At 43.6% G+C, this 105118-nt stretch carries 102 protein-coding genes (1 of these 102 running past the window's edge); 53 read left to right on the top strand and 49 right to left on the bottom strand.

Features of this window, described 5'->3' with window-relative positions; all coding sequences use genetic code 11:
- Positions 1 to 748: 748 nt before the first annotated feature.
- From OQJ86_RS07155 to OQJ86_RS07085, 15 genes are all read left to right on the top strand, one after another.
- On the top strand, positions 749 to 1537 hold the full coding sequence (locus OQJ86_RS07155) for a 3-hydroxybutyrate dehydrogenase (RefSeq protein ID WP_265987330.1): 789 nt from the start codon (positions 749 to 751) through the stop codon (positions 1535 to 1537).
- Between the two features lie 15 nt (positions 1538 to 1552).
- Positions 1553 to 2572: a patatin-like phospholipase family protein gene (locus OQJ86_RS07150; RefSeq protein ID WP_265987329.1), complete on the top strand. Its 1020-nt coding sequence runs from the start codon at positions 1553 to 1555 to the stop codon at positions 2570 to 2572.
- Positions 2569 to 2907, top strand: coding sequence for a carboxymuconolactone decarboxylase family protein (locus OQJ86_RS07145; protein ID WP_265987328.1), 339 nt, complete (start codon positions 2569 to 2571; stop codon positions 2905 to 2907). The genes OQJ86_RS07150 and OQJ86_RS07145 overlap by 4 nt, the downstream gene beginning before the upstream one ends.
- A 10-nt stretch (positions 2908 to 2917) precedes the next feature.
- Positions 2918 to 3280 carry a cupin domain-containing protein gene (locus OQJ86_RS07140; RefSeq protein WP_265987327.1) on the top strand — a complete coding sequence of 121 codons (363 nt, stop codon included), beginning with the start codon at positions 2918 to 2920 and terminating at the stop codon, positions 3278 to 3280.
- 56 nt (positions 3281 to 3336) lie between these two features.
- Entirely contained in the window at positions 3337 to 4617 is a 1281-nt protein-coding gene (locus tag OQJ86_RS07135) for an NAD(P)/FAD-dependent oxidoreductase (protein WP_265987326.1), read from the top strand.
- Between the two features lie 14 nt (positions 4618 to 4631).
- Positions 4632 to 5063: a DUF417 family protein gene (locus OQJ86_RS26635; RefSeq protein WP_416236445.1), complete on the top strand. Its 432-nt coding sequence runs from the start codon at positions 4632 to 4634 to the stop codon at positions 5061 to 5063.
- 15 nt (positions 5064 to 5078) lie between these two features.
- On the top strand, positions 5079 to 5825 hold the full coding sequence (locus OQJ86_RS07125; protein WP_265987325.1) for an SDR family oxidoreductase: 747 nt from the start codon (positions 5079 to 5081) through the stop codon (positions 5823 to 5825).
- Positions 5826 to 5836: 11 nt separating this feature from the next.
- Positions 5837 to 7045 (top strand): acetyl-CoA C-acetyltransferase, encoded by a 1209-nt coding sequence (locus OQJ86_RS07120; RefSeq protein ID WP_265987324.1) that lies wholly within the window; start codon positions 5837 to 5839, stop codon positions 7043 to 7045.
- Between the two features lie 24 nt (positions 7046 to 7069).
- Positions 7070 to 7417, top strand: coding sequence for a phasin family protein (locus tag OQJ86_RS07115; protein ID WP_265987323.1), 348 nt, complete (start codon positions 7070 to 7072; stop codon positions 7415 to 7417).
- A gap of 67 nt (positions 7418 to 7484) precedes the next feature.
- On the top strand, positions 7485 to 9254 hold the full coding sequence (gene phaC, locus OQJ86_RS07110) for a class I poly(R)-hydroxyalkanoic acid synthase (RefSeq protein WP_265987322.1): 1770 nt from the start codon (positions 7485 to 7487) through the stop codon (positions 9252 to 9254).
- A gap of 9 nt (positions 9255 to 9263) precedes the next feature.
- The gene (locus tag OQJ86_RS07105) at positions 9264 to 9770 is read left to right on the top strand and encodes a sigma-70 family RNA polymerase sigma factor (protein ID WP_265987321.1); all 507 of its coding nucleotides are present in this window, start codon (positions 9264 to 9266) and stop codon (positions 9768 to 9770) included.
- Positions 9771 to 10223 (top strand): cupin domain-containing protein, encoded by a 453-nt coding sequence (locus OQJ86_RS07100; RefSeq protein WP_265987320.1) that lies wholly within the window; start codon positions 9771 to 9773, stop codon positions 10221 to 10223.
- Positions 10224 to 10255: 32 nt separating this feature from the next.
- Positions 10256 to 10993: a cysteine hydrolase family protein gene (locus OQJ86_RS07095; RefSeq protein WP_265987319.1), complete on the top strand. Its 738-nt coding sequence runs from the start codon at positions 10256 to 10258 to the stop codon at positions 10991 to 10993.
- A 65-nt stretch (positions 10994 to 11058) separates the two neighbouring features.
- Positions 11059 to 12078 carry a DUF4331 family protein gene (locus tag OQJ86_RS07090; RefSeq protein ID WP_265987318.1) on the top strand — a complete coding sequence of 340 codons (1020 nt, stop codon included), beginning with the start codon at positions 11059 to 11061 and terminating at the stop codon, positions 12076 to 12078.
- A gap of 71 nt (positions 12079 to 12149) precedes the next feature.
- Entirely contained in the window at positions 12150 to 12728 is a 579-nt protein-coding gene (locus OQJ86_RS07085; RefSeq protein WP_265987317.1) for a cytochrome P460 family protein, read from the top strand.
- 56 nt (positions 12729 to 12784) lie between these two features.
- On the opposite strand, the gene OQJ86_RS07080 is transcribed toward OQJ86_RS07085, so the two are convergent.
- The 9 genes from OQJ86_RS07080 to OQJ86_RS07040 are packed head-to-tail and all read right to left on the bottom strand — an operon-like array spanning position 12785 to position 20507.
- Positions 12785 to 13285: a hypothetical protein gene (locus OQJ86_RS07080; RefSeq protein WP_265987316.1), complete on the bottom strand. Its 501-nt coding sequence runs from the start codon at positions 13283 to 13285 to the stop codon at positions 12785 to 12787.
- Positions 13236 to 13661: a hypothetical protein gene (locus tag OQJ86_RS07075; protein WP_265987315.1), complete on the bottom strand. Its 426-nt coding sequence runs from the start codon at positions 13659 to 13661 to the stop codon at positions 13236 to 13238. The genes OQJ86_RS07080 and OQJ86_RS07075 overlap by 50 nt, the downstream gene beginning before the upstream one ends.
- A gap of 2 nt (positions 13662 to 13663) precedes the next feature.
- Positions 13664 to 14158 (bottom strand): winged helix-turn-helix domain-containing protein, encoded by a 495-nt coding sequence (locus OQJ86_RS07070; protein ID WP_265987314.1) that lies wholly within the window; start codon positions 14156 to 14158, stop codon positions 13664 to 13666.
- 4 nt (positions 14159 to 14162) lie between these two features.
- A complete protein-coding gene (locus OQJ86_RS07065; RefSeq protein WP_265987313.1) occupies positions 14163 to 14945 on the bottom strand; it encodes a LysM peptidoglycan-binding domain-containing protein in 783 nt (260 codons plus the stop codon).
- Positions 14945 to 15985, bottom strand: coding sequence for a hypothetical protein (locus tag OQJ86_RS07060; protein WP_265987312.1), 1041 nt, complete (start codon positions 15983 to 15985; stop codon positions 14945 to 14947). Before OQJ86_RS07060 ends, OQJ86_RS07065 begins: the two co-directional genes overlap by 1 nt.
- Positions 15985 to 16683, bottom strand: coding sequence for a hypothetical protein (locus OQJ86_RS07055; RefSeq protein ID WP_265987311.1), 699 nt, complete (start codon positions 16681 to 16683; stop codon positions 15985 to 15987). The genes OQJ86_RS07060 and OQJ86_RS07055 overlap by 1 nt, the downstream gene beginning before the upstream one ends.
- Positions 16684 to 16685: 2 nt before the next feature.
- Positions 16686 to 19454 (bottom strand): TcfC E-set like domain-containing protein, encoded by a 2769-nt coding sequence (locus OQJ86_RS07050; protein ID WP_265987310.1) that lies wholly within the window; start codon positions 19452 to 19454, stop codon positions 16686 to 16688.
- Positions 19451 to 19969: a hypothetical protein gene (locus OQJ86_RS07045; protein ID WP_265987309.1), complete on the bottom strand. Its 519-nt coding sequence runs from the start codon at positions 19967 to 19969 to the stop codon at positions 19451 to 19453. The genes OQJ86_RS07050 and OQJ86_RS07045 overlap by 4 nt, the downstream gene beginning before the upstream one ends.
- Before the next feature lie 16 nt (positions 19970 to 19985).
- The gene (locus OQJ86_RS07040; RefSeq protein WP_265987308.1) at positions 19986 to 20507 is read right to left on the bottom strand and encodes a hypothetical protein; all 522 of its coding nucleotides are present in this window, start codon (positions 20505 to 20507) and stop codon (positions 19986 to 19988) included.
- A 240-nt stretch (positions 20508 to 20747) separates the two neighbouring features.
- On the opposite strand from OQJ86_RS07040, the gene OQJ86_RS07035 reads away from it, so the two are divergent.
- From OQJ86_RS07035 to OQJ86_RS06985, 9 genes are all read left to right on the top strand, one after another.
- Positions 20748 to 21356, top strand: a complete 609-nt coding sequence (locus OQJ86_RS07035; RefSeq protein ID WP_265987307.1) for a winged helix-turn-helix domain-containing protein — start codon at positions 20748 to 20750, stop codon at positions 21354 to 21356.
- Positions 21349 to 21798, top strand: coding sequence for a hypothetical protein (locus tag OQJ86_RS07030; protein ID WP_265987306.1), 450 nt, complete (start codon positions 21349 to 21351; stop codon positions 21796 to 21798). Before OQJ86_RS07035 ends, OQJ86_RS07030 begins: the two co-directional genes overlap by 8 nt.
- Before the next feature lie 2 nt (positions 21799 to 21800).
- Entirely contained in the window at positions 21801 to 22232 is a 432-nt protein-coding gene (locus tag OQJ86_RS07025; RefSeq protein ID WP_265987305.1) for a hypothetical protein, read from the top strand.
- Between the two features lie 640 nt (positions 22233 to 22872).
- Positions 22873 to 23964 carry a choloylglycine hydrolase family protein gene (locus OQJ86_RS07020; RefSeq protein ID WP_265987304.1) on the top strand — a complete coding sequence of 364 codons (1092 nt, stop codon included), beginning with the start codon at positions 22873 to 22875 and terminating at the stop codon, positions 23962 to 23964.
- A gap of 665 nt (positions 23965 to 24629) precedes the next feature.
- The gene (locus OQJ86_RS07015; protein WP_323054505.1) at positions 24630 to 27596 is read left to right on the top strand and encodes a M66 family metalloprotease; all 2967 of its coding nucleotides are present in this window, start codon (positions 24630 to 24632) and stop codon (positions 27594 to 27596) included.
- A gap of 155 nt (positions 27597 to 27751) precedes the next feature.
- Positions 27752 to 30181 carry a M64 family metallopeptidase gene (locus tag OQJ86_RS07005; protein ID WP_265987303.1) on the top strand — a complete coding sequence of 810 codons (2430 nt, stop codon included), beginning with the start codon at positions 27752 to 27754 and terminating at the stop codon, positions 30179 to 30181.
- 79 nt (positions 30182 to 30260) lie between these two features.
- Positions 30261 to 31973 carry a S8 family serine peptidase gene (locus tag OQJ86_RS07000; RefSeq protein ID WP_265987302.1) on the top strand — a complete coding sequence of 571 codons (1713 nt, stop codon included), beginning with the start codon at positions 30261 to 30263 and terminating at the stop codon, positions 31971 to 31973.
- Positions 31974 to 32417: 444 nt separating this feature from the next.
- A complete protein-coding gene (locus OQJ86_RS26590) occupies positions 32418 to 33695 on the top strand; it encodes a PAS domain-containing methyl-accepting chemotaxis protein (RefSeq protein ID WP_323054504.1) in 1278 nt (425 codons plus the stop codon).
- 506 nt (positions 33696 to 34201) lie between these two features.
- Positions 34202 to 34417, top strand: a complete 216-nt coding sequence (locus OQJ86_RS06985) for a hypothetical protein (RefSeq protein WP_227740561.1) — start codon at positions 34202 to 34204, stop codon at positions 34415 to 34417.
- Positions 34418 to 34423: 6 nt separating this feature from the next.
- Here the strand turns inward: OQJ86_RS06985 and OQJ86_RS06980 are convergent, their stop codons facing one another.
- Positions 34424 to 35704 (bottom strand): mechanosensitive ion channel family protein, encoded by a 1281-nt coding sequence (locus OQJ86_RS06980; protein WP_265987301.1) that lies wholly within the window; start codon positions 35702 to 35704, stop codon positions 34424 to 34426.
- A 294-nt stretch (positions 35705 to 35998) separates the two neighbouring features.
- Between OQJ86_RS06980 and OQJ86_RS06975 the strand changes: the two genes are divergently transcribed.
- Positions 35999 to 36562 (top strand): HdeD family acid-resistance protein, encoded by a 564-nt coding sequence (locus OQJ86_RS06975; RefSeq protein ID WP_265987300.1) that lies wholly within the window; start codon positions 35999 to 36001, stop codon positions 36560 to 36562.
- A gap of 177 nt (positions 36563 to 36739) precedes the next feature.
- Entirely contained in the window at positions 36740 to 37141 is a 402-nt protein-coding gene (locus tag OQJ86_RS06970) for a cupin domain-containing protein (protein WP_265987299.1), read from the top strand.
- An 80-nt stretch (positions 37142 to 37221) separates the two neighbouring features.
- Here OQJ86_RS06970 and OQJ86_RS06965 read toward each other — a convergent pair whose 3' ends face one another.
- Positions 37222 to 38124, bottom strand: a complete 903-nt coding sequence (locus OQJ86_RS06965) for a DMT family transporter (RefSeq protein WP_102389800.1) — start codon at positions 38122 to 38124, stop codon at positions 37222 to 37224.
- A 120-nt stretch (positions 38125 to 38244) separates the two neighbouring features.
- Here OQJ86_RS06965 and OQJ86_RS06960 point away from each other — a divergent pair, with 120 nt between their 5' ends.
- Positions 38245 to 38727, top strand: a complete 483-nt coding sequence (locus OQJ86_RS06960; protein ID WP_045404339.1) for a MarR family winged helix-turn-helix transcriptional regulator — start codon at positions 38245 to 38247, stop codon at positions 38725 to 38727.
- Positions 38728 to 38912: 185 nt separating this feature from the next.
- Positions 38913 to 39347: a DUF962 domain-containing protein gene (locus OQJ86_RS06955; RefSeq protein ID WP_009706035.1), complete on the top strand. Its 435-nt coding sequence runs from the start codon at positions 38913 to 38915 to the stop codon at positions 39345 to 39347.
- Positions 39348 to 39393: 46 nt separating this feature from the next.
- Here the strand turns inward: OQJ86_RS06955 and OQJ86_RS06950 are convergent, their stop codons facing one another.
- Both OQJ86_RS06950 and OQJ86_RS06945 read right to left on the bottom strand, forming a co-directional pair.
- Positions 39394 to 39834, bottom strand: a complete 441-nt coding sequence (locus OQJ86_RS06950) for a MarR family winged helix-turn-helix transcriptional regulator (RefSeq protein ID WP_265987298.1) — start codon at positions 39832 to 39834, stop codon at positions 39394 to 39396.
- On the bottom strand, positions 39827 to 40453 hold the full coding sequence (locus OQJ86_RS06945; protein WP_265987297.1) for a DJ-1/PfpI family protein: 627 nt from the start codon (positions 40451 to 40453) through the stop codon (positions 39827 to 39829). Before OQJ86_RS06945 ends, OQJ86_RS06950 begins: the two co-directional genes overlap by 8 nt.
- 107 nt (positions 40454 to 40560) lie before the next feature.
- On the opposite strand from OQJ86_RS06945, the gene cyaB reads away from it, so the two are divergent.
- The 4 genes from cyaB (at position 40561) to OQJ86_RS06925 (ending at position 43541) form a co-directional block, all read left to right on the top strand.
- Positions 40561 to 41109, top strand: coding sequence for a class IV adenylate cyclase (cyaB, locus tag OQJ86_RS06940; protein ID WP_265987296.1), 549 nt, complete (start codon positions 40561 to 40563; stop codon positions 41107 to 41109).
- A gap of 139 nt (positions 41110 to 41248) precedes the next feature.
- Entirely contained in the window at positions 41249 to 41578 is a 330-nt protein-coding gene (locus tag OQJ86_RS06935; RefSeq protein ID WP_265987295.1) for a hypothetical protein, read from the top strand.
- A gap of 215 nt (positions 41579 to 41793) precedes the next feature.
- Entirely contained in the window at positions 41794 to 42408 is a 615-nt protein-coding gene (locus OQJ86_RS06930; RefSeq protein ID WP_265987294.1) for a sugar O-acetyltransferase, read from the top strand.
- A gap of 185 nt (positions 42409 to 42593) precedes the next feature.
- Positions 42594 to 43541 carry a DMT family transporter gene (locus OQJ86_RS06925; protein ID WP_265987293.1) on the top strand — a complete coding sequence of 316 codons (948 nt, stop codon included), beginning with the start codon at positions 42594 to 42596 and terminating at the stop codon, positions 43539 to 43541.
- 82 nt (positions 43542 to 43623) lie between these two features.
- Here the strand turns inward: OQJ86_RS06925 and OQJ86_RS06920 are convergent, their stop codons facing one another.
- The 3 genes from OQJ86_RS06920 to OQJ86_RS06910 are packed head-to-tail and all read right to left on the bottom strand — an operon-like array spanning position 43624 to position 48375.
- Entirely contained in the window at positions 43624 to 44715 is a 1092-nt protein-coding gene (locus OQJ86_RS06920) for a porin (RefSeq protein ID WP_265987292.1), read from the bottom strand.
- Position 44716: 1 nt separating this feature from the next.
- Entirely contained in the window at positions 44717 to 45196 is a 480-nt protein-coding gene (locus OQJ86_RS06915) for a hypothetical protein (RefSeq protein WP_038872766.1), read from the bottom strand.
- A 17-nt stretch (positions 45197 to 45213) separates the two neighbouring features.
- Complete coding sequence (locus tag OQJ86_RS06910; RefSeq protein ID WP_265987291.1) at positions 45214 to 48375, bottom strand: response regulator; 3162 nt, start codon at positions 48373 to 48375, stop codon at positions 45214 to 45216.
- 456 nt (positions 48376 to 48831) lie between these two features.
- Here OQJ86_RS06910 and OQJ86_RS06905 point away from each other — a divergent pair, with 456 nt between their 5' ends.
- Positions 48832 to 50367 (top strand): diguanylate cyclase domain-containing protein, encoded by a 1536-nt coding sequence (locus OQJ86_RS06905; protein ID WP_265987290.1) that lies wholly within the window; start codon positions 48832 to 48834, stop codon positions 50365 to 50367.
- A 63-nt stretch (positions 50368 to 50430) separates the two neighbouring features.
- Here OQJ86_RS06905 and OQJ86_RS06900 read toward each other — a convergent pair whose 3' ends face one another.
- Positions 50431 to 50856 carry a hypothetical protein gene (locus tag OQJ86_RS06900; protein WP_265987289.1) on the bottom strand — a complete coding sequence of 142 codons (426 nt, stop codon included), beginning with the start codon at positions 50854 to 50856 and terminating at the stop codon, positions 50431 to 50433.
- Between the two features lie 256 nt (positions 50857 to 51112).
- Between OQJ86_RS06900 and OQJ86_RS06895 the strand changes: the two genes are divergently transcribed.
- The 3 genes from OQJ86_RS06895 to OQJ86_RS06885 are packed head-to-tail and all read left to right on the top strand — an operon-like array spanning position 51113 to position 52738.
- Positions 51113 to 51334 carry a DUF6434 domain-containing protein gene (locus OQJ86_RS06895; protein WP_265987288.1) on the top strand — a complete coding sequence of 74 codons (222 nt, stop codon included), beginning with the start codon at positions 51113 to 51115 and terminating at the stop codon, positions 51332 to 51334.
- A 1-nt stretch (position 51335) separates the two neighbouring features.
- Complete coding sequence (locus OQJ86_RS06890) at positions 51336 to 52088, top strand: class I SAM-dependent methyltransferase (protein WP_265987287.1); 753 nt, start codon at positions 51336 to 51338, stop codon at positions 52086 to 52088.
- On the top strand, positions 52076 to 52738 hold the full coding sequence (locus OQJ86_RS06885; protein ID WP_265987286.1) for a DNA alkylation repair protein: 663 nt from the start codon (positions 52076 to 52078) through the stop codon (positions 52736 to 52738). Before OQJ86_RS06890 ends, OQJ86_RS06885 begins: the two co-directional genes overlap by 13 nt.
- Before the next feature lie 89 nt (positions 52739 to 52827).
- Here OQJ86_RS06885 and OQJ86_RS06880 read toward each other — a convergent pair whose 3' ends face one another.
- Positions 52828 to 57228 carry an SslE/AcfD family lipoprotein zinc metalloprotease gene (locus OQJ86_RS06880; protein WP_265987285.1) on the bottom strand — a complete coding sequence of 1467 codons (4401 nt, stop codon included), beginning with the start codon at positions 57226 to 57228 and terminating at the stop codon, positions 52828 to 52830.
- 312 nt (positions 57229 to 57540) lie between these two features.
- Between OQJ86_RS06880 and OQJ86_RS06875 the strand changes: the two genes are divergently transcribed.
- On the top strand, positions 57541 to 57930 hold the full coding sequence (locus OQJ86_RS06875; RefSeq protein WP_038872641.1) for an ATP-binding protein: 390 nt from the start codon (positions 57541 to 57543) through the stop codon (positions 57928 to 57930).
- 19 nt (positions 57931 to 57949) lie between these two features.
- Here the strand turns inward: OQJ86_RS06875 and OQJ86_RS06870 are convergent, their stop codons facing one another.
- From OQJ86_RS06870 to OQJ86_RS06795, 16 genes are all read right to left on the bottom strand, one after another.
- Positions 57950 to 58588, bottom strand: a complete 639-nt coding sequence (locus tag OQJ86_RS06870) for a sugar transferase (RefSeq protein ID WP_038872769.1) — start codon at positions 58586 to 58588, stop codon at positions 57950 to 57952.
- 10 nt (positions 58589 to 58598) lie between these two features.
- A complete protein-coding gene (locus OQJ86_RS06865; protein WP_265987284.1) occupies positions 58599 to 59792 on the bottom strand; it encodes a glycosyltransferase family 2 protein in 1194 nt (397 codons plus the stop codon).
- On the bottom strand, positions 59785 to 60906 hold the full coding sequence (locus OQJ86_RS06860) for a glycosyltransferase (protein ID WP_265987283.1): 1122 nt from the start codon (positions 60904 to 60906) through the stop codon (positions 59785 to 59787). The genes OQJ86_RS06865 and OQJ86_RS06860 overlap by 8 nt, the downstream gene beginning before the upstream one ends.
- Positions 60907 to 61146: 240 nt before the next feature.
- The gene (locus OQJ86_RS06855; RefSeq protein WP_265987282.1) at positions 61147 to 62574 is read right to left on the bottom strand and encodes a GumC family protein; all 1428 of its coding nucleotides are present in this window, start codon (positions 62572 to 62574) and stop codon (positions 61147 to 61149) included.
- Positions 62571 to 63701 carry a glycosyltransferase gene (locus tag OQJ86_RS06850; protein WP_265987281.1) on the bottom strand — a complete coding sequence of 377 codons (1131 nt, stop codon included), beginning with the start codon at positions 63699 to 63701 and terminating at the stop codon, positions 62571 to 62573. Before OQJ86_RS06850 ends, OQJ86_RS06855 begins: the two co-directional genes overlap by 4 nt.
- Before the next feature lie 113 nt (positions 63702 to 63814).
- A complete protein-coding gene (locus OQJ86_RS06845; protein ID WP_265987280.1) occupies positions 63815 to 65182 on the bottom strand; it encodes an O-antigen ligase family protein in 1368 nt (455 codons plus the stop codon).
- Positions 65179 to 66609: a lipopolysaccharide biosynthesis protein gene (locus OQJ86_RS06840; protein ID WP_265987279.1), complete on the bottom strand. Its 1431-nt coding sequence runs from the start codon at positions 66607 to 66609 to the stop codon at positions 65179 to 65181. Before OQJ86_RS06840 ends, OQJ86_RS06845 begins: the two co-directional genes overlap by 4 nt.
- Positions 66602 to 67774 carry a glycosyltransferase family 4 protein gene (locus tag OQJ86_RS06835; RefSeq protein WP_265987278.1) on the bottom strand — a complete coding sequence of 391 codons (1173 nt, stop codon included), beginning with the start codon at positions 67772 to 67774 and terminating at the stop codon, positions 66602 to 66604. The genes OQJ86_RS06840 and OQJ86_RS06835 overlap by 8 nt, the downstream gene beginning before the upstream one ends.
- Before the next feature lie 10 nt (positions 67775 to 67784).
- Positions 67785 to 68969: a glycosyltransferase gene (locus OQJ86_RS06830; RefSeq protein WP_265987277.1), complete on the bottom strand. Its 1185-nt coding sequence runs from the start codon at positions 68967 to 68969 to the stop codon at positions 67785 to 67787.
- A 152-nt stretch (positions 68970 to 69121) separates the two neighbouring features.
- A complete protein-coding gene (locus OQJ86_RS06825) occupies positions 69122 to 70201 on the bottom strand; it encodes a glycosyltransferase family 4 protein (protein ID WP_265987276.1) in 1080 nt (359 codons plus the stop codon).
- On the bottom strand, positions 70176 to 71702 hold the full coding sequence (locus OQJ86_RS06820; protein ID WP_038872671.1) for a sigma-54-dependent transcriptional regulator: 1527 nt from the start codon (positions 71700 to 71702) through the stop codon (positions 70176 to 70178). Before OQJ86_RS06820 ends, OQJ86_RS06825 begins: the two co-directional genes overlap by 26 nt.
- 278 nt (positions 71703 to 71980) lie before the next feature.
- Positions 71981 to 72364, bottom strand: coding sequence for an Hpt domain-containing protein (locus tag OQJ86_RS06815; RefSeq protein ID WP_265987275.1), 384 nt, complete (start codon positions 72362 to 72364; stop codon positions 71981 to 71983).
- Between the two features lie 12 nt (positions 72365 to 72376).
- On the bottom strand, positions 72377 to 73063 hold the full coding sequence (locus OQJ86_RS06810; RefSeq protein ID WP_265987274.1) for a CpsD/CapB family tyrosine-protein kinase: 687 nt from the start codon (positions 73061 to 73063) through the stop codon (positions 72377 to 72379).
- The gene (locus OQJ86_RS06805; RefSeq protein ID WP_265987273.1) at positions 73063 to 75162 is read right to left on the bottom strand and encodes an SLBB domain-containing protein; all 2100 of its coding nucleotides are present in this window, start codon (positions 75160 to 75162) and stop codon (positions 73063 to 73065) included. The genes OQJ86_RS06810 and OQJ86_RS06805 overlap by 1 nt, the downstream gene beginning before the upstream one ends.
- Positions 75159 to 76007: an OmpA family protein gene (locus OQJ86_RS06800; RefSeq protein WP_265987272.1), complete on the bottom strand. Its 849-nt coding sequence runs from the start codon at positions 76005 to 76007 to the stop codon at positions 75159 to 75161. The genes OQJ86_RS06805 and OQJ86_RS06800 overlap by 4 nt, the downstream gene beginning before the upstream one ends.
- A 26-nt stretch (positions 76008 to 76033) precedes the next feature.
- On the bottom strand, positions 76034 to 76354 hold the full coding sequence (locus OQJ86_RS06795; protein WP_038872685.1) for an STAS domain-containing protein: 321 nt from the start codon (positions 76352 to 76354) through the stop codon (positions 76034 to 76036).
- Positions 76355 to 76670: 316 nt separating this feature from the next.
- On the opposite strand from OQJ86_RS06795, the gene OQJ86_RS06790 reads away from it, so the two are divergent.
- Positions 76671 to 77513: a DNA ligase gene (locus OQJ86_RS06790; RefSeq protein ID WP_038872688.1), complete on the top strand. Its 843-nt coding sequence runs from the start codon at positions 76671 to 76673 to the stop codon at positions 77511 to 77513.
- Between the two features lie 30 nt (positions 77514 to 77543).
- Here the strand turns inward: OQJ86_RS06790 and OQJ86_RS06785 are convergent, their stop codons facing one another.
- Together OQJ86_RS06785 and OQJ86_RS06780 are read right to left on the bottom strand one after the other, a co-directional pair.
- Positions 77544 to 78575, bottom strand: a complete 1032-nt coding sequence (locus OQJ86_RS06785) for a DUF3080 domain-containing protein (RefSeq protein ID WP_265987271.1) — start codon at positions 78573 to 78575, stop codon at positions 77544 to 77546.
- A gap of 106 nt (positions 78576 to 78681) precedes the next feature.
- Positions 78682 to 80052 (bottom strand): MATE family efflux transporter, encoded by a 1371-nt coding sequence (locus OQJ86_RS06780; RefSeq protein WP_038872695.1) that lies wholly within the window; start codon positions 80050 to 80052, stop codon positions 78682 to 78684.
- A 281-nt stretch (positions 80053 to 80333) separates the two neighbouring features.
- Between OQJ86_RS06780 and OQJ86_RS06775 the strand changes: the two genes are divergently transcribed.
- Entirely contained in the window at positions 80334 to 80945 is a 612-nt protein-coding gene (locus OQJ86_RS06775; RefSeq protein WP_265987270.1) for a riboflavin synthase subunit alpha, read from the top strand.
- A 107-nt stretch (positions 80946 to 81052) separates the two neighbouring features.
- Here OQJ86_RS06775 and OQJ86_RS06770 read toward each other — a convergent pair whose 3' ends face one another.
- Positions 81053 to 81247, bottom strand: a complete 195-nt coding sequence (locus OQJ86_RS06770) for a CPXCG motif-containing cysteine-rich protein (protein ID WP_038872701.1) — start codon at positions 81245 to 81247, stop codon at positions 81053 to 81055.
- Between the two features lie 251 nt (positions 81248 to 81498).
- The gene (locus tag OQJ86_RS06765) at positions 81499 to 82365 is read right to left on the bottom strand and encodes a fructosamine kinase family protein (RefSeq protein WP_265987269.1); all 867 of its coding nucleotides are present in this window, start codon (positions 82363 to 82365) and stop codon (positions 81499 to 81501) included.
- 224 nt (positions 82366 to 82589) lie between these two features.
- On the opposite strand from OQJ86_RS06765, the gene OQJ86_RS06760 reads away from it, so the two are divergent.
- The 3 genes from OQJ86_RS06760 (at position 82590) to OQJ86_RS06750 (ending at position 85005) form a co-directional block, all read left to right on the top strand.
- Positions 82590 to 83558: a response regulator gene (locus OQJ86_RS06760; protein ID WP_038872772.1), complete on the top strand. Its 969-nt coding sequence runs from the start codon at positions 82590 to 82592 to the stop codon at positions 83556 to 83558.
- Entirely contained in the window at positions 83558 to 84520 is a 963-nt protein-coding gene (locus tag OQJ86_RS06755; protein ID WP_038872706.1) for a GGDEF domain-containing protein, read from the top strand. The genes OQJ86_RS06760 and OQJ86_RS06755 overlap by 1 nt, the downstream gene beginning before the upstream one ends.
- A 140-nt stretch (positions 84521 to 84660) precedes the next feature.
- A complete protein-coding gene (locus OQJ86_RS06750; RefSeq protein ID WP_038875014.1) occupies positions 84661 to 85005 on the top strand; it encodes a DUF3802 family protein in 345 nt (114 codons plus the stop codon).
- Positions 85006 to 85039: 34 nt separating this feature from the next.
- Here OQJ86_RS06750 and OQJ86_RS06745 read toward each other — a convergent pair whose 3' ends face one another.
- A complete protein-coding gene (locus tag OQJ86_RS06745; protein ID WP_039977304.1) occupies positions 85040 to 85528 on the bottom strand; it encodes an NlpC/P60 family protein in 489 nt (162 codons plus the stop codon).
- 139 nt (positions 85529 to 85667) lie between these two features.
- Here OQJ86_RS06745 and OQJ86_RS06740 point away from each other — a divergent pair, with 139 nt between their 5' ends.
- From OQJ86_RS06740 to OQJ86_RS06715, 6 genes are all read left to right on the top strand, one after another.
- Complete coding sequence (locus OQJ86_RS06740) at positions 85668 to 87686, top strand: methyl-accepting chemotaxis protein (protein ID WP_265987268.1); 2019 nt, start codon at positions 85668 to 85670, stop codon at positions 87684 to 87686.
- A 221-nt stretch (positions 87687 to 87907) separates the two neighbouring features.
- Positions 87908 to 88324, top strand: coding sequence for an NUDIX hydrolase (locus tag OQJ86_RS06735; protein WP_038872715.1), 417 nt, complete (start codon positions 87908 to 87910; stop codon positions 88322 to 88324).
- Positions 88321 to 88797: a hypothetical protein gene (locus OQJ86_RS06730; RefSeq protein WP_265987267.1), complete on the top strand. Its 477-nt coding sequence runs from the start codon at positions 88321 to 88323 to the stop codon at positions 88795 to 88797. Before OQJ86_RS06735 ends, OQJ86_RS06730 begins: the two co-directional genes overlap by 4 nt.
- Positions 88798 to 88947: 150 nt before the next feature.
- Positions 88948 to 89274, top strand: coding sequence for a YceK/YidQ family lipoprotein (locus OQJ86_RS06725; RefSeq protein WP_061034772.1), 327 nt, complete (start codon positions 88948 to 88950; stop codon positions 89272 to 89274).
- A 201-nt stretch (positions 89275 to 89475) separates the two neighbouring features.
- Positions 89476 to 89856, top strand: a complete 381-nt coding sequence (locus OQJ86_RS06720) for a hypothetical protein (RefSeq protein WP_020197396.1) — start codon at positions 89476 to 89478, stop codon at positions 89854 to 89856.
- 42 nt (positions 89857 to 89898) lie between these two features.
- A complete protein-coding gene (locus OQJ86_RS06715; RefSeq protein ID WP_005441533.1) occupies positions 89899 to 90117 on the top strand; it encodes a hypothetical protein in 219 nt (72 codons plus the stop codon).
- A 6-nt stretch (positions 90118 to 90123) separates the two neighbouring features.
- Here OQJ86_RS06715 and OQJ86_RS06710 read toward each other — a convergent pair whose 3' ends face one another.
- Both OQJ86_RS06710 and OQJ86_RS06705 read right to left on the bottom strand, forming a co-directional pair.
- Positions 90124 to 90348, bottom strand: a complete 225-nt coding sequence (locus tag OQJ86_RS06710) for a hypothetical protein (protein ID WP_265987266.1) — start codon at positions 90346 to 90348, stop codon at positions 90124 to 90126.
- Positions 90345 to 91163 (bottom strand): sterol desaturase family protein, encoded by an 819-nt coding sequence (locus tag OQJ86_RS06705; protein ID WP_265987265.1) that lies wholly within the window; start codon positions 91161 to 91163, stop codon positions 90345 to 90347. Before OQJ86_RS06705 ends, OQJ86_RS06710 begins: the two co-directional genes overlap by 4 nt.
- 183 nt (positions 91164 to 91346) lie before the next feature.
- Between OQJ86_RS06705 and OQJ86_RS06700 the strand changes: the two genes are divergently transcribed.
- The 3 genes from OQJ86_RS06700 (at position 91347) to OQJ86_RS06690 (ending at position 93890) form a co-directional block, all read left to right on the top strand.
- A complete protein-coding gene (locus OQJ86_RS06700) occupies positions 91347 to 92096 on the top strand; it encodes a tRNA-uridine aminocarboxypropyltransferase (protein WP_061034771.1) in 750 nt (249 codons plus the stop codon).
- Between the two features lie 173 nt (positions 92097 to 92269).
- Positions 92270 to 93178: an N-acetylglucosamine kinase gene (gene nagK, locus OQJ86_RS06695; protein WP_054756124.1), complete on the top strand. Its 909-nt coding sequence runs from the start codon at positions 92270 to 92272 to the stop codon at positions 93176 to 93178.
- A gap of 214 nt (positions 93179 to 93392) precedes the next feature.
- Entirely contained in the window at positions 93393 to 93890 is a 498-nt protein-coding gene (locus OQJ86_RS06690; RefSeq protein WP_265987264.1) for a hypothetical protein, read from the top strand.
- Between the two features lie 79 nt (positions 93891 to 93969).
- Here OQJ86_RS06690 and OQJ86_RS06685 read toward each other — a convergent pair whose 3' ends face one another.
- From OQJ86_RS06685 to OQJ86_RS06660, 6 genes are all read right to left on the bottom strand, one after another.
- Entirely contained in the window at positions 93970 to 94236 is a 267-nt protein-coding gene (locus tag OQJ86_RS06685) for a DUF2960 domain-containing protein (RefSeq protein WP_038872732.1), read from the bottom strand.
- Positions 94237 to 94310: 74 nt separating this feature from the next.
- Positions 94311 to 96089 (bottom strand): bifunctional molybdopterin-guanine dinucleotide biosynthesis adaptor protein MobB/molybdopterin molybdotransferase MoeA, encoded by a 1779-nt coding sequence (locus OQJ86_RS06680; RefSeq protein WP_265987263.1) that lies wholly within the window; start codon positions 96087 to 96089, stop codon positions 94311 to 94313.
- The gene (gene mobA / locus OQJ86_RS06675; RefSeq protein WP_265987262.1) at positions 96086 to 96673 is read right to left on the bottom strand and encodes a molybdenum cofactor guanylyltransferase MobA; all 588 of its coding nucleotides are present in this window, start codon (positions 96671 to 96673) and stop codon (positions 96086 to 96088) included. Before mobA ends, OQJ86_RS06680 begins: the two co-directional genes overlap by 4 nt.
- Complete coding sequence (locus tag OQJ86_RS06670; protein ID WP_005441550.1) at positions 96651 to 97370, bottom strand: energy-coupling factor ABC transporter ATP-binding protein; 720 nt, start codon at positions 97368 to 97370, stop codon at positions 96651 to 96653. Before OQJ86_RS06670 ends, mobA begins: the two co-directional genes overlap by 23 nt.
- Positions 97371 to 97413: 43 nt before the next feature.
- Positions 97414 to 98112, bottom strand: a complete 699-nt coding sequence (locus OQJ86_RS06665) for an ABC transporter permease (protein WP_005427748.1) — start codon at positions 98110 to 98112, stop codon at positions 97414 to 97416.
- 6 nt (positions 98113 to 98118) lie between these two features.
- The gene (locus OQJ86_RS06660) at positions 98119 to 98937 is read right to left on the bottom strand and encodes a substrate-binding domain-containing protein (RefSeq protein ID WP_005441551.1); all 819 of its coding nucleotides are present in this window, start codon (positions 98935 to 98937) and stop codon (positions 98119 to 98121) included.
- A 343-nt stretch (positions 98938 to 99280) separates the two neighbouring features.
- Between OQJ86_RS06660 and OQJ86_RS06655 the strand changes: the two genes are divergently transcribed.
- Together OQJ86_RS06655 and OQJ86_RS06650 are read left to right on the top strand one after the other, a co-directional pair.
- Entirely contained in the window at positions 99281 to 100732 is a 1452-nt protein-coding gene (locus OQJ86_RS06655; RefSeq protein ID WP_038872736.1) for a sigma-54-dependent transcriptional regulator, read from the top strand.
- Positions 100722 to 102764 carry a cache domain-containing protein gene (locus OQJ86_RS06650; RefSeq protein WP_039977293.1) on the top strand — a complete coding sequence of 681 codons (2043 nt, stop codon included), beginning with the start codon at positions 100722 to 100724 and terminating at the stop codon, positions 102762 to 102764. The genes OQJ86_RS06655 and OQJ86_RS06650 overlap by 11 nt, the downstream gene beginning before the upstream one ends.
- A gap of 107 nt (positions 102765 to 102871) precedes the next feature.
- On the opposite strand, the gene OQJ86_RS06645 is transcribed toward OQJ86_RS06650, so the two are convergent.
- Together OQJ86_RS06645 and OQJ86_RS06640 are read right to left on the bottom strand one after the other, a co-directional pair.
- A complete protein-coding gene (locus OQJ86_RS06645) occupies positions 102872 to 103750 on the bottom strand; it encodes a mechanosensitive ion channel family protein (RefSeq protein WP_038872738.1) in 879 nt (292 codons plus the stop codon).
- Between the two features lie 2 nt (positions 103751 to 103752).
- Positions 103753 to 105118, bottom strand: the 3' portion of a protein-coding gene (locus OQJ86_RS06640) for an ATP-binding protein (RefSeq protein WP_265987261.1). It continues 980 nt past the right edge of the window; 1366 of the gene's 2346 nt are visible here — the last part of the coding sequence; the start codon falls outside the window, past its right edge — the gene reads right to left on this strand; its stop codon occupies positions 103753 to 103755.

The raw sequence follows: 105118 nt of genomic DNA, 5'->3' as shown, positions 1-105118 counted from the left end.
TTCTCTCTTGGTTGAAAGATCTGATCGCAGAACCAGCTTTTAGTTCACTTCTATTTTTTTATCCCGAGTTCAGGTTAATTATGAAAGTAATTATCTTGGAAGCGCTAATATTAATCAAATTTTCTTTGGTATTGTCTATTGGATCTGATTGATTTAGTTTAGTTAAAGAGCTGGCTTTTTTTATAATCTATTTTTTGCTTGCTACTCAATAACTTCTTTAACTAAAGACGTAAGACATGTTCTTTTTCATACGATTTCTTTCCGCATGTAATCATCTTCTCGATATGGATTTACTAAATTCTTTCCTTTAATCCTTTCCTTTAATAATTTCCGCTCACAATAAATACAACCATACCAGTAAGTGAAAAGAAGAAAGATAGTGCCTGGGTCTTATTTGGAATTGTCAGTAAGAGAAGAGAAAAGACGTGTAGGGAACCTATGCTACCTAATAACGTTGAGAAAAGTTGAAGTCAAAAGTCTTTACTCATATGGGAGAAACTTTTCGATTGAGCTTAATTATTAGCTTGCATGCATATTGTGTAGTGACGACTTACATTAATAATTCAGATTAAGCCATGAACTTACCTAGTTTATTACGATATTAATATAGATTTATCTTTTATCACATTGAGTTTAATGGCGTTTAATTGTTTTTAATTGTACTCATTAGTTCTGTTTGCTTAGTTTAAACCTGTTGCACAGTGTTTTGTGTGATTTAAACATGTATCAAAGCAATCAAAGGATGTACATGATGTTTTCTATGGAAAAAAATGCAATCGTGACAGGTTCTTCTTCTGGAATTGGCAAGACTATCGCTGAAAAGTTAATGGCAGAAGGCTATAACGTAATGATGAATGGAATAGAGCCAAATGAAGATTTTATATCCTATTGTGAGGAAAAATCAGCTGAATTTAATGTGAAAGTAAAGTATTTGCAAGCTGATATGTCGAAATTCAATGAAATCGAAAAACTCTATTTAAACGCAAAAGCTCACCTTGGAAGTATCTCTTTGTTAGTGAACAATGCAGGTATTCAACATGTTGAAACTATAACTTCTTTTCCCGATGAAATGTGGAAAAAAATAATTGATATCAATCTATCTTCGGCGTTTAAGCTTACTAAATTAGTCCTTGAAGGCTTTGTTGGAAATAAGTTTGGCACTATTATTAATATAGCTTCTGCCCATGCATTAGTTGCCTCTCCTTATAAGTCAGCTTATGTAGCGGCAAAACATGGTCTACTTGGTTTTACTAAAACTACCGCGCTTGAGTTTGCAGAGCAAAACATTACGGCAAACTGTATTTGCCCTGGGTATGTACTTACCCCTCTAGTTGAGAAACAAATTCCTGAAACGGCTAAGGCAAGAAACATAACTGAAGACCAAGTTATAAAAGATGTTTTGTTAAAGGCTCAACCTACAAAAAAATTCGTAGATGCAAAGGAAGTTGCGGAAATGGTCGTCTTTCTTGCTTCTAATAAAGCTCGTTCTATTACGGGCTCAGCGATCGAATTGGATGGTGGTTGGACAGCCCAATAAACAGGATGCTCTACAATGAAAAAAATAAGCTTAGCATTACAGGGTGGGGGATCTCATGGTGCCTATACGTGGGGAGTACTAGACTATCTTTTATCAAAAGATGAGTTGGAATTCTGTTCAATCAGTGGTACTTCAGCAGGAGCAATGAATGCAGTAATTTTGGCTCAAGGATTACAGTCTGGAGGAAAAAAAGAAGCGCGAGAATCACTAAAACGCTTCTGGGAAGATATTTCATCAACAGCTACTTCAAGTCCAATCAAAACGGGCTTTTATGAAAAAGCGATGAAAAGTTGGAATATCGACATGACTCCAGGTTTTATTTTCTTTGATCTTCTGTCTCGAATAGCATCCCCTTATCAAACAAATCCGCTAGGTTACAATCCATTAAAACAGGTTATAGATAAACATATTGATTTTGATGTGATAAACAAATGTTCAGCAGTGAAACTGTTCATTGCAGCAACAAATGTTAAAACTGGTCGAGTTAAAATCTTTGAAAGAGAAGATCTGACATGTGACAAGTTGATGGCATCAGCTTGTATTCCAACAATGTTTCATGCTGTAGAAGTCGATGGTGAATATTATTGGGATGGTGGTTTTTCTGGAAACCCTCCATTATTTCCATTTTTGACTAAAGCGACATGCAGTGATGTCGTTGTTATACAGATCAATCCTCAAGTCAAACATGAAATTCCACAGACTTCTGCTGAAATCAACAATCGAATTAATGAAATAACCTTTAATCAAAGTCTTTTGAAGGAGTTCAAATTTATAGATTTCGTCGACAGATTGACTGAGTCCAATGAAGAGGCTAGAGCGAAGTATAAAAAGTTATTTCTTCACTCAATTTCTGATGACGTAAATCTTCCTCGTTTGGGGGCTTCGTCAAAATTAAATGCAGAATCTGATTTTGTCTCATATCTATTTGAACTGGGAAAAAAATCTGCAGAAACATGGTTTAAGAAAAATTATGCAAGCATAGGCAAGAATAGTTCTATTGATCTGGATTCAATGTTTTCAGGTACTACATTATGACAAGTTCGTATGAAAACGGATTAAAATTCGCAAAAGAATTTGGAGTTTTGGATAAACTTGAGATGCTGTCAGATAAGTCAGATGATTTAGAGTTTATTTTTACGTCTTTTGCGTTTGGTATCATTAGAACTAGAAAACATTTCTCGAACAAAATAAACGAAATAATTGCTTTAAGTTGTGTCCTTGTTAAAGGAAACGAAGAAGCTATTAAGTCACATATTATTTTATCAAAAAAATCTGGTATGACAGATGAGGATATTATTGAAGTTTTCATTCAGTGTATCCCATTCTGTGGTTTTGATAATGTTCTACAAGCAATATCCCTATTAAAGTAAGGTATATAAAATGACAAATAAATATCATCTAGAAAATGCTCCTAAAGAACCTGTTGGTGAAGTTGAAACGAACATCGGAAAAATTGCGCTTTCTGATGTTGATTTTCTTAAAAATGTTAACATTAACGATCTATCTCTTTCGTTTAATAAAGTAACTGTGGCTCCTGGAGGTTTAGTCCCTCTTCATAGTCATAATGAGAGACCTGCAATCATGTTTGTTGTTAAAGGTGTAATTACTGAATTCAACTCAATGAGTGCTGAACCTCGAGTTCATACCGCGCCTTCTGCAACCATTGAATATAATGATGTTGAACATTGGTGGAAAAATGAAAGCAATGATGAAGTAGTTATCTATTCAGCCATGCTTGTGTAAATAAATTGGCCAACCAATAATTAATCTGATTGTTGGTTGGCCAAAAGGAGAAATGTATGAATACCAATGTTGTAGTAATTGGTGCAGGTGCTTCTGGACTGAAATTGGTTAAACAGTTATCTAAATATCATGGGATAGACGTGACTTTAGTTGACAAAAATTCTCGTCATGTTTGGAAACCTCTTATGCATGAAGTTGCTACCGGGATTAGAGATGATAGAGTTGATGCAGTCAACCTAAGATATCATTCAGTAAAAAACGGATACCAATTCATTCAAGGAGAGGTATGTTCTATTGATAACAAGAGTAACAATATAAAATTGTTGTCAGTTAAAGACCAGAATCAAAGAGAAATAATCCCAGAAAGAGTTATCTCATTTGATATTTTAGTCATTGCTATTGGAAGTAAAACTAACGACTTTGGAAATAGTGATGTCTCCAAATATTGTTATTATATAAATGACTTGGATACTGCTTTATTATCAAAAAATAAACTTCAAAATGAGATTGAGAGAAACCATTTTTTTGGCGAAAAAGAAACAAAAGTAACAATTGTTGGTGGTGGAGCCACTGGTGTTGAGCTAGCTGCTAATATTGTAAATTCTGTCGATAAGCTTAACATGAATGGTTTTTGCTCGACAAACGCACAAGGATTAAAGATTACGGTTCTAGAAGGAGGTGAAAGAATACTACCAAACCTTGATAAAGATGTCGCTGATTATATTTATAATTCATTAATACGATTAAATGTAACCATAAAGACTAAAACTATAGCTTCAGAAATAAAAAAAGATGGCGTTGTCACTCAAGATGGTGATTTTATAGATCACGATGTAATTTTTTGGACTGCAGGTATAAAGTGTCCATCTTTCTTAAGCAAGATTGAAGGGCTTGAGACAAATAAGATTAATCAAATCACTACAAATGCAAATCTTATAGCAAAGAATAGTCAAAACATTTTTGTTATTGGTGATGCGGCTAATTGCGTAGATTCTAATGGTTTCGCAGTTCCTGCAACAGCCCAGTCAGCTCATCAGATGGCTGATGCTTGTTTGCGCAATATCTTAAGTTTAATTCGAAGAGAAAAACTGGTTGATTTCGAATATAAAGATCATGGTGCTATTGTCAAACTAAATAAAGAGAGCACCGCGGGTTCTTTAGTTACGCCGTTTAAAAGAAAAAATTTCACTAATAGTTTTATAGTTAACTCTATTACTAGTACCCTTTATGGTGCGCATATAATATCCATTTTAGGGTACAGAAAAGGGATTGTTAATCTTCTTTATGGAAAGTTTTCTCAATTTAGTGGAAATAATATAGATTTCTTTAGCGTTTAATAATTTGAGGTTGTATGAAATACGATAAAATGGTCATTACTAAAACTCTTGCACTTTCAATTTTTGTGATATGGTTAGGTTTTTTAAAGTTTTTTCCTTTCGAAGCTGAACTGATAACTCCTTTCGTAGAAAACAGTCCTTTAACCAATATACCTTTTTCATATTTTGGTGCAAATAATTTCTCTATGATTGTAGGCTTCTCTGAAATAATGTTTTCTATTTTATTATTATTTGGTTTGTATAATAATAAGGTTGGTTTAATTGGCTCTCTTGGAATGAATGTTACTTTTTTAGTAACGCTCTCGTTTATTTTTACTACCCCAAACGTAAACAAATTTGTCCAAGGAGCTTTTGTAACAGATTTCTTTTTATTGAAAGATGTTATGTTTTTGCTTATTTCTATTGATTTACTCCAATACCACAAAAAGAAAATTCGAACAGTATAATAGGTTGAAATATTTATGAATGGTAAAAAAGCTTTAATTTCAGGAGCCCATGGCGCGATTGGTTTTTCAATCACTCGGCGTTTGCTTTTAGATGGTTATTCAGTGATCGCAGTATTATCACCTCGCGAATTTCAACAAAAAATGAAATTCATGATTAATCAGCTTTCTGAATTTAGAACAAATATGTCTTTCTTAGAATTGGATGTGGCGAACACAGCGCAATGTGCTGAAAAATTAGCACTTTTGCTTGAGGAAGAAGGAACCGTTGATGTCGTGATCAACAATGCAGGTATTACACGTGATGGCGTGTTCAAAAAAATGACGGCACAAGCTTGGAACGATGTAATCAACACCAACCTCAACAGCTTATTCAATGTCACACAGCCTTTATTCGCAACGATGTGCGAAAAGGGTGGTGGTCGCATCATTAACATCTCTTCTGTAAATGGCCTTAAAGGTCAGTTCGGTCAAGCAAACTATTCAGCGGCTAAGGCTGGCATGATTGGTTTCTCTAAAGCATTGGCATACGAAGGTGCTCGTTCTGGCGTAACCGTGAATGTGATTGCTCCGGGATACACAGGCACACCAATGGTTGAACAGATGAAGCCGGAAGTGCTTGAGTCTATTACCAACCAAATTCCAATGAAGCGTTTAGCTACGCCTGAAGAAATTGCAGCATCAGTAAGCTTCTTAGTGAGTGATGCCGGCGCGTACATCACTGGCGAGACATTGTCAGTGAACGGCGGCCTATACATGAGCTAAGGAGTGGGATGATGGAAAAAGTATTTATCGTTGCAGCGAAACGGACACCTATCGGTGCGTTTGGCGGAAGTTTAAAAAACACATCAGCAGGCGATCTAGCTGCGGTTGCAATCAAAGGTGCTCTTGAGGCCGCATCACTATCTGGCGAGAAAGTTGATGAGGTTATCGTTGGTAACGTGATTGCCGCAGGGCAAGGCATGGGTGTTGGGCGTCAAGCGGCATTGTTTGCTGGCATTCCAGAGTCAGTCCCTGCATACGGCGTCAACATGGTTTGCGGCAGTGGTATGAAAACCGTCATGGATGGCGTTTCTCATATTCGCAGTGGCGATGCAGAAATCGTTGTGGCCGCTGGTGTAGAAGTGATGTCACAAAGCCCATTCATTGTGCCTAGCGTTGTACGTGATGGTAACAAGATGGGCAACATGGAGTTGAAAGATCTCCTCATTGCAGACGGTTTGATGGACGTTTACAACCAATACCACATGGGCGTAACCGCAGAAAATGTGGCGAAGGAAGTGGGCTTATCGCGTCAACAACAAGATGAATATGCACTTTCAAGCCAACAGAAAGCAGTGGCTGCGATTGAAGCAGGTAAGTTCAAAGATGAAATTGTCCCAGTAGAAGTCAAGCAGCGCCGCGAAACCGTGGTATTTGACACGGATGAATACCCAAAAGCGAACGCGACACTAGAGGGTTTGAGTAAGCTACGTCCTGCGTTTGACCGTGAAGGTACAGTAACCGCAGGTAACGCTTCAGGTATCAACGACGGTGCAAGTGCCATCATTTTAGCATCAGAAAGCGCGGTTCAATCGCATGGTCTGACGCCAATTGCTGAAGTGGTGAGCTACGCTCAATCCGGTTTGGATCCTAAGATTATGGGGCTTGGTCCTGTGGAATCAGTGAACAAGGCGCTGCAAAAAGCCGGGCTGAAAACCAGCGACATTGATGTTTATGAACTGAATGAAGCCTTTGCTGCGCAAGCACTAGGTGTGATTCATAAACTGGCAGAAACCAACCAAGTACCAGTGAGCTCAATTCAAGATAAAGCCAACTTTAATGGTGGTGCTATCGCATTGGGCCACCCACTCGGTGCATCGGGTAACCGCATTCTGGTTACGCTAGTACACGAACTTCACAAACAAGACGGTCAGCACGGTGTTGCTTCACTTTGTGTAGGCGGCGGTATGGGCACGGCTGTGGTTGTAAAAGCAGTTAAGTAATAAACAATTGAAAAGGAAATAATGATGTATACAGATTTTTTTAAAACAGTTAGCGAGCAAGTTGAAAAGAACTTCTCTCCTATGACAGAGTTCAATAAGCTAGTGACAAAGAACGTGGAAGTTCTTACTGAGCTTCAACTGAACGCAATCCGCACTTACAGTGAAGTTGGCCTAAACCAAATGAAAGCAGCGTCAGAAATCAAAGACGTGACTTCTCTAACGGCTTTTAACAGCCAACAGCTGGCTGTGCTTACTAAGCTTTCTCAGCAAATGATGGACGACAGCAACAAGCTGCAATCTATCGCGAAAGAATTCAAAGAAGACGTTGAGCAAATGACTTCGGAAAACCTAAAGAGTGTTACTCCTGCGTAATACGTCCGCTTATCGCCGCCCGAGCTCTTGGGCGGCGTTGTTTTTTTCCGAATACAGGAGTAAGACTATGTTTCAACACTTCTTTTCGGACTATCTTGTAAAGCTTCAGGAAACCAATCATCAGTGGTGGCATGATTTCGAAGTGAACAAGGCAGTCGTGAATTCTCCTTTGAATAAGGCCATGCAAGAAGTGAACGTCGAAGATACTGCCAAACTGTTCGAGCAAGCGGCAAACCAGCCAGCGGCGATTTTAAAGTTGCAAGCTGAATGGTGGGAGCAACAGCTTCAAATATGGCAGAACGTGGCACTGGCGGGCAACCAAACACAAATTATCGAAGCAGAGAAGGGCGATAAGCGTTTCTCAAACGATGCTTGGCAACAAGAAGCCATGTACAGCTTCATCAAACAATCCTACTTATTGTTCAGCAAGACATACCTCGACACGCTCGATTCTATCGAAGGTCTTGATGAGAAGACGAAAGAGCGTATTACTTTCTTTTCTCGCCAAGCTATCAATGCACTCTCTCCATCTAATTTCATTGCGACTAACCCAGAGCTGCTTAAACTCACTCTTGAGCAAAATGGTGAAAATCTGGTGACGGGGCTGGAAAAGCTAAAAGAAGATGTTGAGTCGAGTGCCGATATTCTCAAAGTACGCATGACCAACAATAATGCCTTCCGTGTTGGTGATGATGTGGCGACAACGCCGGGTGATGTGGTTTTCCAAAACGAACTGTTTGAGTTGATTCAATATCGTCCTTTGACAGAAAAAGTGAATGCAACGCCACTGCTGATCGTCCCGCCGTTTATCAACAAATACTACATCCTTGATCTAACGGCGAAGAACTCTATGGTTCGTTGGTTGCTAGAGCAAGGCCACAGTGTATTTATGATGTCTTGGCGTAATCCGGGTAAAAAGCAGGCTCACGTTGAGTTTGGCGATTACGTAACGGAAGGCGTGGCGAAAGCGGTCACTGCAATTGAGGACATTACGGGCCAAGAGCAGATCAACGCAGCAGGTTATTGCATCGGTGGTACGGTCCTGGCGAGCACGGTCGCTTACTATGCGGCTAAGCGTATGAAGAAGCGCATTAAGTCAGCAACCTTCTTTACCACGCTACTGGACTTCTCTCAGCCGGGCGAAGTAGGGACGTACATCAACGATACCATCATCAGTGCAATTGAAACGCAAAACAACGCGAAAGGTTACATGGATGGCCGCTCTCTTAGCGTGACGTTCAGTTTGCTGCGTGAGAACAGCTTGTACTGGAATTACTACGTTGATAACTACCTTAAAGGCAGCAGCCCTGTAGACTTCGATCTTCTGTACTGGAACAGCGACAGCACCAATGTGAGTGCAGCTTCCCACAACTTCTTATTGCGTGAACTCTATCTAGAGAACAAGCTTGTTCAAGACAAGGGCGTGAAGATCGGTGGCGTCTGGATCGATCTGAATAAGATTAAGATCCCGAGCTACTTTGTATCGACCAAAGAAGACCATATCGCATTGTGGCAAGGAACCTATCGTGGTGCACTCAATACTGGCGGCAACAAGACCTTTGTGTTGGGTGAGTCTGGTCATATCGCGGGTATCGTTAACCATCCTGCCAAAAACAAGTATGGCTACTGGTTAAACGACAACCTTGATGACTCTGCTGATGAATGGTTTAACAATGCCAATCATCAAGAAGGCTCTTGGTGGACGCATTGGCATCAATGGCTGTTGCAATTCAGCCCAGAAGAGCAAGTTGAGCCGTTCCAGGTTGGTTCAGAGCAGAACCCCGTGATTGAAGAGGCTCCAGGGCTGTATGTGAGACAAGTATTGCCTATCATATAGGAGCTCAAATTGAAGGACATTAACAACTCGGTCAATTCTAACCAAGAAAACAAGAGAAAATTAGAGCTAAACCTCTCTAAAAAATATCATCAATTATTAGCTCATTGTATAAGATTAACTGGAGATAGGCATACAGGGGAGGACGTTTTACATAATGCCATTGTAAGATCTTTAAAAAGCATTGATGCTTTAAAAGATTTAAAAAAAATTGACTCTTGGATTTATACAATAATATTTAGAGAAAATCTACGTAGGTTTGAGAAGAAGCATATATATATTAGTTGTGACTGTGATAATTCATTTTCTTATGAAGCTGAACTTGTGAGTCGGTTGATGTTTTATAAACAACTCGATAAAGTTTATCGGTTACCTCATATATATAAGGTTCCATTTTTAATGAAATATTACAACGGAAATACATATAAGGAGATTGCTAAAGAATTAAGTTTAACTAGCCAAACTGTGGCTACAAGAATAAACAGAGCCAAACAAAAAATAAATGAGAAGGAAATGTAAATGAATAGACTAATTGGATTACTATCTACCACTGTTTTATCTTTTAATGTAATTGCTGGAGGCTGCCCTATAGGAATGGAGGGATCTACACAGTTTACTCCTCCTACAAAAAAATCCGGAGAGATCTATGTAGATATAAAAGCTGAAGTGAAACTCGATGATCAAGCAATAGCCGCAGAAGGTTGGAAGTATCGAACTCGAACAATTACATTTTCTCCTGGCGCCGTAGTTCCAGTTCATTCCCATGATGATAGACCTGAGATGGCAATGATGAAGCACGGAGAAGTCACTATTTATGAAACTAATTGTAAAGTGCCCTATGTAATGAAAGAAGGAGACGTTTACCACAATGAACTAGGTATCTCTCATTGGGCTGTTAATGATACCGATGATTTTGCTGTAATGTACGTGACTGATTTAGTGAAAACGGAATCCTTTCCAATCAATAAATAGCTATTCTATAACATTAAAAATAGGGGCATAATATGAAAATGAATAAAAAAAGTGTTTTGGCAGCACTATTTTCCACTATTGTCGCAGTTTCTTTTGCTGCTAGTGCGGATGAGCAATATGAATATTCCCAGAAGTGGATGCCAAAGCAAGAAGCTCCACTAGATCTCACTAACGCAGCTATATTCTTTACTGATCCTCAAAATGGTTTCTATTCGGAAGACAGTCCAATCGCAGATTTAGTCCAACCATTAATAAAGAAAAATAATACAGTAAAACATCAGCAAGAATTGCTGAAAGCAGCTAGAAGTTCTGGGATGAAGGTTTTTTATTCTCCTCACATGTATACAATGAATGATTATAAAAACTGGGATAGAGAGGCGTTAAATGGTATCGATCGTGTTATGTTTAATAATAACATGTTTATTGAAGGAACAAAAAGCCATGATTGGTATCATCCTTTAGCGCCAGATAAAGATACTATTATTATGAATCCTCATAAAGGGCTATCTAATTTTCAAACCGGTGATGCAAATATTCAGTTAAGAATGCATGGTATTGACACTCTGATTATGGGAGGGATGGCAGCAAACATGTGCGTTGAATCCCATGCTCGTGATGCAATAGAGCATGGATTTAAGGTGATAATTGTCTCTGATGCAACAGCTGCGGCAGGTCAAATGGCACAAGATGCAGCATATACAAACTATGAATTCATAGGTAATGAAGTTGTAACCACCAGTGAAATCATTAAAAGAATCAAGGAACGATAGCTCCCCTTAAAAACGACGAACATAATTAATTCATTATGTTCGTCACTCTATCTAAAGGACTCATTATGCTAAAATTAAGCAATTCTCTTTTATTATTAACAATGCTTAGTGCTTCGGCTCAAGCTAGCCATCATTTTGAAAGTAGTTTGGCTCAAAATTATCCAAAACTTGATGTAACAGATACATATGTTTTCCCTTCAAGCAATGGTGAAAGTACCGTCTTTGCAATGTCATTTAATCCAAATTCTGAGAGCAACACTATTGATAACTTCAGTGAGAATGGTGTATATGGTATTCATATCAAGGATCAACTAAAACATATAACATACTTGTTTTCTAAAAAAGATGGTTTTATCGAAGTTAGAAGAACTGATAACTACAAAAGTACTAATCCCATTAATCAATCTGAGTTTATAGGAAAGGTCAGACCAAGTACAACTGGTGTTTTATTCGGTGATATAAAAATTTGGTCTGGAGCAATAAAGGATCCCTTTTTCGCTGATGGGGATGGATTTAGGAAGTTTAGAAAAGATATTGAAGAAGGACGATTTAATTTAAAACACTTTACAGGAGAAAGTGAATTTTTTCAAAACAGAACATCAACAGGTATCGTGATAGAAATTCCGAACGAAAAGCTTGAATCAGATGTCTCTGTTTTTTCAACTTCGTCTTTTTACTCTGGTGAACATTGGCATCAGGTAAATTATTCCGCTAATGTTTTACTTACAAATCTATATTTGTTTGACAACAAAGTAAAAGTCATTAAGAATACCAATCTGTTAGAAAAGAATGATATTGTTAAGAACGAAATTATTAAAAATATTGAAATAGCCACTTCTGCATCAAATATCAAAAACAATAAGTCCTATTCGAATAAGGTTTCAAATCTATTGATTCCAGACTATATACGCTACAAGGTAGGAACCAAAGCTGAGTATGACATTATGGATCCTAACGGAAGAGATATTAGAGATGATGCTTTTGACAATTCTCTATCTGTCTTTACTGGACAGGATGTTTCTGATGGAAATGATAAGCAATTAAATTATCAAGATTATTTTCCATACTTTATACCTGCAAATTAATGAGTTTTAGTTACTTGTATAATGCAGATACGATTAGGCTTTTATAATCTCGTTAAGATAAAGAGGCTTTCATGTTAAAATATGCACTTATAGCAGTTATATTTTCTAGTTCTTCTTTTGCAAATTATTATGATTTTGATAGTGAAGGGTATTTATTGCGGCCGGAGAACTATCGTGAATGGATTTTTGCAGGAACTGCAACAACACCAAAAAGCGTTTATAAGGAAGTTCTTTTTCCTGATTTTCAAAATGTTTACATAGACCCCAAAAGCTATCAATATTGGAAAACCGAAGGGGAATTTCCGGATGGAACTATTTTGGTCAAAGAACTGCTTACAAAAGGGCCTACACAATCCGCTGTAGGAAATGGCTTTTATCAAGGTGATTATTATAGTTTATCTGTTGCTTTAAAAAGTAAAGAAATGTTTCCCAATACTGATGGGAATTGGAATTATTTTTCTTTTGTCGATAAAAAAGCCAAAAGATTGAAATCTAAATCGAAGGCATTAGGCGAGCGATGCTCAAGCTGTCATCAAAATAATGCACCTGACGGTGCTGTTTTTTATAACTATTTTTCGGTTCTTAGAGATGCTAAAGGGTTTGGAGAAGGTGCTCCAGAAAATCTCGATACAAGGATTGGATTAAAGTGATGTTGCTTTAAAGTCAGGCCACCTTTTTAAAGGTGGCTTTTTATACAATAAGTGGATTATGGTTGGTGTTTTAACCATTCAATATCCCCACTTAGCCACGCTGTTTGGGTTTGATAACCTTCTGATTCAATCTCTTCTTTATACGAGAGCAAGAACTTGTTTTTTTCAACGTGTTCGACTTCTGTATAAAAATAATGATTGTTAACATTAATCAAATCACGCCAAAAATCTCTTGATGTATGATCATGAATGTACAGGTATTTACTGTTCAATGTTAAGAAATAAAATTTGTTATTAGTATAACCAACCAATCCTGAGCTTTTCCTAGTAGTTCCATCTTCAAGTTGAGATATGAATGTAAATAAACCATGATTAATATAAACTTGTAAACTTCTATTTGGATTATTCAAGTGACTATCAATGGAAAATGTTTCGCCCCATAGGTATACCCAGGGGCTAGTGACAATTAATAACCCAATAACAATAGATGACTTCCACATAGAAAACCTACCAGAACCCCAGTTTTCCAGTAATCTCTGCATTGTTGATTTTTTCATTATCAAACCTCTTAGTTAGATATATTGTATTTTTTTCTTTATCAATCTTAGCTATGTTTATCTGTGATAAATGATCGTGGAACTCTATATCTTGATCTATTTTTACTTTTCTTTTCCCGTCAATAAACTGGTATTCTTTATTAACTGAGATCATAAATACAGTATTGTTTATGACAGCATAGATCCCCCAACTTTGTCGAACTATATCATCTGACATAAATTGTATTGAGTTATATATAGCATGTGAAAACTGAATATGTGTTTCTAAATGTTCCTTTGAACTAGGAGTGTATACAGTGAAATCGCCACCTGTAGCATTAAAGAAAGGAAGAGATACTATAGACAAAGCGATTTTTATTATATGTTTGATGTTCATTTTTAATAGTATAGAGAAAAGTATAAAGATATTGAGTAGATAATTATGATTATGCTGACAATCATGTCACACCATGGAAGTGACGAAAGTTTTGGTCTTTTATTGATCTTTCTTACATTAAGATCTAACCAGCTTCGCTGGGAAGAATTATTTATTCTATGATTTATATCCAACTTACTTACTGTCTTTACACCATAGGGGAGTATAAGTTTATATCCTTGTGAAGGATAACTTTTTATTTCAATTCCGGAATTCAGCTTCTTAAGTTTTTTTCTTAAATTCATTATGCAAACATTTAAAGAGTTGCTTCCTATTTCCTTGCTAGGCCAACCTGTTTTTGTTAACTCTTCACGGGAACTTATTCTATTTATATTGTAAAACAAAAGCATAGATATTCTTAAGTCAATGCTATTTACAGGCACTTTGCTTGTTATTTTTAGGTTCTCTTCTTCGTAGTACTCTATATAGTTGTCATTTTTGTTAATATAAAGAATCATTTATCTAATCTTCCTTACTCTTTGGTATGAATATTATCCATCCTGGGTAAATCAAATTTATATCTTCTATGCTCTTAAATTTGTTATTGATTCTGGAAAGTTCGAATAGGGTTGTATTGTTTTTTCTTGCTATCTTATACAGCCAATCTCCTTCTTTTACGCGATATTTGATAATGCTTGCCTTTTTGTTATTTTCTTTTGCGGCGTTTTTACTATAAGAATCCATTTTTTCAGATTTAACATCTATAGTTTTGTAAGATGTAGATTTGTGGTTAGAATTAGATATTGGAAAATTGTATTGTCCTCCAATTACCAAGGATTGAAGTTTGCGTTCTTGCTCGTTACTTAAGAGAAACTTATAACCGAAATTAAATGACCATAGTGTGGTAAGGTCATAGCGTATCCCGACTTGAGCAATAGGCGATAGGTCATTATTTTCGAATACTCCTCCTAAACCACCGTAAAATTTATATTTTTTAGATAAGAACACGTTACCTAACAAAGATAAATCGGTCGCATATCTTGATTCCTTGGTTGTGGCCCTAACATATTGACCAGGAGTGATCATATCGAGTTGACCGTAAAAACCGGTGGAAGCCTCAATTGCCCAAGTTGGGGAGATTTTATGCCCAAGTTTAAGCGCGGTTCCAAAAGAAGCGTCGGGCTTTTCGGTCTCAGTTTTGCCGTTATGGGTCATCATCGCGCCCACATACCAATCGGAAGGTAGCTCTGCAGAAAAAGCCGAAAAACTTGTCGCACAAGCGATGATGAATATTTTTGTCCTCACTAGTACAACTCCTCAAACATCACCGTAAAACTTCCTGAATACATACTGGACTCCACGTCAGTAGAGGGGATATCGTTATAACTCACATTGAGATCAAAATTGATGATATTGGTTGGTGCATCAATGACATAACTTGTTCGATCGTTAGTGAGCTTATTAACGCCATTGTCTACCCAAACTCGGTCTTCGCAATATGAAGAGCGACACTCAATACTGAATGGGATCTCCGTCTCACCAGTATTCGAAGCGAGTTTGAAGTCATTAGTTAATAACGTCATTGATAAACCAGTGCTAAACGTGCCTGTCGCTGTCACCGTAAAAGTGGTCTCTGACGACACAGTGTGATTCGCGGTGTCATATACGGGGTCCAAGACGCCATCTCCTGAAACATCGATACTTTCTAAGCTGTTAGGAACGTAATCAATATTGACGGTAAAAACATCTGCAAGTACACGGTAGGTGAGGGCACCACCGGATGACTGGTAGTAGTATCGGATGTCCGCAGGTATTGTTGCAGTATATAAGCCTTTCTCTTGACCTTTTAATGCACTCAGTACTGCGGTGGTATCCATATTGAACTTCGACCTATAAAAATAAAAAGGCGTTACGGTTGCACTGTAATCTAATGAGAAATCTGCACTGCAATTTTGTGTACTGCTATCCGCGAGAGTAACGGTATTTCCCGACAATTGAGCTGTTGCACACGTAGGGCTAGCGAATGGAGTATCATTACGAACATACGAATTAGAAGAAACATTGTATTGCACGCCTTTTAACGCAATTGGGACCTGGATTGTTGCACCTGTAGGGCCCGTGAGTGTTACCTCATCCGGTTTGTTGGTGAGATAGGCACTTGGCAGAAAGCGGTCAGTCGGCGTTAGCCCACTAGCTACCGTCCAATCACTAAGTGTGTATGAATTTCCGCCTAGAGACATTGCGTTTTCTAACCTAAGTTGCTGCCCCTCAACACTGATGTTGAGCGTAGCGCTTTGTGCTAGAGGCGAGGTGAGTAAAAACAACAAATATAAAGAGCGCGTCATTACTTGCGTTCCTTCAATGTGAGCTTCTTACGGTAACTTTCATCATGGTTGATTATGGTGACTTCAACTTCACCTTTGTTTATGTTTTTAGGTAGCTCGTATGCACGCTCGCGACCTGATAACGACATGGCAGTGAATTCACAATCTTCTTGCACATTATCAGTACATTGGTCTACGTAAGCACGAATAAAGCTGTTGCCCGTGTTGTTAATATGAAGCTTTCCATCTGATAGAGAAACGGAGTAGTCAATTTTCTGCTTTTTTGCAGGAATCACGAATAGGGGACGGTAACCAAAGTTAATCGTTACCGCAGACTTCATTTTTCCTTCTGGGTCGTAAGGTGATGGTTCAAAACTTACCAAATAGTATTGATCCTCACTGAAGTCACACTTGGTGCCGCAAAGAGAGCGCACGCCAACTTGTTTTTGGCGCCCTGATTCTACAATCATCTTTGGATGGGTTAGGGTAACGCGCCAATCTGAAAAGTTTTCTTCAGTATAAGGAGTGCGTGTGAGCTCTCCGTCTTTTACTTGCAACTGAGTGATATTGGATTGAATAAATTCTGTCATTGGTTTGTTGTTTGAGATGGTAAATACGCCGTTACCGTATTCGTCACCCACTAACAACATGTTGTCTACGTTCATCGCTGACGCGGTATTTGCAAATAGTGCTACTGCTAAAATTGGAAGTGATTTCATCATCAGTTACCTTTTGGTCGATTAAGTACAAAGTCGTGCTCTTTTGGCGTTTCCGAGATAGCGTATTGAGCGACGTTTTCAATGTTTTGACGTTGTTGATGACTGAGTTGAAGATCCTTATCTCCAGTCAGGTAAACGAAAGACGTTCGGCCTAAACGAGTGGTTAATACCTTTGATTCGTTGTTTGCCATTGCCTTAAGTTGTTGTTCTATCTCGGTGAGATCATCAAACTGGCCGATGTACATCACGTTGATTTGTTGGTTGTCTTTCACCAATACGATGGACTCCATCGGGGAAAGATCGGGTTGGCAGTAGTTGGTGCCAAAATTCAGTTGTTTTGCGTCATCTACAGAAGGCAAGTAGCATTGTTGCCCGTTGCTGGTTAATGAGAAGCTTTGCCCTTCTTGAACATCAATCTTATGTATCCCTGATGTAATGTTTGAAATAGACAAACAAGCCGGGCCATCACATTGAATCTCTTCGATGTCATTGCCAAAAATGTCTTTGAATTTGCTGACAAAGCTAATCACACGGCTGACGTTTGAGTTCAATTCAATGACGGTGCCAGGGTGCGTGTAACTAGTTGTATTTTTTTGCCCAGTGTTGTGTAGGGCGACGCTTTCTACATCTAATTCAATCGAGCTAGTTTGATACTCATCGAGTGGAATCAAACCAGATTCCCCATAGATATACTCTTTGTGTTTGACTTGCTGGTTCGCTTTCACAACTAACAAGCCTTTCGTTTTCTCTTCGTCAGCGTCGAAGCGTATGTTGTTTTGCGTATCTACGGTGACGTATGCATCGCTCTGTTTCGTGGTAAAGCTGATGCTGTTTTTACCGATCACTTGCGTACTGTTTAATGAGGCATTAACTGATTTTTCACCGTTGTCAGCAATGTAAACAAAGCCGTCTGCTTGGTAGTGTTCATTTCTATTTGCAGCATAAGCTGTCACATTGTTTAACGATGATTGCGACGAGTTTGCATAGTAACTGTTGCTAGCGGTTAAACGAACGTCAGTCTCTTTACTCTCAACAAGGTCGCGAGTTTCCAAGCTGTTTGTGTACTGGCTAAAGCCATCTTGATCGACAGTAATGCTCGATTTTCCTCGCAGCTTTAAAGATAAAGGCACTGACAAGTTGAATGCGAGTGTCATTTCACCGTCGTCAAAGTTAGAGGTGAGGGCTTCATTGTTGTAGCTCAGGTTGACATCGATTGTGGAGTCGAAGAAAAACGGTGAACTTACGCCGGATGACAAAAACCAGTTCTTACGTTCGTTATTGTATATATCTGCTTGATTTAAATAGTTAACTGATCCGTAACCACGGATGTTGTCACCTAAACTGAAGCTACCAGAAAGACTCAACTGCTCTTTGCTGCTTGCGCCATAAAGGTACTGCGCAAAGCGGTTTTTCTGTTCGTTTTCCAGTTTTTCGTAAGTCACCCCAAGTTGACCAAGGTTTACGTAACCGGAAAGGTAAGATGCTTCTCCATCCACACTTGAGACAGTCAATTCATAGCGGCTGTCAAATGGAAGGTAGCCTTTGAAACCAATCTGACTCATTAAGTGTGATTCTGTTGCGGTTGCACCCAATGCGATGGTTTGTGTGTCTGACCATTTATAAGCGGCCATACCTTGTAGATAAGCATCAGCTTCAAATGATTCAGTTTTCTCTGATTCAAATTCGTTCTCTTCTGTTACGACGTCGATTTCGCCACCTTGAAATTGCCCTGCAGCAACGGAGTAATCAACTTCCCCCGTGTTTAGCGTATCGGTTTGCGCGTTGTAGATACGAACGGACTCTGAAGAAACGACTTGCGAACCAGCCGAAATCTCGACTGTTACGTCATAAACCCCATTTGGCAGTTCTGAATAGCGAATACTATCTTGTCCTTCCGTTACGGATTTTTGGACAATGATTTGTTCGTTTTTATAGACTTTCAGTACACCACTCGCAGGAGCGTAAAAGAACAAGAACTGGTCTTCGTTGTTGCTCGTACGGCTCAAGTTTTTGCTTGAAGACACTTTGATGTTAACGTCATGATATTGCGTACCGTTAAGCAAAAACGATGTACTGTTCAGTGCCAAGCGATCTTGATGGTAGCCTGCCGTTAGGCGTAGATTTTTATGTTCGACATTGTAGTAACCGTAGTTAACTTCAGATGCATCGTTTTGATTGCTTGCATAGGCATCGACATGTACCGAACCATAAGGTAATCCTAAAACGAGTTGATCACTGAGAGATAGGTTATGGCTATCTTTGAAATCGGAAGAGGTATACAGGCTCGCACGATTGATAAGACCAGGGTTTGCGTTGTAGGTAGGCGCGTAATCTTTCTTGATTGCGCCTGGTTTTGTGTTCGCAAGCATGGACTTATTCACATAAACATAGAGCTTGTTTGAGTGATAGTCATAAAACGTATCAAAAGACTCAGGATTCAACGCGCAAAGGTTCAAGTCTCCGACACAATCGACACTGTTTTCAGCGCCCAACACTAAGCCGTTTGCGATTTGCTTTGCCGCGGCTTTAGTGAGTCCTGAATGAACAAGGTGACCGGTCAGTTTGTCTGCGTCACTCGGATCTTGCAGTTGAACAGAAGAATACGTCACTAGCATAGGAAGAGAAATAAAAGAGCCATTTAGCCCTTTAATCTCGACGTTACGAGCTTGCTGCTGATAGAAGTCTTGAAAGCCTTTAGGAACTGAAGTCGCGTAAGTAGCTGCATTAAACGCAAGCGCACTTAAGATACAAGAAGTAAGAGTTTTATTCACAATGAAAGCTCCGCTAGCACAGAAAGTTTGCCTTGGCACAGGCTCGCGCCTTCAGGCAAGGTTCCGAAAGAGAATTTGACGTCGTATTCGCCCGTCTTTACGCCATCCGAAGCTTGGTTGAACTCCATTAACATAGGTTCTATCTCTGTTAATGGTTGTCCCTCAATGTAAACTTTTGCCAAATCTGTCGGCGTAGTAAGAGCCGTTTCATCAGCGCTGTAACACTGTGAAGTGTTGCTTTTCATAAAGAGTTGAAATCTCATTGACTGATCGGAACTCGGAATATCCGTAGCCACGGTCAGCAATGTGAACGCATCATGAAATGTGTTCGTGTCACTATTTGATCTCAGCGTTATTGAAGAAGGGGAAAACACGACGTCAGTGATCTGATAAGAGAAAAACTGACTTTTATCGATTTCACTGGTTAATTGGAAAGTGTGAGTTTCAGCGAGTGCACCCAAACTCAACATCCCAAGATGCAGTGATATGATTGCTTGTCTAGTAAACCGTTTCACGTTTTCCCCCGTCCAATTACAGGCCGTCTTCGTAACTAGCGGTCATTTGAACGCTAACTTGACCTGCGCCTTGAACAGCGATATCAGTGATTGGTTGCTCATTTTTGACAGTCAGTGCTACGACACCCGTTTGAAGCTCACCAATGTTACCCTGAGTAAATGTTGTGCCAGATAGCTGGTCTGTTACAGCAACATCAGCTTCATACGACATTGAACCGTCCATCATCACTTGAGCGCTAATGTATGACCATGAAGCTAGTGGTTGACGATCGCCGATTGCTTCCAATGTCGAGTCGTAATCACGAGCTTCAAGAATGACCTCTGTAGAAGTGAACTTGCCATCTTCTTCTATGAATAAAGTACCGCTAGCGATATCACCACCACCTGCGCCAGTGATGACTAAATTTTCACTCGGAACTGAGCTACCAATTAGACCACTCCAAATGACCTCCGCGCTTGCTTCGTCAGCTGCATTTACTGCGCCAGAAGCCAAAGTCACTGCTGCTGAACTCATCAAGAAAAAAGTATTAAGTTTCATTTTTATCACCTATGTTTAAAAAGTGTCACGTCAGACCTCGTATGAAATCGGGACGTGGTTAAGCGACAGCTATTTGAACTCGTATGGCTCAGCGTTGGAAGTTAAAGGCTGTTAATGATGCTTTATAGCTAAATTAATGGGATTTAATTTGATTTAATGTGCCATTTAAGTTACTGATATGTTTTGAATTTCGTATTTTTATTTGTCACATAAGCGTGACAGGTTTTGATGGAGTTATAGATGTACGAAAGACTTTCTATTGATACAGTTAGAAGAACAATTACGTTATCCAATAGTGATTCGGGGAAAAAAAACCAAACGTTAGAGCTGAACCGCAGCGAATATAATCTACTGCTTGCTTTCTGTGATTCTCATGGTGAAGTTGTCGACAAGCAAAAGCTGATTGAGCTAGGTTGGCCGGGAAGGGTTGTCGGAGAAAACTCACTCGCTGTAGCAATCATGAAGTTGCGAAAAAAGCTAGAGATGTTAGCTTTGGGGTTTGAAATTAACAATTTGCCGGGCGAAGGTTACGTATTTATAAATACGCAAAATGTCAGTATTGAACAATCAAGCGGAGCTCTAGAAGAGCCGCAACCCCTCAACTCTCAAGTCGGTGAAAAAGACAACGTAGACGAACTCGGCGCTACCGAACCTTATCAACAAAATGTGCCTCAGTTTGACGACGAAAATGAACGTGACGAAGTGAAACACACGGGTTGGAGAGCTCTAATTCGTCAGAATCTATTCTGGGAAGTTTCGATAGGTATTCTTGTGGGGGTATTGCTATTTTTCTTCGTTTATCGAGAGGCATTTGAATGTTTTGATTGCTTTGGAGGCGTGGGTGGTTAATGCAAAGAAATTTAGTTTTAGGGTTCTCGTCATTGTCGTTATTGCGTTTCTGTTGCCTTGGTTTTTTTCTCTTGGTACTTACTTCTCTGGATATGCGCATTTTCAAGATGAAGAGCATGAGATTTTGTTGACTGCAAAATCTGGCATATATAAAACGATTCATAGCTTTGAGGGGCAAGTATACCGTGTTCACACCGGTCTTTACGCGTCTTTGGGCTCGTCAATGTATTTCTTTTCACTGGATGGCAATTACATAGAAGGCCTTGATCCTAAGTTTGCTGAGAAAGTTGTCTCTCTCGATCTTTCTCGATATTTTCGAGGGCTTACTCATGTCAAGTTGGCTGAGCGAGAGGAGGGTAAATGGGTTGGTAAAATGCAAAAGGCCGATAATGAACAATTGTTTGATGAAGTAGTATTAAGTGGGCGGTTGATCGGGTGGTAATAATGACAACAAAGAAAAAAATCTTGATTTACCTTTTCCTTATAAGTGGCTTGATTTCTATTCCTTGGCTCAACGCGCTAACGAGTGATTTTGTTCTCAAAGGTCATTTAGAGGATAGAACTATCAACTTCATTGGTTCCCATGGGCGTTATAAAATCGAGGCAAACTATGTCTCTGATACTCATATCGTCCATACCGGTTATTATGCTTCTCTTTTCGACACGCTCTACCTAATCAAAGTTCGGCGGGATAAGGTCGCGGCTGATTCTAATTTTAGTTTGGACGAATTTGTAAGAGGCCATCAAAGCTTCATCTTATTCAAGCTGCAGCATGAGAAAGGGAACATTTATCAACTTAAGCGTATTGAGGAAGATCCAAGAAAAGGAATTCTACAGTACCCAGTCACTATTGATGGAAGCTTAGGTCTTTTGTAAAAACTACAATTTTCTGCATCCAGCAGAGATTTACCTCACAATACCTCCATTGTTGTTGCTCCTCAAATTTTACTTTGTAGTATCCCACTTTAAGCCATGCTCGCATGGCTTATTACTTTAGTTTAAGCGGTTAGATTAGTTTGTTTAAGAAGGATTAATCAATCTTAATGATCGAACGATTTTTAATTAAAGCCTTATTATTCAAAAGGATATGAACACATTCTTCAGTGCTTGTTTTTTCTTGCAAGTATCCATACCAAACAGATGGAGTATTCTGTCTTTATCGTAAGGGATAAAAGTAATCTCGCTGTATTGGCTTCTGGTATGGGAATGTCTATGAGAAAAAACATGAAGACCTATTGGGTCGAATTAGCACAGAAAACGAAAATCGCTTCTAGTTTAGAGGAGCTGATACATTTCAAGTTTAGAGGGTGCGTTGGCAAGTCAGGCCTTGGCCACAAAGTACGTTTAGGTGTTCTATCATCACTTCGGTATAACAAGCGAAGAGGTATCAACGGTATCAAAGATTAGTGCATTTATAACGTCGTAAATTTGTTGGGGGAGGCACTATATTCCGATTGTAAGTTGCCTAAAAAGGACTACAATCGCGAAATGTTACCCCTCCTTGGTGGATCTAAAAGTGATAAAGAAAACCCTCCTTGCTATGGCACTTTTAGCGAGCATTATCGTTCCGGCGAGTGCTTGTACTGGCATCTCTCTTTCTACTGTGGCGAATGATCACATTCATGCTCGTACAATTGAATGGGGCGAAAACGATCTCAACAGCAAGTTGATTGTTGCTCCCCGTAATTACACGTTTACCTCAACTATGCCAGACCAACAACAAGGTTTGAGTTGGAAGAGTAAGTACGGCTTTGTTGGGATCTCCGTCAGTGACGATCGCTTCATTGGTGAAGGCATCAATGAAGAGGGACTGACTGCCGGTTTGTTTTACTTCAAAGGTTACGGCTCGTTAAAAGCGTACGAAGCGAAAGACCGTGCAAACAGCATTGCTGATATGGACTTTGTTCGTTGGATGCTGTCGCAGTTCAAAACCGTCGATGAAGTTAAAACAGCGATGAAAAACATCGATATTGTTCCGGTTTATATCGATGAGAAAGGGCAACCTTCACCAACTGGGCATTGGCGTGTTACCGATAAAGCGGGCAACAACATCGTCATTGAAATTATGGATCATGGCCAAGTACACATCTACGACAACGAAGTCGGTGTACTAACGAACTCACCAACGTTCCCATGGCAAGTAACCAATTTAAACAACTACATTCATTTGCAGCCGGGCACTAGTGCGCCAACCAAGTTTGGTGGTGTTGAAGCGAAGTCATTCGGTATTGGCTCTGGCTTCTTGGGTATGCCAGGGGACATTACGCCACCATCGCGATTTGTTCGTGCGGCGTTTTTCGTCAATACAGCTCCGGAATCAAAAACGGGCGAAGAGGCGGTGTCACAAGCATTCCACATTCTGAACAACTTCGACATTCCAATTGGTACAGAATTTGGGCCTGAACATCGTGAACATATCCCTGATTTGCCGAGTGCGACGCAATGGACCTCAGTGATCGATCAAGGTAACAAGGCGTTGTACTACACTACGATGCACGACAGTCGAATCAAGAAAGTTGACCTGACTAAGATTGACTTTGACCAAAAACAAGAAGTGAAACGCGAATTGGATAACGGGACTTTTACGTTTACAGACGTGACACCTTAGTTTTCCCTCGAACGTATAAATAACGTACAAAGCGGAGAAGGTTTTCCTTCTCCGCTTTTTTATTTCCGAAACATTATGAATTTCAAGTAGAGTTTTGAAAACTGAGGCATTGATTCAGTAAGTTATGAAGCATTAGTTATTGGCTAATTAATTTCATGACTCTGATTCCATATTAAACAGCCTTTATGCGAGATTTTTTAATCTTCTTATTTATCAGTCGGATGAAAATAATAGTGCTGTAGTAAAAGTCTGATCTTTTCCACAACAAGAGGTTGGTTTAAAACTTATTTATTTAACTTTTATTTACAGTAATATGCTGCTAAATATTTACTTAATTAATGGTGTTAATAGTCGATTTTGAATTAAATTATTGATATTTATTGTTTTTTATTGATTGGCTTTTGAGTTCTATCATTGTTGTCTTGAGGATTTGAAAGCGGTGTTAATTCGCAGGTTAAAGCTTTAAATTGGCTAAAGCTAATTAAGTGATTTCTAAAGTTATGAAATGGACGCTCTGTTCTTGCTTGTTCGATAAGAAATTTTTTAAGGTTTTAACCTTCTATTCTGCGGAAATAAAAAGCTGATTTCATTAAGTTGATTTTCACAATTGCCAGGAAATAAACGTAATAAATAAAGTGGTTGAAATATAAATATAAGGGAAAGGTATGAAAATAAATAAGGTCAATATAGGGCTAAGTGTTGCTTGTGGATTGTTATTCACGGGCGTTACTCACGCTCAGGTTATTCCATTCAATAATAATCAGCCGACTAACGACTTACAGGGTGATTTTGAGGCGATGGTCATTTATGCGCAAAACATCACGGTTCCTCATCACAATGATAAAGGCGATCCTAGGCCGCACCTCACTGCATTGCGTGATACTTTGCTGCTTGTTAAACCTGTCGACCACGTACTGGACTCGACGCAAGTGAAAGTGATTGGGCGCGATGCCAAAGGTGAGCAATTAGGTGTGCTGTCACTGAACCCACCAGAGCAACTTCCGAGTCACGATGGTCCAAACCTCGACATTACGTATGCGCAAGATATGTGGTCAGTGACACTGCCAGCGACTTGGATACAGCCTGGCCTTACTCTAGAGCTCCTGAATGGAAGCACATCAGGCATCGTCTCCGGTTTGGATATTGGTGCGCCGAACGAATTGCTGATAAACACGATGGATTTAGGGATGCTAACCAATCCAAGGGGACGTTTTTACTTCGCAGATAATCCTGAAAGACATAGAGACTACTTCCAAAAAATTCCGGTAAGCAAGTTGATTGTTAACCCATACGAAACAGTAAAACTCAATGAAGTGATGCTGCCAGACGGCCGTTTGTTAACCGAGTTAGATCCGAGCACAGGAACTTGGCACAAAGGGGATATGCGTGCGTATACCACAAAGATTCTGATGTCGCACGGCATCAACCTAGCAAACTATGGCATCAACTCTTCAACAGCGATCTCAGAGAGAGCACATCCATATACGGCAAATCAAATTACAGCGATTGCCGCCGTAGGGCGTTATCAAAATGGCGTGGTTGCTCACGGTGGCAGTGGTGGCAACGGTATGGTGACTATCGACTCATCGTTAGGTAATGAATGGAGCCACGAAGTCGGGCATAACTTTGGTCTCGGGCACTGGCCGGGCGGCACGGATGGCACAACGCACCGCCCATCTACGGATATTAACTCTGCATGGGGTTGGGATCAGTTCCAACAACGTTTTATTGCTAACTTTATGTGGAACAAGCGTAATGGTCAGGATCAGGTTTGTTGTACCGACGGCATAGGAATCCCAGCTTTCGAAGGCTATAAGTTCAACAGAGATGCAATGGGGGGCGGTGAGCCAACTTCACCGATTTCCAAATACACCCTGAACACTCCGTTTGTACTCGAAAAGATTCAGACCTTTATGGAGAAAAAGGCGACATTTGATGCGGAATCGTCGACTGGCTTTAGTAAATGGAACGGTGAAACCAAAACGATGCAAGAGTATGAACAACCAGCGCTCTTGTTGGCCAAATCTATCGCTTCGCAATCTCAACTAAATACGATCAAAGACGACACGGCAGGTTCCGTGCTGTTGGGTTACATCAATGACTTTGATATCACAAAGGTAGAAACGGGCGACGGTCGTTGGATTCGCGATATTTACTTGCCGAGTGCAGCAAATGTTGTCGCGGGTAAAGTGGTGAATGTTGCACGTTACTCTGGGTATGGCGTGACGGTTCATATTAATGGCCAATCGGTGAACTTGAATCGTGGTGATAGCAAGTTTTACATCAGTGACGGTAAAGGTTGGCAAGAAACCAGTGAAGCGCAGGTAGCGGAAAATAACCCAACACGTGTCCCTGCGGATAGTGGTGTCGCTGTCACAACACTTGTTGGTTACTACGACCCTCAGCAGACGCTTAACAGCTATATTTTCCCTGCATTATATGGTGCGTATGGCTTTGTTTATCAGCCGACTCCGGCAGAGAGCCTAAACACAAATGGATGTTATGTCAGAGTGTATAACGGTAGAAACTACCAAACGGATAACTACCAATTGGTTGGATTCCGTTATGACGATAACGTGATGAACAAGTTCCACATCAACCTCAAGCAAGCTGATGCACCGACAAGAGCAGAAGTTGTTTGCGATAACACGGTGTTGAGTTCGCTAGACATTGAGAAACCAAAGCAAGACCTCAAAGTTTCTATTGTTCAGTCTGATTCCTTAACCGACTCAACTCCAACGGAGAATAGCGCACCTGTTGCTCATGCTGGTGAAGATCAGTCTGTACTGTCAGGCGCAACCATTACGCTATCTGCAGAGCAGTCAACGGATGCCGATGGTGATGAGTTAACCTACATGTGGAAGCAAATCTCGGGTTTACCTGCGACCATTCAGTCGATCGACAGAGTGAACACCAGTGTCATTTTGCCGGAGTCTAGCAAAGCGGAGTCGTACGTTTTTTCCGTCACGGTCTCCGATGGAAAAGCAAGTTCTGAAGATACGGTGACTATTAGTGCCCAGCCTCAAGCAAACCAAAATCATGCGCCGCAAGTGTCTCTCCCGCAAAGCATGGATGCAAAGTCTGGTGCAGTTATTGAAATTACCGCAACGGCATCGGACCAAGATGGCGACGTGCTTTCATATCAATGGCATACATCGGGCCTAGCTTATCTGCCTGTATCAGTAGGCACTATTCGTCTGACGGTTCCAGAAGTCACGGTCGATAGCCAATTTACGGTTCGTGTGATCGTCACTGATCCAGCAGGGGAAAGTGCCAGTTCAAGCACGATTGTGAAAGTTAAAGCCAACAACAATTCCTGCAGCATCAGTGATCCAAATGCGGCGAACTACGCTGTATGGTCTGCAAGCAAATCGTACTCGGGTGGTGATCTTGTCAGCCACAAGCAGCTCGTTTGGAAGGCAAAATACTGGAGCCAGAACAATCAACCTGATAACAGCGATGCCTGGGAGCTCATCAGTGATGTAGCGCTGCCATGGTCAACTCAAAAAGCCTACTCCGGCGGTGATCAAGTGACGTACAACGGCGTTAAGTATGAGGCGAAGTGGTGGACGCGTGGTGATCAGCCGGATACATCAAGTGTATGGAAGAATGCTGGCGTAGCATGTCCATGATGCCTTTCCTTCGTTAATTTGTCGGGAGAACTGCCTCCCGACTTGTCTTTCTCATTATCAATAAATGATCTTTTCAATTGCCGAGGCCAATGCCTTTGGGCAAGGGCACGTTGTACTTGTTAGTCAGGTAAACGCTAGGAAACAAGGAGAAAAATATGATTAAACCAAAATTGAAGTTACTTGCTGTAGCATTATCGTGTCTCAGTGCTGTACCGCAAGCCGCTTTAGCTGATGTTCACATCGGAAAAGAGTTCCAGATCGAAGTGATGAGTGATGCCTCAAGGGTGGCATATACCGCAGAAGAAATGGGGTTAGATACACCCGCGATCATCGCGGTCGAAGTCCTTAACGATGCTCATCAGCGTGTTGGGCTACTGCATATTGAAAGCCCTTTATACTTGCAGTTTGAAGAATTTGAAGAGCAAACGGGTGAATTTGTCGCGGCCCATGAAAAGTGGTTTGAGCAGGGAGTGGTGAGTTTAGATCATGCTCAGCAAGCGACATTAGAGAAAGGAAGTTCTGTTCGCTTCTACAGTCTAAATGAGGCTGGCGAAGTTATTGAACTGCTTATGGTGCAGTCAAAGCCTTTGGTTTCCCTTCGAACACGTAGTGTTTCCACCTCTGCCTACAAATTTATTGATAATGGGTCTCCAAATGAAAAAATCGATTTAGTTTTGTTAGGTGACGGTTATACCTCCAGTGAGACGGAAAAATTCCGAAGCGATGCAAAACTGATTACCGATGGTTTTTTTGCTAAGTCACCTTATAGCGATTACCGAGACTATTTCAACGTTTGGTTAATCGAAAAAGCTAGCCAGCAATCAGGTATCGGTATTGGTTCTCCACTCGACGGCAGCGCGTTTAAAAGCTATTTCCCTGACAGTTCAAGCCGATTGTTGCTACTCAAAGATCGTTTTGTTTCGTTGAATGAAGCTAAGGTTGTCCTGCCGGAATCCGCGACCGAGATTTTCCTTGTTGTCTCCAATACAGAAAAATACGGTGGAGTAGGTTACGGAAATGTCGCAACCATGTCGACCCACAGCAGTGCGGTTGGACTTGCCTTACATGAAGTGGGTCATACCTTCGGCAAGCTTGCGGACGAATACAGCTACGGTAACTGTAATCTGAATGGTGAACCCTCTGCAAAAAATGTCACGATGCAAACAAGCAATGTTAAATGGTCGCATTGGATGGCACATGATCATGAGGTTGGTCTGTTCGAAGGCGCGCAATACTGTGCGACTGGAAAATATCGTCCGACCAAAAACTCCTTGATGCGTACTTTAGGAACAAACCTTGAATTTGGCTCAGTGAATAGCGAAGCCTTGATCCTTAAAATGTATGAGACGATCAACCCAGTTGCTTCAGTTTCTCCTTCTTCGAGTACGGTCGCATTGGAAAGCGAACGAGTTTTCAGTGTATCGACTCCTATTCCGACTGACAGAGTAGCTATTCAATGGTCCTTAAATGGAGACGTTCTTTTAGAAGGTGATCAGGCTGCAATAACGGTAAACCCGACAAACCTCGACTCTGGAAGTCATGTTCTAAAAGTGGTCGTGAAAGACACGACTGAAAAAGTGAAACGTGACCCAAGCAACCGTCTTATCAGTGAACGTCAATGGCAACTGAATGTCGCTGATGATCCTCAACCAGAGCCCCAAAACCGTTATCGTTACGCACGCTTTGTTATTGATTCAGAGATTAAAGGACAAGACTTTGCTTCTGCGGCAGAACTGACTTTTGTAGACCAAACTGGCAGCACAGTGTCTCCGGCGAACATGAAAATTGTCTCGGTTTCTAGCCAAGAAACTCAATATCCACGTCCGGCAAGCAATGCCATTGATGGTGACCCTGACACGTTTTGGCATTCACGTTGGAGTCAATCTCCTGTGGGTAAAGCTCCACACGAAATCATCATCGACTTAGGTCAAAGTGTCGCGTTATCCCGAGTTGAATATCTACCGCGACAAGATGGCAACGTAAATGGTACGGCCAAAGATTACAGACTGTACCTTAGTAATACCGTTGGGCAATGGGCATCACCGGTGGATAGCGGCTCGTTTGCACCGAATACGGAAGAAAAGGTGATGTTGGTGGAGTCAAAAGGTGAGGAAAACCAAGCGCCTAACGCTATTGTTTCTCGCTCGCAAGGTGAATTGACAGGATCGGGAGCCGTGATGTTAATCGGTGAAAAGTCTAATGATCCTGATGGTGACGGTTTAGTGTATCAATGGCAGCAGACTTCTCCTAAGTCGCCCCTCGCAGTTATTGAATCTCCTAAAGAAGCAAACACCCAAGTGCGGTTTGCTGGCAGTACGAGTGAAGTCACTTATCGATTTATCTTAACCGTCAGCGATGGTGAGCTTTCGGACTCTGCAGAAGCAGTGATTATGCAGAAAGCGGAAGCGACTCAATCAAGTCCAAAATGGGACGCAGGTAAAACATACGCAACGCCTTGTGAACGCGTTTATTGGAAAGAGAATGAATGGGAAAATCAGTGGTGGACTCAAGGCACGGAGCCGGGCTCAGATGGTTCATGGGGCGTTTGGCGACAAGTTAATACTTCGAACAATCAGTGTTCTTAAACGCAAAGTTCCAAGAAACACTCGTTAGAAATATTAGCCACAGACTATGTATTTCATGGAATCTCATGAGGGTGAAAACATGAATAATTACAAGAGATTATTTCTTTGCGCCTTGCCTATTGCGCTGCATTTACCAGCCAATGCATCTCAAAGTGAAACTTACATCGTCCTCCTAGATGATGCGAGTTCACCAAAGAAAATGACGCGAAGTACACAGGTTAATTCTGTCAAAGAAAAAGCAAATCAAGTATTGCAACGTTTGGCGAACGGGCCTGAATCGGTTCACACACGTTCATCCCGAACTCATGCCCCCGTTTTGGCTGATAGTATCTACCAAAACCTCAGTAGCTTCTCTGTAACACTATCGAAAGGTCAAGCTGAGAAGCTTAAAGAAATGGCGGAGGTCAAAGGTGTTTACCAAGACGTTATCTTTAGCGCGAACGGTGTACATGGCCAGAATTCACAACGAGTCGCTTCTTGGGGATTAGATCGTTCTGATCAACGTGAGCTGCCTTTGGATGGACAATACGAAGTCGGGCGATACACCGGAAAAGGCGTATCGATCTATGTTATCGACTCAGGTATCGATTTTTCTCATCCGGATTTTGGCGGTCGTGCTCAATCTGGTTGGGACTTTGTTGATAACGATAGCGATGCTTCTGATTGCCATGGTCACGGTACTCACGTTGCGGGTACAGCCGCTGGAGGTCAATATGGTATCGCACCGGAGGCAGATATTTATTCGGTGAGAGTCTTGAATTGTGAGAACAAGGGTTGGGGAAGCCAGATTCTTAAGTCTTTTGATTGGGTCATTGAACATGCTAAGCAACAAGGTCAGCCAGCTGTCATCAACTACAGTATTTCTCGAAGTACTCGCTGGGCTCCACTCGACCAAGCGGTTGATAGGCTTATTACTGAATACAACCTGCCATTTGTACACGCGGCTGCGAACAATAACACCGATGCCTGTACCAAAACACCACACTCTGAATACTCAATAACGGTTGGGGCATCCACCAGCGACGATTACCGTTGGTATAGCTCTAACTGGGGAGAATGTGTCACGCTGTTTGCGCCAGGAGCCAACATTATTTCGGCCCGAAACCATGGTGGATATCAATCAATGTCAGGTACCTCTATGGCAACACCACATGTAGCAGGGCAAGTTGCACGATTGCTAGAAGCAGAGCCTAAAGCATCGCCGAGTGAGCTAAAACGTTTGCTGATAGAAAATAGCACGGCAAATGCTCTGTACAACGTGGGCGACGGTTCGCCAAATCGTTTGTTGTACGTCAAGAGTGAAGACAGTACAGACGTAAACCAATCTCCAATAGCTGTCGCAACCAGCAACCAATACGAACTGACAGGTGCTGGGACGATAAGTTTAACTGGGGATGCTTCTCGCGATCCGGATGGCGACCAATTGATCTATCAATGGCAGCAACTCGCCCCTTCAAGCCCTCTTGCTATTTTGGCATCACCTTCCGCCTCGAAGACGAACGTAGTCTTTGATGAAAGTGGAGCCGACATTACTTACCGCTTCTTATTAACGGTAAGTGATGGCGTGACTTCTGATTCCGCAGAAGTGAGAGTGGTGCAAAAAGCACAACCTACCACTCCCAACGGTGTTCAATGGGAGTCGAGCAAAACTTACGCTTCTCCTTGCGAACGCGTCTCTTGGAAAGGGAGTGAATGGGAAAACCAGTGGTGGACAGTCGGTAACGAGCCGGGCGTTGGTGGCACATGGGGTGTGTGGCGAAAAGTTGGAGATTCGAACAATCGATGTGGATAAACGCGATTCTTCAATAGTGAATTAAATAGCGGTTGAGCCAATTAAAAAAGGATGGTCATTTACAGCCATCCTTTTTTATAGCTCAAGCTTTAAGCACTATTTATGTTTACAGATAACAAATGCTTTTGCGCGAAGGTGTCCCGACTTGTCTTACTACTTTGTGGGCCCAGCCGTTAAGATTTTTATTTTACAAGGAGGTGATTAAAGTAATTACTTTAATCACTAAATAATAAATTTGGAAAATAAATCAAATAACCAACAAGTTAAGAATTAACTGACGCTTTTCTACGCTCAGTCTGATTGTGCACAGAGATTAAGTTCAATAAAGTGGCAAGAGTTATCGAACAGGGATGTGATTATATTCCGTTATAGGGTGAATAATCCCTTCCGGTGCTGATGACAGCTTCTTTAACTCACAATTACAACTACATTGAGCGATCTCCTATGTTTTTTAAAAAGAAAGAAGAAATAAATACTGTCGATGTGAATATGGACTTTGTCAGATCGTTGTATTCATCTACTGCCGTCATTGAATTTGATCTTCAAGGCCATGTTTTAGAGGTCAGTGACTCTTTCCTATCTTGCATGGGATATGAAAGAACAGAAGTGCTCGGTAAGCATCACTCAGTGTTTTGTTCTCAAGACTTAGTTTCATCACACATTTACTCAAATTTTTGGGATGACTTAAGAGCTGGAAAAGAAAAAAGCGGTGTGTTCTCTCGAAGAGATAGAGGAGGAAATGAGGTATTTATTGAGGCCACATACTTTCCTATCTTTTCTCAAGGTCGGGTTGATAGAGTTGCCAAAATAGCTTCGGATATTACCAAAGCGCATACAACTAGTATGAATAACCAAGATCTCTTAACAGCATTAGATAAAACCTTTGCAGTGATCTCCTTTAGTCCCTCCGGGGAGGTGCTAGATGCCAATAAGGCATTTCTAGATACTTTGGGCTATTCGAGAGAGCAGGTGATTTTGAAACATCACCAAATGTTTTGCTTTGATGAGTTTTACAAAGAAAACCCAGACTTTTGGAAAGACTTACAAAATGGAAGAGCCTTTAGCGGCCGGTTTTTGAGAAAGTCATCTATCGGAGAGAAGGTTTGGATTCAAGCATCTTACAACCCAATTTTTAATGAAAAAAATGAGATGTATAAGGTTGTTAAGTTTGCTACGAATATCACCTCAGAAGTGATGAGAGAACAAGAGTCAAAAGACGCATTGACGATTGCTTGTAGTACATCTGTTGAGACAGAACAAGTTGCAACGGATGGTAAAAACTCAATCTATCAAGCTCAAAAGCAATCATCTGCGGTTGTGGAGCAAGTGGCAAGTTCTGTTGCTTTGATTGATACGCTTAATGAGCTTTCCGCAAGTATAGAGAATATAGTCCAAGTCATCGGGAGTATCGCAGACCAAACCAATTTGCTTGCTTTAAATGCAGCAATTGAGGCTGCGAGGGCTGGGGAGCATGGTCGCGGCTTTGCCGTAGTTGCAGATGAAGTTCGTGTTCTTGCGTCGAAAACATCTAGCTCGACAAATGAAATAAGTAAAGTGGTTTCGGACAATCTTGCACTTACCAATCAGATCTCAGCATCGATGCACGCTATTCGTCAATCTTCTAATGAGACTGATGAGCAACTGTTACTGGTCTCCTCAGTCATTGATGAAATACAGAGGGGAGCAGAAAATGTGGCAAAAAGCATGTCTAATCTGACGTAACTTTTGTAATGAAAGTAATAGTCAAAATCTTCAAATTAGACCTGCATATTTGATCGATGACTGTTCACTAAACAAGGGGGACGATCACAATGACAACGTTGAGATACTTGTCCCTGTTGCGAAAATATGTGGCCGAATTACTCATGCACATCGGTGTGAAGGACGAAGAGACTGTTGGTAATTAGAGCAATCGATGCGGATTAACAGTTAACACTTGCTCTGGTTTAAGAGGGTTTTTCAGAGGTTAGGCGCCTCATTTTTACTTACAGAAGCGTATTTATTACCGATAACTTATCAATTTTTATAGAATTTAATCATTCTGTTTATCGTAGGAAAAATCAGACAGAAACCTTTATTTTCAACGTATTAATGATTTTTCACACAATAATTTTGCGATTCTCGTAGGCATTCCGTTAGAAAAGTTCTGTCGTATGCTATCCAGACCACAGGAAGTATTTGCAAGAATTCTCGCTAACGCTAGTTAAGATGTTGGTCGGGAAATCATAATGAAAGATAAAATGGAAACGTATTGGGTTCAGCTTGTTGATAAGGCAAGTACGGCATCCGATCTGTCGGATTTGACTCGCTCGAGACTGCGCGGGTGTATAGGGAAGTATGGATTGCGTTACAAGGTGGAAGGGGGCGTATTGAGTGAACATCGCTACAACCGTAAAAACCTGGTGAACAGCATGGAAGGTGAAGCCGAAACTTCACCATCCTAAGCGTCTTTATTTTGAGCGGCTCTTCGTTTGCTCCAGCGTGATATGAGTTGCATCATTGCTGGTCAGCATTTGATACGGCCTTAGGCCAAAGAGTGGCATAATAGAGTAGATGTGATCGAACAAGTCTGCTTGAACGCCTTCGTAATAAGCCCAGTCGGTATTATTGGTAAAGGCATAAACTTGAAGCGGAATACCTTCCGGTGTGGGTTCTAATTGCCTGACCATGATCAGCATATATTGGTGAATATCTTTGTTCGCTTTCAGATACGCATTAATATAAGCGCGGAACATGCCTAAGTTTGTCATTTGACGAAGGTTACCCAACGCAGGTTCCTCGCTCATCTCTTCATTGTATTCGTTAATATCACGCGATTTTTCATAAATATATTGGCGTAAGATTCGAATGCTTTTCAGCTTTTCAATTTCCTCATCAGACAAGAAACGAATCGATGTGACGTCGACATTAACGGAACGCTTAATACGGCGACCACCAGAATCAGACATGCCTTGCCAGTTAATGAATGCATTTTGAACCAGTGCGTAAGCGGGCAGCATACTAACGGTATTGTCGAAGTTTCGTACTTTTACTGTCGTTAATGAAATCTCTTCTACCGTACCGTTGGCGCCGTATGAGTCCATCTGAATCCAATCATTCAAGCTGATCATGCGGTTTGCAGAAAGCTGAATACCCGCGACAAATCCTAATATCGTGTCTTTAAACACCAGCATGACAAAACCTGTCGCGACCCCCAATCCAGAGAGGAAGATAACAGGGGATTCATTGGCCAATATCGACATCGATACGACAACACCTACAAAGAAGGTAAAGAGCTTAATAAGCTGAACAAAGCTCTTGATTGGCATTTTTCTCGTAATGCCTTTAAAGGTGGCAATGTCATTCAAGGCATCAAGTAGAGCGAAAATCATCCAAATAAAGATGACCAAAATCGAGATACTTAAAATGCGGTCAAAGATGTTGGCTAACCAGTCATAATGACCAACGGCTAATGGAATAAAGACATCCAAAACCATAATTGGAATCAGCAGTGAGAGTTTTTCTAAAACATCGTATTTCGTAAAGCTGTCTGCCAAGGGTTTATTGGTTTTTTGCAATACATTGTTGGCAGAGCGAACGATAAGGTGATGAACAATCAAATAACTGATCGCAGCAGCAGCGAGGCTCGACAAAACAAAGACACTGGTGAGCTCTATTCCGTATGGATCGCTATTGATGCCGACGGCACTCAGCTTTTCTGAAATGAAAGTGCGAATATGATGATCGAGCAAAATGTCATCCTCAAAACGGGCCTGAAAACTGGGAGTGAGAATCTCAAAACAAAAAATCAAGCAGCAAGCGTTAGAAAGCCGCCAATCCTACTCCCCATCTCTTTGTTTTGCACTGCTTTAATCTAACAATCGTGAATCTTATTATTCAAAAATAGTGTATAGGCGATGATGTGATACGGGTTTAACATCCAATTCTGCAAACGGGACATGTATTTCTGTTAAGTCTGTGAACTCTCTACGGTTTTATTAGACTAGACTGAAAGGGCGGCTCGCGTTTAATTTAAGAGGCATTCAATGGAAAATTCTAATCAATCACAACAACCGACTTTTTTGTCTAAAGGCTGGAAGTACTTCGTCATTGTCGGCGTCATTATCTCATTAATGGGCGTTGGTGCCATGAGTTTGCCTGTTTTGGCTGGCGTGACGATCTCGACCATCGTTGGTGCGGTTCTGTTGTTCAGTGGTCTGGTTCAGGCATACCACACGTTTTCCATTAACGTTTGGAAAGAGAAACTTTGGTACGTCTTAAGTGCCGTTTTATATATTGTTGGCGGTTTGTTTATCCTATTTAAGCCACTCGCAGGCTTAGTAACCATTACAATGTTGATGGTGATTGTGATGATCTTAAACGGTTTGACTCGAATCTTCTTTGGTTTGAGCAACCGGAACCTACCAAGCAGCAATGTGATTGTATTCAGTGGCGTAATTTCAGTGCTTATCGGTGGTTATTTCTTCATGTTGCTCGACGATCCTGCATTCTCAACCACGCTATTGGGCACATTTGTGGGTATCTCGCTACTGATTGAAGGCATCAGCTTCATCTTTATGGGCTTACAAATGAAAAAGCTTTCCCAATAAAGACGCTATCTAGCGCTAAAACTTTGTGAAATAGAGAATGCCTGCCGATTCGGTGGGCATTTTGTATGGATGACTTAAAATCGTTCTCTATCTCACATATTTACTATTCAAGTCAGGCTCATATCTGAATCTCTCTTACTGTTTAAGCAAAGGTTATTAATAGACAAGGAGAGGATTTTGAGACCTATTCAAACCGCAGTGATTGCACTTTCATTGGTGTTTAGCTCTGTATGGGCAGACACTCAATTGCCAGATTCAGTAGAGGCTGACGTAGTCCTAAAGACGACAACCAGTTGGGATGGCACTACGTTGCCTGAATACCCCAAAGGTCAACCGGAAGTCACCATTTTAAAAATTACCGTCCCCAAGGGCGTGCAGCTTCCCATACACCAACATCCTGTCATTAATGCAGGCATTGTGCTGAAAGGGGAAATCACTGTCACGAAAAAGAATGAAGAGAAGATCGTACTGAAAGCCGGAGATGCAATTGCGGAAGTCGTCGACCAATGGCATTTTGGCGCAAATACGGGTGATGAGCCGGTAGAGATTTTGGTGTTTTACGCTGGTGTGAAAGATTAGCCGATAACGGTGAAGTGAAGCATGCAGAATCAAAAAGCCCGAGCATAAACTCGGGCTTTTTGTTTTTCCGTTGTAGAGTGTTATGACTCGCAAGGTTTTGCGTGATTGATATTGCGTTTTTGTTTGAACGACATCAGCAGTTGCGGAACCAGCGACATCAGGATCATGCCAAGCATCAAGCTGTATTGTACGGGTGTGAAGCTTTCGCCCATCAATACTAAACCAGAAACAATGCCAGCTACTGGGTTTGCGATACCACCGAAGGTAAAGTCCACCACCGACATGCGTTGCAATAGCCACACGTACATGCCGTAACCAAGCGCAGTGTTAAGTACGATAACCCACAATAAACCACCAACGTTTCTTAATGATGCGTTTTGTAGGGCACTCACATACGGCTCTGGATCAAAGCTTGCGAAGATGGCTGCGGCGATAGAAAGAATGATGCCGCCTAGGATGAGCTGCCACGTTAGAACCGTCCACCAGTGCATTCTTGTCCCTAGAGACTTAGTGACGCTGCTGCCGATAACGATACACATGATTGCAGATAGCATAGCGATCAAGCCAATTGGGTTAAGTGTGATCGAGCTAGGATCAAACAGGAACCACGCCAATGCAATCAGCGCTGCGCCGCTTATCCCTTGAATCAAACTCGGTTGTCGCTTGTACACAACCCAGCCAAACAGCATTGCGAACACAGGGACAGAAATCATACCCACTCCGGAAATTGCAGAAGGCAAGGTCAACGCCATAACAAAGATGAGTCCGAAGAAGAGGGCTATATTGATTGTGCCGAGTACCAATAAGATCTTCCAATCTTGTTTCTTTGGTAGTGATGGTTTGATAGCAAGCAACAAAAGGCCAGCCGGCAAAGCTCGCAGCGCGCCAAGCAACACCGGCGGCCAGTCTGGCAAAGTAAATTGTGTCACGGCGTAAGTGGTGCCCCAAAAGAACGCCGGAATCATCGCGAGTAAAATGTTCATGTTAAATATCTTTACGTTGAGATAATTTATTGTAAAGGTACGCTCGTGATGGCTTTTTGTAAAGTATCTTTATGTTAAAATAAATTCGTAAATCAAAATGTCTTTGGAGATGAAAGGGTAATGGACGCAATTGACAGAGTGGTAAGCCAGTGGGCTAAGGAAAAGCCGGAGCTCGACACCGAACCGATGGCGATCATGGGGCGTTTGATGAGAATCGCAAAGCACATGGAGAACCACGTCGCCGAGCTGCACAAACGTTACGACCTCAAAATGGGCGAGTTTGATGTATTAGCAACGCTGCGACGCAGTGGTCAGCCATATCGTTTAACGCCATCGGAGCTGATTTCATCCATGATGCTGACGTCCGGTGCCATGACAAATAGGCTTGATAAGCTAGAGAAGAAAGGTCTGATCGCTCGTGAGCACAGTAAAGAAGACCGCCGCAGCGTCACTGTCGAACTTACAGCAAAAGGTTTCGAGCTCATTGACTCACTGATAGAGCAGCACCTTCAAGCGCAACATGAGTTGATGGGGTCTTTAAGCAATGCAGAAAAAGGGCAGGTTAATCAGGCGTTAAAGCTTCTATTACCGCAGTATGAGTAATCGAGAACCTATTACCTAGTGGTTGCTAAACTAACGAAAGCGCAGTGTATTTCATTGGGATATCAGTAACATAGTTTGTGCTTGGTCACAGATACTTTGTTTATTATCAATATCTTCGGACAAAAACTCGCACCTTTAACTCGTACCGGCTATATAAATGTTATGGCGATGTTAAAGGTGAGGTTATGCGTGAACTCTCTGAATGGTTAGAAGCCTACGGTGAGAGCCATCAAAACCCAATCAATCAAAAGATTCATAAAGTGGCGGTGCCGGGTATCTTTTTATCCGTGGTTGGGTTGATTTGGTCTATTCCGCAAATTCCTTTGTTTGGATTCAATCTCAATTGGGTATGGGTTGTTGCTTTACCCGCGTGGATCTTCTACTTCCGGTTGTCTCTCAGTGTGTTCATGATGATGATTGGCTACACCGTTGCGTGTATTGGGCTAATCTGGTCGATGGACATACTCGGTTGGCCAGTCTTACAGATTTCGATGCTACTGTTTGGTGTGCTTTGGATTTTCCAGTTTATCGGGCACAAAATCGAAGGGAAGAAACCATCGTTTTTTGAAGACGTTCAGTTCCTCTTAATCGGGCCAATTTGGGTGTTTCGTAAGCATTAACGTGGGAGTGTTAGAGCGTTAATGCTTATCGGCCATTAGCTTAAAGTTACTTGTTTATCTGAGTAATTATGTTGTTTAGTTTGGTTATGTTTTCGACGAGCTCATGCATGTTCTCCTCTCCAACTTGATTGCAAAACTCTTCGGCGTAAGCTTTATGAAAAGGAGTGATCTTTGATAAAACTTCATACCCTTTGGATGTTGGACGAAGCAATTTAGCTTTCTGGTGTAACGGATTCTCAATGGTTTCTAGAAGACCGTCGTCTATGAGTTGATTACTTGTTCTTTGAACGCTCTGGCGTGTAATACCCATCTTGCGAGCGACTTCTGCTTGGGTAAAAGGGTGGGTTTCCACTGCACCTAATATTTGCCAGCGTGTTGCAGTTAAGTTTGCTTGTGTTGCGATATGTTCAGCAATGGCAAGGAAGTGTCCGTTAAGTTCGAATATAGAAAGCGCTAGTGTACTTAGGTCTTGTTTGGCATCACGCATTGCTTTTCACCTCACCGAGCAATTCAAAGAATCCGTTGATGTCTCGTTGATAAAATAGCTTTTCCCATGAATTTAATGTTTTTTCTGAGTATAGACTCAAGGTCTTAAATATCTCGATCGCAAAAGCTACGGGCTCTATACCGCTTGCAGTAATAACATGATTGCAGGTAACGGCAGGCGCATTAACGTAGTATTTGCTACCGGAGTAACCCGTCATCTCCATAAACTCCTTGGAGTTACTTGTATGCGACCTTTCGTCTAACAGGCCTTCTTTGGCTAAAGCTGCAGTCGCACCGCATATGGCAGCAATAGATTTGTTTTGTTCGATGAAGAGTCTTGCTTTATGAATGAAATCGCTGATACCTCCGATAGCAGCATTATCAGAGCCACACAATATTAACATTTCGCTGTCGAGTGGATTCAATTCTTCCAAAGTTAAATCAGGAAGCATTGTAATACCACCTTTAGATTTTACAGAGTTTTTGTCCCTACCTACTGTTTTGACCTCGTAACTGTGAATATTTTGTTGAAACTCTGGAGAATTTATATGCGCTATCACGTAGCCAAATTCCCAGTCAGAAATTCCTTCGTATATTGCGAGGTGAACGATTTTTTTCATGACTTTTCCTCTAAAATGGTAATGCCTTGAAATAATGACAGCGCGTTGTCATTATTTCAAGGTTTATGATAGATTCACTTTAAAGCTATAAATTATGGGGAATGTACATGAGTGCAGAAGATCATTTTCAGGGTCAGTTTGAAGTTGAATTGAAATACCGAGTGAAAGACAAACAAGCGTTTTTAACAGCACTAAGCAGCTTACAACACGAGGTGATGTTCGAAGATAACCAAGAATCAGATTGGTTTTATGATACGCCTGAACGCAAACTAACCAGCGAAAACAAAAGCTTGGTGATTCGTGAAATTGAACCATCTGGCATTAAGCTTTGGATTGTTAAAGGGCCGGAAGAAGATCGTTGCGAAGCGACAGACATCACAAAGTCTCACGCAGCAAAAAGCATGTTGGAGAACATGGGTTACGAGGTCATCCTTCATACTAAGAAGACTCGCAGTATCTACTTTGTCGGTGAATTCCATATCACGCTTGACCACCTTGAAGGCATTGGTTATTTCGCAGAATTCGCGATCATGACTGATGATGAAAGCGCATTAGGACATTACAAACAAAAACTGCAAGCACTAGCAGGCATGTTTGGTTTAGATGAATCCAACCGAGAATTGCGCTCTTACAAACAAATGTGGACCGCTCGGTAAAATCCCCGTCATTTCTTATTGGTTTGACAAGCAACTCCCTCCAATCGCACTATGATTAAAGTAGTGCGAGCTTGCCGTCTCGCACCACCATTCCATTTCGCAGACTGATGGTGACAATGTCACTTAAACGGAGGGGGAAATGTACAACCGCGAGCACAAATACGTGTATTGGCGAGAAGAGCGCAAGAAAGGCAAATGGCACTACATAATGAAGTCTTTCTTGATGATTTGCTGCGCGTTGTTGGTTGGCAAGGTTATAGGCTTGTTTATCTTTGGTGAGCTGCAAACGGTAAGGGATATTACAGAGCAGTTTCCTGCCGATGTCTTCATCATGATGCTGGTGGGATTCCCCATTAGCGTTATCGGTTGGTATCACGAAGAGTCGAAATTCTTCCGAGCCTTAAAGCGTCGAAATAAGAAATTTAAAGCGCGCTTGGGAAGTCGCAAGAAAACAAACAAGCCAGCTTAGAAAGATGCCGCAAGATTCGAACTTTGCGGCATTTTTGATTTTTGTTCGCACTTCCAATTGTGGCTCGAATCCCTTTATCTTCGACCATGTTCCTTCGCTAATAATTTCTTACTTTCTTTCTTGGATGACGCATGAATTTCATGACTTTTGGCAAGCCTTTCTTATCCTCACTCTGCTAAATTTCAACCAAGAACATCCCCTCAACAGGAATAATAATGGATAAGAAAACCATGTTGCACAGCCAAAAAGTCTACTTCTGTAATGATGAAGAGTTGGCGGCAATGCAAACCGAATGTCTTGAGACCTTATACGATTACAACCACACACGTCCTTCGGAATCAGAAAAGCGGGGCGAGATACTCGGGCGTCTGCTCGCGTCTGTAGGTGAGAATTGTTACATCGAACCGCCTTTAAGAGCGAACTGGGGCTGTCACACTTACCTTGGCGACAATGTTTACGCGAACTTCAATCTGACTTTAGTCGACGATACCTACATCTACATTGGTAACAGCGTGATGATTGGACCCAATGTAACCATCGCAACGGCAGGGCACCCCATCGTTCCCGATTTGAGACGAGACGTCGCGCAGTTCAATATGCCGATTCGAATTGGAGATAACGTATGGATTGGTGCAAACTCGGTGGTATTACCGGGTGTGACGATCGGAGAAAACTCGGTGATTGGCGCGGGCAGTGTCGTAACTAAGGATATTCCTGCCAATGTAGTTGCCGTTGGTAACCCGTGTCGTGTGCTCAGAGAGGTCGGACAACACGATAAAGAGTACTATTTTAGAGATCGTAAGCTTGAACAAAATATGTTCAATGGTTAGTCTGAACCTTCTACCCGAATAGGAAAGTAAAATGATCATCCGCACAACCAACCTCTGGTGGCTCCTCCTTCTAATGCCAAGCAGTCGGTAGGTTGAGTTGTGCCTGGCTGCGAGTAGATGCAGCCAGAATCGTATTCTATCTCGTAGCCTTGTATGAACAGAAAATGTGTTATCAAGGAGAGACAATGAATACGGCATCCGAATCCAATCCACATTCAGAAAACAAGCCAACTAAGCCCTTCAAACAACCGATCAATTCGGTCACATTAGGCGTATTGTTTGCGCTAGCGGGAACATTACTTTTTTCTATCAAGCCCATTTTCGTCAAAATGGCCTATCAGCATGGTGGTGATGCCGTTGGCATCATGACGCTGCGAGCGATGAGTTCATTGCCGGTGTATCTTTGTATTTTGTTTTGGATGCTGCGTAAATCTGAACATCGGACACAAGTGAAAAGCCACGGATTAAAAGCTGCGGCAATTGGTGTGTTGGGCTATTACTTAGCTAGCTATTTAGACATTACTGCACTTAACTATATTTCCGCTCAATTGGAGCGCTTGCTGCTTTTCCTATTTCCAACGTTTGTTGTGTTGATCATGTGGTTAACGCAAGCTCAAGTACCTAATCGTAATATCATCATCGCGGCTTTGGTTGGTTATGTAGGCGTTGGATTGATTGTTGCCCACGACCTTTCTCAATATGGGGATCAGATATGGTTAGGTGGTGGATTAGCAGTATTGTCTGCGTTTGTCTTTGCAGTTTACTTAGTGATGAGTAAAGGGAGTATCGCCAAGCTTGGTAGTACAATCTTTACTAGCATCGGGATGGGCAGTGCGGGTGTAGCGATTCTAGTTCACCTGGTTTTCAGCGACTTAGACCTACAAACATTGAGTCATGAACTTATCATCATTGGTGTATTACTTGGATTGTTTTGTACTGTGATTCCGTCTTATTTGATTGCTGCCGCGATGGCGAGGTTAAATCCGGCGCATTTAAGTTTGGTGAGCAATGTTGGCCCTGCAATGACTGCGCTTTGCGCGATTCTGATACTGGGTGAGTCTTTTACTTGGTTTCATGCCCTAGGGATGACTTTGACGATCCTCTCCGTGGTGATGATAAACCGAAACAAGTGATGTGTTGGGTGAATAAATCAAGAGACTTCAAAGCAGAGCAGGTCGAGAACGTTCGACCTGCCTTGTAGTAAACTGACTAGAGTTAGAAGACGAAGTTAACCATGATGGTGTAAAGATTGGCTTCATCTTCCGGTGGCGTGTTAACAAACGCACCAGAGGCATTGCGATAAGCGTTGAAGTGTTGCCACTCTGCATTGAGCGAAACGTTGTAATGAACATCGTATCTCACACCGAACAGGTAACTGTCACCGACACGATGTTCGTGGTCATCAAACTGTTGGCCGTAAGTCACGTATGGTGTGAATCTGTTGAGATTATATGTCCCTTGAACGTACCAGGCAGAAGCGATGTCGTTGGTTTGGCCCTCAACGGTTAACGTTAGCGCATCAAACTCGTATTCTGCCCCAAGAGAAAACAGCTTGATGCTTTGGTCTTTAGCGTTCAGGGTTTGATCTGGCACTTGCACTACACCAACCCCTGGGATATTCGTAGTGAGGTTGGTAAGTCTCGTCTCTTGGTCGTAGTTGGAGTCTAAATAGGTAAAGTTCCAACGGTAGTAATCACCACTCAGAATGAAGTTAACGCCGTACATTTCATTGGTCTTGAACGTCAATTCGGTATTGGCGTTAAAGTCGACCGTGCTTTCATCATGGAAACCGATGAAAGGTGTCGTGGTTAACGTCATGCTGTCGTTCAAGTCGTAATTCCAAAGCACCGACAAACCATTGTAAGCAGTGATGCCTAATATGCTGTCGTAAACCTCATTTGGTGGGCGAGCAGGGGTAAAGGCATGTCCCACGTAGTAGTACTCCGAAGCGAGAAAGACAGGCATTCTTAAGCGGCCACCTCGAAACTCAACGTTTCCATAGGTGTACGCCAAGTATGCCCATTCTAATTGCGGCTCACTCCAATGATCTTGTGGACGTTTCACCACTTGTGCAGAAGCTTTGAAAGCATCGTAAAAGAAGTCGAGTTGCACACCAAACGTTGTATCACAGTCGTAACAGTTTTCGTCATCGATAAAGCGATTGACCAGCAGTGGTGTCTCGTTATCGGATGTCGCCCACGAGGTTGAACCAAATCCGCTGAGTGACAAATTATCGGTAATTTCTATGATTGCGAAGCTCGGAAAAGCCAGACCACTTAGTGCAATTGCGATGAGTGATTTCTTCATATTATTTCTCCGAACTGACTACGTAGAGGATTTGTGCATTAGAAGGCAGACTACTCACCGGTGCGTAACCTATGCGATTAGGTTTTTCTTTCATCCATTCCAACAGAGCGTTCATATCTGAACTATCAATGACTTTAGGCGGGCGTGCTTTGCCAGAAAAAGACAAACTCGCCCAATGCGCATTCATCTGTGCGACGTTCTTGTTAAGTAAATAGCGATAAAACTCAGATCGCTCTGACGATGTGTCTGGCCAGTCTGACAGTTCAATTCGTTTCCCTTGTAAGCGTTTGGTTTTCCCACGGTAGAGTTTTCTCGCTTTGGTAATATTTAATTCACTAAACTCTGAGTCGAGAGAGAATATGGCGTATTGATCCGCGGCTAGAGCCTCGCTATCGAACGACATGAGCAACGCGAAGGCAATCAGCGCAGTCGTCAATCCTCTCGCCATGCTGTTTTTGGAAATAAAGAAATCGGTATGCATATCCATCAACCTTTTCGTTAAATCACGCTTTCAATTTGATGAAGAAGTTTCTCTTTCCGCACCGGTTTCGGTACATAGGCATCCATACCTGAGTCATAGCAACGTTGAATATCGTCATCCACAACACTGGCGGTTAATGCAATGATCGGTGTTTTCGGTAGACCAGAGTTTCTTTCATATGCTCGGATTTCTTTGGTCGCTTGGAAGCCATCCATCACCGGCATCATGCAGTCCATTAAAATGATGTCAAAGCCATTATCTTGTTGGAACATATCCACGGCAATTTGACCATTTTCTGCAATCTCAAACTCATAACCAGCTTTACTTAACAACAATGACGCTACTTTTTGGTTTACGGTATTATCTTCAACTAACAGAATACGCTCAGAGCGACTTGGTAGGATCGTGATTGAAGGCTCTTCTTTTAGAGCCGTTGTTTGAAGGTTATCGACATGACTAATTGGGGCTGGACTGATGTTGTCAATCGTAGCTTCAACAACTGGTACGTTAGCAGCTTTTGCCAGTTTCTCTTTCAACACATTCGCTTTGAATGGTTTCGGGACGTAGTCGTCCATACCAACATCAAAACACTTCTGAATATCGTCATCCACCACACTCGCGGTTAAGGCGATAATAGGGATGCGGTAGCTGCGGTTTTCATCTTGCTCGATCTGACGAATTTCCTCTGTCGCTTCAAAGCCATCCATGACAGGCATCATGCAGTCCATTAAGATCAATGCGTATTGGCTCTTTTTGAACATTTCAACGGCTTCGACACCATTTGCAGCTAAATCGAAAGGGAAGCCCGCTTTGGTCACGTGCAATCCAGCAATTTTTTGGTTTACTGTATTGTCATCAACCACCAATATTTTAGCTCTGGTATTCGCGACACTGGTTACGGCTAGTTGTGCTTTTTGGGTGAATTTTGCTTCGCAGCTTTCAAGTGCTTTCACTAAACGTTGACCAAGCAGCGGTTGAGTAATGATGGCACTCACGCTCTGACCGAAGTCAAATTGACCGCTGTGTAAATGCTTCACTAAACACAGACGAACATTCTGTGTTTCCAGTCTGTGGAAGGTGTCTTCATTGGCTTTGACTGCATTAGGACGAGTCTCGGCATAGATCATAACCACCTGTTCTTTGTCGTTGATCCATGTCGGTAGCTCATCTAATGACGTTACGGATTGATGCATCGCGATGCGATAGAAATTGAGCTCATCACGTAGGGTACTTTCCATATTCGGGTCGTCACAAACCAGCCAAATCTGACTGTTATGAGCGGTATGTTTTGAGTCAAAATCTAGTTGGACTACGGAAGAAGTCAGTTGGAAGAAGAAGCGACTCCCTTGGCCTTTCTCTGATTCCAGTTGGATCTTTCCACCCATAAGCTCTACCAGTTGCGTGCTGATCGCTAAGCCGAGCCCAGTACCTCCAAATTGGCGCGTTGTAGAGTCGTCTTCTTGTGCGAAGGGTTCGAATATCTTTTTCTGCTGTTGTTCATCAATGCCGATGCCGGAATCTTGCACTGAAAACTCCATTACCGCGCTAGAGCCCAATACGGAATGGGTTGATACCGACAAGCACACAGTGCCACTTTCGGTAAACTTCACCGCATTGGACATAAAGTTCATGATCACTTGGCGTAAACGGTGATCATCAATCATCAAGCGGAATGGAGTATTACGGCTAATGTTTACCTTAAGGTCGATGCCTTTTTCTTTGGCTTTTGGAGAAACAATAGAAGCTATGTCGTAGATAGATTCACGCACACAGGTTGAATGTGGACTGATAAGCAACATGCCCGATTCAATTTTTGAGAAGTCTAGAATGTCGTTAATCAAGCTCAACAGTAGTTGCGATGAAGTCTCGATAGTATCCACATAGTCGCGTTGCGTGGCAGTGAGGGAGGTATCAGACAACACTTCTGATATACCAATTACCCCATTAAGTGGTGTGCGAATTTCATGCGACATGTTGGCCAAAAAGCTGCTTTTTGCTTTGCTGGCTTTAATCGCGTCGTCTTTCGCACGTTCAGCATCTTCTTTTGCTTGGGTTAATTTCACTTTTGCTTGTTCGCGTTCGTAACTCAGGCGCTCTACTTCCTGAGCGAATTTGCTCAACTCGTCTTTGCCTTTGACCAATTCTGCGAGCGGCGACTCTTCGCTGTAGCTGTCGCGGCGTAAAAACTCGAGAACAAGGTTTAGGTTGCCTGTCACTTTACGTACTAAACGTATTGCGAGGCTGATGACCAAAATGGTGATTAACGACATCACGCCGATGAACATGAGTCGCTGTTGGTTGGCAATGGAGATGGCATGATCAACGTCAGCATTAAGTTGGTCAGTCATTTTATTATCGACATTTTGTAGCAGTTCGAGACGGCCGTTTAGAGCAGTCAAACCCGCCGCGACTTCTTGGGGTGGTAGGGTACTCAACTCTTGTTCACTGAACAGATAAGCACGGAATTCTTGGCTAAGAACGAACACTTCATTTGTGAAGGTTTCGATTAACAACTCAACTTGCTGTTGATTAGCATTAAGGGTTACAAAGCGCTCTAAAAACAGTTGCTGATTTTTGACTAAGGATTCAATCTCGCTACCGATGTCTGTGTCGTAGTACTGGTTTTGTTCAACGGAATAAATTAGGTACTGGCTTAAGCGGTTTTCTTCTTTCGACCAGAACATTAGCCACTCAATTTGCATTAAAGCAGACAGATGGTTTTGGATTTCAACCGTGGCATTGTTAAAAGGGACTTTTTCTAAAGCCAAAAGAATCTGTTTGTAAGTGTCGGCGCGCCATTCAGCTAAGTCTAGACGCTCATCCATGTCTGTACTGGTCGCGAGAGACAAACTTGCTTCTTCTAGGCTTGACAACAAGTCCGCCATTTCAACGCCTTTATCGGCAAAAATGAGAGTGGCGGTGGCATTGAGTTTCTCAGTTGTACCTTTGATCATCACCGCTTTATCGGTTACGTCTGGATTGCTAGGCAGGTTGTAAAGATACGAAACCTGATCCATGTAGTCAGAGAACAAATGTGCTCTTTCAAGATCTTGAGCCTGAGTCGACAACCTAACGACTTGCTGCCCCGCCAGAAAGAGCAACAAAACGATGGGTAAGAAAACTAAGCAAAACAGCTTGTGTTTTACGGAGAGGTTATTCCATGAAAGCGATCCAGCCACAGTGCACGTCCATATCCAAGAGATTGATATGAAAAGTGTAGTTTATGTATCTCATTTGTTAGAAATGGTGTAGAAAAATTCATACTAATACTATCCAAAAAGTGTGACTCTTGCGACAAAGGTGCAGTTTGTTAAGAGGGTATGATGTCAAAAATATCAATAACTCCCTTCCTATTAGATTTATATCGTTTATTTAAAGTAATGAAATGTATCGATAAAAACCATTTGTTGTACATGGAAAATGTTTTGTCGTAACTCGGGAGAAAGTTGCTGTTTCGATATACAGGGGTAGGTATAATTTGTTTGCTTTCTTGCTAATGAGAATGCCAAACGTCAGCGCTTGCATTTTATGCAATTTGTACTCTGATTACAGCGAAAGGGCACAAATAAGACGTGTCACCCATCGATTAGAATACGTATTTTAAAATACGACAATGTCACAACAACAATTAAGTCATGAATGTATCTCGAAGTCTTCAAAGCGTAACGCTCCGCTACACCGTCCCAATTGTCTTTATCGCTTTATTTACCAACTTTACCTATTGGGCCTACCAACAAGTCGATGAAGCAAAGAGTCTTGCTCGCTATCACGTAAAATCGGCTGAAGTAAACCTAGGAACCATTGTTGGTGGGTATCGTGATTTGTTGCGGGCTATGAGCAATGATGAGCACTTCACCGAATCAGAATTGTCGCTGAAAGAGCGAGCCTCTCGCGCTGTGTCTTATAAAGAAGCGTTTGAATTGGCAGGGATCGGGTTCAGTGATGGCGTTGGGAACATGGTCAGCACACACAATAACAAAGTCCATTCCATCGCACATCGAGACTATTTTCATCAAGTAATCCGAACCCAAAAGACCGTCATGACCGATGTACTTACAGACATCAGTAATGGCAACATTGTGTATGTCCTATGCCGTCCAATGTTTGATCTGTTAGGGGATTTGCAGGGGACCATTTCAGCATCGATTCACTTTAGTGAGATTCAACATGCGTTAAAAACGGACAACGAAGATGATATTTATAGTGTCTTATTGGATGATGAGCTGAATGTCATTAGTCATTCCAGAGATGCACAATATGTTGGTGTCAATCTGTTCAATTATGGTTATGAAAAACTCTTTGATCGGGAAGCCAACTTACACGCTTTATCGAATTCTTCTTCCGGTGGTTTCTTCACTTATTCTTCGCCATTCGATTTGTCATACATTGAGTTCCGCAAGATTGAGGACACGCCTTGGATTTTACTTTCAAAAGCCAAGTTCAGCAGCTTACTCGGTGAAGGGACAACGATGTTTGGTGTTAACGTCTTGCTTATCATCGCGATTTATCTTGTGATAACACGATTGATGGGTAAACAAGTCGTTGGATTAACGCAGCCTCTAGACCGATTCTTAGAAGAGAGCCAAGTGGTTCTCAATGACAGTTCTATGGAGCTGAAAGAGCATTTTGAGTTGGTATTACAAGCTAGTCGTAATGGTGTTTTTTGTTCTCGTAGTGGCTTATTAACACGTGAATATTTTTTGCGTGGGGCTGAAAAGTCACTTGCATTAAATAATAACCAGAAAGCTTGCATCTTCTTTGATATGGACGATCTAAAGCACATTAACGATAGTTATGGCCATTTAGCGGGTGACAAGGTGATCGCTTTGTTTGTGGCTGTATTGAGAGAAACGTTCAACCATAAACGTGACATTATCGGACGTTTTGGTGGTGATGAGTTTGTGGTTCTCACACAGGAATATGAAAACAGAAGAGATCTAGAGAGAAAGCTAGAACAATTCTTGAATAAACTACAAACAACGGTCGAACGCTTGGATCTTAATATTGATTTGTCAGCGTCAATCGGTGTCGTGCTCACCGACCGAGTGAGTAGAGATATCGAGACCTTGTTGCACTGTTCAGATATGGCGGTTTATCGTAGCAAGCAATTAGGAAAAGGACGTTTTACGTTTTATCATCCATCTATGGTAGAGATTCCAATTTTCTCTTAGAAGTAACCGCAGGATACAGGGAGGCTTGATGCCTCCCTTTTTGATTTGTTTTTTTATTTAAAATCACGCGGCTTTTGGATTTTTATTTAAGATGTATAGATCATGGTCGCGCAATAAATAGAGCACGAAACAGGCTCCAAGCATGGGCCATGCAGCAAAGAACAACAGATTACTAAATGGGTCTAAATACTTAGCAAATGCAGAAAACGTTGATCCTGCATGTAATATCAGAACCGCAAGGTAAGTAACGTTTTTCCAAAGACCTGCTACAAATACGGCTAAAAAGACCAACTGAGCGAGCCCCATAGCAACAGAGAAACCACTAGAAATACTCAGTCCGTAAAATCCGGAGAACACTTTCATTGCGTGTTCAGGGACAAACACTTTATCCAACGCCCACATAATAAATACGAGGGCTATTGTTAACCTGAGTATCAATAATCCTAGAGCCAATTTACTCTCGAGTGTGGTTGTTTCTACGTCTTTCATTTCCATTCCTTTTTTGTGTCGTGAAGGTTCTTATGTCAAGACCGACCAAAAACGCTGCGACTTACAAATACATATGTAAATAATCGTGACGCGTTTTCATTTTCTGTTCGAAGAGGGCTGCAAAACCCAATACTAAAAATTTGGGCCAGATTGCAAAACGAGTCGCTTGAGCAAAAGTTTCTAGATGCAGATTGGAAATAATGTCATCTTTTGAATAAGCACGGTTTTGGCTATTTAGTAAGAAGGATATCGCTTCATGAGCAAAGTGGATTGGCATAAAAATACAATTGAAGACAACACGTTAATAACTTCGAGTTACAAGAATACACAGAATGTACGTCGTTACTTTAAAGACAAGTGTGGTGAAGGGTTCAAGTTTGACCGTGACTTTATGCTGTGGATGCAAACGTCAGAAGGGCTGACGATGGGCGACGCTGCTCAAGAGTGGTTGCAACGCCAAGCTCAGAAGTCGGTGTGATGTGGACAGTTACCAATACCGACTCCCAAACGCTTACTTGAACCATCTTTGGGAAAAAGGCGCAGGAGACAGCTACCCGTCAGAATTCAGCCCCTACAGCAGTTGTACTCGTAAATTTCTTCAACAAGTTCAAAGTTTGTTGAGCCCTAAACAACCTAAAACGGCCATCGATTTAGGTTGCGGTGCTGGTGGGTTTAGTCGATGGCTTAACCAGGCGTTAAATTGCCATGTGCTTGGCATCGACCGTTCAGAGTTTGCGATTGAGTTCGCCAAACAACATGCTAGAAATAACCCAGATATTGAGTTTGTGGTTGGTGAGTTTGAACAATTAAACCAAATCGTCGGGCGCTTCGATCTTGCGGTCAGCGTGGATGCCTTACCATTTACTAAAGACGAAGATCAGACGCTTGCAGATATACACCGTTTGTTAAACCCATCTGGCGACCTACTTTTTACTACGAGAGAACCTCTAGCGACATCGCCAAAATCAAACAAGCTTGGTCGAGCATGGTGTTCAGTCCTTGAGCGTAATAGCTTCGAACTTGTTGAAGTCATTGAGCGAGAGGGCGTTTCTGAATTTTGGCACTCTATCTATCAGCAATGGACAGAAAATGAGGCCCAACTAAGACTGGTCTTACCCAGCGAAGAGGTCGACGGTCTTATGCTGGAAGCCGAACAAGTGGGTTCTGGCTTATTTGATGGAAGGCCTTGGCTCGAAAGTTCAACGAGAATTAAAGATATATGTGTATTGTAACAACGTTAACACAGCAATTAAGCGATATTGATTATCCAGAAAAACGAGTTCGAACAAGCCTCGTTCGTTCAATTTCGGCAAGTGGTTTTCGAACTCTTGAAAACAAAGCGCCAAGCGTTGTATTTGAGCATTGTGAAGTATTGTTAGCAGAGATAGATTGGGCGTTGAGTTTGATTGCCTTTGATTGGGCTTTTCGAATGAAACCCCATTACGATAACGAAACCTTCGCTCGTTTTGAATCTTGGCTTTATCAATACATTACCGATTGGAATGATTGTGATGATTTTTGCACCCATGCACTCGGTGCGCTTATTGCTCAAGACAACAGCCTGTTTATTCGCACATTGGAGTGGGTTAAGAGTGATAACTTTGCCGTGAGGCGTGCAGCCGCAGTGACGCTTATCTATCCGATCAATAAAGGCCTGTATAAAGGGACTGAGCCTTTTCACATAGCGGATTTGTTGCTCGAAGATGATCATTATTTAGTGCAAAAGGGTTATGGCTGGATGCTCAAAGTGTTGGCCCAAAAAGAACCAGAGCGAGTGGTGGACTACTTGAAACGTCAGCATAGCAAGATGCCGAGAACGGCGTTTCGATATGCGATAGAAAAGCTGGATAAGCAAACTAAGCGAGAGTTGATGGCCTTGTAGCTTTCCTCTTCGGCACTTCGTCAAAGCAAGTTGAGTGATACAAAAAAGCCGACAGAATCGAATTCTGTCGGCTTTTATCGTCTTACGGATTACTTAACAGACAAATACTCAGAAGGTGATTTGTCTGGTTTCGGTAAATCCATCGACGCAACCGTGTTGAAACCTGCAGGCGTTAAACCATCAGAATAATCAACAGTGCCATTTGGCAGGTTAGCTTTGGTTTCTGATGGGTTCCACATACGGAAGTAATCTGTCAGATCATATCCGGTCAGGTATGAGGTACATGCCATCATGAGATCGCCTTGGCTTAACTGGCTGCTTTGTGCAGAACAGTAGTTAATGCCTTGGTCGCCAATACTGTCACCACGTGCTTTACGGTGTGCGAGTTTGAAGAAGTTCCAGCCTTGGTCTTCACCAAAGATGCTCGGCTTTTCTGCTTGATTCGCATACCAATCATCGATGTTGAAATGGTCTTCTGCCCAAAGCTTTAACTGGCCGAACATCGCTAAACGCATGCCGACATCCGCTTCACTCCAAGCATGGCCTTCGAAGCGATCGAGCCATAAAGGTGACTTGGATAAATCACTCGCTATACGGTCCATGTATGGCTTTGATTCACGCTGCTCTTGCATGTAAAGCGCAAGAATGTTGTTGGTGACCTCAGTAGAGCCTGCCATCATAAACGGCGCTGCAGCAAGGTTGTGTCCGACTTCATGCCATAGCAACCAGTCATTGGTTGGGTTTGATGGCGCGACAGTCCATGTTGGCCAGTAGCTGTTGCTTTGAACTGGGTAGCCTGAGTGCGCCGCACCAATCGAGATTTGCACATCATTCACGAAGCGATGTCGGTTGGCGAGCAGGGCATCATAAGTAAATCGACGGTGTTTTCCTTCTGCCGTGACTTGATCACGTCCGTAAAAATCACTCGCATGATTCGCGAATGCGTTCAGTTCATCGGCAAACTTAGGTACGTCTGTGTCCAGTACGTTTTTCACTGGCGTCGTGTAGACGAAATGACCTGAATCGATTTCTGCCAATGGCACGTCAGTGTTGATTGGGTTTAGCCAAGCACCGTCTTTCCACCAAGACGCACGTAGCACACCAGTGAAGTTAAACGTCACAACGTCACGAGAATCCACTTCTAACGGTTGAATGTAAATCAAACCACCGTAAGGTACTTTGAAGCTCAAAGAAGAACCATCATATTGGAAAGTCTTTTGCACGCGTGGCGGGCGTTTCAAGCTCAGTTCGTGGTTTGCTCGGCCCGTCAGGTCATCAACCAAAGCAACATTGATAGACGCTTTTACACCACCAGAGATGGTGACTTCTTCAAGTTGTGGCGCCCATAAGCCAGTCGATTGCATGCTGCCTGCCGTACCAATCACGGTTTTGTTGTCGGTATGAATCGCAACGCTCGCTGCACTGCCTGATTGAGCAGGACGCCCCGGGTAGCCTGTCGTATCAACACTGATCTCTAAATCCCAGTAAGAGCGACCTAACATCATGCGTGTTAATGGCTTTTCCATCCAGTTCAGAGGGTAAGACGGATTCAGCTCGCCTGATTCGGTAATCATTGACCATTTAGCAAGTTGCTCTCGCGTCTCTTGACCACAAACATTACCGCCTTGATGTGCGTTGCTCGTGTAGCAGTTCAGCATTTCGACCGCACGTTCGAAGCCAAGCTCATCTTGTACGTTTGGATTGAATTCGTACTGCTCGTCATTCCATAGCCAAACGGATAGGTTATCGTAGGTTGAAGTTAGCTCAGCCTGCGACAAGCGTTCACCAATCTCTCCTTTACTGCGGTAGTAAAGCTCGTGAGAAAGTAGACGATCAATATTGGCACCTAAGTTCGCCGCTTTAACCATGCTATCAACGACTTCAGGGCTTATTTCGTAACGAGTAAAGTCTGGACGATGGTGGTTACCACGGCTTGGAATGCCATGGCCTTCGCGCACTTCAATACAGTTTACTTCGTATTGGTAATTGTCTTTACAAACCGGAACGCCAGGAAACTCGCGTTGAAGTTCTGCGATTGCTGCTTGTTTCTCTTGTTCCGATTTCACCATGTGAAATGCATAACGTTGATGCTGTTGTCCATCAATGGAGACTTTGTATAGCGGTATTTCAAGGGTAGGCATGTCGATATTGCCCGGCCACGTCACTGTACCGTTGTCATTGATCTCAATCTTAGTGGTGTCTGCATAACGTTCATAAACCACAAGATCGTGCTCTGCGACGGTATGCAGGTTAGGTACGTTTGGGCCAGATGTGCTGTGACACCAATAGCTGTCCGTACACAGAGATTGGAATGTCTTGGCAACGTTCGCACCGCCAACAGAAACGCCTGCCGCATCCGCTAAACGAGCAATTGGCTCTGGGTTACTTTCTTCTAAAGCATCAAAGAAGATGATGCTACCGCCGTTGTTTACGTATTCGATCAGCGCTGTAACGTCATCTGCGTCCAACTTAGGTTGGTTGATGTCAGACACGACGGATTTTGTCGCGTAGCCATCGGTTTTGATTTCGTAAGACTGAAGCAAAAGCAGTGGTGTAGAGGTTGGATCTAGTGAATCAAACTGGCCGCTGCTTAATACGTCCATTTCACCCAATTTATAGCTTGGATTGACAAAGAAATCGTAGATTTGACCTTCTTTGCGATCCCAACGGAATGCGTGACCTTTGTTGATGTTGGTTGCAATCGCGACAGATTCTTGCGTTGCATTCGGCACTAACCAATCAATCAAGTTGCTGAACATGATTTGCATGCTGCCATGATCGGTACGAGTATCCGCATCTTGCGCTTCTTGGTTGTGAGGCGTGCTATAACGACATTGCTGCGCTTCGCTGTCGATGCCCAGATCGGCGCCAGCCCAGTAGTTGCTTGAACAAGAGAAGATAGAGGTGTACATCGCGTTACCCAAGAACACCACTTTACCCGAACCAATCATACCTGCCGTCATGGTTGGTAGATTAAAAGTCGCGGTTTGTTTGGAAATCACTTCTGGGCGCTGCATCACGACCGTTGAGTTTTCATCAATGGTTGTGGCATCCACAATATAGGCTTTTTGATCTTTGCCCGAACCTCGAGTCCATGCCGCTTCTTCACCAAACGGGAGCCAGTAGCTGTTGTCGTTACGTGGCATAAGAACAGGGAAGGCTTCATTGGTTAGGTTGAAGTTACGCATTGCTCGTGTGTAACCAGAGCCGCCCCAACCATGGTTATCATGGAAGATGTGCACGCTATCCACACCAGCATAAATCTGATGCAGAGACTGCGTGACATAATTACTACCAGAAGCACGAATCGTACGCAGCATAGGCGCAGTAAAGCCTGACCATTGAGGCGTTTGCTTTAGTTGCCCATCAATGATTTGTGTTAAACCTTGGCTGAATTGCGCTTCGAACTCATTGGGTGTTGTGAAGTTCGTGCCTTCAATTTTTGCACCGTTAGGTAGGCTCAGATTGATCAGCTCATTAATAACGTTCGGGTATTGTGCAAACACCTGACGAACGGTATCGCTGATCTCAATATGATTTCCAGAAGACACGCCATAGCGATGAACGAACGCATCAAGGTTCTGTTTCACCAATGGGTTGTCGCTTAAATCCGCAAGTTGGTAATTGACCTTATTGCCTTTCACTTGGCCTAGAGTATAGGTGTCGATACCAAAGATCAGGTCCTCACCCCAAAGGTATTCAAATTCACCGTTGGCATCCGTGATTCCGCGTGCGGATTGGCTAAAGAACTCGATGCCAGCAAGCGCATTTCCTTGCGAGTCGGCCAAACGGCTTTTGGTCAACGGTTTGTTGGCTGCACTTGGTTTGTATTCGTAAGTCGCCTCTGCATTGGCAGACACAAACGACCCCGTTAAGTTGTTGCTTGCGCCCGGAGTGACTTCTGGTTGAAGTTCTGGGTCAATGTGCGCGCTTGGTTGCTCACCTTCGTTTGCGACACTTGGATTGAGAAACGCATCAATCGCCGCTTGATCGTCGCTCTCGTACAAGTCTTGGATGTCATAGCTGTTGATTTCATCCAAACACACTTGTGCGTCCTGAGTAGGGCACGTGTCGATCTTGTTTAACAGCTTAGTGGCGTTGTTTGCGTGTTGGCCGAGTACCTCTTTTAGGTCATAGGCTTGCGTTAATTCAGCTGGCTGTGAACCCATACGAGTTTGCTCAGGGATCTGGTAACTGAACTCACCTAAAGTCACACCACCAAATTGACAATCAAACTGGCCTTCTGAAGCAGCGTAGGTGAAGTAGCCAGACTCACTGATGTCTTGCCCATCACACTGAATATCGCCAGTGATCTGTTTACCGTTAATGAACAGCTTACCTTGGTAGGTAGTCACGCCAATATCTGGTTGATCAGGCGGTAAATCTGGTTCGACCGTTGGAGGTGTTGTACTTGTTGAGTGTTTGTTTTCATCGCCTCCGCAGCCAAACAGCAGCGAAGCGACAAGGATTGAAAGAAGACTTCTTTTCAAAGACTAAACCCTTATGGAATGCCATCGAATAATGGATGGAGTATTGGTTGAGAGTGACTTTATTTAAAAGCTCAAAGTTTTTGGTTGATACTAAGTAAGTCGTTAAGTCTTAGTGATTTTTTGAGCTCAATAAATGCGCGCGCATTCTAGATTTAAATGCGACCGGAGGGAACAAAAATTAATGCTTGAGCTCAATTATTTACTCTTATGAGAGCAAGGTTACGACGACGAACGATCCTAGTGGCTGCTTTCCCTTTCATTTCCTCAAAAATAGCGTAAAGTTTGCTGGTTTTTCACTAAAATCCTTCCATTATGTCTAATGCAAAACTCCTTCTTGTTCGTGGCTTACCGGGCTCTGGCAAGACAACGCTGGCCAAGCAATTGTCCAAACAGCTCAAAGCAAAGCATTTTGAAGCTGACATGTATTTTGAGAATGAAAATGGCGAGTATGTTTTTGACGGTACGAAGCTGGCAGAAGCGCATGAATGGTGCTTTCAACAAACGCGCAAGTGGCTAAGTAAAGGTAAGACAGTGATTGTGAGTAACACGTTTGTGCGTCGCTGGGAAATGAAACGCTATGTAAAGTATTGTGAAAAGAAGGGGATTGAAGTGGAAGTTCAGGTCTGTCGCGGTGAGTACTCAAGTGTTCATAATGTACCACCAGCGACGATTGAAAACATGCGTCGCCAGTGGCAAGAGTAACGCTTCTACCTTTGTGGGCTCATTGACCTCGACCGTCGATCATGACGACTAAGGTTTTGCTCATAATGGTAATGTCCATCGAAATCCAAGAATAGAAAGAACTCAAGCTCAGAGCATAACTGTGGTCAAAACCTACCTTGCGACGAACGTCCTCGATGCAAGAATCGTAACCTTGATTTACTTGTGCTAATCCAGTGATGCCTGGTAAAACACCGTATGTTCGTTCGACAAAAAATGGGATTTCGTCTTCCAGTTTTTGATAGAAAGCAGGGCGTTCAGGGCGTGGGCCAATCAGTGACATCTCACCTTTCAAAACGTTGAACAATTGTGGTAGTTCATCCAATCGTGTCTTGCGTAAAAAACGGCCAACGGGCGTAATACGTGGATCATTTGCCGATGCCCAAACTGCGCCGGAGCGTTGCTCTGCGTCGACATACATGGTGCGAAACTTCATGATTTCGAATAAATCCATTTTTTCTGGCGTGCAGCGTCCAACACGAAGTTGACGATAAATAATAGGGCCACGCGAATCGATGACAATCGCCAAAGCAATCAAAGGCATGATTGGCGCAGTCACGATTAAGATCAATAGCGAAATGAGAACATCGAAAGCTCGCTTAGCTAGGTGAATGTTTGAATCGTAGCGTGATGTCTTCATGATGACTTCCTTATTGATTAATGCGTTTCCAACGCCCATTTTCCATTCCTAGTAGGTAACGCAATCCACCTGCAAAGTTGGCGATATGTCCTACGACCATGTAACTGATTAATTTGAACGGTTTGAATATATTGAAAACCGGAACAAAGTAAGTGATCAGCGCGACGAGATATACCGCTAACTGCCCAAACATTAGAATCTGAAATGCTGGATAGTGATCAAGCAGCAATGAGCTCACCAAGCATAAGATCATCAGATAAGGCGTCGCGAGACGCAGTACCTTTCCCGATAGAAATGCAAATGCGGTGCCACGATAACGGGGAAGCAGCAGCTTTTTTAGCTTTAAGAATTGCTGCATATTCCCGGCAGAAATACGCAGGCGACGTTGGAAGTCCGAACTGTCTGGGCTTTCTTCCAGTTCGATGGCTAACATTTTTGGTTCATAAACGGAGTCATAACCTTGAAGCACAATGCGCATGGGCAAAATGAAGTCGTCATTGATGATCTCAGGCTCTAATGGCGAAAACAGTTTGGTTCTGAAGGTATAGAATGCCCCGTGAGAACCAATGGTTGAGCCGATCAATGACTCTTTGTACTTCACGTTCGATTGATATTGCCAGTAGGCTGCTTCGCCTTGATTTTGTGTCGCCATGATTTGATAGGTTGCATTAACGACGCCGACGTTTTCATTTTGGTAGTGCTGGCTAGCAAGTAGTAGAGAGTCACACGACACCAGCGCGGAAACGTCACTCAAAGCGGTAATGTCCGAAATGACGTTTTCCATTTCTGCGTTGAGAAGTGCCACTTTACCTCGGTTGATTCGATGATCGTGGATGATGAACAAGGTATCGGCACAAATGGCTTCTTGAATGGTGTCTTGCGCAATATCAGCGGTATTGTCAGAGCACCCGTCACAAGCAATTACCACGGTAAGCTTATTTCTCGGATAATCTAAACTAGCAAGGTTGCGAATTTTCTCTGCTATCCACTGTTCTTCGTTATAAGCGGGAACGATCACCGTAATGGAGGGTAAAGTACCGTCGCTTTTTGACGCTTTATAGTTACCTTCGCCTCGTTTCGAGGAAACTTTACTTGTTCTGCGATGAGCTGATAACCAGTTGAGAACAAGGGGGTAGCCAACGTGGTGGTAAATAATCAGTAGCGCAGATAAAACGAAACCCGCTGTCCAAAGTAAATCACTCATAAGAAGTCTCCCCAGATAAAACAGCATAGCGATTAACCATATCGCGAATATCAAAGTGCTTAAGAATGTGTTTTCGTGGTGAACGAGATTGTCGTGATAAGTAGTTTGTTAACGCTTCCGTGAGCATTGGGACTCGGTTTGGTTCTACCAATGCACTCGTGTGAGGACATAATGTTTCCTTTACCGCACCGACATTGCTGGCGATACAAGGTACGCCGCATGCTTGTGCTTCCAGTGTCGAAAGTGGAAAACCTTCTTGTAATGATGGCAAGCAAAACACATCGAGGCTTTGATAAAAGCTTGGCATGTCATTGACTAACCCGAGAAACGTCACTCTTTCTTCTAGGCCGAGAGTCCTTACTTGTGCCTCAAGCAAATCTCGCTGGCTGCCACAACCAGCAAGCGCGAGGTGTGTGCTTTCTGGTAATTGCGAAAATGCTTTGATTAGGATTTCTTGTCCTTTGACGGCCTCTAAGCGGCCAGCGGTTCCAATGATAAACTTGTCGGTTGGTAGCGAGAATGTTTGTTTAGCTAACAGCCTATTGCCGTCTTTGAATTTTTCGCAATCGATGCCGTTGTGGATCGTTTTTACTCGTTCATAACCCAAGTTATTGATGATTTGTTCTGCGACAAAATCGGCGTCTGCGACAACCTGAGGACGAAGCAATTTGAGCAGGGCGGTTTGCAATCGTGCGGCTTTTCTGTTGTTAAGATGCCAAGCATCGTGCTCGGTATGGATTAAGGCCTTCACTCCGTGAAGCCGAGCGGCGATGCCTCCGTAGAGAAGAGGCCCGATATGATGGGTATGTACCACATCGGCATGCAGTTGTTTTAATGTCTTCTTCAACGCTTTGAGTGTGACAAGATCCAAACCAGATTGTTTGTTGAGAAAGTGGAGTTGGTCTTGATAGTCTGCCAACTTTTCCCAATCGTTTAGCGCGGTGTACCGGTTTCCCTCTAGACTAATGACAAAAACGGAGTCTTTTGCTTTGGCAAAGCGAAGCATCTCAAGAACCAAGGTTTCTAAGCCTCCAGGTGCGAGATGCTGAACGACATGAACGATCACTTTACCTTTGCTCTTACTATTACTTTCTCGGGTCTTAACGTTTTCCATTCCTCAGCCCTCGACGTCAGTTGTTATCAGTAATACTGCACAGTGCATGCCAATCATTAAATTCAGTTAAAACATATGGTTAGGGTAGACTTTGGTGGAGTGCTTAAAATGATACAAAATTATTCTCAAATTGAAATTCATATTCGTTGTGAATTTTCAAACAAGCAAGAAATTGATAAATAAGGAAAAGCACCCGAAGTTCGAGTGCTTTGATTGCGCTGAGTGGCCCTCAATGAAGACCTAAAATGTTACCTTTGGAATCGAAGTGATGACAGCGACGCCTAAGTGATTTTCTAAAGCCTTACGTGAACGGATAGAGTTGTCAGCCAGCTCGATAAGAGTTGCGATGCCAATTCCTAATCCCGTACCGCCAATGAGCCCCAGAAGGACGAAAACAATACTGGGTAGATTAGAAGGGAGGGTTGGCGTGTAGGGTTCATCAATGATTTTTACCCGTTTGTTTTCTTCGAACACACCGAGAGAACCCGTCAATTGAGCCATCTCATAACGCTCAACCAGATCATCGTATAATTCGCGTTTGACTGCGACGTCTCGTGCAAGCCTGTTTATCTCAGTCGCGGTACTACCAAAACGGTTGGCGTTGTTTTCCAGATCTTGAATCATGTTGTAGAGACTATCGGTTTCTTCTTCTAGCGACTCGTATCGACCTCGCATGATTTGCAGTTGATGGAGTTGAGAGACAAGCAAGGGTTGTGCGTCGCCGAGGTTGCTGACCGTTGCCGTACTGGCAATATCCCAAAGCTGATTACTGTTCATTTCCGGTTGTTTAGAATTAATCAGTACCGTACGTTCTTGCTCAAGTCGATTGAGTTCTCGGACTTTACCTTGGACCAGACTGTGTGCTTCGGTGTATTTAGCACGAAGCAGCGTCAACTCACTTCGTATTTCTATGATCTGTTCTTCAATCTTGCCGATAACTGGGTTTGTTTTAGAAAGTTGTTGGTCCAAACTACCCAAGCTGCGTTTTACCCCGGCTAGCTCTGCTTCCTTCTCTGCCAAGGATTGCTTGAGACTGGCGAGTCGAGACAAACTTTGCGCCTGCATCTCGGGTGTTGCGTGGGCGTAAGTATTTTTGTACTCAGCAAATGCTTGTTCTGCTGCATCAAGCTCTGTGCGCCTCTTATCGATATGAATCGTCAGGAAATGACTGGAATCTTTAATAGAGGAGCGCTCTGGTGCAAGCAATTGTTCGACAAAATGATTACTGACCGACGTGAGCATCGCTTCCATGCCATCTGGTGTCTTGTTGGTAAGTTCGATTTGAATGAAGTCTTTACCCAACTGTTTGACGGAGAGTCGACTGGCGAGATCTTTAATAATGAACTCTTGTTCTTTTAGATCCATCTCATCGTTTATCAACCCTTGTTCTTGAGCGACGGAGAAGAGCACGTGTCGGCTCTTTAATAATGTACTCAACGCGTTGATACGGTCTTTCAGTTGAGTAGAAACGGCCAGATCTTCAAGAAACGGATTCATTTTGGCGGTTTCCTGTACCAGCATGCTGGTGTGCGCAACGTAACTTGTAGGCAAAAGCTTGCTAACAATAAAACCAAGGACGGGCAGCACTAGCATAGGGACCACGATCAGGTAACGTCGACGCCAGGCCCCGTGAAGCAATACAGATAGGTTTTCTCTTAAATCGCTCATAGTGACCTCATGAGTTGTTCAACTTGAAAGGCTCTCGATGCCCAGCTTTGTTTTTCGATCAAAGCCATAGAACCAATTGGAGGAGGCAGTAAATGATTTAAGCTGGCGCATACATCCTCGGCATCCGCTGCAACATGCAACATCTGTTTGTAAGGCATGAGCGCTGGGAAAGTGGTGCTGATAACAGGTGTGCCGGTTGCTAAATACTCCAAAAGCTTGAGTGGATTACACGCTTTAATCTGAGCATTGTCGACGAAAGGTAACCAACTCGCATCCCAGTGCTGTGAGTAGCTTGGCAACTGTTGATGTGCTCTAGGTCCAAGGTAGTGGACATTAGTTCGTTGTGGGAGCGGGTTGTGGGGCAGTTCGTTTGGCCCAATAAAAACGAGATCCCAATCGGGTGCTTGAACCGCCACTTGTTCAATCAATGCATAGTCTAACCATTCGGATAAACTGCCGTAAAAACCGAGTATTTTTCTGCCATTATCTGGCAAGTCTTTAGCTTTGACTGCGGGAGTTGAGAATAAGGTGAAATCCACGCCGTGAGGGAGGGTGACAGTTTTGTCTTGTGGGAATTCAGCCGCCAGTTTTTCACTCGCGGCCAAAATGAGGTCGCAGCAATCAATCAAATCCTCTTCGTGTTCCAAGACCGTTTGATGATCGACGCCGGCGAGTGCACCAAAATCGTCGCCACAATAATAAACGATGCCAGAGTTATCCATACTCTTACACACATCAACGGCAGTCGGCAGAGACGTCCAGAGTACCGGCTTTTCAAAGCCAAGCTCTTTTAGCTTTCGCTTAAGTTGATGTTGCATCATGCTCGAAGCCGCCTTCCTTGCCCATTGAGTCCGCGGTGCAGGGATGGTGAGTAGGTTAGCCGTTTGAATGCAGGCGCTCGTGTGGCAGTCTTGATTGAACGTTGTATTGTTCTGTGTATGTGCATCAAAAGAGCGTGTGAGTTTGTTAACGATGCGCTTTACGTCTTTTGTCACCAACCTCGGCTGCCTTAAACCGATGGAATTAACCCACAGGATGCGGTGATTGTCTGTCAGATGTTTAATGATATGTTGAGTGGAAGAAGGCAATCCGCCAAAGTCTTCGCCAAACACTACGATGTCCGTCATCATTTTCTCCTTTGAGCCAACTTTATGATTGTTCTAATAAGTAGACTTATCACATTGCGTGCCAAGGAAATAACTTAATAAAAACAGATGGTTGAACTTAACGAGAGAAAGGGCTATGACGCTTTCGCATTTTGACAATCAGATTGAACGATACGATGTATCACAATAGTCAGCGCGGCTAGGATGTATATTGGCCAAGTAAACCCTTGAGTTAAAAAAGTACCGGAAACAATCGTACCGATAAGCCCCCCCAAGACGGCGTTTGCTCCAATAGACAACGTATGGTCACTAGTAGGGGTGAGCATCTGGATGGTCTCACGAGAAGTTCGAATCAAAGACACAATCAGCGCGATAAACACGAATAAACCAACAAATCCAGTTTCAGCTAACACGCCAAACCACGTGCTGTGTACGGCGTGATTGAGTCCATCCCAATGAGAACTGTAGAAGAAGTAGTTATTGTAGAAGTTGTCTATCCCGATGCCCGTTAATGGGTTTTCTATCGCCATTTTTATTGCGGCTTCCCAAGCATAAATCCGTCCCATTGCGGACTCGTCTATCCCTTCTTCCCCGGCACCGCCAGACGAGCGGCCAGAAATCCCTGCAACGGCATAAAGAACGAGCGCCCCAACCAACCCAAGAGAGATAACTAACGCTTTGCTTTTGATGTGTTTAAACGCGAAGTACGCAAAGACAGAAAGCGCGCCAAGTAGGCCTCCTCGGCTTTGTGTTTCTAATATCGCGAAGAACAACACGACACAGGTGATCAATGCAAACAAGCGAAGAACAAAGCTGGCTCTTTTCTCTAGCAATTGGCTAACAGTAAATGCAAGTGGGAACATCAGTACTAAAGATAAATCATTTGGATCACCAAGTACCGAACCTAAGTCGCGGCTGATGGTCACGCGTGAGCCTTCGACCAATCCTATACCATTACTCGCGTTAGACAGGGCGGTTAAGCCAACCAATAGTCCTGCTAGCATGATGGCTTTCGACATTTGAGCAACTTGTTTTGGTGTGGTGATGAGCCAAGTTATCGCTAGCGTCATTACGATGATCTTCCAATAAACACTGTTGAATTCATCAATCGCAACAGAGCGGTTTGAAGCGAATGCTACGCCTAATGTCACCAGAACCCAAAAAATGGATAACCATTTCAAGCAAGGGTGCCAAAACGCAATAATTTGACGGCTAATCAATAAATGAAATGACAAGGCCATAAGAGCCCCAAGCGAAAGCAGCAAAGGAATTTTGAAGTTGTAAATCACCGGAAAGGTTTCGTGAATCCGAAAGAAAGAAAAAATCACAAACAGAGTCACGAACCAGAAGGTTTGGTTGAGAACAAACAAGATAGCCAATGGCGCAAAACAAAGTACGAGAATCAGAATTGGATTTGGCATCACTAACCATAATAGCGCGATACACGTCGTGAGCGCGATCGCGATGATGGACTGCTTCATTCTCAATTCAGCGCTGATCATAGCGGTGTTCTCTTCATTTGGCCGCGCCACTTGAGCCAAAAGTGGTGCACGTTACTTTTGGTTTGCGCATCAAAGTAACGAAACGCTATGGTCGCGATGAGCACGCAACTTGTGAAACATACGAGCATGATAAGTGGGGCAGAACCGGCTGAATGAATCAAGAATAACGACGCGCCAGCAAGGATATGTAGTATTACCATTAAGCTCAGGTGGAAAGGGAGCTTCATGCATTGTTGACCAATGCTAAAGGTCAACGCCAGTCGACAAAGCTGAGCATAATAAAGAGCGATAAACACACCGAAGATCCCTAGTGCTGATAAGCTGAACAACATCGCAAGACCAATTGCGGCCGGTATTGCATTAATGCCCATTAACCAGTGGGTCTTCCTTTTGTATAGGATGCTAATACATAGTAAGTCGCTCCATTCTTTAAGTAAGGCTATTGGTAAAAGAAACAGAACATAAAGTGACGCTTCTCGATACGCCACAGGCAAGAAATTGTTGATGATGATTACGGCTAATGAGCCTACGACTACGACTAGAAATGTCAGATAAATCATACCTAGGTGGGTGATTCGCGTCGCTTCGTTGGCGCCCTTTTTCTCTAAAATCGAGAATCGTCTTGGTGACCACCACATGGCAAAAGGTTGTGCCAAAAAACACATACCAATTGCGAATTTAAATGCGATTGTGTACACCCCTAGCGTTGCTAACGATGCATTTGCCCCAATAAACCAACGTTCTGCACCATTTAAACAAAACATGATTAAGCCCGAGCACATAATGGGATAGCAGTATTTAAAGAATTGTTTTGTCGAGATAAAACTCGGAAGAACCAACTGATAGCGATTGATGAAGTGTAACCAAATTAATTGTGCCGCAGCAGCGAGTAGCCCACCAAGTAAAACGGACAGCACCGTTTGGCTAAATTGAAGCGCGATGATAATGAACGCCGCTTGAAGTGCCGTGGTCGTCACCATCACATACAACAAGGTTTTCGCCTTGTCGTCTTGTAGTCTTAGCCACGCTGTCCCTATCGCAATCGTTCCCTCGAAAGCAATGGCAACTAAGGCAACCATCCATTCTGTCTTAGTAAAAGGTTCTGGTACGGGCATAATAATGATGATCGTAGCCAAGACCAAAGCGATAGGAACAGAGATAAGCAATGAAAGAGAGTAAATTTGGTCTAGCAGTGACTTCCTTTTTTGCGGGTCGTCTTCCACGCCAGCGAAGCGATTTAGGGCTTCATGCAACGCTAGGCTAATGATTAAAGCAATCACAATACCAACAGACGCGATGATTTCCATTTTACCGATTTGTTCCGGTGTCAAATATTGCGGAAGTATTGGTAGCATGATTAAGCTAATGCTCTTGTTGATCACCAGTGCAATGGCAAAGAGTGACATGTTGGTCATTGCTCTAGACATGGTCATATCCTTTGACGTTGTTGCGCTTTTTCGCGCTGGATTCATTTTGTTGTTCTGGGCCTGAGCACAAATGCTGAGTGATTGGGAAGTAACAACGTTCAGCCGTATAAAGTTGAGCGACATTGAGTGCTTCGATTCCCATCGTTACCTTCAACCATGGAGACTCATTGAGTAAGCGAATCGCGTTGTGCAGCGAGGCCGCGTCGTTGGGTGTGTATTTGATGCAATTTTTTCCGTCAGTAAGAATTCGATCCCAGTAACTGTCATCATGTGGAATTACCACACACATTCCTGCGGCTAATGATTCCAAAATTGCAAGACCAAACGGCTCATTCTCTGCTGTTGCAACAAACACACCACATTGTGCTCTTAGGTCATCAAGGTTTGCTGGTGACTCGTACCAATCGACGCCTTTTGCAGTTAAATCAGGGGTTAAGCATTCATCATCAATTAGGTTGGGTTGGATATAACACACGGTTGCATTGAAGTTTGTGCCGTTTTCCAATTGGATGGCGTCTAAGAGCAAGTCGACGTTTTTGCGTTTTAGGAGAGTCGCTGCCCAAAACACGCGAGAGGACATCGGATTCGCTTGCTTTGGCCAACGCTCTGAAGAGAGACCGTTAACGAATGATGAGGTATTTAGGTCTGCCCAGTAACGTTTAACTGCAGCAATAGGTTGGTTGAGATACGCTTGCAATGCGTGGATTATGGACTCGCGACAACTTGCCAAGTAATAGATACTGGTTGCTTTTGTGGCGCAATAACCTGCAGATCGTGATTTACCTACCGATTGGCTGATGATTTGAACGATTGGTTTGCGATTCAATAAGCGCAATAGATACAAAGGCATATCGTTGTTGGGATTAGAAAGGCCGAGTAGCCAATCAATTTTGGGTAATCTGCACAAGATGAACAACAATTGGAAAAGGTAAAACCCATTCATTAACCAATAAGCCAGGCCATGCTGAGAAATAATCGGCGAGCGACGAACTTTAACGACTTGAATACGTTCGTCATCTTTCAGCAACCGATTCCAGTGCTCTGGGTGAGTCGTTGCGACATAACCGACTACATCTCGCTGATCGCACTGTTTTAAGAGTTCAGCATTTGCTGTTTTTGAACCGCTTTGCAACGGGATAGTGTCCAACATTAGTACGTATTTCATGACCCTATCCTCAATTGTGTTTTAGCCAACGAGGCATAGGTTTAAGACTGTGCGTGGGTGGTATAGAAGCCGTAGGCTCATGTGCCAGCTCTGCATGATAAATTGACTCTATCGCGTTCACCGAAGCCGAAACGGTAAGGTGTTGCGTCGCGTAGTGATAAGCATTGTGAGCAATTTGATTTCGCAGCGGAGCATCATTTAGCATGCGCTGCACAGAATTGAGCAGACCGGCCATCCCATGATTGGAATACAGAAGAGCACTGTGATTGTGTTCGACTAATTCAGGGATAACACCGATTTTTGGGGCCACGATAGGCAATTTTGCTAACGCAGCTTTCCCAATCACCAGACCGTAGTCTTCTTCGTAAGCACCACTGATAAAGGCGTCGACGTTGCCTGTCATCCATGCGTCTTTGTTATGTTGTTCCCCGACAAAATGCACACGGTCTTCAACACCAAGATCCGCTGTGAGTTGTTGTAAGGGGGCTTTTTCTTCCCCGTCTCCAACAATCACAAGGTGCGGATTATTCTGGTGATAGTTGTGCATGTGAATCGCGCGAATCAGGCGGTCAAAACCTTTACTTTTAATCAGAGCACCGACGGATAGGAAGGTGAAAGCGTTTTTTGGGATACCGAGGTAGTCCTTCACATCAACCGATGGTTCATTTCGGTTTAACGAAACGCCATTGTGAATCACGTGTAAGTTCTCTTTTGGGTAGCCGTCGCGGGCCAGCTCTTGGCTTATTCCCTTACTGACACAGATCAGCTTTGGCGACATGTGCAAGTCAAGTGAAAACCGATCACGGATGGGATAATGGCAATGCAGCTGCGTAACCAAAGGTATGTGGTTCATTCGTGTCGCCAGACACATCCACTGACAGGTCGCACCACTGTTCACATGCACAAGATCGATAGTGTGCTTTTCTATGAGTTCAGAGCCTTGCTTGATAAGGCGATTCCATGCGCTGATGTCCCAGCGGGGCGTACTCCAGCCTCCGACTAACTTGAAGGGAGAATATTGAGTTTCAATCCCCATCTCTCGGCATTTTTCAATTAAAGGCTCACAGTTCGTCCAGACATAAGGCAAGAACTGCTCACGATCAATGCGCGACAAAAGATCAAGTAATACAACTTCGTTGTGGCGAAGCCAGTTGTCGCCATAATGAACATATAGAATGCGTTTTGGAGTAGCCATCGTCGTCACCTCGGTTTGCCCTTTTGTTTACTGGGATACTGCAACCGAGATGCCAAACCTTATCATTTGTTTAAGTTACTGATTTAATGGAGTAAAGATATTTAAGAGTAGGTAGGGGGAAGAAAGTTTTTCATTATGAGAATGCATATGCATCAAGTTTGATTTTCAATTTGATAGCGTTCAATCAAAATAGGAATGATACTTTGTGAAGAATACTGCTCCGAGATGGTCTTAATGGCCTTTTTGCGAATAAGCGATTGGGTATAGGTGCTCATGGTTATCCAATGGTTGAGCTTGTCTATCAAATTGAGAATATCTGGCGCAATAAATCCATTACTGCCATCTTCAATAAGATCAGATAATCGGCCGACATTTAGGCTGAATACCACAATTCCTCTCGACATCGCTTCTAATGCCGCCATTGGGAGGCCTTCATAGCGAGAAGAGATAATCAATACGCCAATATTGTTCCATACCACGTTCATGTTGTGTTGATGCCCATGAAACACAACATTACCGGGCGCTTGTTGGGCGAGGTCTTTTCCTTCAGGACCGTCGCCGTAAATAGAAAACTGACGATCAGGAAAATGCCTCGCGATGTCGATAAAGCGATCCGCGCCTTTTTCATGGCTCAATCGACCAACGAATGCGATTTCTTTGTAGCTGCTGTTTTGTGCAGGAAGTGAAACAAAGTTGTTCAATAGCTCGGTTTTTATCGGCAGTTTATTTTGAATACTTTGGCTAACCGCAAAACAATGATCGGACAAACGACCGCTATAACGATCAAGCCAATCGTAAAACCACACTTTTCCCGTTGGTGTTTCTCCGGCATGGTAGGTAGAAATAAGACGAGGGAAGGTTCGTGTAAACAGTTCGGCGCTGCGCGCAAGTAAGCTCGCTTTGTAGCCGTGAGTGTGGATAACGCTTGGTTGATGCTCTGCAACCGCAATGGTAAGTCGTTTTACCGCAATGACAGAATGTGTGTCATTATTCTTGGGGCAAAGTTGGTGTAAGTAGCTTACGGGAACATCGGAATCGGCCAACCTAGAAACAAGCGATGCTGGTGGGTTGTACTCAACCACCAATACCACTCTAACGTGGACATGAAATGCTTGTAATCCTTTGGCAAGCTCAAGGACGTGACTTTCTATGCCACCAAAAATGCAGCTGTCGAGTAAAATCCAAACCTCGCCAGCGACAGGTATCTCACGATTGTTCGAGATTAGCCTCATCCGCTTCCCACGCTTGTTTTTTACGATAAACAGTAGATGGACTCAGCTCTAACATTACCGCGGCGTTGAGTACGTTGCCATCGCAGTAGGCTATCGCATTTTGAATTGCTTCCCGTTCCACCTTCCACATCGGTCGAATGGTGCCGTCCGTATTAAAGTACGGTGACGCGACTTGTGCAGAAGCACTCATTGGTATCGGTTCGGGTCTGGTTACCGGTTCTTGAGGCAGCATATCGGTAGCGATATGTTCAACGGGCTGTATTGGAGAAGGCTTAGCGACGGTGGTCGGTGCGGGTTCTACGGGCTGCGTAATTACACGTGCTTTTGATGGCTTGCGAGTTAGCTGCGCGGGTAGATGCGCGACGGTGACTTTGTCTTCATTGTTTAACACCACGATGTTACGGATGATGTTTTGCAATTGACGAACATTCCCCGGCCAGTCGTAATGTTTGATCACGTACTGTGCTTCATTATCGATATTGTTGAACTTCTTTTTGTCCTGCTTGGAGTAGGTGGTCAGAAAATGCTTAGCAAGAGTGACAATGTCACTACCTCGCTCTCTGAGTGGCGGCATATCAATAGGTACAACATGGACGCGATAGTATAAATCTTCGCGGAAGCGGCCTTCTTCGACTTCCGTAAGTGGGTCGCGGTTTGTCGCACAGATGATGCGAACATCCACTTTCATTTCTTTGGTCGCGCCAAGTGGCGTGTAAGTGCCTGTTTGTAGAAAACGGAGCAGCTTTTTCTGCATTTCCAATTCCATCTCACACAGTTCATCTAAGAAGAGGGTTCCACCATGAGCAACGGTTGCTGCACCTTTCCTATCTGTTGTCGCACCAGTAAATGCGCCTTTAACGTGACCAAAAATTTCGCTTTCCATTAAATCTCGTGGAATCGCACCACAGTTGATGGCAATAAAGGGTTTATCACGACGATCACTTTGACGATGGATTGCTTCGGCACAGACTTCTTTACCAGTACCACTCTCACCAACGATAAATACACTAGCAGAGGTTGGAGCGACAGCATCAATGGTTTTGTAGACGGCTTGCATTGGCAAACTAGAACCGATGAATCCATGGTAATTGTGTCGGTCGAAGGTAGATTGAATGTTTTCTACTAAGTTTTCTAACTTGGCACGTTTAAGGTGAAGTGCAACAGAGGTCTTGAGTCGGTCTGCGTTGATGGGCTTTTCAAGAAAGTCTTCCGCACCTTTTTGAATTAAACCTACCGCAATGTCTACGCTGCCATGTGCGGTTGCGATGATGACTGAGGTTGGAATTTCATTCTCATTGATCCAATCAAGAACGTCTTCCCCGGACATATCGGGTAATTTTAAATCGAGAATGATGAGTTGCGGTTTACTTCTCTCGATGAATTGGATGGCCTCACGCCCAGTTTCTACGTGAAAGATGTCGTAAGGTTCGTCCTTGACATACTGTTTGTATAGTATGGCTAGTGAGGTAGAGTCCTCTACCAATAACACCCTTGGTCTCATAGTCCTTTCCCAACTTTTATTCGTTTTCCGTTTAAACCTTTAATCAGTACTGACACTGTATTGGTTCTAACGTTGCTTTGTCAGCTTGTGAGTCAGTTCGCGAGAATGAATAGTTGTCGTACTCTCAAGCAGATAGCTTCTTTTCTATTCTCATTTTGAGAATCGTTATATTTAAGTATTAGCACAGGTTGGGAGTCTTGCAGAAAATTCTTTATTTTTTAGCTAATTAAATAAATCAATATATACCCAAGCGTGTTGAAGTTACCTAGGTATAGACCTTAATCCTCAAATCCTTGCTCCTTTCTCTGATTCAAGGCAATAAAGGAATTTTCGGCGAGTTGCGGCAATGATTGGCATAGGAGGAGGGCTTGTTGAGTTTCCCCTTCCATACAGTGTTTCTCTATAGTTCTCGCATGTCGAGAAAGGGTACGATTCCCCAGGGCAAGTGCGGAGCTGCCTAGAGTGTGCACCTCAAACTCTAGGGTGTTGATATTGCAGGTTTCTAATGCTTGTTTGATCTTTTCGACCCGTTCGCGAGACTCCTCGATGTAGTGCTCAATGAGTGTGGGCATTATCTCAGCGCACGTATCTTTGATCATTTGTTGAAGAATCAATTCATCGACCAATTCAGGCTCTACGGCCAAATCTGTGTGATTGTTCATTGGATACGCTCCCTATAAGGTAAATAATTCGCTGTCTTTAATCTGTTGCGATATTTTTGCTTTTAACTTGTCTGGCAAAAAGCGCAGCTTTTTTACCTGATGAATCAATTCGTCTTTTAAGCCTGCATTGTGCTTCATGTTTAATACCGCCCCAAGTAGGTTGGCGTTACTGTTCTCTAATAGTTTTTTGGCTTGGTTAATTTGTGTAGTTGTGGTCGAACCGTAACTGGCGACTAATATGCTCGCATCACAGACGCCTGCAACCACTTGAGCGGGGATGTTATTACGATTTAAGCTCAATAATGGTGAGGTGTCGATGACGACACGATCATATTGGTCCAACCAAGTCTCAATGACTTTTTTAAGCATGGTTGGATCGCGATAAGCGAGTTGCGTGCTGGCCATCGATGGGGCCGTTAAGCCGACTAAGGTCTGATGATCTTCTTCTCTTGCGATGAGCTGTCCGATACCGTCTTGCTCAGGAAATTGATGCACCGTATTGTATGCAGGCTTGAACAAGTTCAAATCCACGTAAAGCGTGTTATGCCCTGCAAGAATCAAACGCTCGGCCAAAGCGGAAGCCACGGATGTCACGCCGTCTTCGGATTGACAAGCGACGATACATAGGGAGCGATGGCCTTTTAATTCGGCCTGTAAGTAGATTTGTTCGATTTCAGCATGAGTCGCAGGAATAGTCATTACAGCGCTCCTATTAACACAATGGTGGTCGTGATTTGCAAAAGGTCACGTAAGCCAGCCCGTGCTTTCTCTGCAAAACTCTCATCTTTGTGTGGAATATAGATAGTGTCGCCCGCGCGGATAACCGGAAGGTCATAAATGTTAGCGGTTTTACTAAACTCGGTTAGGTCGAATGTACGAGCTTGGCCTTGGCAACAAGACATGTTGACCACGCTAATTTTTTCTACGTAAGCGTTATCACTTGGTCCTCCGGCTTCTGCCAATAGGTCAAGGATTGTCATATTGTCATTAAATACGTAACGACCTGGGTCTCTCACTTCGCCCAACACTCGTACGGTCGATTCTTTTGAGCGGTCAAGCCAGTTCTTATTCTTCTCAGGGATGTAGATGGTGTCGCCCGGGCGAACATCCGGCAAGATGTTTTCATCACCGGTTTCAAAATACATCGATAGGTTTAATTTGCTGACTTTAGCGTAACCAAGACCACGGTGCGTTACTCGAATATTATGAATATCGGCATCTTTCGTTGGGCCGTCAGCCGCAGAAAGAATGTCGAGAAAGTGCATCTCGTTGGTAAAACGGTAGCGGCCTGGAGAGTTGATTTGTCCAAAAACATAAATAGACGCATCTGAACTTTGGCTAACCCATTGTGATTTGTTGTCTGTTGGATCATCTGGCAGGGCATGAATTCGAACCACGGTTCCTGCAGATACGCTCGGTAACTTAGAGGTTGGTGAACCTTGTAGGATGTACTTGTCCAAATCAAACTGAGTCATCTTACCGTTATTCGCCACTTCTATTTTGCTGGTGTCTGCGCGGCGAGTTGGGCCGCCAACGTGGGCGAGTAGGTCAATCAAATCCATTTCATTGGACCATTCGATTCGACCTGGACGAACCACTTCCCCCATCACTGCGACAGCTCGGCTTGGTGCGACTTTCAACCATGATTTTTCATTCATATCGGTTTTCTCAGGTACGAAAATAGCGTCTCCTGAGGATATTGCAGGCGGTCTCGCAGAAGTGAGCCCCTCTGTGTGTGCCGTAAGGTCGAATTTGATCACTTGTCCGTTCGCTTTAATCACACGAATTTGGCGGGATTCAGCAAAACGAGTAGGGCCGCCAGCGTTGGCGAGAATGTCCATAAAGCTCGCGCCTTTTTTGCCTTCAAATGCTCCAGGGTTTGCGACTTCACCCATAACATAAACAACATTGGCACCCGCTTTTATCTCTTCCTCTTGCTTAGGCACAAAGATGGTTGCCCCTGGTAAGATGTCTGGTAGTAAGTTGGAATCACCTGAGTCTAGGTAGCGCTTTAGGTTAAAAATCACTGGTGTATTGTTGGTGATCACACGAATTTGTTCCACACCCGCGAAGCGCGTAACACCACCCGCTCGCATCACAACGTCGACAAGTGTTGTGTTTGGCTTGTATGTGAATGAGCCGGGGGCGTTCACCTCACCAAACACTTTGATAGCTTTCGTTTCATCTGCACTGTCGCCAGAGTTGGCCAGTTTAGCAGCATCAAATTCTTGCTCTATGTTACCAACGAGAGGAGAGGCAGGGACGAAGAGAACATCCAGAGATTCAAGCGTCGGCAGTTGGGCGTCATCACCAGTATCAAGGAAGCGTTTGTAATCGAATTCGATGTTTTTGTTACCGCGCTTGACGATGATTTTATCCAGCTGCGCACCAGCACGGAGTCCACCGGCTTCGTATAGGAACATTTGAATGTTGGAGCCAGCTTGTAAAGTGTATTCTCCGGGTTTTACCACATAGCCTTGAACGGATATGAGTAATTGCTGCTGCTTGATGAAAACGCGCGCGTTGTTCACGTCTCGATAAACGGATTTCAGGTTATCGATAATCACATCTTGAAGTTGCTTTTCATTATACCCAGCTACAAATACAGGTCCGATTTCCGGTAGGCTGATGCGACCTCGTTTATCGACTTGGAAGCCTTTGTTTAGTGAGGCTTCTCCTGGAAGGTTGATTTGGACTAAATCACCGACTTTAACGACATCGTCTTCCGCAGCCCAACTCGCATTTATGTTGATCATGCAAAGTAACAAAAGGGCGACAATCGATTTGAGGATGCTCATAGCGTGTCTCCCATTTCTGTTGTGCTGTCAGAATTTGAGTTGAGTACTTCAATGCTTACTCGGCGGTTGGTCAAGCGAACCGCTGGTGTTTGTCCTTCGTAGAGTGGGAGCTGTTCACCCACGGATTTTGTTTGCACGCGATCAGAGGTGATACCGAAGACATTGAGGTATCGTTTTACTTGTTCTGCACGTTCTTGTGCGAGCTTTTGGTTGTATTCCGGTTCGCCAGTAACGTCGGCATGACCCGTTACCACCAAGGAGAGAGAAGGGTGCTCTCGTAAAATGTAAGCCGCTTCCGCAAGGTGCCCCATGTACTTTGGGTTGATCTCGGCAGAATCGACGGCGAACTGATTATCGATATTGAGCAGGTCATAGACGTCAGCGACGATGTTCAAGTCGCTGCGCAGAGCTTCAATGTCTTGCGGCGGCGAGCAAGTGGTTTGAGAGAGCACGTAATCAAGTTGTTGTTCCAGTTGGCTCAATCGACGACGCTGAATCACAATATCGTTTGCAGCATCAAGTAGAAGCCCGCCCTCGAGTTCTCTTGCGATTCGATTTTGCTTTTCTAATGCTTGCACTACGGCAGCAGGGAAACACCATCTTGCCCCTTCATCAATTAAAGCATCTAAATGAAGTTTTGTGAGTTGCCAATCGAAGCGAAGCCCATGCTCTGGGCCAAGAGGCTCATCAGGCATAACCGGTGAAAACTGATAATTCTCGATAGAAATATCTTGGTAACTTTCCACCATGCCGCCCTGACCATGATCGGGGTAGCTAAACGCTGAGCAACCAACAACGCCGACAACGAGACCGCTCATTACACTTTGTCGTATTAGATTCACCATGCTAACCTCCGTATTAACCGGTGTTTTTAGTGGCCTTTTGAATTGACGGGAATCGCATGATTGATACGTAACAGGCTCATTATCTCTAACGGTTGTCCCGATACGTTTTCGATTATCATACTGCGTTCACGTTCAACTAGGCGCTTATATAAATAAACAATGGCACCAATCCCTGAGGAATCAAGAAATTGGACGTGTTTGAGGTTGATTTCGACTTCCTTGTGATCATCGCTGTGAATTACCTCATCAATATGATGCTGAGCTTGACGACAGCCTTTTGCGTCTAAATCACCAAAAAATTCGATGGTCAATGTGTTTTGGTCGGTTTCCAATTTTCGCAGTTCCATAGTGCATTCTCCGTTAACAAACTGTCTGCTTGGTATAGAGCACGGAACATGCCAAGAATAAAAGTTCATAAAAACATACAGTTACTTATGTAAGTTCTTGGTTTTTATATTGAGAATTAAGGCGATTTCATTTTGAGAATCAAAAACGCATACAGGTCGAAGAATTTATAAATGCTATTTCGATCTGAACTTTATGTGCTTGTTTGCATTTGCTTGCTTATGAGTGTTGCTGTAGATCGTAGAATGCAAAATGTTGAGTAGGTGAATTGATCGACTTACGGTTCAATGGAGATGCTTTTTTGTACAAGGTCCCCACATGCCATTAAGAATGACATTGATTGCCCTCGCTGTAATTGCTTCTGCTCAGCCACAAGCTGATCCTAATTTACTTCCACCTGTCTCTTTAGCTGAATCATACCAAGATGGTATCGATGTCTCTCAGTATTGGTATAGCGAGAAACTGGATGGGATTCGAGCGTATTGGACCGGTCAACATCTCGTTACACGCAACGGCAACCGCATTTACGCGCCAGAGTGGTTTACCAAGGTATTGCCAGATTACCCTTTGGATGGCGAGTTATGGGCTGGTCGAGGAAATTTCCATCTTGTTCAACAAACGGTATTGGATAAAACGCCAGTAGAAGGCGCATGGCGACGAATCGATTTTATGGTTTTCGATATGCCGTATTCTGCGGGTGATTATCAAAAGCGCTACTACAACATTCAAGATCTGGTGTTTACGATTGACGCCCCTCATATTAAATACGTTGAGCATCGTGCAATTCAAGATGAGAAACATTTGTTCACGCAATTGGACCGAATTTCGCAATCTGACGGCGAAGGTGTGATGTTGCGAAAGGTATCAAGCCGTTATCAGGCAGGAAGAGGCAGTGATTTACTCAAACTTAAGCGTTATGAAGATGCAGAGGCCTTAGTATTGGGCTACAAACCGGGAACTGGTCGTTTATTGGGTATGATGGGCGCCTTGTTGGTTAGGTTGGCAGACGGCACCGAGTTTTACATTGGTAGCGGCTTTACCGATGACGTTCGAAAATCTCCTCCTCGAATAGGGTCTACCATTACGTTTCGCTACAACGGTTTTACCCACAATGGGAAACCGAGATTTGCCCGATTTTTAAGAGAGCGGGCTTCACAATAAATCTAAATAGCGGCGTATAAACGGCTTGAGCTAACTATTTCCGATTTTCACACCACAACGTTTAAATAGATTTTTCCAAAATTGCACATGCTTCATTGTTTCTTCACGAAACTGATCGTGTGCTTTTTCGATTCCATAGTTTGCACCATGAGCTTGCATTCTCTTTTCAACAAGGGAAAGCCCCCCATCGAGCTGCTGATAGGTACTATCGACGTACGCCATATAAGGTTGAACCTCTGCAACATAAATTGTTTGGAAGACGTTTCTCAAGTAACGAAATTGCGTGGTATCACGGTTGGCGCCACAAATGATTTTGTCTTGGTTTGCTTCGAGCATGTGTGTGGTTTGTTCTAACCAATGAGTCGCATCGATCAAAGTGTAATAGAGTCGACCAACGAGACGTGTTTTTTCGATCTCTTCTTGGTAGTTCACGATGGTCACATCGGGTAATCGAGAAAGGGTACGATACGGTGTTTGGTACATTTCATCCAAAGCAAGGAAAGCATCTCGTACGTGTGCAACTTGGTCTTTGCTTTCCAATGGTAACCATTCAGATCCTGTTAGCTGTTTGCGCATGGCATCGCTAGTCAGCAACATATTGTCGAGATGCACTGTTAGATGGTGCCACTTCTGGTCGTACAAACCGTTCAGCTTTGTATTTTCTTCATCACTTAATGGGTAATCACTCAAGCAGCCATTCAGTGTTCTCAGCAGGTTGGTTTGATAATCAAAGTCGTAAAAGGCGTCTTGAACTTTACCCAGTTGAGAGTTTTTTTCTGCTAGTAAGTTAAACAAACCACATTGACGCAGTTGGTAGCTTTCGAGTAAGCCAAGTGATAGACGAGGGAGCTCTTGAAACAGTTCTCTTTTATCAGGAATAGTGACAGCGGGAGAGGCTTCTAACTCCGACTCCGACGTATTTAACACGTTGGCTAGGCGTTGATTGTATTTTTCGAATACCGCTTTCTCTGGGTTAAACCAGTCGTTGCACCCACTGAGTAAGGTTGTCGGTAGTACAAGCGCCGCAGCAACAAGGGAGCTTCTTACAAGGGAACTTCTCACAGCATTTCCTTTTTAATCACTTAGATAAGTATACCGCTTAACGAATATGAGAGATCAAAAAAGCCAGCGAGTGCTGGCTTTAAAATTTGGCGGGTTGAAGTTCGAGTTATTGCTGAGAGAAATTCAACTGAACTTCTGGCTCTTGATGGTGCATCCAACGTAAACGAATACCCAATAGGAAAGCCGCTGAAGATAGGCCTATGATGAAGCCCAACCAAAAGCCTTGTGCACCCATTGGTTCAACAATCCAATCTGTGCGGCCAAGAATGTAACCAATTGGAAGTCCCAATAACCAGTACGCAACAAAGGTACGGTTGAAGATTGCACGCATGTCTTTATAGCCACGTAGTGCACCAGCAGCGATAACCTGAACCGCATCAGTGCATTGGTAGATTGCAGCAAACAGCAATAGCACCATCGCTAGTTCGATAACTTCTGGGTTATTCGTGTAAAGCAAAGCGATTTGCTCACGGAACAGAACCGTAAGAATCGCGGTCATCATTGCTAACGCTAAACCGACCATGACGCCAACACGAGAAGCGACGCGTGCGCCATCGACGTTTTCTTCCCCAAGACGGTGACCAACACGAATACTGACTGCGGCACCCACACTCATTGGCAGCATAAACACCAATGAAGAGAAGTTAATGGCGACTTGGTGCGCGGCAACAATGATTGAACCTAATGGAGATACCAAAAGCGCGACCACAGCAAACAATGTCACTTCAAAGAACAATGCAGCGGCAACAGGGAAGCCGAGCTTAAACAGACGAATCTGAGCTTTCAGCTGTGGTTTATGAAATTCGCCAAACAGATTAATGCTTTTTAGACGAGCAGACGTAGTCACATAAAGGAAAAGCAGCCCGAACATCACCCAATAAACGATGGCGGTTGCGACGCCACAACCAACACCACCAAGGGCTGGCATACCAAACTTACCGTAAACGAAAATCCAGTTTAGTGGGATGTTCAACATTAGGCCGATGAAACCAATCACCATGGCAGGCTTGGTTAGCGACATGCCATCAGTAAAGCTGCGTAACGTTTGGAACAATAAGAAAGCGGGTACCGCAAAAATAACCGCGTGGATGTAACCAACGGTTTTCTCTGTCATCGCCGCTTCTACATCCATCAATCCAAGTATGAACTTAGTTTGGAACAAAACGCCGATAATAGGGATGCTGATCAACAATGCCAAAACGATGCCTTGTTGGATCTCAAAAGGAATTTTTACTCGACGGCCAGAACCATTTAATTGAGCGACAACAGGTACAAGGGCCATCAATAAGCCAACGCCAAATAAAATTGACGGTAACCAAATACTTGCTGCAACAGATACCGCAGCCATGTCAGTAGCACTTACGCCACCAGCCATGACTGTATCCACAAACCCCATCCCGGTTTGCGCGACAGAAGCGATCAACACAGGGGTCGCCAATTTAATAAGACTCGATGCTTCTTCTTTATAGCGATGCACGAAATACTCCAGAGCGGAACAATAAGTTGAAAATGAAATAAGTTGAAAAGATAGGGAGTACTCGAGGACAAAAGATGTGATGAACTGATCTGATGGTTGATTTTAGTCACTATAAGGTGAAAAAATGCCTCGGAGGAACTCCGCGCAGATGATAAACAATTGTATGCCCAGATGCCATACCCACAAGATAGGGATTTTTGGTTAATTGATAGACAATGGTAAAAACAGCTTGCGAATGTTCGTTCTGGCTATCAGTCGCTTCTAACAAATAGGTAAAGAGAATGTTTACAGGAATAGTTCAGGGTACGGCTAAAGTCGTTCAAATCGAAAAAAAAGAGCGCTTTCAAACTCACGTTATCGAACTTGAAGGCTCGTTAAGCGAAGGGCTAGAGATTGGAGCCTCGGTCGCACACAATGGTTGTTGTTTAACCGTCACCAAAATTGAAGGAACGCACATCAGTTTCGATCTAATGCAAGCGACCTTAGCTCTTACAAACCTAGGTGAATTGATAGAAGGCGACAGCGTAAATATTGAGCGAGCAGCCAAATTTGGTGATGAGATTGGTGGTCACAGTATGTCGGGGCACATCAGTTTAATGGGCGAGATTGTTGATGTGATTGATACGCCAAACAACCGCACCATTTGGTTTGCACTGCCGCAAGAATCGATGAAATATGTACTGGCTAAAGGGTACATCGGTTTGGACGGTTGCTCACTGACCATCGGCGAAGTCGAAGAGAATCGATTTTCGGTGCATTTGATTCCGGAAACCCTGCAAAGAACCTTGTTTGGTGCGCGTCAGGTTGGAGAGAAAATAAACATTGAATTTGACCCGCAAACTCAAGCCATCGTCGATACGGTTGAACGTGTATTAGCAGCAAAGCAGTTGTAAAGCGTTTACTTATGACCGGAAACAAGAAAGGAGCTTAACCGCTCCTTTTTATATTTTGTGTAGATGTTTACTTCATGTAGATGATTACTCGGGGGGATTAAAGCTCTCTATTCGTAGTTATCGTCAATGAACAGTTCTACCTTTTCGTGCATCTCATCCACTTTCATGTTGAGGTGGATGGCGTGGCAGCACGCAGGGCAGTCGTCATAAAACTCTTGGTTACCATTACTTGCATCTAAAGTGATACCGATAGAGTGCCCACAGTGAGGGCATTTAACATGTCTTTCAGTGTAATTTTGCATACAAAAACTCCTAGTATTGCAGGGCTTTTAATACTTTGGTGTCTCGAAAATTCAGCCCTTGAACACTCGTCTTCTCTCTGGTGCAGAGATTCAAATTAAGTCGAGTTACTTTGAATATTAGGTGCTGTTGTTGCTAATTGAGTCGAAATAAGTACAAAAGTTGACCCCAAACTCATGATTGAGCTTGGGGTCTTAAACTAGGGTGATATGCGTCGAATTTTTACATTCGGCAATGATCTTTCCCTTCCCGATCAATAAGAAATAATCTTCTTAATTATCGATTGGGCCTGTTCAAGATAGTGACCTCCGAACAAGTTACAATGATTGAGGATGTGATAAAGGTTGTAGATGTCTTTTCGTTCATCATAGCCTGCGGGTAATGGCGCAACGGATTCATATCCTTGATAAAACTCCGGTTGGAACCCACCAAACAGCTCAGTCATCGCGATATCACATTCACGATCTCCCCAATAGCAAGCAGGGTCAAAGCAGATAGGGCCAAATGGTGTCAATGCCGTGTTCCCATTCCACAAATCACCGTGAAGCAATGATGGCTCTGGAGCGTGATTGGCTAAAAGCTGTTTCACAACATCAATAAATTCATCGATATCGACGAGGGTGACACCTTTTTCTTTCAGCAACTGTAACTGCCAACCTATTCGTTGCTCAGAAAAAAAGACACACCACTTTTTATGCCATTGATTTGGTTGAAGGGTAGAGCCTATGTAATTATCGGAATCAAATCCGAACTCTTTCTGTTCTCCCCACAAATGTAAACGCGCCAGTTGCTGGCCAAACTTAAAGCTGTGCTTTGCATCTTCAAGTGGTTTAGTTGGTAGGTAATTCAGGATCAAGAATGAGTGGGTTTTGGTTTTGCCCGCTAACACGACTTCAGGGACAAACACCGTCGAGGTTTCACGTAACAAGTGAAGGCTTTCTACTTCAACTTCGAACTTAGATAAAAAGTCTCGATCATTGAGTTTGACGAAATAGCGCTGTTCTCCGTCATTGATCATGTAACTCTCACTGATGTCTCCACCAGAGAGGCGTGTCTTCTCAGTGATTTGATATTCGAACATCAAGGTATCAGAAAGCTGTTGCGATATTGCTTGCCACATACAAAACCTCGCTTATCTATTTGACCAACAATAGTTTAGGATAAACGGCGGAAGATTGACGCGCAGTTGAGCAAACTTCGACAATAAAACTGCTGCATATAGTAGAAAATGTGCATAAGTGTGAATCATGTCGCCTATAACCCTATGATTTATGGACTTAACATATGGAGCTATTGGTATACAACGAGTATTATTATTTTTTTGACTTTAGTTCCATTGGTGGCATGAAAATACTGATTTGTGATGATTCGGCGGTAGCACGAAAGTTGATATCCCGTTCCATCGTACACGAAACATCATTGCACCTGATCGAAGCCCAAGACGGTTACGAAGCGTTGACGATTCTAGCGGAACAAAATATTGACGTTTTGTTTCTCGATTTAACGATGCCGATTATGGACGGGTTCGAGGTACTAGAGTCTCTACCGGTCAGCAATTATCCCACTCAAGTTGTCATCATTTCTGGTGACGTTCAGCAAGAGGCTAAACAACGTTGTTTAGATCTTGGCGCAATCGACTTTATCGCCAAGCCTCTGTCAGAAGAACAGGTTATCCCGCTATACGAAACGTTAGGGTTGCAATACGCATTTAGCTCGAGTGGGAATGCAGCGCCAGCCCCCGAAATTGAGATTACCCCTCTGGCGAAATTTCGTGAAGTCGCCAACATCGCGTTAGGTAAGGGTGCTGCGATTATGGCCGACCATCTTCATGAGTTCATTCAACTGCCAGTGCCCCACGTTGGTCCATTGTCGTATGGAGAACTGCATATGACGTTAGTGGACGTGATCGGTCGAGACAGTTCAGTTGCCGTTGCTCAGCGATTTGTTGGTGGTGGTATCCATGGTGAAGCTCTAGTTTGTTTGCGTGGCAAAGACATCAATCAAATCGGAGAGCGCCTTGGTTATTTGCTTGAGTTCACTCGGCACAACGAGATTATCCTGAATGTGTCGAATCTTTTGGTATCTTCATTCTTAACGTCACTGGGTACACAGTTGGATAAGCAATTTTCGTTGCGCCAGCCTGCCATTATAGAAAACGTCATTCCATACAATGAAGAGAAGAGTGAATCTGGTGAACTCTTTACCATCGAATACACCTACATGGCAGAGGCGCTCGATTTTGAGTGTGAAGTTCTGTTTTTGATAGATAAATCATCCGTAGAAATCATCTATGAAATTATGGAGCTAATCTAATGTCCGAAATTACGCTGGACATAGCAGACTTTCATTGGGTTACCCAAATACTCGATACCATGGACTCAGGGCTCATCGTTTTAGATGAAGACTATAAAGTCTGCGTGTGGAACAGTTTTATGCAGTCTTACAGTGGCATACTATCGCAGAATATCCTCGGTGAATGTTTGTTTGACCATTTCCAAGATTTACCCCGAACTTGGCTAGAGACCAAGCTCAAAACGTCCGCGGATTTAGAAACTCGTTCATTTTCAAGTTGGGAAAACCGTCCATACCTTTTTAAATTCAACAACTTTTCGCCGGTTTCCAACAGCAGTCATTTGATGTTCCAAGATATTGTTATCACGCCGTTACGCTCGTTATCAGGTGAGGTGAGCCACATAGCCATTCAAATCAACGATGTCTCGGAAACCGCGCGTAATAGAATCCACTTAAGAGAAACCAACCAACACCTGTCTGAAATCAGCCGCAAAGATGGATTAACTGGATTATTTAACCGTGCTTATTGGGAACAGTCACTGAAGGAAGAATTCAATCAACTTAAAGTGATGGAAGGGGCGTGCTCACTGGTTATTTTTGACATCGACCATTTTAAAAAAGTCAATGATACCTATGGTCACCATACTGGGGATGAAGTAATCCGTCGGACGTCCAGTTTATTGCGGAAAACCGCACGCAGTAGCGACGTGTGTGGGCGTTTTGGTGGAGAAGAGTTTACCGTTTTATTGCCACATACCAACCAAGAACAAGCGTCCTATTTCGCAGAGCGTCTTAGAAAACGAATTGAGCAAGAAATCGTGAAAGTTGAAGACTTTTTGATTAACTACACGATAAGTATCGGTGTTTGCGAGTATAAATCTAACTTTGAGAGTCACACACAATGGCTGAAGAGTGCCGATGCAGCGTTGTATCGCGCGAAAGAGAATGGACGCAATCAGACTTGTTGTCATCAAGACGACTAACCTAATTGGATAAAAATCATTCAGTTGGCGCATCAATGCTTGTTAATATGAAATAAGTTAATGAAATTTTCTCGGCATGTCTTACTATTGAAACTAATTCGCTTTCATCTTCGAAGGCTTGCATTAAACGGAGAAAAACAGTGGTTGTAGAAACCGATGGATATCTCGCTCTTATAGAGCACCTGTCACTTAACTTAGATATTTTCACGTCTGAAATTGGTGACACAGGATCAGAAAGCATCGAAGATGTCGTGAATGACATGGTGGCGTCGAACATCATGGCGATTTTCGAACAAAACCCAGAACTGCATTCAAGTGTACGTTTCAAGCTACTTAAAGAAGCGGATGCCGTCGTTGAAGACCTTGGTGAAGTGTTAGCTGGCGTTTGGGGTAAGAAAGCGACCAACGAGCAAATTGCATTCCTTGATGAATACATTGCGCTAGTGAAAAACTTATTTGATACCGCTGTCGCGACTTACGATTAAATCTAGTCTCTCGTCATTTCGATCTAAAGAGGAGTTACATGGTAACTCTTCTTACTTGCCAAAACTTCGATGCCCAATAAGGGTTGTCTATTCTTGAAATGATCACGCCTTTCGATGTGGAAGCGTGCATAAACTGCTTATTCCCTAGATAGATACCTACATGGTAAGTGGTTCTTCTTGTTTTGAAAAACACTAGATCACCCTGTTGTGCATCTGACCAGCTCATCTCTACGCCTTGCTTAGATTGCTGTCTTGTCGTTCTTGGTAACGACATTTGATATGCCTCGACAAAGGCTTTCTGTACGAAGGCAGAACAATCAATACCAGACTTTTTGGTTCCACCCAAGCGATAAGGCGTGCCTTCCCACTCATCATAAAAGTCGAACAGGCCCCGATTGTCGGAGAGCAGTTCAGTAACAGGAAGAGAGACCTCAGCTTGTGTTTCTGGATCGGGGGCGGACGAACATGCACTAAGTAGTACACTGATTATCAAAGGAAAATAAATACGACGCACATCACCCACCTGTCATCCCTACAACTTAAAACTGAAATATTAATGTCATGACCAATACCTAGTATGGGCAGTAAATCACGTTTTGTCTCACTTCTGTGACGAATAAACGGAAAGTCGATTCAAACCCAAGAAAGAACATTAATTGATTATGACAACGCGCAAACGTCTACGCTTTTCTTTTTCACTGATTCAAACGGTCAGTGCAACATTTTTAACTATCATCGCTCTTGTTATAGCCCTTTCTGTCTCAAGTTTCAAAGGAATGGAGCAGGTTGGCGCACAATTTGAGGAGTTGTCTCAAAAAGCGTTACCGATGGCGATGGCAAATGCGACACTGACAAGAAATGTTTTAGAGCAAGTAAAGTTGCTTAACTATGGAATGCAAATTTCTGATCCAGAGGAACTTCCTGTTATCACTTCTCAAATTGAAGAGCTAGCGCAGCAAAGTGACGGACTCATAGAGCAAACTTCCGGTGTTGCCGAACACCTATCAAGCATGCTCAAAGAAAACGTTGCTGAGTTGCATCAAGTCACCAATTCCATTTTATCGAAACAATCTGCGGTGATTCAGATGCAAAGCGACATTAACTCGGCCGTTGGTGGGTTTCGGTATGGGTTAAGTTCGATTGGTCCAGAGATGAACCGTATCAGCTCGTTTCTCAGCAACGACAACCCTGAATCGAGTGATGCGGCAAATCGCTTCATTGCATCCGCGAGCTCGATGGAAAGTACTTTCTTGGTCATGATGATGCAAACCGAGCTAGAGAAAGCGGAGCAAGAATACAGAGAAATGCGAAACCGTATCGCTGGTATAAATCTCGCTTACGATGACTTCAAAGAATGGCACCCTGAAGTGACTGAGTTCGCCAGCCTAACAGCACCTTATGAGATGGTACAGGCAGGCTTCAAAGATGAAGGGGTTTTGCGTTTGATTCTGGCGAAACTCGAACAGAGCGAACAGCAAAAAGTGGAGTTTCAACGTGCCTCTCAGCTCTCAAACGAAACCATGTATTTGCTCGACCAAGTATCTGATTCCGCCTCAACGTTGATTGATGAGCGTGAAACTATTGTCCACAGTACCATTCAAAACGTCAGCTTAATGGTTGTTGTTGCCGCTGGCGTCATCTCGCTTGTGGTGTTAGCGACTTGGTTTGGCCTCCGTACTTGGATCAATCGAGGGTTGAAAAACATCCTTACTCGTCTCTCCGCTTTAACGGAACATGATTTCCGAGATAGAGCGCAAGAGATTGGCCCGTTTGAGCTTAAAGAAGTCGCACGCAAACTCAACCAAGTTATCGATTCAACCCACGATTCGATTTCTACCGTCACGCGTAACTGCGAAACCTTGTACCAAACCGCTGAGATAAGCCACGATGCGGCCGAGCAAACAAATCAAAGCTTAACTTTGCAAAATGAAGCGCTGGCGAGCATGGTGACGACCATTACTCAGTTAGAAGCATCGATTAGAGAGATCGCGACGGTGACAAATGCCTCTTCCGAAGATTCGCATTTAGCGACAGAACACACAGTGAAGGGGGTTGGTGTGGTAGAGCAAAACCGTCAGCGTTTGGAGTCTCTTGAAAGCTCCCTTAATTTGAACGAGCGGTCGATGTTAGAACTCGACCAACGAGTTAAACAGATCCGCGAGATGGTAGACATGATCAGTGGTATTGCTGATAACACCAACTTACTTGCTTTGAATGCGGCGATTGAAGCGGCGCGTGCTGGGGAGCAAGGGCGAGGTTTCGCAGTCGTCGCCGATGAAGTACGCAAGTTAGCGAGTGATACGTCCCAACAAACCACAAATATTCGAGAGATGATGAATGAGCTTGTGGCTGCCGCAGAACGTTCACGTAAAGCGGTAAGTGAGTCGCGTGAAGAGATGGCGCATGCACTTCAATCGAGTCATGAAGTAAAGTCGGCTTTTTCGGATATCGATGCGGCGGTTCGACATATACAGCTACGTGTCGAACAGATTTCTGTTGCGACAGAAGAGCAAGAACGAGCAACAGCCGATGTATCGCAAGCCATTACACATATTTCTGACCAAGGTGAATACACTAAACTCCAATTAGAATCCATGGTTGAAAGCTCAGAGCAAGTCGCAGACATCGCGGGGCATCAACAAGCGATGCTGCATAAATACGAACTGCATCAGGTGAGTTGATCCAGCATTAGGTAAGACCAAACCAACTTCCAATACGATCAAAGGCAGGGCATCGCTCTGCCTTTTTATTTTTTGACTCCAAGAGTGAGTGACCCAAATCGCAAATTGATTAACGGCACGGGAGAAATGTGTCATTAGTATTTGTTAATTCTTTGTTGTCGCTTCAGGGTTGTTAGAATATCTCGCAACACAAATATGCCTTCAGAATGAGGAGATATTCGTTGGTTATTAAAGTATGTCCTCTGGTATTGCGAAAACAAAACCGCGAGATTCTTCTTTTCAAACATCCTCTTGCGGGCGTTCAGTTGGTGAAAGGTACTGTCGAACCATTCGATTGCGACTTCTTAAGCGCGGCAAAAAGAGAATTGGCAGAAGAGTCGGGCATCGAATTGGTCAATCACACAACCTACTTAGGGGCTTGGGAGAGTGGATTTCAGGAGCAACGTTGGCATTTCGTTTTGTGTGAATGTGAAGTGTTGCCGGAACATTGGGTCTTCCACACTCAAGATGATTGTGGACATGATTTCGAATTATTTTGGCATGAAGTTGCGAAAGACATTTCCTCCCATGCGCACCCTGTCTTTCAGCGTGCTTTAGAGCAAGTTCGTCAGCTTATCCGCCTTGGAGCAATTAAGTGAAAGTTGAAATCGGTAATCACACGAATGCAGAGTTGCTTCAAGAACTCAAAGATCAACGCATTCAATTCAATCCGTTTGCCTTACAGCTGTTTGAAGATCAATTGATACAAACCAAACAAGGTGGCCAGACATTGTCTATATTGGTAACAACGCCTTCGGAATTGGGGGCACCTTTTGGCGCAACGCTGGCTGAGCTTCTTGCTCATGCAGCTCTGAAAGGGCTAGAGCCTTGTCCGCTCGCCGTCGCACCATACTTGTTACTTCAAGGTATTTCGCTCACAAAAGACGAATACATAACGCTCGCTTCTTTGCCTCTTGCTCAGGAAGAGACCTATCCCAGAGGTTTGTATTTGCGTAAGCGGGATGATGGTGTTTGGCTAAGAGGTTATCGATGTGATGATGCTTTTATCTTTCCTCCTTCGATGAAGTTTGTGTTCATTGATGCGAAGACTAAAGAGGGAGAGCAATATTGACGTTTGACTATTACTCTTTCCCGACAATTTCACTGGGAGATTTGTTGCAGCTTCTAAACCACATCCAAACGTCACATCTCACGTTTATCAGCAGTAAGCGAAGAAATACGTAAATCATTCTCACGAAGGAAGTACAAACAAGGAACGTTCATGAAAAAGCGACTCGTCATATTGGCAGCCATTGCGTCGCAAGGTTGTGCAACAATAGAGACCCTAAACCCAACAAACAATCATGTGAGAATCTCTCATGAGGGGAAGCAGAGCTACTGCAAGGAAATACCAAGAATTTACAGTGGAGTGAATTACAACATGTGTTTGTTGAATGGTGAGCCTAGCTATTCTGAAAACACGGGACCCAAACTAGATGGGGTGCCTTTCTTTGTGTTTGATACTGCTTTTTCAGCGTTGGCTGATACTTTATTCCTACCATACACAATAACGATGCAGGCACAGAAAGGGCCAATAGAGGTTAACTAAGCTTTTAAGCGAACCATCAAACCAAACGCTATGCTTTTATCAGGAGCGAAATGATAAGGAAGAACAGCCATTGTTGTTCTTTCAACCTCTCACGTACGGTTTAAAGGCACTGTCGCTCTCAAAAATGGCGTTGAAATTACAATTATTTAGCTGATTTCTATATGCTTTGCGCATTCATTCAGATAAGGAAAGGAAACGATAATGGATAAATTCGTACTGTTTCTCCTATGCCTTTGCCTGACCGTGGGTGGTGTCATCCACATTTACGACAATATTGTCGATGGCTTTTTGCCTTACGATTTTGCCCCAGGCTGGTTAAACATGTATTGGAGTGCCCTTGGCCTCCTTGATTTACTCGCCGTTTATTTGCTGATTAGGCACCGCCGGACTGGGCTGGTTTTACTGTTATTGATTATGTTGAGCAGCGTAGGCTTTAACTCTTATGCGCACTATGGATTGGGCGTATTGGAGAGCAGTGGACAACTGCAATGGCAAACGTTGTTGTTAGGGTTTTCTATTGGAGTATCAATTTGGCTGTGGAATTCGCAAAAGCATCGCCACTCACGTCAGATATTCCGGTAATTGTTTTATTCGATATTACGTATATTTAAACAGGGAAGTGTTATGGATAACTTTAAGGAGCTGGCGAGCTTCGGTGTTTTTGCCGCGCTATCGGGCTTTAGTTTTGGCGCAATCTTTTTTGGCATTGCGTTTGTGTACGCGGCCATCAACAAGCAACAAGATGTGAGCGTGTTCGCCATCTCTTCAATTGTTCTTGGGATTATCGGTTTGTTTGTTGGTGTGACCCAATCAAATAAAAAACGCGATTTGATTAAAGCTTAACGGTTTCTATTCAATCCGAAATACATTGGGATGAGATGCAGTCGCGTGCTCGTGATACATATCATCTAGGTAGGTCAGTAACTCGTCTTCATCGAGAAAGGGCGGCACTACAAAATCTCTGATAGGGCGCTTTATCGAAGTTTCTGAATCGATATAAAGCGTCCAAATCCCATCGTTGCATTCAGCAAGCATGATTTTTCCAAACACATTCACTTTTATTGAACTGCTCATGAGGAAGACTTTTCCTTGTAACGAAATGGCTGGGTGATCAGTTTATCCAATCTTTGTTCGTCTCTGTCGCGGATCTCTGGCACGCCAATCACAACATCATCATGACCTAATTCCGGTTTAGCGCGGTAGGTGCCAAACAAACGATCCCAGATCGACAAGAAGAAACCAAAGTTTGAATGTGTCTCGCGCACGATGACAGAGTGGTGCACGCGGTGCATGTCTGGCGTCACAACCAATTTGCGTAACTTCGAATCCCAAGGTAGTGGCAGCTTTGCATTGCTATGGTTAAACATCGCGCTAGCATTCAATACGATTTCAAACACCACGATGGCGATAGGAGACACGCCTAAAGCAAACACCGCAGCGATTTTTACAATCATTGAGAGAATGATTTCTATCGGGTGGAATCGTGTTCCGGTTGTGACATCGATATCCAAGTCTGCATGATGCATGCGGTGAAGTTTCCACAGCGGTTTAACGCGATGGAAAACTAAATGCTGTAGGTAGATGATGAGATCTAGTAACACAACGGCTATCAGCACATTTAACCAAGTCGGGAAGGAAAGTGCATTGAGTAGACCCCATTGGTTTTCATAAGCGATGATAGCAGCTTGGAAAGCGGCAATAGGCATGACAACAGCAATAACGACACTATTCAGCGCGACCAGTGTGAGATTGTTAAACCAGCGAAACGAACGGTCGACGGTCAACTGCTTTCTCGGTAGCTTGTTTTCCCACAGAGTACAAAGCAACAAAACACCAATAAAGATGCTGAGTCGTAGCCAAGAAGGGTCGTTAAATGCAGTTTCGGTCACGCTAATTTCCTTGATTGATTCGCTTATTTGTTAAGACCTTAAGACTCCACCGTATCTTTCACCGAGAAGAAAGGAATGTGAATGTCCGTCCGTTTACGAGCATTTCTTGAGACTCACTGGCGATGCAAGTAGAATCGCGCTCTACTTTATACATGCACTTATTCTAACTGGCACTTTCTATCCATGAGAATCCACGCTTTCCATCGTTTATACCAGCACCGTCAATCTATCTCAACGAAGCCGTTTAGCGCTCGTGGCTGTAAAGTGGTTCGCTGTCCATATTGTCAGGTTTCTGAGCAATATTGTTTGTGCGACATTCAGCCGAACATCGAATCCAATATTGCCTGCATGCTGATCGTATCGGAAAACGAAGTGTTCAAGCCAAGTAATACCGGGCGTCTAATTGCTGATACGATTCAAGAGACCTACGTGTATCAATGGAATCGTACCGAGCCTTCTCAAGAGATGCTTGCACTGCTAGAAAACGATGCTTATCAACCTGTGGTTGTGTTCCCAGCAGATTACGTGGATGAGCCTGAGCGTTTATTGGATGGTTTGAATCCAGAGCGATTGAAGGCATCCGCTGGCTCAGATAAAAAATGGTTGCTGATCTTCATTGATGGCAGTTGGCGTGAAGCGCGTAAGATCTTCCGCCGTTCCGAGTTCTTGAAGTCTTTGCCGGTGCTTTCTATTGAGCCGGAATCATTGTCTGAATACATCATGCGCCGCTCGGACAATGAGCAGCATCTGTCTACAGCAGAGGTCGCGACGTTAGTATTCAAACAAGCAGGTGAAGAGCAAGCTTCGGAGTGTTTGCAATTGTGGTTTGAAGCCTTCCGTGAAACCTACATGCTGACGAAAACACGCGTGAAAACCGACTGGTCTCGACCACATCTGAAACGTTTCAAAGAGTGGGCTAAAATCGAGAGCTAACTCTAAGGAATGAACTTTTGTTGATGGCTTGTTGTTCAACTGGCTTCAATGAGGGGATAAATCTGCATTCGGTCACGGTTTGCAGGCGTACAGATATGGATAATGCCTAAAGTTTATCTTTTTTGACTCCAGCATATTTTGGGAGTCGTTTGAGCTTTTTAGGAGAGAATTGCATGTATTACGGCTTTGATGTCGGTGGCACTAAAATCGAGTTTGGTGCGTTTAACGAAAAACTTGAGCGTGTAGCAACTGAACGTGTACCAACACCAACAGACAACTACGATTTGCTGGTAGAAACCATCGCAGGTCTGGTTAACAAATACGATGCGGAATTTGGTTGTGAAGGTACGATTGGCCTTGGTCTTCCTGGGATGGAAGATGCTGATGATGCAACTGTACTAACGGTTAACGTACCTGCAGCAAAAGGCAAACCACTTCGTGCTGATCTTGAAGCTAAAATCGGTCGCAGCGTAAAAATTGAAAACGATGCAAACTGTTTCGCGCTTTCTGAAGCGTGGGATGAAAACCTTCAAGATGAACCATCTGTATTAGGTTTGATCCTTGGTACGGGTTTTGGTGGCGGCTTTATCTACGAAGGTAAAGTATTCTCTGGTCGTAACCACGTAGCGGGTGAGGTAGGCCATACACGTCTTCCTATCGACGCATGGTTCCACCTAGGTGAAAACGCGCCTCTACTAGGTTGTGGTTGTGAAAAGAAAGGTTGTCTAGATAGCTATCTATCTGGTCGTGGTTTCGAGCTTCTTTACGCGCATTACTACGGCGAAGAGAAGAAAGCGATCGACATCATTAAGTCACACGCGGAAGGCGAAGCAAAAGCGGTTGAGCACGTTGAACGCTTTATGGAGCTTCTAGCAATCTGCTTTGCGAACCTGTTTACTGCGACTGACCCACACGTTGTTGTACTAGGCGGCGGTCTATCTAACTTCGAACTGATTTACGAAGAGATGCCAAAACGCATTCCTAAGTACCTGCTTTCTGTAGCGAAGTGTCCGAAGATCATCAAAGCAAAACACGGTGATTCAGGCGGCGTACGTGGTGCTGCATTCCTAAACATCAAATAATCGTCTGAGTTTTCGGTAAGAGAAAACACATAAGACCTACATTGAAAGCCTCGTTTTCCTCTAAGGTGAAACGAGGCTTTTTATTTTGTCGATCCAACTGCCGCTTTGTATAACTGAGCTGCCATCCTTTACCCAGCTTTACGCTTCGTTTACGTCCCTTGAACTCTTGATTGATAAGCTGTTTGTATTGCTTCCACGAACAGTAGGAATGAAGATGTTCAACTCATCAAAATTGCGCTACGGCGTTCTTAGCATCGCCTTAGTTGGTATGGTTTCACCGACGTTTGCTAAGCCTTCAGCACCTAAGCCACCAAATCATGAAAAGAAGGTGGTGGTGGTAAAGCCTGTCTACCGTCCCGTTTATAAAGCGCCAGTTCATCGCGTATACCATTACAATAAAATTCCGAGAACCGCGACTTACCTAGTGATAGCGGGGATCACCTATGCCGTCGTTGATAATGTCTATTACAAGCGAAGTGGCGATCAGTATATTTACGTGGAGCAACCTCCGGTATCTGTGCAAAGCCAAGTGAATACGGGGAGTACCACTGTCGTATCAAATAAGGGGATAGCAGGTAAGATAGTCGACGTGTTGCCGAATGAAGCAACCACGGTGACCGTTAATGGGGCGACTTTCTACGTTCAAGGCAGTGACTGGTATGCGCCAATTGCGGGAACGAACCAGTTTGTGATCGTAGAGCCTCAGCTATAGTGTGTTGCTTTTGGATTTCACACATAAAAAAACTCGCGATTTGCCGCGAGTTTTTTGTTTTTAACTTTTGTGGTTAAGCTTATTTGTTCTTTTTACCTACGCCCAAGTTTTCTTTTTGAGCTAGGGTGATTTTGCTAAAGCCTAATTTTCTGAAATGATTGTCGCGGTAGTTACGTACTGCCTTCGTGTCAGATACTGCTTCGATTTGCTGCTCCATCTTTAGGTACTCAGTGATGTCGATACCTTCCGCCTCTGCAACTGCTTCTTGAATGTTGCGGTGTTGCTGGTACGAGAACGTCAGTTCTTTGTCTTGGTCTTTGTAAGTGTAAAGAATGGTGCGAGCCATAGCTGTCTCTCTGAAAAATTTTTCTGTTATCAATAAAAAGGTCAGACACGCTGACCTTTGAATTCTGAATCGGCCTAGATTCTGCCTTGAAGTGGGATAATTGTCACGCTTTCTCCCGTTTTTACTGTATCAACAGCAGGGGAGATTTCGATCAAACAGTTTGCCTCACTCATTGACCGCAGAATACCAGAGCCTTGTTTGCCTGTTGTGCGAACGGTTAGACGACCTGTTTCGTCTAGCTCGTAGATACCACGGCTAAACTCGGTACGACCTTGGCGAGAGCGCAGATTTTCTGTCGCAATAGCACTGACTTTAAGTGGCTTCCAACCTTGTTCACCTTGCATTTTACGCAGAGCAGGTTCAACAAAGTTGATGAATGAAACCATCACAGCCACAGGGTTACCCGGCAAACCAAAGAAAGGCTTATCGTTGATTTGACCGAACGCAAGCGGACGACCAGGGCGCATGTTGATACGCCAGAAATCAATTTGACCGAGCTTATCCAATGCCAGCTTAATGTAATCGGCATCGCCAACGGAAACGCCGCCAGAAGTCATCACCACATCGGCTTGCGCAGAAGCATTTTCGAGCGCTTCAATCATCAATTGCTCGTTATCTTCTAGGATACCGAAATCCAAGATCTCGCACCCTAGCTTCTTTAACATGCCCATGATGGTGAAACGGTTTGAATCGTAGATTGAATTCGCTTTCTGTTCTGCACCCGGCGCTTGTACTTCGTCACCGGTAGAGAACACAGCAACTTTCAACTTGCGGAACACGTTCGCTTCGCCAAAACCAAGAGAAGCAATCATGCCCATCTCAGGAGAAGCAAGACGAGTACCTGCAGTAAACACGTCGCTACCAATTGCTAAGTCTTCACCCGCTTGGCGAACGTTTTGACCGGTTTTGAGGCTCGCACCATTGAACGTGACAGTATCGCCGTCTTGGGAAGCTTGTTCACGCATAACAACGGTATCACCATTGATAGGTGTTGGTGCGCCCGTCATGATCTTAACCGCTTGACCAACTTCCAAAGGCTGCTCGTAAGCATGACCCGCCATCACTTCAGCAACCACTTGGTAGCTGTCGCGCTCGACGTCATCACCGCGAATCGCGTAACCGTCCATTGCAGAGTTGGTGTATTGCGGAACGTTCACTGGTGATACCACGTGATCTGCAAGCACTCGACCGTATGCATCTTCAATCTTGCATGCTTCGGTTTCAGCAACCGTGTTCACCAAAGATAGGATTTTTTCTTGTCCTTGAACGACAGAAAGGAAAGCTGGAGAAAGGGTATCGCAGCAAGCGGCTTCTTTCTCTTTACTCTTTGGTGCTTTCGCTTCTTGAACATACTGAATAACGAACTGGGCAATCGCTTCAAGATCGTTGATGTTCATTTGTGGCAGTTCTGAGTCCAATTCGCCGCTGTCTGAAGCAATCGCGATGATGTTTTCATCGTTTGGATGAAGCCAAGGCTTGCCGACTTCTTCACGGTGCAATTCGATCTTAGGAAAGGCAATGTTTTTGCAGCCTTCCACTAGAACTACGTCTAGTTTTCCTTCGTCGAAACGCGTCAGAAGGTAATCAAACTCCGATTCTGACTCTGGTGTTTCTGTCATCAGTGCGAAGCGGTTACGAGAAGAGATCAGCATTTGTGATGCGCCTGCTTTACGTAGGCGATGGCTGTCTTTGCCCGGTTGGTCGACATCAAAATTATGGTGTGCGTGCTTTAGCATACCGATGCGTAAACCTGCTTCGGTCAACTTTGGTAGCAATGCTTCAAGTAGCGTAGTTTTGCCCGTACCAGAGTAGGCAGCAAAACCAAGAATAGGGATGTTTAGCGTGTGTTTCATGATTCGAGTTGTCCAAATTGCGCCAATTCTTCAGGCGTATTTAAGTTGACGAAACAGTTTGGTGAGTCGCTAAAGTCAACGTAACTGGTGTTGCACTCTTTGTAGAGTAGGATGATCTTACGATCGCCACGTTCTAAAAACGCGGTTAGCTTTGGTAGTACGCGCTTGTGGTAAAGCGTGAAGACGGGTTGCTGGTGGTCGCCATCATGAGCAACCAAAATATCGGTGTCTTCTTTTAGTGCATTGCAAAAACGTTCAACAAGATCAGTGTTGATTTGTGGGCTGTCGCAAGGGACGAAGCCAACCCAATCGGTTTCTGCATGAACTAGGCCCGCGTGGATACCGCCCATCGGACCTGGGAAATCTTTAAATTGATCGCTGAAGACGAAACCAAACGCACCGTAGGCGTCTTGGTTTCGGTTCGCATTGATTAGAATGCGTGGTGTTTGCGGAGATAAACGTTCGATAACGTGTTCGATGAGTGGCTTCTGATTCAGTTCGATCAGACCTTTGTCTTTTCCACCCATGCGGCTGGCTTGACCACCAGCCAAAATGACCCAACTAGTTTGTGTTGGCTGAAGCATATGCGTTCTCTTGGGATGTTTCTTTTGGTATGACATACAAGAGTGGAGACTCTACCAAAGTCTTGTCTTTAATCCACCACTGTTTTTTACATAAATCCGTCAACGCGTTCGCTTGGTGGCTAGTCACAACAATACTAGAACCGCGATCAAGCAGATCTTTTGCCATGATAACCAGACGTTCAATCGACTCTTGGTCGAGAGAGGCACTTGGTTCATCCATCAACAAAATCGATGGTTTTAAGATCCAAGCTCGTGCCATTGCTACGCGTTGCTTTTCACCGCCGGACAATACAGAGATGTGTTCGTCGGCTAAGGTTTCTAACCCTACCATGCGCAGTGCACTAATAACTTGAGCTCGCTTATCTTTTGCCGTGTCTTGTTGATATTTAACTCCATAAACGACGTTTTCATACACAGTGCCGTCAAAAAGGTAAGGAGACTGATGGAGATAAATCACGTCAACACGACCATTGCGACGCGTCCACTTCTTCAACCAAGTGTCTTTTGGTGCGACTACTTTACCCGTTGACGGTTTGAGCAAACCTGCAAGGATCTTGAGTAGGGTGGTTTTGCCAACGCCATTGTCACCTTTTAAGTAAATCGCGTCGTTTGGACCAATGGCCAATTCAGGGATGTGGAAAAGCACACGCTCTTTAAAGCGCATGGACAATTGCTCGGCGGTAATTTTTATAGTCATAATTCACCCTTACATTGGGTCGATGGCGAGTCGATTGCTTGCTTCATGTTCTTAGATAGCCTTTGCCTCTCATGCTCGATAAGAGGAAGTTGAGCGCTAACGCTAACGATAGTAATACAATTCCTAATGCAACTCCTTGCGCAAAAGCACCTTTACTACTTTCCATAGCAATGGCAGTCGGAATATTACGGGTTACGCCCATAATGTTGCCACCAACCATCATTGAACAGCCTACCTCTGTGACGATTCGTGAGAATCCCGCAATGATAGCTGCCAATAAAGGAAAACGTGTCTCCCAGATCATAGTAGCAGCGATACGAGGGATTGACGCACCTAACGTAATCGCTGTTTCAACTGCGCGACGGTCACTTGATTGAAGCGCACCGTGCATCATGGAAACCAGAACCGGAAAACAGACGATCATTTGTCCTAAGATCATGGCTTTTTGCGTAAACAGCATTTGCCAATCACCCAAAGGGCCTGCTCTTGAAAGCATCATGTACAACAGCAAACCAATCACGACCGTTGGCACCGCCTGTAAGGTGTTCACAATGGACAGCAAGAACCACTTACCACGGAAGTCGGTGTAGGCTAGGACAAAAGACATCAAAATAGACGGCAATACCACCAAAGATATTGCCGTAATAGAAACACTAAAGGAGACCGCAACGATCTCCCATAGGTCTGCATCAAAATTCACCAATAAGCGCAAGGCTTCTAGTGTTGTATCAGCAAGATTCATATTGCGTTATTTGCTCTCAGCATTCGCAACGAACAATTGTTTACCATTCAGACGGAAGCCATTGATCAGCTCTTGACCGCGTGGGTTCACCAACCAGTCACTGAAAGCCTTCGCACCTTGGTAGTTGATGGTTGGGTAACGCTCTGGGTTCACCAAAATCACTTGGTACGGGTTAAACAGTTTTTCGTCGCCTTGGAATAGAATCGCAAGATCCAATTTGTTTTGGTAAGCCAACCAAGTACCACGGTCGGTCATGGTGTAGCCTTGCATTTCTGACGCCATGTTTAGAGTAGGGCCCATACCTTGACCTACGCTGCGGTAGCCACCAAAGTTTGGTTCCATCTTAGTTTGCGCCCAGATGCCTAGTTCTTTTTTGTGTGTACCAGAATCATCGCCACGAGAGATGAATGTCGCGTCTTTGTTTGCGATCTCTTTGAATACGTCTAGTACTGACGCATCGTCTTTTACTTGTGCTGGGTCAGCTTTAGGGCCAACGATAACGAAGTCGTTGTACATCAGTTTACGAGGAAGGACGCCGTAGCCGTTCTCAACAAACACCCCTTCTGCTTTAGGAGCGTGTGTCATAACCAAATCAACGTCGCCGTTTTCACCCATCTTCAGCGCTTTACCAGTACCAGCAGCGATGATATCCACTTTGTAGCCAGTATCTTTTTCAAATTGAGGAAGTAGGTAGTCCAGTAAGCCAGAATGGTAAGTACTTGTTGTTGTCGCCAGACGAATGTGTTCGCCATCTTGAGCTGAAAAAGCAGAGTAGCTTACAAGAGTGATTGACGTTGCAGCTAGAGTCAGCGCAATTTTTTTCATTTTAGTTGTTTCCTTTCCAATGATTCTTTGGCTTCTTAAGTCTTGGGTTACTAAAGAAGTCGCCAGAGCGTCAGTGAGCGCTCAAATCACAAGCCACCTTAGGGTGAGGGAGTGAGAAGTGATGGTATTGCATTGATGTCTCCCACATCCTGAGGTCACTTGGACACTCCATACAGCAAACAAGATGCCAACATTTTACAAGCTCAAAATGTTTGATTTATGCGCTAATTCATGGACTTATTTGCATAAAAATTTGCGTTGGTACAAAATGTCGCACTTTTTGTAGGGTATCTCTGTTTAAACTTGGTACACTCTGTCCCATTCCAATCCAACTGGGGTAAATATGTCTACTCAATCCCATATTAGTACAAACCAACAATACAACGCTTTTTCAGTACTGGTCGTTGATGACGAACTCGGTATGCAAGCCATCCTAAAAAAGGCGCTGGGCAAACTGTTTTCGCAAGTCGATACAGCGGGCAGCATTGAAGAAGCGGAAGAGCTACGTAACTCGCGCCACTACGATTTGATTCTGTTGGATATCAACTTGCCGGGGCGTTCGGGGATTGAATGGGAAGAGGCGTTTGAAGATGACGACAAACGCGCGGATGTCATCTTCATGACTGGCTACGCGGATTTGGAAATTGCAATTCGAGCACTGCAGCTTGGTGCGTCGGACTTTATCCTCAAGCCGTTTAACCTAGAGCAGATGTTGAAAGCGGTCAGCCGTTGTATGGATCGTCGTTTGACTGAGCGCATGCAATACGCGATGAAACGTGACTATCAGCGTCTTCACACGTCAGAAATCATTGGCGGCTCTGAGAAAACCCGTCAACTCAAACAGCTGATTACCCAGTTTGCGCCTTCTCGCGCATCAGTCTTGGTCGAAGGTGAGTCGGGAACAGGTAAAGAGCTCGTTGCGCGCGGCATTCACCAAGCGAGTGGTCGCACAGGACCATTTGTCCCACTTAACTGTGGTGCGATTGCACCAGAGCTTTTAGAGAGTGAACTATTCGGGCATACCTCAGGTGCTTTCACGGGCGCTAAAAAGTCTCGCGAAGGCCTTTTCCGCGTAGCGAACGGAGGTACATTATTCCTTGATGAAATTGGTGAAATGCCGTTATCCATGCAAGCGTCACTGCTGCGCGTGTTAGAGCAGCGTACCATTCGTCCGGTCGGTTCTGAACGCGAAATCAGCATTGATGTGCGCATTGTCGCGGCGACCAACCGTAATCTGCAAGAAGAGGTCAACAAAGGCAACTTCCGTAGCGACCTTTACTACCGTTTGAACGTGTTGAAGATTGAAGTCGCTCCCCTGCGTGAGCGCAAAACCGATTTGTTCGAGCTTGTGCCTTATTTTAGCAACATGCTAACGAGCGAACTGGGTATGCAAGCACCGAAGTGGGCGCATGAGGATATGGAAGCGATGAGTGAGTACGAATGGCCAGGTAATATTCGTGAGCTGAAAAACCTCATTGAGCGCTGCATCTTGTTAGGCAAACCGCCCGCGCACCATTGGCGTGAATTGAATGGAGGACATGCGCTGCCTAACGTGTCGATCACGGTTTCTCATACTGCAGAGCTGCCAACATTCAAAGAGGGCAGAGAGTTCAGCGGTGAAGGTTACCCAAACACTTGGACGTTAAAAGAGGTTGAAAAAGCGCATATACAACAAGTAGTTACTCTTCATGAAGGCAATAAATCTGCCGCTTCACGTGATTTGGGTGTGGCAAGAAAAACCCTAGAGCGCAAATACAAAGAGTGGGACTCTGAGGACGAGGATTATGCCGAATAGTACTTGGCAGCAACGCAAGGGATTGTCTAAATGGGCGTATCGGTTCAAAACAATGGTGCGCTATCGATTATTGATTTTGACCTCCGCGCCAATCTTTTTAACGTCATTGGCATTGATTGGTATCACGATCTATTGGTCGATTCACTATACGTGGCAAAATGCGCTGCTGGACGTTTCAGAACGTCTTGGTGTGGCCAATAACAGCATCACCTTGCTACAACAAAAACAAGCGAATTACGTGAAATCGTTCGCGGACTCTTATGATTTTCGTACCCGAGTGAACCAAAATGTCCCACAAGCAGAATTGCAAAAGTGGGTTACTGCGCAGAAGAAACGCTACGGGTTGGATTTTTTGTCCTTCCAACGTGTTAATTCGATGGAAAACAAATTCCGCTTTATGGATTTAACCAAGCGCGAATCTTTCTTCGATGTTCTGGACAGAAAAGAACTGGAAAAGCTAGACCCCGAACTCGCAAAACGTGCTGAAGTACCGATTCTAAAAAATGGTGGTGTGGAAGCGCGTGGCTTGGTGAGTCGAACCGTAATACCGGTTTACAGCCAGCAGAATGATTTAATTGGCTTCTTAGATGGAGGTTTGCTGCTCAACAACAGCACGGTATTGGTCGATCAAATTCGTGATCTTATCTATTTGAGTGATAACGACACCCTCCGTCCTGTGGGGACTCTGACGGTATTTTTGGATGATCTTCGTGTTAGTACCAATGTTCCCTTAGACAGTGACCAACGTTTGGGGCGCGCTATTGGTACGCGAGTGAGTTCTGAGGTGTACAACAAGGTCTTGGAGGAAGGTGAGCAATGGGTCGACCGCGCATTTGTTTACGATGCTTGGTATATCACCGCATATCAGCCAATCAAAGACCAATACGATAATGTCATCGGTATGCTCTACACCGGTTACTTGATGTGGCCATTCGTAAAAGCCTACATGACCAATATCGTCGAGATAAGCTTGATCACTTTAATGCTGCTCTTAGTTTCTGGTGTGATGGTATATCGAGGCTCGCGAGACTTATTCCGTCCAATTGAACGCATCCATAAAGTCGTGAAATTAGTTCAGTTGGGTAAAGAAAAACGTATTGGGCCTCTCGGACTAGACGAACACCACGAGCTGGCTCAGTTAGCTCGCCAATTCGACAATATGTTGGATGCACTTGAAGATCGTAAAGTCGAGCTTAAAAACTCTGCGATGCAACTTGAAGGTAAAGTTCAAAAACGTACGGCGAGTTTGAAGGAAAAAACAGAACAGCTCGAACTCCATATTCAGCTGCTCAACCAAACGCGTGACAAACTGGTGGTCAACGAAAAGCTTGCCGCACTGGGTGAGTTAACTGCGGGTATTGCACACGAGATTAACAACCCAACCGCAGTGATTCTGGGTAACGTTGAATTGATTCAGTTTGAGTTAGGTGAAGAGGCAAGCCGCGTTCAGGAAGAAATTGACGCCATTCACGCTCAAATTGACCGTATTCGTAATATCACGCGTAGTTTACTGCAATACAGCCGTCAGGGTGGTGTGCAAGACGAAATTACGTGGCAACACGTGAACCCAATCATCGATGAGAGTATTACGCTGGTTAAAACCGGTACTAAGAAGCGCGACATCGAGTTTGTCACCGATTTACAGGCTCATACTTCGGTCGAGATCAATCGCCACCACTTGTTGCAGATTCTAGTGAACTTGCAGATGAATGGCATTCATGCGATGGACGGCAGAGGTAAGCTAACCGTCGTGAGTGAAGATTGGATTGAAGACGGCGAACTGAAAGGCGCAGCGATTCATGTCACCGATGAAGGTTGCGGTATCAAGCCAGAAAACTTAAGTCGTATCTTCTCGCCGTTCTATACAACTAAGCGTGACGGTACTGGTCTCGGGCTTTCTGTTTCGCAAAGTATTCTTAGCCAAACAGGCGGCGAACTAAAAGCTGAATCGGAATGGGGCAAAGGAAGCACATTCAGTATCTACCTGCCTAAAAAAGCCGAGTTGCTACTTGACGTTATGAATATTGTTTAGCGCTATTCTTAAACTGATTATGAGTCCCAATCAAATAAAAAGGGTCAGTAAATTTACTGACCCTTTTTGTATCTGTTCCTCTCTAAGTGCGAGAGGAAAACGTCGAATTAACCCGTATGCACCGCAATCTTCGGGGGATTGATGCCGTGCTTCTTGAACTCTTTCATTACACGTAGAGTAATGTCGGTTTCAAAGAGCTTCTCGTAGGCGGTATCTACCACATACGCCTTACACGTTAACTGAATTGCTAAGTAGTTATCAGTAATCGTCTGTTTTACGAGAACCGTCACAGGCTTCGGTAGATGGATATAGCGACTTGAAGAGGCCGCTTCCTGAATTAAATCACGTGCTAGCGCAATGTCTTCATTCATGCCTACATAAAACGGAATCACCACCTGCATATCCAACGCACCATAGTTGCCGCTGACCACAACTTCACTCAAGAACTTGTTGTTTGGAATCGTAATAATGTCATCGGTTAGGGTACGCATACGCACAGAGCGCAAACCAATAGCAATAATATCGCCGTAGTTACCTTCGAACGTGACGCGGTCACCAACTTGGAACGGTCGATCCACCATAACCGTCATACCCGCGATGAACGATGCCGCTAGGTCTTTCATTGCGAAACCAACGGATACCGCCAACGTACCACCAATCAAAGCAAGGATCTGGTCGTTGATGCGAAAGCTCATCATAAATACCACAGAGCCGGCGGTTAAGTAGATAAAGAACTGCAGGAATGATTGAAGCTTTTGCAGCACCATTCGATACTGCACAAATTGGCTACCAATACTTTCTACCATCGAGCTCATGAACTTAAGCAACAACCATGTACATGCAATTACGATGATAGAGAAGAACACGCCGCTCCAGCGAATTAAGCTGGCAATTTGCGAGATATTATCGACACTCGCGATTTCTTCAGTCGCCAATGCAGGGGAGCTCAATAAACAAAGAGCCAATACGGTGAGTAGTTTTTTCATCGTTATTTCACCAATAAATGTTGACGGTCGAGAACGTTAGTAATGTGACGGAACCAGTGGTCCGACACGCGAGCTTTGTCTTCGCTCCACTCAATAAAGCCACGGCTTTGGAAGTAGCGAAGAGTACCAATCACTTCCGCAATACTGAGCTGGGTACATTCAGACAACTCCTCTGGCGATGCCACTTCAAGCTGAACAATAGAACGCAGAACGGCCAACATTGGCTTCGGCATTTTCTCAAGCTCTTGAGACTCTGGTGCGTGGAATAATCGAACCACCACTTGCTGCGTCTCTTTATCCTGACGCAGGGACAAGCGGAAAAAGCGTAAGCCAACTGTCGGGTTACCATCTGAGTAATGCCACAGAATACGGTAGAAACCTTGTTTAGCACGTTCTTCTTCCGTGATGTCTTCTTGGTCCCATTGCTTAGGGACGACAAGGCCATCAAACGTCACTGGATTTTCAATCTGTTGGTTAATACGTGTATCAAACAGCGCAGAGAGTTGTTTCTCACTCCAACGCGGCATAAATGCCACCCAGTCAAACAACAACCGTTCGCCACGAGCACGGTCAACAAAACGCCAGCTCGCTTTCTCAATCGCCATGACAACGCGGTGATTCTTCTTAGAGCGACGAAGTAGGTTAGTCAGTTTAATCAAACCGCTTAAACCGCCTACCATTGGCTTAACTAGGCGCTGGGCGTTATCAACTGCGATAAGGTAAGGCGTATCACTTTTACGCAAATGCGCAAGAACCTGAATCTCAGACGCGTCCTCTTCCAACCCAAGTTGTAAAGCCAGTTCTTTTAGTAGTTCACTGTAACCTGCGTATGGGCAGTTCAAATAAAGTGGCTCGGCGTTCTTCACTTTGTTCAGGATAGTGCGCAGGAAGGTCGTTGTACCGACGCCACGCTCACCCGAGATAACGCACACGGCAGGGCTGTCTGTCAGGAGATATTTAGACAGATGCTTGATTTCATCAGAGGCGTAGTCCACCAACTCGCTTTCTTCGCTACCTGGGAGAATATAGTCAAACGCTTGATCGCCTTTTATTCGCACAAGATTGGTATCTGCACCGTTATTTCCCGTTTGTTTTGCGACTTCAATACGGAACAAATACCCTAAAGCTTGGCTAAACATGGTGTAGTTAGACAACATGGCAACAATGCGGTGTTTAAAGCTGTGCAGCATAATCCACACAGCACAAATAGCCGTACCGATGATGCTTAGTAACAAGGTATCTTTTCGGCGGATTGACCAGTTTACCCAAACAGGGCGGTCAGAGAGCTTTTCCGCGACTTCAAATACCTTCTTACGCCATAGGCGCAATACCGACAGCGTCACCAATACAAACCAAAAGAACAGTGCG

Source organism: Vibrio sp. Sgm 5 (assembly GCF_026241575.1).
Lineage (GTDB): Bacteria > Pseudomonadota > Gammaproteobacteria > Enterobacterales > Vibrionaceae > Vibrio > Vibrio jasicida.
The sequence above is the reverse complement of the archived record's forward strand: the minus strand, read 5'-3'. Positions and strand labels throughout refer to the sequence as shown.

Excerpts from the sequence above, each read along its gene's own strand:
- OQJ86_RS07085 (WP_265987317.1), top strand. The coding sequence starts at position 12,150 with ATGTTAAAATATGCACTTATAGCAGTTATATTTTCTAGTTCTTCTTTT.
- OQJ86_RS07075 (WP_265987315.1), bottom strand. The coding sequence starts at position 13,661 with ATGAACATCAAACATATAATAAAAATCGCTTTGTCTATAGTATCTCTT.
- OQJ86_RS06975 (WP_265987300.1), top strand. The coding sequence starts at position 35,999 with ATGGAAAATTCTAATCAATCACAACAACCGACTTTTTTGTCTAAAGGC.
- OQJ86_RS06710 (WP_265987266.1), bottom strand. The coding sequence starts at position 90,348 with ATGAGCAGTTCAATAAAAGTGAATGTGTTTGGAAAAATCATGCTTGCT.
- OQJ86_RS06835 (WP_265987278.1), bottom strand. The coding sequence starts at position 67,774 with ATGAAATACGTACTAATGTTGGACACTATCCCGTTGCAAAGCGGTTCA.
- OQJ86_RS06895 (WP_265987288.1), top strand. The coding sequence starts at position 51,113 with ATGAGCAAAGTGGATTGGCATAAAAATACAATTGAAGACAACACGTTA.
- OQJ86_RS06900 (WP_265987289.1), bottom strand. The coding sequence starts at position 50,856 with ATGAAAGACGTAGAAACAACCACACTCGAGAGTAAATTGGCTCTAGGA.
- OQJ86_RS07140 (WP_265987327.1), top strand. The coding sequence starts at position 2,918 with ATGACAAATAAATATCATCTAGAAAATGCTCCTAAAGAACCTGTTGGT.
- OQJ86_RS06860 (WP_265987283.1), bottom strand. The coding sequence starts at position 60,906 with ATGGAAAACGTTAAGACCCGAGAAAGTAATAGTAAGAGCAAAGGTAAA.
- OQJ86_RS06715 (WP_005441533.1), top strand. The coding sequence starts at position 89,899 with ATGGATAACTTTAAGGAGCTGGCGAGCTTCGGTGTTTTTGCCGCGCTA.
- OQJ86_RS07070 (WP_265987314.1), bottom strand. The coding sequence starts at position 14,158 with ATGATTCTTTATATTAACAAAAATGACAACTATATAGAGTACTACGAA.
- OQJ86_RS06765 (WP_265987269.1), bottom strand. The coding sequence starts at position 82,365 with ATGTGGCAAGCAATATCGCAACAGCTTTCTGATACCTTGATGTTCGAA.
- OQJ86_RS06960 (WP_045404339.1), top strand. The coding sequence starts at position 38,245 with ATGGACGCAATTGACAGAGTGGTAAGCCAGTGGGCTAAGGAAAAGCCG.
- phaC (WP_265987322.1), top strand. The coding sequence starts at position 7,485 with ATGTTTCAACACTTCTTTTCGGACTATCTTGTAAAGCTTCAGGAAACC.
- OQJ86_RS06945 (WP_265987297.1), bottom strand. The coding sequence starts at position 40,453 with ATGAAAAAAATCGTTCACCTCGCAATATACGAAGGAATTTCTGACTGG.
- OQJ86_RS07090 (WP_265987318.1), top strand. The coding sequence starts at position 11,059 with ATGCTAAAATTAAGCAATTCTCTTTTATTATTAACAATGCTTAGTGCT.
- OQJ86_RS06775 (WP_265987270.1), top strand. The coding sequence starts at position 80,334 with ATGTTTACAGGAATAGTTCAGGGTACGGCTAAAGTCGTTCAAATCGAA.
- OQJ86_RS06725 (WP_061034772.1), top strand. The coding sequence starts at position 88,948 with ATGAAAAAGCGACTCGTCATATTGGCAGCCATTGCGTCGCAAGGTTGT.
- OQJ86_RS06795 (WP_038872685.1), bottom strand. The coding sequence starts at position 76,354 with ATGGAACTGCGAAAATTGGAAACCGACCAAAACACATTGACCATCGAA.
- OQJ86_RS06690 (WP_265987264.1), top strand. The coding sequence starts at position 93,393 with ATGTTCAACTCATCAAAATTGCGCTACGGCGTTCTTAGCATCGCCTTA.
- OQJ86_RS07100 (WP_265987320.1), top strand. The coding sequence starts at position 9,771 with ATGAATAGACTAATTGGATTACTATCTACCACTGTTTTATCTTTTAAT.
- OQJ86_RS06660 (WP_005441551.1), bottom strand. The coding sequence starts at position 98,937 with ATGAAAAAAATTGCGCTGACTCTAGCTGCAACGTCAATCACTCTTGTA.
- OQJ86_RS06720 (WP_020197396.1), top strand. The coding sequence starts at position 89,476 with ATGGATAAATTCGTACTGTTTCTCCTATGCCTTTGCCTGACCGTGGGT.
- OQJ86_RS06865 (WP_265987284.1), bottom strand. The coding sequence starts at position 59,792 with ATGAGTGATTTACTTTGGACAGCGGGTTTCGTTTTATCTGCGCTACTG.
- OQJ86_RS07125 (WP_265987325.1), top strand. The coding sequence starts at position 5,079 with ATGAATGGTAAAAAAGCTTTAATTTCAGGAGCCCATGGCGCGATTGGT.
- OQJ86_RS07115 (WP_265987323.1), top strand. The coding sequence starts at position 7,070 with ATGTATACAGATTTTTTTAAAACAGTTAGCGAGCAAGTTGAAAAGAAC.
- OQJ86_RS06985 (WP_227740561.1), top strand. The coding sequence starts at position 34,202 with ATGAAAGATAAAATGGAAACGTATTGGGTTCAGCTTGTTGATAAGGCA.
- OQJ86_RS06650 (WP_039977293.1), top strand. The coding sequence starts at position 100,722 with ATGCCGAATAGTACTTGGCAGCAACGCAAGGGATTGTCTAAATGGGCG.
- OQJ86_RS07005 (WP_265987303.1), top strand. The coding sequence starts at position 27,752 with ATGATTAAACCAAAATTGAAGTTACTTGCTGTAGCATTATCGTGTCTC.
- OQJ86_RS06870 (WP_038872769.1), bottom strand. The coding sequence starts at position 58,588 with ATGAAGACATCACGCTACGATTCAAACATTCACCTAGCTAAGCGAGCT.
- OQJ86_RS07060 (WP_265987312.1), bottom strand. The coding sequence starts at position 15,985 with ATGACGCGCTCTTTATATTTGTTGTTTTTACTCACCTCGCCTCTAGCA.
- OQJ86_RS06845 (WP_265987280.1), bottom strand. The coding sequence starts at position 65,182 with ATGATCAGCGCTGAATTGAGAATGAAGCAGTCCATCATCGCGATCGCG.
- OQJ86_RS07035 (WP_265987307.1), top strand. The coding sequence starts at position 20,748 with ATGTACGAAAGACTTTCTATTGATACAGTTAGAAGAACAATTACGTTA.
- OQJ86_RS06905 (WP_265987290.1), top strand. The coding sequence starts at position 48,832 with ATGAATGTATCTCGAAGTCTTCAAAGCGTAACGCTCCGCTACACCGTC.
- OQJ86_RS07135 (WP_265987326.1), top strand. The coding sequence starts at position 3,337 with ATGAATACCAATGTTGTAGTAATTGGTGCAGGTGCTTCTGGACTGAAA.
- OQJ86_RS07000 (WP_265987302.1), top strand. The coding sequence starts at position 30,261 with ATGAATAATTACAAGAGATTATTTCTTTGCGCCTTGCCTATTGCGCTG.
- OQJ86_RS07150 (WP_265987329.1), top strand. The coding sequence starts at position 1,553 with ATGAAAAAAATAAGCTTAGCATTACAGGGTGGGGGATCTCATGGTGCC.
- OQJ86_RS07015 (WP_323054505.1), top strand. The coding sequence starts at position 24,630 with ATGAAAATAAATAAGGTCAATATAGGGCTAAGTGTTGCTTGTGGATTG.
- OQJ86_RS06685 (WP_038872732.1), bottom strand. The coding sequence starts at position 94,236 with ATGGCTCGCACCATTCTTTACACTTACAAAGACCAAGACAAAGAACTG.
- OQJ86_RS06950 (WP_265987298.1), bottom strand. The coding sequence starts at position 39,834 with ATGCGTGATGCCAAACAAGACCTAAGTACACTAGCGCTTTCTATATTC.
- OQJ86_RS06850 (WP_265987281.1), bottom strand. The coding sequence starts at position 63,701 with ATGACGGACATCGTAGTGTTTGGCGAAGACTTTGGCGGATTGCCTTCT.
- OQJ86_RS06955 (WP_009706035.1), top strand. The coding sequence starts at position 38,913 with ATGCGTGAACTCTCTGAATGGTTAGAAGCCTACGGTGAGAGCCATCAA.
- OQJ86_RS06700 (WP_061034771.1), top strand. The coding sequence starts at position 91,347 with ATGAGAATCCACGCTTTCCATCGTTTATACCAGCACCGTCAATCTATC.
- OQJ86_RS07025 (WP_265987305.1), top strand. The coding sequence starts at position 21,801 with ATGACAACAAAGAAAAAAATCTTGATTTACCTTTTCCTTATAAGTGGC.
- OQJ86_RS06915 (WP_038872766.1), bottom strand. The coding sequence starts at position 45,196 with ATGCATACCGATTTCTTTATTTCCAAAAACAGCATGGCGAGAGGATTG.
- OQJ86_RS06920 (WP_265987292.1), bottom strand. The coding sequence starts at position 44,715 with ATGAAGAAATCACTCATCGCAATTGCACTAAGTGGTCTGGCTTTTCCG.
- OQJ86_RS26635 (WP_416236445.1), top strand. The coding sequence starts at position 4,632 with ATGAAATACGATAAAATGGTCATTACTAAAACTCTTGCACTTTCAATT.
- OQJ86_RS06930 (WP_265987294.1), top strand. The coding sequence starts at position 41,794 with ATGGATAAGAAAACCATGTTGCACAGCCAAAAAGTCTACTTCTGTAAT.
- OQJ86_RS06810 (WP_265987274.1), bottom strand. The coding sequence starts at position 73,063 with ATGACTATTCCTGCGACTCATGCTGAAATCGAACAAATCTACTTACAG.
- OQJ86_RS07155 (WP_265987330.1), top strand. The coding sequence starts at position 749 with ATGATGTTTTCTATGGAAAAAAATGCAATCGTGACAGGTTCTTCTTCT.
- OQJ86_RS06925 (WP_265987293.1), top strand. The coding sequence starts at position 42,594 with ATGAATACGGCATCCGAATCCAATCCACATTCAGAAAACAAGCCAACT.
- OQJ86_RS06875 (WP_038872641.1), top strand. The coding sequence starts at position 57,541 with ATGTCTAATGCAAAACTCCTTCTTGTTCGTGGCTTACCGGGCTCTGGC.
- nagK (WP_054756124.1), top strand. The coding sequence starts at position 92,270 with ATGTATTACGGCTTTGATGTCGGTGGCACTAAAATCGAGTTTGGTGCG.
- OQJ86_RS06885 (WP_265987286.1), top strand. The coding sequence starts at position 52,076 with ATGTGTATTGTAACAACGTTAACACAGCAATTAAGCGATATTGATTAT.
- OQJ86_RS06655 (WP_038872736.1), top strand. The coding sequence starts at position 99,281 with ATGTCTACTCAATCCCATATTAGTACAAACCAACAATACAACGCTTTT.
- cyaB (WP_265987296.1), top strand. The coding sequence starts at position 40,561 with ATGAGTGCAGAAGATCATTTTCAGGGTCAGTTTGAAGTTGAATTGAAA.
- OQJ86_RS06840 (WP_265987279.1), bottom strand. The coding sequence starts at position 66,609 with ATGTCTAGAGCAATGACCAACATGTCACTCTTTGCCATTGCACTGGTG.
- OQJ86_RS06770 (WP_038872701.1), bottom strand. The coding sequence starts at position 81,247 with ATGCAAAATTACACTGAAAGACATGTTAAATGCCCTCACTGTGGGCAC.
- OQJ86_RS06760 (WP_038872772.1), top strand. The coding sequence starts at position 82,590 with ATGAAAATACTGATTTGTGATGATTCGGCGGTAGCACGAAAGTTGATA.
- OQJ86_RS07120 (WP_265987324.1), top strand. The coding sequence starts at position 5,837 with ATGGAAAAAGTATTTATCGTTGCAGCGAAACGGACACCTATCGGTGCG.
- OQJ86_RS07055 (WP_265987311.1), bottom strand. The coding sequence starts at position 16,683 with ATGAAATCACTTCCAATTTTAGCAGTAGCACTATTTGCAAATACCGCG.
- OQJ86_RS06790 (WP_038872688.1), top strand. The coding sequence starts at position 76,671 with ATGCCATTAAGAATGACATTGATTGCCCTCGCTGTAATTGCTTCTGCT.
- OQJ86_RS06680 (WP_265987263.1), bottom strand. The coding sequence starts at position 96,089 with ATGAAACACACGCTAAACATCCCTATTCTTGGTTTTGCTGCCTACTCT.
- OQJ86_RS07095 (WP_265987319.1), top strand. The coding sequence starts at position 10,256 with ATGAAAATGAATAAAAAAAGTGTTTTGGCAGCACTATTTTCCACTATT.
- OQJ86_RS26590 (WP_323054504.1), top strand. The coding sequence starts at position 32,418 with ATGTTTTTTAAAAAGAAAGAAGAAATAAATACTGTCGATGTGAATATG.
- OQJ86_RS06805 (WP_265987273.1), bottom strand. The coding sequence starts at position 75,162 with ATGAGCATCCTCAAATCGATTGTCGCCCTTTTGTTACTTTGCATGATC.
- OQJ86_RS07145 (WP_265987328.1), top strand. The coding sequence starts at position 2,569 with ATGACAAGTTCGTATGAAAACGGATTAAAATTCGCAAAAGAATTTGGA.
- OQJ86_RS06815 (WP_265987275.1), bottom strand. The coding sequence starts at position 72,364 with ATGAACAATCACACAGATTTGGCCGTAGAGCCTGAATTGGTCGATGAA.
- OQJ86_RS06665 (WP_005427748.1), bottom strand. The coding sequence starts at position 98,112 with ATGAATCTTGCTGATACAACACTAGAAGCCTTGCGCTTATTGGTGAAT.
- OQJ86_RS06935 (WP_265987295.1), top strand. The coding sequence starts at position 41,249 with ATGTACAACCGCGAGCACAAATACGTGTATTGGCGAGAAGAGCGCAAG.
- OQJ86_RS06670 (WP_005441550.1), bottom strand. The coding sequence starts at position 97,370 with ATGACTATAAAAATTACCGCCGAGCAATTGTCCATGCGCTTTAAAGAG.
- OQJ86_RS06820 (WP_038872671.1), bottom strand. The coding sequence starts at position 71,702 with ATGAGACCAAGGGTGTTATTGGTAGAGGACTCTACCTCACTAGCCATA.
- OQJ86_RS07040 (WP_265987308.1), bottom strand. The coding sequence starts at position 20,507 with ATGAAACTTAATACTTTTTTCTTGATGAGTTCAGCAGCAGTGACTTTG.
- OQJ86_RS06830 (WP_265987277.1), bottom strand. The coding sequence starts at position 68,969 with ATGGCTACTCCAAAACGCATTCTATATGTTCATTATGGCGACAACTGG.
- OQJ86_RS06755 (WP_038872706.1), top strand. The coding sequence starts at position 83,558 with ATGTCCGAAATTACGCTGGACATAGCAGACTTTCATTGGGTTACCCAA.
- OQJ86_RS07080 (WP_265987316.1), bottom strand. The coding sequence starts at position 13,285 with ATGAAAAAATCAACAATGCAGAGATTACTGGAAAACTGGGGTTCTGGT.
- OQJ86_RS06855 (WP_265987282.1), bottom strand. The coding sequence starts at position 62,574 with ATGAGCGATTTAAGAGAAAACCTATCTGTATTGCTTCACGGGGCCTGG.
- OQJ86_RS06800 (WP_265987272.1), bottom strand. The coding sequence starts at position 76,007 with ATGGTGAATCTAATACGACAAAGTGTAATGAGCGGTCTCGTTGTCGGC.
- OQJ86_RS06825 (WP_265987276.1), bottom strand. The coding sequence starts at position 70,201 with ATGAGGCTAATCTCGAACAATCGTGAGATACCTGTCGCTGGCGAGGTT.
- OQJ86_RS06965 (WP_102389800.1), bottom strand. The coding sequence starts at position 38,124 with ATGAACATTTTACTCGCGATGATTCCGGCGTTCTTTTGGGGCACCACT.
- OQJ86_RS06645 (WP_038872738.1), bottom strand. The coding sequence starts at position 103,750 with ATGAAAAAACTACTCACCGTATTGGCTCTTTGTTTATTGAGCTCCCCT.
- OQJ86_RS06740 (WP_265987268.1), top strand. The coding sequence starts at position 85,668 with ATGACAACGCGCAAACGTCTACGCTTTTCTTTTTCACTGATTCAAACG.
- mobA (WP_265987262.1), bottom strand. The coding sequence starts at position 96,673 with ATGCTTCAGCCAACACAAACTAGTTGGGTCATTTTGGCTGGTGGTCAA.